The organism is Actinoplanes sp. NPDC049802 (genome assembly GCF_040656595.1).
In the GTDB taxonomy this organism is placed as follows: domain Bacteria; phylum Actinomycetota; class Actinomycetes; order Mycobacteriales; family Micromonosporaceae; genus Actinoplanes.
This window is the reverse complement of the sequence record NZ_JBFAMR010000016.1, coordinates 1-112550: the sequence shown is the minus strand read 5'-3', so window position 1 is coordinate 112550 and position 112550 is coordinate 1. Positions and strand designations below refer to the sequence as shown.

General features: G+C 69.6%; 114 protein-coding genes, 2 tRNA genes and 1 pseudogene (1 of these 117 running past the window's edge). 48 read left to right on the top strand and 69 right to left on the bottom strand.

What is annotated here, in order from left to right; genetic code table 11:
• Positions 1-230 carry the beginning of a uracil phosphoribosyltransferase gene (gene upp, locus AB0I88_RS14445; protein ID WP_361023014.1) on the bottom strand. The gene continues 403 nt to the left of window position 1, outside the view, so only the first 230 of its 633 coding nucleotides appear in the window; its start codon is at positions 228-230; its stop codon lies off the left edge, out of view.
• A 61-nt stretch (positions 231-291) separates the two neighbouring features.
• Here upp and deoC point away from each other — a divergent pair, with 61 nt between their 5' ends.
• From deoC to AB0I88_RS14415, 6 genes are all read left to right on the top strand, one after another.
• Positions 292-1221 (top strand): deoxyribose-phosphate aldolase, encoded by a 930-nt coding sequence (gene deoC / locus AB0I88_RS14440; protein ID WP_361023011.1) that lies wholly within the window; start codon positions 292-294, stop codon positions 1219-1221.
• Between the two features lie 52 nt (positions 1222-1273).
• Positions 1274-2698 carry an aldehyde dehydrogenase family protein gene (locus AB0I88_RS14435; protein ID WP_361023008.1) on the top strand — a complete coding sequence of 475 codons (1425 nt, stop codon included), beginning with the start codon at positions 1274-1276 and terminating at the stop codon, positions 2696-2698.
• A 10-nt stretch (positions 2699-2708) separates the two neighbouring features.
• Complete coding sequence (locus tag AB0I88_RS14430) at positions 2709-3533, top strand: aldehyde dehydrogenase family protein (protein WP_361023005.1); 825 nt, start codon at positions 2709-2711, stop codon at positions 3531-3533.
• A gap of 152 nt (positions 3534-3685) precedes the next feature.
• A complete protein-coding gene (locus AB0I88_RS14425) occupies positions 3686-4504 on the top strand; it encodes a DNA primase (RefSeq protein WP_361023070.1) in 819 nt (272 codons plus the stop codon).
• A gap of 64 nt (positions 4505-4568) precedes the next feature.
• Entirely contained in the window at positions 4569-6860 is a 2292-nt protein-coding gene (locus AB0I88_RS14420) for a transposase (RefSeq protein WP_361023002.1), read from the top strand.
• A 342-nt stretch (positions 6861-7202) separates the two neighbouring features.
• Positions 7203-7907: an HAD family hydrolase gene (locus tag AB0I88_RS14415; protein WP_361022999.1), complete on the top strand. Its 705-nt coding sequence runs from the start codon at positions 7203-7205 to the stop codon at positions 7905-7907.
• 122 nt (positions 7908-8029) lie between these two features.
• Here the strand turns inward: AB0I88_RS14415 and AB0I88_RS14410 are convergent, their stop codons facing one another.
• The 5 genes from AB0I88_RS14410 to AB0I88_RS14390 all read right to left on the bottom strand — a co-directional run bounded on the left by AB0I88_RS14410 (position 8030) and on the right by AB0I88_RS14390 (position 14530).
• Positions 8030-8617, bottom strand: a complete 588-nt coding sequence (locus tag AB0I88_RS14410) for an ATP/GTP-binding protein (RefSeq protein ID WP_183222624.1) — start codon at positions 8615-8617, stop codon at positions 8030-8032.
• A 1-nt stretch (position 8618) separates the two neighbouring features.
• Positions 8619-8999, bottom strand: a complete 381-nt coding sequence (locus AB0I88_RS14405) for a DUF742 domain-containing protein (protein ID WP_361023067.1) — start codon at positions 8997-8999, stop codon at positions 8619-8621.
• Between the two features lie 132 nt (positions 9000-9131).
• Positions 9132-9536: a roadblock/LC7 domain-containing protein gene (locus tag AB0I88_RS14400; protein WP_014447580.1), complete on the bottom strand. Its 405-nt coding sequence runs from the start codon at positions 9534-9536 to the stop codon at positions 9132-9134.
• Positions 9533-12952 (bottom strand): sensor histidine kinase, encoded by a 3420-nt coding sequence (locus AB0I88_RS14395; protein WP_361022996.1) that lies wholly within the window; start codon positions 12950-12952, stop codon positions 9533-9535. The genes AB0I88_RS14400 and AB0I88_RS14395 overlap by 4 nt, the downstream gene beginning before the upstream one ends.
• Before the next feature lie 453 nt (positions 12953-13405).
• Complete coding sequence (locus AB0I88_RS14390) at positions 13406-14530, bottom strand: adenosine deaminase (protein WP_361023064.1); 1125 nt, start codon at positions 14528-14530, stop codon at positions 13406-13408.
• A 65-nt stretch (positions 14531-14595) separates the two neighbouring features.
• Here AB0I88_RS14390 and AB0I88_RS14385 point away from each other — a divergent pair, with 65 nt between their 5' ends.
• Positions 14596-15396: a putative RNA methyltransferase gene (locus tag AB0I88_RS14385; RefSeq protein ID WP_361022993.1), complete on the top strand. Its 801-nt coding sequence runs from the start codon at positions 14596-14598 to the stop codon at positions 15394-15396.
• Positions 15397-15399: 3 nt separating this feature from the next.
• Here AB0I88_RS14385 and AB0I88_RS14380 read toward each other — a convergent pair whose 3' ends face one another.
• The 12 genes from AB0I88_RS14380 to trpS form a co-directional block, all read right to left on the bottom strand.
• A complete protein-coding gene (locus tag AB0I88_RS14380; protein ID WP_361022990.1) occupies positions 15400-16080 on the bottom strand; it encodes a DUF4272 domain-containing protein in 681 nt (226 codons plus the stop codon).
• Between the two features lie 6 nt (positions 16081-16086).
• On the bottom strand, positions 16087-17376 hold the full coding sequence (locus AB0I88_RS14375) for a thymidine phosphorylase (protein WP_361022987.1): 1290 nt from the start codon (positions 17374-17376) through the stop codon (positions 16087-16089).
• Positions 17373-18086, bottom strand: coding sequence for a cytidine deaminase (locus tag AB0I88_RS14370; protein ID WP_361022984.1), 714 nt, complete (start codon positions 18084-18086; stop codon positions 17373-17375). Before AB0I88_RS14370 ends, AB0I88_RS14375 begins: the two co-directional genes overlap by 4 nt.
• 99 nt (positions 18087-18185) lie before the next feature.
• Complete coding sequence (locus AB0I88_RS14365; protein ID WP_361022981.1) at positions 18186-19454, bottom strand: ABC transporter permease; 1269 nt, start codon at positions 19452-19454, stop codon at positions 18186-18188.
• 4 nt (positions 19455-19458) lie between these two features.
• Positions 19459-20646, bottom strand: coding sequence for an ABC transporter permease (locus AB0I88_RS14360; RefSeq protein ID WP_361022978.1), 1188 nt, complete (start codon positions 20644-20646; stop codon positions 19459-19461).
• A complete protein-coding gene (locus AB0I88_RS14355) occupies positions 20643-22244 on the bottom strand; it encodes an ABC transporter ATP-binding protein (protein ID WP_361022975.1) in 1602 nt (533 codons plus the stop codon). Before AB0I88_RS14355 ends, AB0I88_RS14360 begins: the two co-directional genes overlap by 4 nt.
• A gap of 39 nt (positions 22245-22283) precedes the next feature.
• On the bottom strand, positions 22284-23378 hold the full coding sequence (locus AB0I88_RS14350; RefSeq protein ID WP_361022971.1) for a BMP family ABC transporter substrate-binding protein: 1095 nt from the start codon (positions 23376-23378) through the stop codon (positions 22284-22286).
• 202 nt (positions 23379-23580) lie between these two features.
• A complete protein-coding gene (locus tag AB0I88_RS14345) occupies positions 23581-23808 on the bottom strand; it encodes a hypothetical protein (RefSeq protein ID WP_361022968.1) in 228 nt (75 codons plus the stop codon).
• 22 nt (positions 23809-23830) lie between these two features.
• The gene (locus AB0I88_RS14340; protein WP_361022965.1) at positions 23831-24208 is read right to left on the bottom strand and encodes a hypothetical protein; all 378 of its coding nucleotides are present in this window, start codon (positions 24206-24208) and stop codon (positions 23831-23833) included.
• A 7-nt stretch (positions 24209-24215) separates the two neighbouring features.
• Complete coding sequence (locus AB0I88_RS14335; protein ID WP_361022962.1) at positions 24216-25136, bottom strand: YihY/virulence factor BrkB family protein; 921 nt, start codon at positions 25134-25136, stop codon at positions 24216-24218.
• Positions 25137-25157: 21 nt separating this feature from the next.
• A complete protein-coding gene (locus tag AB0I88_RS14330; RefSeq protein ID WP_361022959.1) occupies positions 25158-25688 on the bottom strand; it encodes a 2'-5' RNA ligase family protein in 531 nt (176 codons plus the stop codon).
• A gap of 6 nt (positions 25689-25694) precedes the next feature.
• Positions 25695-26720, bottom strand: coding sequence for a tryptophan--tRNA ligase (gene trpS / locus AB0I88_RS14325; RefSeq protein ID WP_361022956.1), 1026 nt, complete (start codon positions 26718-26720; stop codon positions 25695-25697).
• 132 nt (positions 26721-26852) lie between these two features.
• Here trpS and galE point away from each other — a divergent pair, with 132 nt between their 5' ends.
• The 3 genes from galE to AB0I88_RS14310 all read left to right on the top strand — a co-directional run bounded on the left by galE (position 26853) and on the right by AB0I88_RS14310 (position 30050).
• Complete coding sequence (galE, locus tag AB0I88_RS14320) at positions 26853-27827, top strand: UDP-glucose 4-epimerase GalE (RefSeq protein WP_361022953.1); 975 nt, start codon at positions 26853-26855, stop codon at positions 27825-27827.
• Positions 27824-28978 carry a galactokinase gene (gene galK, locus AB0I88_RS14315; protein WP_361022950.1) on the top strand — a complete coding sequence of 385 codons (1155 nt, stop codon included), beginning with the start codon at positions 27824-27826 and terminating at the stop codon, positions 28976-28978. Before galE ends, galK begins: the two co-directional genes overlap by 4 nt.
• A gap of 265 nt (positions 28979-29243) precedes the next feature.
• Positions 29244-30050: an ATP-binding protein gene (locus AB0I88_RS14310; RefSeq protein ID WP_361022947.1), complete on the top strand. Its 807-nt coding sequence runs from the start codon at positions 29244-29246 to the stop codon at positions 30048-30050.
• Here the strand turns inward: AB0I88_RS14310 and cysN are convergent.
• The 10 genes from cysN to AB0I88_RS14260 form a co-directional block, all read right to left on the bottom strand.
• Complete coding sequence (gene cysN, locus AB0I88_RS14305) at positions 30034-31332, bottom strand: sulfate adenylyltransferase subunit CysN (protein ID WP_361022945.1); 1299 nt, start codon at positions 31330-31332, stop codon at positions 30034-30036. The genes AB0I88_RS14310 and cysN overlap by 17 nt on opposite strands.
• Entirely contained in the window at positions 31332-32243 is a 912-nt protein-coding gene (gene cysD / locus AB0I88_RS14300; RefSeq protein WP_361022942.1) for a sulfate adenylyltransferase subunit CysD, read from the bottom strand. Before cysD ends, cysN begins: the two co-directional genes overlap by 1 nt.
• 49 nt (positions 32244-32292) lie before the next feature.
• Positions 32293-33183, bottom strand: coding sequence for a 3'(2'),5'-bisphosphate nucleotidase CysQ (locus AB0I88_RS14295; RefSeq protein ID WP_361022939.1), 891 nt, complete (start codon positions 33181-33183; stop codon positions 32293-32295).
• Between the two features lie 24 nt (positions 33184-33207).
• Positions 33208-34917 carry a sugar transferase gene (locus tag AB0I88_RS14290; RefSeq protein WP_361023061.1) on the bottom strand — a complete coding sequence of 570 codons (1710 nt, stop codon included), beginning with the start codon at positions 34915-34917 and terminating at the stop codon, positions 33208-33210.
• 100 nt (positions 34918-35017) lie between these two features.
• Entirely contained in the window at positions 35018-35617 is a 600-nt protein-coding gene (gene pth, locus AB0I88_RS14285; RefSeq protein WP_361022936.1) for an aminoacyl-tRNA hydrolase, read from the bottom strand.
• An 88-nt stretch (positions 35618-35705) separates the two neighbouring features.
• Positions 35706-36308, bottom strand: coding sequence for a 50S ribosomal protein L25/general stress protein Ctc (locus AB0I88_RS14280; RefSeq protein WP_361022933.1), 603 nt, complete (start codon positions 36306-36308; stop codon positions 35706-35708).
• 378 nt (positions 36309-36686) lie between these two features.
• Positions 36687-37667 carry a ribose-phosphate diphosphokinase gene (locus tag AB0I88_RS14275; RefSeq protein WP_361022930.1) on the bottom strand — a complete coding sequence of 327 codons (981 nt, stop codon included), beginning with the start codon at positions 37665-37667 and terminating at the stop codon, positions 36687-36689.
• A gap of 113 nt (positions 37668-37780) precedes the next feature.
• A complete protein-coding gene (gene glmU, locus AB0I88_RS14270) occupies positions 37781-39223 on the bottom strand; it encodes a bifunctional UDP-N-acetylglucosamine diphosphorylase/glucosamine-1-phosphate N-acetyltransferase GlmU (protein WP_361022927.1) in 1443 nt (480 codons plus the stop codon).
• Between the two features lie 82 nt (positions 39224-39305).
• Positions 39306-39377 (bottom strand) — tRNA-Gln (locus tag AB0I88_RS14265).
• Positions 39378-39394: 17 nt separating this feature from the next.
• Positions 39395-40261 (bottom strand): helix-turn-helix domain-containing protein, encoded by an 867-nt coding sequence (locus AB0I88_RS14260; RefSeq protein ID WP_361022925.1) that lies wholly within the window; start codon positions 40259-40261, stop codon positions 39395-39397.
• A 190-nt stretch (positions 40262-40451) separates the two neighbouring features.
• Between AB0I88_RS14260 and AB0I88_RS14255 the strand changes: the two genes are divergently transcribed.
• Positions 40452-41054, top strand: a complete 603-nt coding sequence (locus AB0I88_RS14255) for a TetR/AcrR family transcriptional regulator (RefSeq protein WP_361022922.1) — start codon at positions 40452-40454, stop codon at positions 41052-41054.
• 79 nt (positions 41055-41133) lie between these two features.
• Here AB0I88_RS14255 and AB0I88_RS14250 read toward each other — a convergent pair whose 3' ends face one another.
• From AB0I88_RS14250 to AB0I88_RS14230, 5 genes are all read right to left on the bottom strand, one after another.
• Entirely contained in the window at positions 41134-41595 is a 462-nt protein-coding gene (locus AB0I88_RS14250; RefSeq protein WP_361023058.1) for a DUF4383 domain-containing protein, read from the bottom strand.
• Positions 41596-41735: 140 nt separating this feature from the next.
• The gene (locus AB0I88_RS14245) at positions 41736-43523 is read right to left on the bottom strand and encodes an ABC-F family ATP-binding cassette domain-containing protein (RefSeq protein WP_361022919.1); all 1788 of its coding nucleotides are present in this window, start codon (positions 43521-43523) and stop codon (positions 41736-41738) included.
• Positions 43524-43530: 7 nt separating this feature from the next.
• Positions 43531-44484, bottom strand: coding sequence for a 4-(cytidine 5'-diphospho)-2-C-methyl-D-erythritol kinase (locus AB0I88_RS14240; protein ID WP_361022916.1), 954 nt, complete (start codon positions 44482-44484; stop codon positions 43531-43533).
• 28 nt (positions 44485-44512) lie between these two features.
• Entirely contained in the window at positions 44513-45400 is an 888-nt protein-coding gene (gene rsmA, locus AB0I88_RS14235) for a 16S rRNA (adenine(1518)-N(6)/adenine(1519)-N(6))-dimethyltransferase RsmA (protein WP_361022913.1), read from the bottom strand.
• A gap of 20 nt (positions 45401-45420) precedes the next feature.
• Positions 45421-46326, bottom strand: a complete 906-nt coding sequence (locus AB0I88_RS14230; protein ID WP_361022910.1) for a TatD family hydrolase — start codon at positions 46324-46326, stop codon at positions 45421-45423.
• Between the two features lie 79 nt (positions 46327-46405).
• On the opposite strand from AB0I88_RS14230, the gene AB0I88_RS14225 reads away from it, so the two are divergent.
• Positions 46406-47440, top strand: coding sequence for a hypothetical protein (locus AB0I88_RS14225; protein WP_361022907.1), 1035 nt, complete (start codon positions 46406-46408; stop codon positions 47438-47440).
• Between the two features lies 1 nt (position 47441).
• Here the strand turns inward: AB0I88_RS14225 and AB0I88_RS14220 are convergent, their stop codons facing one another.
• The 3 genes from AB0I88_RS14220 to metG all read right to left on the bottom strand — a co-directional run bounded on the left by AB0I88_RS14220 (position 47442) and on the right by metG (position 52173).
• The gene (locus AB0I88_RS14220) at positions 47442-48761 is read right to left on the bottom strand and encodes a hypothetical protein (protein ID WP_361022904.1); all 1320 of its coding nucleotides are present in this window, start codon (positions 48759-48761) and stop codon (positions 47442-47444) included.
• Between the two features lie 170 nt (positions 48762-48931).
• On the bottom strand, positions 48932-50176 hold the full coding sequence (locus AB0I88_RS14215) for a hypothetical protein (RefSeq protein ID WP_361022901.1): 1245 nt from the start codon (positions 50174-50176) through the stop codon (positions 48932-48934).
• A gap of 191 nt (positions 50177-50367) precedes the next feature.
• The gene (gene metG, locus AB0I88_RS14210; protein ID WP_361022898.1) at positions 50368-52173 is read right to left on the bottom strand and encodes a methionine--tRNA ligase; all 1806 of its coding nucleotides are present in this window, start codon (positions 52171-52173) and stop codon (positions 50368-50370) included.
• A 132-nt stretch (positions 52174-52305) separates the two neighbouring features.
• On the opposite strand from metG, the gene AB0I88_RS14205 reads away from it, so the two are divergent.
• Positions 52306-53277, top strand: a complete 972-nt coding sequence (locus tag AB0I88_RS14205) for a hypothetical protein (protein WP_361022895.1) — start codon at positions 52306-52308, stop codon at positions 53275-53277.
• 206 nt (positions 53278-53483) lie between these two features.
• Here the strand turns inward: AB0I88_RS14205 and rsmI are convergent, their stop codons facing one another.
• Positions 53484-54335 (bottom strand): 16S rRNA (cytidine(1402)-2'-O)-methyltransferase, encoded by an 852-nt coding sequence (gene rsmI, locus AB0I88_RS14200; RefSeq protein WP_361022892.1) that lies wholly within the window; start codon positions 54333-54335, stop codon positions 53484-53486.
• Positions 54336-54494: 159 nt separating this feature from the next.
• Here rsmI and AB0I88_RS14195 point away from each other — a divergent pair, with 159 nt between their 5' ends.
• From AB0I88_RS14195 to AB0I88_RS14185, 3 genes are all read left to right on the top strand, one after another.
• Positions 54495-55994: a phospholipid carrier-dependent glycosyltransferase gene (locus AB0I88_RS14195; RefSeq protein ID WP_361022889.1), complete on the top strand. Its 1500-nt coding sequence runs from the start codon at positions 54495-54497 to the stop codon at positions 55992-55994.
• Positions 55995-56423: 429 nt separating this feature from the next.
• Positions 56424-57146: a hypothetical protein gene (locus tag AB0I88_RS14190; protein ID WP_361022886.1), complete on the top strand. Its 723-nt coding sequence runs from the start codon at positions 56424-56426 to the stop codon at positions 57144-57146.
• Entirely contained in the window at positions 57143-59416 is a 2274-nt protein-coding gene (locus AB0I88_RS14185; protein WP_361022883.1) for a bifunctional polysaccharide deacetylase/glycosyltransferase family 2 protein, read from the top strand. The genes AB0I88_RS14190 and AB0I88_RS14185 overlap by 4 nt, the downstream gene beginning before the upstream one ends.
• 48 nt (positions 59417-59464) lie before the next feature.
• Here the strand turns inward: AB0I88_RS14185 and AB0I88_RS14180 are convergent, their stop codons facing one another.
• A complete protein-coding gene (locus tag AB0I88_RS14180; protein WP_361022879.1) occupies positions 59465-60709 on the bottom strand; it encodes a GAF domain-containing sensor histidine kinase in 1245 nt (414 codons plus the stop codon).
• A 130-nt stretch (positions 60710-60839) separates the two neighbouring features.
• Here AB0I88_RS14180 and AB0I88_RS14175 point away from each other — a divergent pair, with 130 nt between their 5' ends.
• From AB0I88_RS14175 to AB0I88_RS14160, 4 genes are all read left to right on the top strand, one after another.
• Complete coding sequence (locus AB0I88_RS14175; protein WP_361022876.1) at positions 60840-61343, top strand: DUF2199 domain-containing protein; 504 nt, start codon at positions 60840-60842, stop codon at positions 61341-61343.
• 472 nt (positions 61344-61815) lie between these two features.
• Complete coding sequence (locus AB0I88_RS14170; protein WP_361022873.1) at positions 61816-62949, top strand: aminotransferase class I/II-fold pyridoxal phosphate-dependent enzyme; 1134 nt, start codon at positions 61816-61818, stop codon at positions 62947-62949.
• Between the two features lie 142 nt (positions 62950-63091).
• On the top strand, positions 63092-63925 hold the full coding sequence (locus tag AB0I88_RS14165) for a hypothetical protein (protein WP_361022870.1): 834 nt from the start codon (positions 63092-63094) through the stop codon (positions 63923-63925).
• A gap of 199 nt (positions 63926-64124) precedes the next feature.
• Complete coding sequence (locus AB0I88_RS14160) at positions 64125-64700, top strand: hypothetical protein (RefSeq protein ID WP_361022867.1); 576 nt, start codon at positions 64125-64127, stop codon at positions 64698-64700.
• Between the two features lie 47 nt (positions 64701-64747).
• Here AB0I88_RS14160 and AB0I88_RS14155 read toward each other — a convergent pair whose 3' ends face one another.
• Complete coding sequence (locus AB0I88_RS14155; RefSeq protein ID WP_361022865.1) at positions 64748-65131, bottom strand: hypothetical protein; 384 nt, start codon at positions 65129-65131, stop codon at positions 64748-64750.
• A 384-nt stretch (positions 65132-65515) separates the two neighbouring features.
• Here AB0I88_RS14155 and AB0I88_RS14150 point away from each other — a divergent pair, with 384 nt between their 5' ends.
• Together AB0I88_RS14150 and AB0I88_RS14145 are read left to right on the top strand one after the other, a co-directional pair.
• Positions 65516-65872: a hypothetical protein gene (locus tag AB0I88_RS14150; RefSeq protein ID WP_361022862.1), complete on the top strand. Its 357-nt coding sequence runs from the start codon at positions 65516-65518 to the stop codon at positions 65870-65872.
• Between the two features lie 176 nt (positions 65873-66048).
• Positions 66049-66237 (top strand): hypothetical protein, encoded by a 189-nt coding sequence (locus AB0I88_RS14145; RefSeq protein WP_361022859.1) that lies wholly within the window; start codon positions 66049-66051, stop codon positions 66235-66237.
• A gap of 105 nt (positions 66238-66342) precedes the next feature.
• On the opposite strand, the gene AB0I88_RS14140 is transcribed toward AB0I88_RS14145, so the two are convergent.
• From AB0I88_RS14140 to AB0I88_RS14125, 4 genes are all read right to left on the bottom strand, one after another.
• Positions 66343-66855 (bottom strand): hypothetical protein, encoded by a 513-nt coding sequence (locus AB0I88_RS14140; protein ID WP_361022856.1) that lies wholly within the window; start codon positions 66853-66855, stop codon positions 66343-66345.
• A gap of 186 nt (positions 66856-67041) precedes the next feature.
• Positions 67042-67527, bottom strand: coding sequence for a permease-like cell division protein FtsX (locus AB0I88_RS14135; RefSeq protein WP_361022853.1), 486 nt, complete (start codon positions 67525-67527; stop codon positions 67042-67044).
• A gap of 212 nt (positions 67528-67739) precedes the next feature.
• Positions 67740-68378, bottom strand: a complete 639-nt coding sequence (locus AB0I88_RS14130) for a LysE family translocator (protein ID WP_361022850.1) — start codon at positions 68376-68378, stop codon at positions 67740-67742.
• 131 nt (positions 68379-68509) lie between these two features.
• Positions 68510-68704, bottom strand: a complete 195-nt coding sequence (locus AB0I88_RS14125) for a hypothetical protein (RefSeq protein ID WP_361022847.1) — start codon at positions 68702-68704, stop codon at positions 68510-68512.
• Between the two features lie 239 nt (positions 68705-68943).
• Between AB0I88_RS14125 and AB0I88_RS14120 the strand changes: the two genes are divergently transcribed.
• Both AB0I88_RS14120 and AB0I88_RS14115 read left to right on the top strand, forming a co-directional pair.
• Positions 68944-69597, top strand: coding sequence for a hypothetical protein (locus AB0I88_RS14120; RefSeq protein ID WP_361022844.1), 654 nt, complete (start codon positions 68944-68946; stop codon positions 69595-69597).
• A 482-nt stretch (positions 69598-70079) separates the two neighbouring features.
• A complete protein-coding gene (locus AB0I88_RS14115) occupies positions 70080-70241 on the top strand; it encodes a hypothetical protein (protein ID WP_361022841.1) in 162 nt (53 codons plus the stop codon).
• 145 nt (positions 70242-70386) lie between these two features.
• On the opposite strand, the gene AB0I88_RS14110 is transcribed toward AB0I88_RS14115, so the two are convergent.
• Complete coding sequence (locus AB0I88_RS14110) at positions 70387-70866, bottom strand: DUF4259 domain-containing protein (protein WP_361022838.1); 480 nt, start codon at positions 70864-70866, stop codon at positions 70387-70389.
• A gap of 220 nt (positions 70867-71086) precedes the next feature.
• Here AB0I88_RS14110 and AB0I88_RS14105 point away from each other — a divergent pair, with 220 nt between their 5' ends.
• A complete protein-coding gene (locus AB0I88_RS14105) occupies positions 71087-71575 on the top strand; it encodes a hypothetical protein (protein WP_361022835.1) in 489 nt (162 codons plus the stop codon).
• A gap of 95 nt (positions 71576-71670) precedes the next feature.
• Positions 71671-72024, top strand: coding sequence for a hypothetical protein (locus tag AB0I88_RS14100; RefSeq protein WP_361022832.1), 354 nt, complete (start codon positions 71671-71673; stop codon positions 72022-72024).
• A gap of 130 nt (positions 72025-72154) precedes the next feature.
• On the opposite strand, the gene AB0I88_RS14095 is transcribed toward AB0I88_RS14100, so the two are convergent.
• Complete coding sequence (locus tag AB0I88_RS14095; protein WP_361022829.1) at positions 72155-72424, bottom strand: hypothetical protein; 270 nt, start codon at positions 72422-72424, stop codon at positions 72155-72157.
• A 242-nt stretch (positions 72425-72666) separates the two neighbouring features.
• Here AB0I88_RS14095 and AB0I88_RS14090 point away from each other — a divergent pair, with 242 nt between their 5' ends.
• Positions 72667-73179, top strand: coding sequence for a hypothetical protein (locus AB0I88_RS14090; RefSeq protein ID WP_361022826.1), 513 nt, complete (start codon positions 72667-72669; stop codon positions 73177-73179).
• 54 nt (positions 73180-73233) lie between these two features.
• Here AB0I88_RS14090 and AB0I88_RS14085 read toward each other — a convergent pair whose 3' ends face one another.
• Both AB0I88_RS14085 and AB0I88_RS14080 read right to left on the bottom strand, forming a co-directional pair.
• Positions 73234-73794, bottom strand: coding sequence for an HD domain-containing protein (locus AB0I88_RS14085; protein ID WP_361022823.1), 561 nt, complete (start codon positions 73792-73794; stop codon positions 73234-73236).
• Positions 73795-73807: 13 nt separating this feature from the next.
• Positions 73808-74848: a helix-turn-helix transcriptional regulator gene (locus AB0I88_RS14080; protein WP_361022820.1), complete on the bottom strand. Its 1041-nt coding sequence runs from the start codon at positions 74846-74848 to the stop codon at positions 73808-73810.
• A gap of 745 nt (positions 74849-75593) precedes the next feature.
• On the opposite strand from AB0I88_RS14080, the gene AB0I88_RS14075 reads away from it, so the two are divergent.
• The 5 genes from AB0I88_RS14075 to AB0I88_RS14055 all read left to right on the top strand — a co-directional run bounded on the left by AB0I88_RS14075 (position 75594) and on the right by AB0I88_RS14055 (position 80559).
• On the top strand, positions 75594-76034 hold the full coding sequence (locus AB0I88_RS14075; RefSeq protein WP_361022817.1) for a hypothetical protein: 441 nt from the start codon (positions 75594-75596) through the stop codon (positions 76032-76034).
• 1146 nt (positions 76035-77180) lie between these two features.
• Positions 77181-77537, top strand: coding sequence for a hypothetical protein (locus tag AB0I88_RS14070; protein WP_361022815.1), 357 nt, complete (start codon positions 77181-77183; stop codon positions 77535-77537).
• A complete protein-coding gene (locus AB0I88_RS14065) occupies positions 77537-78940 on the top strand; it encodes an FtsK/SpoIIIE domain-containing protein (protein WP_361022812.1) in 1404 nt (467 codons plus the stop codon). The genes AB0I88_RS14070 and AB0I88_RS14065 overlap by 1 nt, the downstream gene beginning before the upstream one ends.
• A gap of 87 nt (positions 78941-79027) precedes the next feature.
• Positions 79028-80338: a replication initiator gene (locus AB0I88_RS14060; protein ID WP_361022809.1), complete on the top strand. Its 1311-nt coding sequence runs from the start codon at positions 79028-79030 to the stop codon at positions 80336-80338.
• A gap of 17 nt (positions 80339-80355) precedes the next feature.
• A complete protein-coding gene (locus AB0I88_RS14055; RefSeq protein ID WP_361022806.1) occupies positions 80356-80559 on the top strand; it encodes a helix-turn-helix domain-containing protein in 204 nt (67 codons plus the stop codon).
• Between the two features lie 92 nt (positions 80560-80651).
• On the opposite strand, the gene AB0I88_RS14050 is transcribed toward AB0I88_RS14055, so the two are convergent.
• From AB0I88_RS14050 to AB0I88_RS14025, 6 genes are all read right to left on the bottom strand, one after another.
• Positions 80652-80728 (bottom strand) — tRNA-Ala (locus AB0I88_RS14050).
• Between the two features lie 372 nt (positions 80729-81100).
• The gene (locus tag AB0I88_RS14045; RefSeq protein ID WP_361023055.1) at positions 81101-81850 is read right to left on the bottom strand and encodes a hypothetical protein; all 750 of its coding nucleotides are present in this window, start codon (positions 81848-81850) and stop codon (positions 81101-81103) included.
• Positions 81851-81950: 100 nt separating this feature from the next.
• Positions 81951-82589, bottom strand: a complete 639-nt coding sequence (locus AB0I88_RS14040; protein WP_361022803.1) for a GNAT family protein — start codon at positions 82587-82589, stop codon at positions 81951-81953.
• The gene (gene glp / locus AB0I88_RS14035) at positions 82590-83903 is read right to left on the bottom strand and encodes a gephyrin-like molybdotransferase Glp (RefSeq protein ID WP_361022800.1); all 1314 of its coding nucleotides are present in this window, start codon (positions 83901-83903) and stop codon (positions 82590-82592) included.
• Positions 83900-84793 carry a UTP--glucose-1-phosphate uridylyltransferase gene (locus AB0I88_RS14030; RefSeq protein WP_361022797.1) on the bottom strand — a complete coding sequence of 298 codons (894 nt, stop codon included), beginning with the start codon at positions 84791-84793 and terminating at the stop codon, positions 83900-83902. The genes glp and AB0I88_RS14030 overlap by 4 nt, the downstream gene beginning before the upstream one ends.
• Before the next feature lie 47 nt (positions 84794-84840).
• Complete coding sequence (locus AB0I88_RS14025) at positions 84841-86850, bottom strand: diguanylate cyclase (RefSeq protein ID WP_361022794.1); 2010 nt, start codon at positions 86848-86850, stop codon at positions 84841-84843.
• Between the two features lie 82 nt (positions 86851-86932).
• On the opposite strand from AB0I88_RS14025, the gene AB0I88_RS14020 reads away from it, so the two are divergent.
• On the top strand, positions 86933-87649 hold the full coding sequence (locus AB0I88_RS14020) for a 5-formyltetrahydrofolate cyclo-ligase (RefSeq protein ID WP_361022791.1): 717 nt from the start codon (positions 86933-86935) through the stop codon (positions 87647-87649).
• Positions 87646-87939: pseudogene (locus tag AB0I88_RS14015) on the top strand (FmdB family zinc ribbon protein); the annotation flags it as partial. The gene AB0I88_RS14020 and the pseudogene AB0I88_RS14015, both read left to right, overlap by 4 nt.
• 14 nt (positions 87940-87953) lie before the next feature.
• On the opposite strand, the gene AB0I88_RS14010 reads toward AB0I88_RS14015, so the two are convergent.
• Entirely contained in the window at positions 87954-88154 is a 201-nt protein-coding gene (locus tag AB0I88_RS14010) for a hypothetical protein (RefSeq protein WP_361023073.1), read from the bottom strand.
• A 418-nt stretch (positions 88155-88572) separates the two neighbouring features.
• Between AB0I88_RS14010 and AB0I88_RS14005 the strand changes: the two genes are divergently transcribed.
• Positions 88573-89079 carry a hypothetical protein gene (locus AB0I88_RS14005; protein WP_361022788.1) on the top strand — a complete coding sequence of 169 codons (507 nt, stop codon included), beginning with the start codon at positions 88573-88575 and terminating at the stop codon, positions 89077-89079.
• 380 nt (positions 89080-89459) lie between these two features.
• Here AB0I88_RS14005 and AB0I88_RS14000 read toward each other — a convergent pair whose 3' ends face one another.
• On the bottom strand, positions 89460-89639 hold the full coding sequence (locus AB0I88_RS14000; RefSeq protein ID WP_361022785.1) for a hypothetical protein: 180 nt from the start codon (positions 89637-89639) through the stop codon (positions 89460-89462).
• A gap of 64 nt (positions 89640-89703) precedes the next feature.
• Between AB0I88_RS14000 and AB0I88_RS13995 the strand changes: the two genes are divergently transcribed.
• Positions 89704-90036 carry a translation initiation factor 2 gene (locus AB0I88_RS13995; protein ID WP_361022782.1) on the top strand — a complete coding sequence of 111 codons (333 nt, stop codon included), beginning with the start codon at positions 89704-89706 and terminating at the stop codon, positions 90034-90036.
• A 72-nt stretch (positions 90037-90108) separates the two neighbouring features.
• Here the strand turns inward: AB0I88_RS13995 and AB0I88_RS13990 are convergent, their stop codons facing one another.
• A complete protein-coding gene (locus AB0I88_RS13990) occupies positions 90109-90585 on the bottom strand; it encodes a DUF2231 domain-containing protein (RefSeq protein ID WP_361022779.1) in 477 nt (158 codons plus the stop codon).
• A 183-nt stretch (positions 90586-90768) separates the two neighbouring features.
• Here AB0I88_RS13990 and AB0I88_RS13985 point away from each other — a divergent pair, with 183 nt between their 5' ends.
• Positions 90769-91203, top strand: a complete 435-nt coding sequence (locus tag AB0I88_RS13985) for a Fur family transcriptional regulator (RefSeq protein WP_361022776.1) — start codon at positions 90769-90771, stop codon at positions 91201-91203.
• Between the two features lie 191 nt (positions 91204-91394).
• The gene (locus tag AB0I88_RS13980; protein ID WP_361022773.1) at positions 91395-92249 is read left to right on the top strand and encodes an oxygenase MpaB family protein; all 855 of its coding nucleotides are present in this window, start codon (positions 91395-91397) and stop codon (positions 92247-92249) included.
• Positions 92250-92380: 131 nt separating this feature from the next.
• On the opposite strand, the gene AB0I88_RS13975 is transcribed toward AB0I88_RS13980, so the two are convergent.
• The 7 genes from AB0I88_RS13975 to AB0I88_RS13945 form a co-directional block, all read right to left on the bottom strand.
• On the bottom strand, positions 92381-93205 hold the full coding sequence (locus AB0I88_RS13975) for a PD-(D/E)XK nuclease family protein (protein WP_361023053.1): 825 nt from the start codon (positions 93203-93205) through the stop codon (positions 92381-92383).
• A 95-nt stretch (positions 93206-93300) separates the two neighbouring features.
• A complete protein-coding gene (locus AB0I88_RS13970) occupies positions 93301-93918 on the bottom strand; it encodes a MarC family protein (protein WP_361022770.1) in 618 nt (205 codons plus the stop codon).
• Between the two features lie 51 nt (positions 93919-93969).
• Entirely contained in the window at positions 93970-94821 is an 852-nt protein-coding gene (locus AB0I88_RS13965) for a PHP domain-containing protein (RefSeq protein WP_361022767.1), read from the bottom strand.
• 28 nt (positions 94822-94849) lie between these two features.
• A complete protein-coding gene (locus AB0I88_RS13960; RefSeq protein WP_361022764.1) occupies positions 94850-95665 on the bottom strand; it encodes a PH domain-containing protein in 816 nt (271 codons plus the stop codon).
• A gap of 9 nt (positions 95666-95674) precedes the next feature.
• A complete protein-coding gene (locus AB0I88_RS13955; protein ID WP_173476757.1) occupies positions 95675-95833 on the bottom strand; it encodes a hypothetical protein in 159 nt (52 codons plus the stop codon).
• 128 nt (positions 95834-95961) lie between these two features.
• Positions 95962-96624 (bottom strand): DUF6758 family protein, encoded by a 663-nt coding sequence (locus AB0I88_RS13950; protein ID WP_361022761.1) that lies wholly within the window; start codon positions 96622-96624, stop codon positions 95962-95964.
• A 78-nt stretch (positions 96625-96702) separates the two neighbouring features.
• Positions 96703-97335 (bottom strand): RNA methyltransferase, encoded by a 633-nt coding sequence (locus AB0I88_RS13945; protein WP_361022758.1) that lies wholly within the window; start codon positions 97333-97335, stop codon positions 96703-96705.
• Positions 97336-97786: 451 nt separating this feature from the next.
• Here AB0I88_RS13945 and AB0I88_RS13940 point away from each other — a divergent pair, with 451 nt between their 5' ends.
• The 4 genes from AB0I88_RS13940 to AB0I88_RS13925 all read left to right on the top strand — a co-directional run bounded on the left by AB0I88_RS13940 (position 97787) and on the right by AB0I88_RS13925 (position 101623).
• Positions 97787-98179, top strand: a complete 393-nt coding sequence (locus AB0I88_RS13940; protein WP_361022755.1) for a thioredoxin domain-containing protein — start codon at positions 97787-97789, stop codon at positions 98177-98179.
• Positions 98180-98290: 111 nt separating this feature from the next.
• Positions 98291-100222 carry an intein-containing Rv2578c family radical SAM protein gene (locus AB0I88_RS13935; protein WP_361022752.1) on the top strand — a complete coding sequence of 644 codons (1932 nt, stop codon included), beginning with the start codon at positions 98291-98293 and terminating at the stop codon, positions 100220-100222.
• Between the two features lie 75 nt (positions 100223-100297).
• Complete coding sequence (locus tag AB0I88_RS13930; protein WP_361022749.1) at positions 100298-100705, top strand: CoA-binding protein; 408 nt, start codon at positions 100298-100300, stop codon at positions 100703-100705.
• A gap of 357 nt (positions 100706-101062) precedes the next feature.
• The gene (locus tag AB0I88_RS13925) at positions 101063-101623 is read left to right on the top strand and encodes a DUF4190 domain-containing protein (RefSeq protein ID WP_361022746.1); all 561 of its coding nucleotides are present in this window, start codon (positions 101063-101065) and stop codon (positions 101621-101623) included.
• A gap of 47 nt (positions 101624-101670) precedes the next feature.
• Here AB0I88_RS13925 and AB0I88_RS13920 read toward each other — a convergent pair whose 3' ends face one another.
• The 3 genes from AB0I88_RS13920 to AB0I88_RS13910 all read right to left on the bottom strand — a co-directional run bounded on the left by AB0I88_RS13920 (position 101671) and on the right by AB0I88_RS13910 (position 104372).
• Complete coding sequence (locus tag AB0I88_RS13920) at positions 101671-102606, bottom strand: SDR family NAD(P)-dependent oxidoreductase (protein ID WP_361022743.1); 936 nt, start codon at positions 102604-102606, stop codon at positions 101671-101673.
• Positions 102607-102731: 125 nt separating this feature from the next.
• Positions 102732-103358, bottom strand: coding sequence for a hypothetical protein (locus AB0I88_RS13915; protein WP_361022740.1), 627 nt, complete (start codon positions 103356-103358; stop codon positions 102732-102734).
• Positions 103359-103496: 138 nt separating this feature from the next.
• Complete coding sequence (locus AB0I88_RS13910; protein ID WP_361022737.1) at positions 103497-104372, bottom strand: DMT family transporter; 876 nt, start codon at positions 104370-104372, stop codon at positions 103497-103499.
• A 170-nt stretch (positions 104373-104542) separates the two neighbouring features.
• On the opposite strand from AB0I88_RS13910, the gene AB0I88_RS13905 reads away from it, so the two are divergent.
• Both AB0I88_RS13905 and AB0I88_RS13900 read left to right on the top strand, forming a co-directional pair.
• On the top strand, positions 104543-105241 hold the full coding sequence (locus tag AB0I88_RS13905; RefSeq protein ID WP_361022733.1) for an HAD family hydrolase: 699 nt from the start codon (positions 104543-104545) through the stop codon (positions 105239-105241).
• Between the two features lie 21 nt (positions 105242-105262).
• The gene (locus AB0I88_RS13900; protein WP_361022730.1) at positions 105263-105757 is read left to right on the top strand and encodes a hypothetical protein; all 495 of its coding nucleotides are present in this window, start codon (positions 105263-105265) and stop codon (positions 105755-105757) included.
• A gap of 69 nt (positions 105758-105826) precedes the next feature.
• On the opposite strand, the gene AB0I88_RS13895 is transcribed toward AB0I88_RS13900, so the two are convergent.
• Complete coding sequence (locus tag AB0I88_RS13895) at positions 105827-106702, bottom strand: PhzF family phenazine biosynthesis protein (RefSeq protein ID WP_361022727.1); 876 nt, start codon at positions 106700-106702, stop codon at positions 105827-105829.
• A gap of 27 nt (positions 106703-106729) precedes the next feature.
• On the opposite strand from AB0I88_RS13895, the gene AB0I88_RS13890 reads away from it, so the two are divergent.
• The 3 genes from AB0I88_RS13890 (at position 106730) to AB0I88_RS13880 (ending at position 109744) form a co-directional block, all read left to right on the top strand.
• Positions 106730-108007, top strand: a complete 1278-nt coding sequence (locus tag AB0I88_RS13890) for a CBS domain-containing protein (protein WP_361022724.1) — start codon at positions 106730-106732, stop codon at positions 108005-108007.
• Positions 108008-108054: 47 nt separating this feature from the next.
• Complete coding sequence (locus AB0I88_RS13885; RefSeq protein ID WP_361023050.1) at positions 108055-108510, top strand: DUF1003 domain-containing protein; 456 nt, start codon at positions 108055-108057, stop codon at positions 108508-108510.
• 82 nt (positions 108511-108592) lie between these two features.
• The gene (locus AB0I88_RS13880; RefSeq protein WP_361022721.1) at positions 108593-109744 is read left to right on the top strand and encodes an Mrp/NBP35 family ATP-binding protein; all 1152 of its coding nucleotides are present in this window, start codon (positions 108593-108595) and stop codon (positions 109742-109744) included.
• A gap of 3 nt (positions 109745-109747) precedes the next feature.
• Here the strand turns inward: AB0I88_RS13880 and AB0I88_RS13875 are convergent, their stop codons facing one another.
• Together AB0I88_RS13875 and AB0I88_RS13870 are read right to left on the bottom strand one after the other, a co-directional pair.
• Positions 109748-110167, bottom strand: a complete 420-nt coding sequence (locus AB0I88_RS13875) for a preprotein translocase subunit TatB (RefSeq protein WP_361022718.1) — start codon at positions 110165-110167, stop codon at positions 109748-109750.
• Positions 110168-110237: 70 nt separating this feature from the next.
• A complete protein-coding gene (locus AB0I88_RS13870) occupies positions 110238-111524 on the bottom strand; it encodes a trypsin-like peptidase domain-containing protein (protein WP_361022715.1) in 1287 nt (428 codons plus the stop codon).
• A gap of 293 nt (positions 111525-111817) precedes the next feature.
• On the opposite strand from AB0I88_RS13870, the gene AB0I88_RS13865 reads away from it, so the two are divergent.
• Positions 111818-112387 carry an O-methyltransferase gene (locus AB0I88_RS13865; protein ID WP_361023047.1) on the top strand — a complete coding sequence of 190 codons (570 nt, stop codon included), beginning with the start codon at positions 111818-111820 and terminating at the stop codon, positions 112385-112387.
• The last annotated feature ends 163 nt before the right edge of the window (positions 112388-112550 follow it).

The window sequence follows — 112550 nt, the reverse complement described above, 5'->3', positions numbered from 1 at the left end:
CGCAGCACCGGCACGATCAGCGGCGGGTTGGCCAGCCGGGTGCCCTCGGTCGGCGCGACCGGCGTCTCGATGGGGTACTTCTCGACGGCGAAGAGGCGGGCCGCCTCGTAGACCACCATCGTGGTGAGTTCGTGCAGCGAGGCACGGAAGACCCCGGAATCGGTCTCGGTACGGCGCATCGCGGTGAGCCGGGTCTGAGCCAGCGGATGATCTACGACAAGGACGTCCACGGCAAACAACCTAATCGTTCCTTCAAGATCAACTGCCACTGGGCTGCGTAGAATCGTCTTCATGACTGTGACAGCGTCCGCTGGACTGTCCGATCTCCGCTCGTTCCTGCACGGCCTGCCCGGGGTCGACAAGGTGGGCGTCGAGGCGCGGGCGGCGGCGCTCGCCACCCGCTCGATCAAGTCGAGCTCCAAGGCCAAGGCGATCGACCTGGCCATCCGGATGGTCGACCTCACCACGCTGGAGGGCGCCGACACCCCGGGCAAGGTGCGGGCGCTCTGCGCCAAGGCGAGACGGCCCGACCCGGCCGACCCCACCTGCCCGCCGGCCGCCGCGATCTGCGTCTACCCCGCCATGGTCAAGGTCGCCGCACAGGCCCTGTCCGGCTCGGGTGTGCATCTGGCCAGCGTCGCCACCGCCTTCCCGTCCGGTCAGGCGCCGCTCGCCGTGAAACTGGCCGACACCCGCGAGGCGGTCGCCGACGGCGCCGACGAGATCGACATGGTGATCAGCCGGGGAGCGTTCCTGGCCGGCGACTACACGCGGGTCTTCGACGAGATAGCCGCGGTCAAGGAGGCGTGCGGCGGCGCCCACCTCAAGGTCATCCTGGAGACCGGCGAGCTCGGGACGTACGACAACGTCCGCCGCGCCTCGTGGCTCGCCATGCTGGCCGGCGCCGACTTCATCAAGACCTCCACCGGCAAGGTGACGGTCAACGCGACCCTTCCGATCACCCTGGTCATGCTGGAGGCGGTGCGCGACTTCCGGGCCCGGCACGGGCGGATCATCGGGGTCAAACCGGCCGGCGGCATCAAGACCACCAAGGACGCGATCAAGTACCTCGTGCTCATCAACGAGACAGTGGGCGACGACTGGCTCAGCCCCGACCGGTTCCGGTTCGGCGCCTCGTCGCTGCTCAACGACCTGCTCATGCAGCGCACCAAGCTCACCACCGGCCACTACGCCGGCCCGGACTACTTCACCCTGGACTGAGTCGCCGAAGGCGGCTCCGCCGTACCGCGGGAGAGACCCGTTAGGAAGAGGCATGTTCGAGTACGCACCAGCACCCGAGTCCCGTTCCGTAGTAGACGTCGCCGGGTCCTACGGCCTGTTCATCGACGGCGCCTTCGACAGCGGCAAGGACGGCAACGTCCTCAAGACCGTCAACCCGGCCACGGAGGAGGTGCTGGCCGAGGTCGCGGTGGCCGGCCCGGAGGACGTCGACCGGGCCGTGGCCGCCGCACTCCGCGCCTTCGGACCGTGGTCCGCCCTGCCCGGCGCCGAGCGCGCCAAGTACCTGTTCCGGATCGCCCGGATCATCCAGGAGCGCTCCCGCGAGCTGGCCGTGCTCGAGTCGCTGGACAACGGCAAGCCGATCAGGGAGTCGCGCGACGTCGACCTGCCGCTCGTGGCGGCACACTTCTTCTACTACGCGGGCTGGGCCGACAAGCTGGCGTACGCGGGCTTCGGCCCCGACCCGAAACCGCTCGGCGTGGCCGGACAGGTCATCCCGTGGAACTTCCCGCTGCTCATGCTGGCCTGGAAGATCGCGCCCGCGCTGGCCACCGGCAACACCGTGGTGCTCAAGCCGGCCGAGACCACCCCGCTGTCCGCGCTGTTCTTCGCCGACGTGTGCCGGCAGGCCGAGCTGCCCCCGGGCGTGGTCAACATCGTGACCGGGGCCCGCGACACCAGCGCCTACCTGATCCAGCACCCCGACGTGAGCAAGGTCGCCTTCACCGGCTCCACCCCGGTGGGCCGGGAGATCGCCCGCTCGCTCGCCGGCACCGGCAAACGCCTCACCCTCGAGCTGGGCGGCAAAGCGGCCAACATCGTCTTCGACGACGCCCCGATCGACCAGACCGTCGAGGGCATCGTGAACGGGATCTTCTTCAACCAGGGGCACGTCTGCTGCGCCGGCTCCCGGCTGCTGGTCCAGGAGTCCTTCGCCGACGAGCTGCTGGCCTCGCTCAAGCGGCGGATGGCCACGCTGCGCGTCGGTGATCCGCTCGACAAGAACACCGACATCGGCGCCATCAACTCGGCCGCACAGCTCGCCCGCATTACGGAATTGTCGGAAATCGGGGCCGCGGAGGGCGCGGAACGCTGGTCGCCGGAGTGTTCGCTGCCGGACCGGGGCTACTGGTTCGCACCGACGATCTTCACAGGCGTCACCCAGGCGCACCGGATCGCCCGCGAGGAGGTCTTCGGGCCGGTCCTCTCGGTGCTCACCTTCCGTACTCCGGAGGAGGCCGTCGCCAAGGCCAACAACACTCCCTACGGGCTGTCCGCCGGCGTCTGGACCGAGAAGGGCTCACGGATCCTCGCCGTGGCCGACAAACTCCGCGCCGGTGTGGTGTGGGCCAACACGTTCAACAAATTCGACCCGGCATCGCCGTTCGGCGGCTACAAGGAGTCCGGCTACGGCCGGGAAGGCGGCCGGCACGGCCTGGAGGCGTACCTTGCCTAAGTCATCTTCCGTGAAAGCCCCCGCCGAGCCGGGCCGGCTTTCCGTGCGCAAGACCTACAAGCTCTACATCGGCGGCGCCTTCCCTCGCAGCGAGTCAGGACGGACCTACCTGGTGGACGGCGACAACGTGGCTCTCGCATCACGCAAGGACGCCCGGGACGCGGTACTCGCCGCCCGTGCCGCCCAGCCCAGGTGGGCCGGCGCCACGGCGTACAACCGGGGCCAGGTCCTCTACCGGATCGCCGAGATGCTGGAGGCCCGCCGATCCGAGTTCACCGCGCTGGGCGTGCCGTCCGCCGAGGTGGCCGCCGCCGTCGACCGCTGGGTCTGGTACGCCGGGTGGGCCGACAAGATCGCCCAGGTCGCCGGCGGGGCCAACCCGGTGGCCGGACCGTTCTTCAACGTCTCCGCGCCCGAGCCCACCGGCGTCGTCGCCGTGGTCGCCCCGTCCTCCCTGCTCGGTCTGGTCAGCGTGATCGCCCCGGCGATCGTGACCGGGAACACGGTGGTCGTCATGGCCGCCGGCCCACAGGTGGCGATCACCCTGGCCGAGGTGCTGGCCACCTCGGACCTGCCCGGCGGGGTAGTGAACCTGCTCACCGGCCGGTACGCGGAGATCGCACCGTGGCTCGCGTCGCACGACGACGTGAACGCCGTCGATCTCACCGGCGTCGACCACCCCGACGTGGCCACCGAGCTGGAACGGGCCGCGGCGGGCACATTGAAGCGGGTGATCCGGCCGGTGACCGGCGTCGACTTCACCGCCGACCCTGGGCTGCAGCCGATGACCGCCCTGTTGGAGACAAAGACGGTGTGGCACCCGAAGGGCTACTGACGCCATCAGTTCGGATGGCGCTGGGGACGGGGCGGCTGTCACACAGCGTTGCCGACTAGGGTGTGTGCCCAGAGTCACCCGTCCCACCACCCCCAGATCACCCGGAGGTCACCGTGACCAGCCAGTCCGACGAGCCCGAGGCGTCAGCGCCGGTGGCCGAGAAGCCCTCGCCCGAGGGGACTTCCGGGCGGGAATTTTGGGAGCAGGTTCGCGTCTCGCCGGTGGAGATCGCGCTGCCGGCCGGGGTGGGGCTGACCCTCCGGGCGTACCGGAAGGCGTCCGAACTCGAGCCCACCGAGATCGAGGTCGACGAGGACGACCCCTTCGAGGCCCGCAAGCGGCGTGCCGAGGCGGCCGAGGAGGAGGTCATCGTCGACGAGGAGTATGCGGCGCTCCTCACCGAGGGCGACGCGGAGGAGGGCAAGTCCGCCGAGGAGCCCGACCCGGCCGACTTCGAGGACGAGGCCGAGGCCCGCGCGGATGACGAGGAGGTGCCCATGTTCCTCAGTCACAAGGGCCGCCTGCTCGCTTTCAAGACCGCCGAATCGCTCGTCTCCTTCCTTCGTTCGGGTGCTCCGCACGATCTCGCACAATTGGACACCTGGGGTGACCTGGCCGAGCGGGTACAGTCGAGCGACATCGACCCGCTGCCGGAGGACCGTTACGAGCTCGACCTCGTGGTGGAGAACCTCCGCGGCGGACATGACACGTGGGATCTGCCGCTGCTCATCAACGCCGGCGAGGTCGCCCGCGACCTGGGCTACGCACTCCGTATCAAGCCGGTGATCCTGGCACTGTCGCCCGGCTCACCTCTCGACGACCTCGACGAGTCCCTCCGAACCGCCGAGAAGGGTGGAATGGGTGGATTCTTCGGTCGTCGCCGATTGAAGAAAATCGGGGCACAACAGGCGAGTCTTGGTTGGCGTTCGGTGATCGGCAAGATCTCTGCCGCTGTGGACTGGCGTGACTGACCGATTACCAGGGAATATCAATCCTTGGCCACAGAGAAGCACTCCCGGGGAGGAGGACGACGCCGTGGCGCTCGTGCGCGTGTACTGCGGTCTCGCGTCGGCTGATGAATCGGTGCGTACGGCCTCGGCCGCACCGCTGACCGTCGCCGTGGTGGACGACGCAGGCCGGCTGCTCGGCGTCCACGAGATCAGCGACGACCCGGCTGGTTACGCCCAGTTGGGGACGCTGCTCGTGGAACGGACGACGGGCTTCAGCGACGCGGCGGTCGCCGCCGACAGCGACGACCACGTCGTGACGTCACTCCTCACCGCGGCGGGCCGGCCACTCGTGGTCGTCGACGACGACGACGCCGACGACTTCGCCGAACGCTTCTCCGACGACGACTCCCCCGAGGAGATCGCGGCGCCCGCGGCCGCCCGGCGGGCCGTCGGGCTCGCCCGGGCGCTGCAGGCCGGCGCGATCGCGGCGATCACCCTGCCCGCCCCGCGGGACCTCGTCAGCTACAAACCGGTCCTCGCCGCCCACGTGGCGATGCTGATCGGCCGGAACTCGGCGGCCGCGGCCCTGCGTGAAGTCCTCCGTGAGCTCTATCCGGCGGCTCTCCGGGCGTACCCGGACCCCGCCCACCCGGTGACCATGGCCGTGCTCGAGGCGGTGCCCGAGCCCGGTCGGCTGACCGGCCGCGGCGGTGACCCCGACCAGATCCTGCGGGAGATCACCGCCGAGCTGGTCCGCGCCGGTGCCGGCTCCGCCGGTGAGGTGGGCTCCGCCGTCACCGCCCTGCAGGTGGCGATCAGCGAGTCACCGCGCCGGGGTGGCGTCAACAAGTCCCTCGCCCCGGCGGCCGCCGACGCTGTCCGCCAGGCGATCTCGGCCATCCGCTCCTGCGACGCCGCCTGCTCCGCCCTGGTCGGCACCCTGGCCGCCCGGGCCACCCCACCGGCCACCGGACCGACCATCGGCCGCCGCAGCGCACGCCGGGGCACCGAGCCGGCCGTGCTCGAGCCCGTACCGAACACCGACAGCGGCAGCCGCTTCGGGCGGCGCGGCCGTCCCGAGCCCGCCTCCACCGGCGCCGGCCCGGCCACCCCCCGGCCGATGACCGCCCCGCCGGTCGCCCCGGACCCGATCGGGCCGCCCCCGATGGCCCCGGCCGCGGCGAACGGGCTGCCCGGCCGTCCCACGAACCCACTGAACCGGCCGGTCTCGGTGCCGCCGCCCCCGCCCGGCATGACCCCGATCACCCCCGGGTCGCGTCCGGCGCCGGCGACCCGCAACCCGGCCCGGCCCTCGTCGGTGCCGCCGGTGGGCCCCACCTCGGCGCCGCCGGTTCGACCCACCTCGGGGCTCCCGGCCCGGCCGTCGTCGGTGCCGCCCGCGGCCGCGAGCTCACCCGCGGACGCCGGCGAGCCGTTCCGGCCCACGCTGACCAACGCCGAGCTGAGCCGTGCCCGTGCCGAACGGCAGCGCACGGTCATCCCGCCGCGCCCGTCCACCACGCCCCGCCAGCAGCCGGCCACGAACGGCACGCCCGCCGGCCCCACCGACTTCAGCCTTCCGATGCCGACCCCGCGGGCCGCGCCGGAAATGCCGGAGCCGGGATCCCGGGCCAACTGGCCGCTGCTCAACACCGACAAGGACGAGACTCCCGTCGCGTCCTCGATCAGCTCGCCACCCGGCGGGCGCGTCCGCCCGCCGTGGCAGGACATGCCGCAGGAGCCGCCCGCCCTGGAGCTGCCGAAGGAGCCCGCGCTGCGCCTCGTCGACCAGGCGAAGAACGGCAAACGCGCCCGCCTCCCCGGACTCGACCAGATCGGTGGCGCCGCGGCCTCGCCGACGCGCCGGCCGGACAGCGACGACCGCGGCCACAACGGTGGCAAGCTGACCGCCCTCGACCGCAGCTCGGCCCCGCCGGTGCCGTCCGACAGCAACGACGGCGACCTGCTGATCTTCGCGGCCGCTCGTTCGGCCTGGTTCACCGGCCACAGCGACACCAACGACGACGTCACCTGGTCCAACCCCAACGACAGCGGCTGGCGGGCCGCGGAGAAGGCCGCCACCCCGGCCGTCGCCGCGGAGACCTCGGCCGGCCTGCCGAAGCGGGTTCCCCAGGCCAACCTGGTCCCCGGCTCCCCGCTGCGCGAGGAACGCCCCATCCGCATCGTCCGCGACGCCGCCTCGATCGCGGCCCACACCACCGGCTACTTCCGCGGCTGGCGGCGCGGCCAGGAGATCGGCGGGTTCGCCATGGGCGGGCGACCCGGTCGCGAGGCGGCCGGCGGCTGGGACTTCACCCGGGACGGCCAGCCCGCCGACGACTACCGGAACAACAACGCGGGGTACGGCGGCCGCTGACCGTCCATCACCACCGTCCGAAGGGCCGCGACCGCCTGGTCGCGGCCCTTCGCGCTGTCCGCCGGTCGAGAAGCCGACCCAGTGCACCGTCGCCGGGCCGCGACCGCTTGTCGCCGCCCGTTTCGCTGTCCGGCACCCAGAGCCCGCTCGCCGCCGTCGGCCGTCAGAGCAGTCGCGGGGTGTCGGGGTGAGAGTGAGTGGGCAGGTCAGCCCGGCGGTCGCGGCAGGGCCGTACCCGGCAGGTGGCCGCGGGGCCGCCACGGTTCGGGCCGGTTGCGGTCGGGGACTGTCCAGCCCGTACCGATGAAGGGTCGGAGCCGGCCGCCGGGTGATGATGTCGCGATGCGAGCGGTGATTTTCGATTTCTTCGGGACCTTGACGGATCCGGCGGCGGAGGCGCTGCGGGCAGGGGTGTTCGAGGAGACGGCGGCGGCACTCGGGGCGCCGGCCGGGGAGTTCCGAGCGGCCATGGTGGCGAGTTTTCCGCGGCGGGTGGTGGGTGCGCTCGGCGGTACGCGGGAGACGTTGCGGGCCATGGCGCGGGCCTGTGGGGCCGAGCCGGACGAGGAGCGGCTGGACCGGGCCGTCGCAACGCATCACGCGGGGGCTGAGCGGCTCCGCACGCCGCGTCCGGAGGCCCTCACGGTACTCGACCACCTTCGGGCCCAGAGCTTCCGTCTCGGCCTTCTCAGCGACTGTTCCAGCGAACTGTGCGAGGCGTGGGACGGTACGCCCTACGCGCCACGTATCGATGTTCCGGTGTTCTCGTGGCGGGAGGGCCGCCGCAAACCTGATCCGTGGCTCTACGCCACCGTCGCCGAACGTCTCGGGGTGCCGGTCGAGGAGTGCTGGTTCGTCGGGGACGGCGGCGGTCGCGAGCACGCTGGCGCACGGCTGGCCGGGATGCGGCCCGTGCTCGTCACGAACGCCGGCTGCCCGCAGGCGGCCGGGCTGCGGCATGACCCGGACAGCTACCTGCCGGCGCACCGGGTCGACGACCTCGACGGGTTGATCCGCTTACTGGGATCGGCTTGTGACAACCGGTGACCATTCGTATACGATGGCAACCGGCCGAAAAGCGCGCGAAAGCCCCGCACCGGCTGGTGCGGGGCTTTCGACCAGTCCCTCCGAGCGCTCGTTGAGGGAGCGCTCGGCCAGACGGTCTCCGCTCAGGCGGGCGCGGTCGCGCGAGTACGACGCATCGTCAGCACATACTCGACGAGCGAGATGAGGACGTTCTTCGTCGACTCACGGTTCCGGGCGTCGCAGCTCACGACGGGCACGTCGGACGAGATCGCCAGAGCGTCCCGCACGTCCTGCGCGTTGTGGTACTGCATACCGTCGAAGCAGTTTATCGCCACCAGGTATGGCAGGCGGCGGTGCTCGAAGAAGTCGATGGCGGCGAAGCAGTCGGCGAGCCGACGCGTGTCCACCATCACGACCGCCCCGATGGCACCCCGGACCAGCTCGTCCCACATGAACCAGAACCGCGTCTGGCCGGGCGTGCCGAACAGATAGAGGATCAGGTCACGGTCGATGCTGATCCGGCCGAAGTCCATTGCCACGGTGGTGGTCATCTTGCCCGGCACCTGCCGGTTGTCGTCGACACCCACACCGGCCGAGGTCATGATCGCCTCGGTGGTCAGCGGGGTGATCTCCGAGACCGACCCCACCAGCGTCGTCTTACCGACGCCGAAGCCACCGGCGATGACAATCTTCGCCGATGTCACGCGTCCCGCAGCAGGACGGTGAGACATGTCAGAGCCTGCGAAGTCCACTCAGCACCCTTTCCAGCAGTTCCGTGCCTACCGCGTCGGTCTCGTCTTCAAGCGAGGTGGGCTCGTACACCGCGACGAGGCCGTCAGAGGCCATGTCCGCAACGATCACACGTGCCACACCGAGCGGCAGTTGCATACGTGCGGCGATCTCGGCCAGCGACTGAACTCGGCCGCCGTCGCACATCGCCGCGATGTACTGATGCTCGCTTCCACCCTGCCCGCCGCGGTGCATCCCAGATCGGCCGCGCACGGTTGTCTCGACCAGCGCTTCCAGCGCTATCTCAAGCTTCGGCCGGGTCCGACCACGGGTCATGGCGTACGGCCTGACCAGCGCGCCAGTCGGCTCATCGCGTTCAGGCATCGTCACCCTCAACCCCTTCCTCGGCCCCTCGAAGTGTATTGGTTCTCAAAGTTTTCACCAGTAGCCGGCTGGAGCCTATCCGTGGCCGAAAACCCCGGACTAACCCCTGGTCGACTCCGGCTGACCGTCGCCTCAGCCCAGCACCCCGGCCGCGGATCGCGGCGCGGGGGTCAACGCCTCACCGACGCGGTCGACCAGGAGGGCCATCTCGTAGCCGACCTGACCGACATCACAGCTGCGCGCCGCGAGCACCGCGAAAGACGAGCCGTCAGATATGGACATGAGGAACAGGAAACCATTGTCCATCTCGACGACCGTCTGAAGGACGGCGCCACCCTCGAAGCACCGCGCTGCGCCCTGGGTAAGGCTTACCAGGCCGGACGCGATGGCCGCCAACTGGTCGGCACGGTCACGCGGAAGGTCCCGCGAGGCCGCCAGGAGCAGACCATCGGCGGAGACCGCGATCGCGTGCGCGACCCCGGGAACGCGGTCGGCGAAGTTGGCGAGAAGCCAACCGAGATCCTGCGTAGATGTCATGCCTCATGCTCCTTGCCAGCCTGCGAGGGCTGCTGCCCTCCCGGAGTGTCCTCCAGGTTGGTCGATTGTTCCTTGGTGCGACCGCGCTGCACACCACGGTGGTACGCGGAAAGGAGACCGCGAACCCCCTCAGGAGTACGGCGCTGGACGGAGTTACCGCCCCGGTCGACACCGCCGGGGACGAGTTGCGCCATCGGCGTACGTTTCGGCAGACCCGCTGTGGTGGTCGACTCGACCGGGGCCTCGGCGGCCGCGCGAGCCGCCTGCCAGCCGTCGTCGGCCGCGGTCCGCCACGGGTTCGCCGCGGGGGCCGCGCCGTTGCCGTACCCGGTCGCCGAAGCGGCGGGTGCACCAACAGTAGCCGTGTCGAGATCCCGGGACTCGGGCGATGCCGCCTGTTGCGGAACACCCGCGTTACGGGTCGGTTCGCCGGTCGGGATCCGTTGCGAGACCACCGATTCCTCGCCCACACCGGAGACCTTGGGCCGGGCCGCCTCGGCGCCGGGCGCCGTGGTGGTGAACCAGGCCGACTCGAGCTCCCGGAAGATCGGCAGCTCCATCGTCTCGTCGGCGAACGGGACCGCGCCCTCGCGGGCGGAGGCCATCTGTGCCGCGGCCGTGGCCTGGGCCTCGACCGGGTTGGTCACCGGGGCCGGCGGTGCCGACACCGGTGCGGTCTGCGGGTTGACCGGCGGTGCCACCTGCGGCTGGGGCTCGAAGCTCTCCGGACGGTACCGCGGGATCTCGGCTGTCATGTCGAGCGCGGCGGCCAGACCCTCCGGCACATGCGGGGTGGCGGGCTCCCGCTCGGCGGCGACCGGCGGCCAGGCCGGCGGCGCGGCCGCGAACGGGTTGCGCTGGTCGGCCGGGGAGACCGGCGACGCCGAGATCGGTTCGGCCGGGGCCGCGGAGACCGGGGCAGCCGACACCGGCGGTGCCGGCGAGACCGGCGGCGCGGAGATCGGCGGCACCGGGGGCGCCGAGACCGGGGGCATGAACGCGTTCGGGTTGGCCGGCAGCTGCCGCGGGATCGTCGCGCCGAAGCCGTTGTTGTCGGTCTCCGGGCGCTGATAGTCGGCGTTGCGGCGCTGGGTGAACTCGTCCAGGCCGGCGAAGCCCTGCGGCGCCGACGGCAGCGGCGGGATGACCTCGTTGCTGCGCGGGCCGTGGAAGCCGTTCGCCAGCCCGTTGCCATTGCCGTTGCCGTTGCCGTTGGAGCCGTTGAAGCCACCACCGGAGTTGAACCCGCCGAAGCCGGCCGGGGCCGCTCCGGTCAGGTCGGACCACGCCGGGACCGAGCCGTTGGACCCGTTGGAGCCGGGGTAGCCGCCGCTGCTCTCCAGAGCCAGCGGCTCTCCGAAGCCGGGGAGTCCGGACCCGGGGCCACCTTCGAAGGCGCCCCGCGACTGGACTTGGGCGGTCGCCGCGGTGGCCAGGACCGAGGCGGGCAGTCCCACCTCGGCGACGGTGCCGCGCTCGCGGTCGGCCGGGCGCAGCTCCACCCGGACGGTGTGACGGTTCGCCAGCCGGGCGACCACCACGAGGCCCATCATCCGGGAGACGGCCACGTCCACCGTCGGCGGGTTGGCGAGCCGCTCGTTGAGGTCGCGGAGCTGCTCGCGGCTGATGCCGATGCCGTGGTCCTCGACCGTCAGCACCGCGTGGTCACCGATGCGCCGGGCCTCCACCAGAACGTTGGAGTTCGGTGGGGAGAAGGCGGTCGCGTTGTCGAAGAGTTCGGCGACCAGGTGGACCATGTCGTTCACGGCGTGCGCCGCGACCTCGATCTCCCGGTCGATCATGCCGAACTCGATGCGGGTGTAGTGCTCGACCTCGGACTGGGCAGCCCGGAGCACGTCGATCAGAGCGGCCGGCTCCCGCTGCACACGGGTCGAGTCGGCGCCCGCGAGAACCAGGAGGTTCTCGTCGTTACGGCGCATTCGGGTGGCCAGGTGGTCGAGTTGGAAGAGCTCGGCCAGACGGTCCGGGTCCTCCTCGCCACGCTCCAGACGGTCCAGGTGACCGATGAGCCGGTCGACCAGGATCTGTGAACGGCGGGCGAGGTTGACGAACATCGTCGCGACGGAGGCACGCAGGGCGGCCTGCTCGGCGGCGGTCCGCACCGCCTCGAGGTGAACCGCGTTGAACGCCTCGGTCACCTGCCCGAACTCGTCCCGGCTGCGGACCGGGAGTGGCTCGGCGATCTGGTCGGCGACCTGGGCCGGGGTGAGCGACGCGGAGAGCGACGGGTCACGCAGCCGGCTCACCGCGTGCGGCAGGCCGAACTGGGCGACGGCCAGGGCGCCCTGACGCAGCTCACGCAGCGAGCGGGCCATCGACCGGGCGACCAACCAGGCGAACAGGATGGCCAGCAGGAGCATGCCGAGCAGAAGGCTCGTCTCCAGGAAGACCTTCTGGTTGGTGTTGTCACGCAGGTCGGTGGCGTCGGCCACGATCTGCTTGTCGAGCTCGGTCTCGACCTCACGGAAGAGGGTGTTGTACCCGGCCAGGGCTTCTTCCCACTCAGCGGAGTTGAACGGGATCCGCTTGGTGTTGTCGCCCTGGAGGGCCATGAGCGGGATGCTCAGGTTCTCCGCCTGCTGCCGGAGCTTGCCGGTCACCGTGTTGTCGAAGAGCCGCCGCTCGTCGGCCGTGCCGACCGCCTGCAACGTCTCGGTGGCGAGCTGGTAACCGGTCTGGGTCTCCAGGAACTTCTGCCGGAAGCCCGGGGTGAGCTCGCCGGCCGTCACGACCTGCTGGCCGATGAAGCGCTGGCGGGCGATGTACTCCTTGGCCTGCGCGACGGCGGCCACCGACCGGAGACGGTCGCTCAGCTCGGGGTCGATGGCGAGCTGCGCGGACACGTCACGAACCTGGAGCAGGTCGTTGACGAGCGTGTCGTAGGTCTTGGTGATGTTGCCGAGGTCTTCGCCGCCCTTTGCCGCCCGGCTACGGAAGGTGGGCAGGTCCACGAGGTTACGGTCGAGGCGCACGATCAGGGTGCGCACGTTCTCCGGCACGTCCTCGAGGACGGCCTTCTGCGTGAGGTACGGCTCCTTGGCCGCGTCCACCTTGGCGTGCTCGCCGTTGTACAGATCAACCGCAGGCTGGAAGCCGGCCTTGTTGGGTGTCTGCGTGGCGTTGTAGATCATGACACCGTAAGTGCGCTCGGCCTGTAGGTGGTCGACCAGACCACCGGCGGCCTGGGACAGCACCGAGAGGGTGCGTGCGCGCTCCGCGTTACTGGCTTCTTCGATGTGGTCCACGAGGCCGTTGACGCCGACGATGATCGTAGCCACCGTCGGAACCAACATGATCAGACCAAGTTTGGACCAAATCGGTAGGTCTCGGAGTCGACCCGCGGGTCGACTGAGACGCGACATGACGCCATTCGCGCTGTTAGGGCGCTTGCTCACGTCACCGTCCTCCTGATTCGGGCCCGGCATTCGGCTCGCCAGGCACCGCACACGGCCGACTCGCCGACGTCGGGCCCCCGAGATTCCATCACGACAAGTGTCAAAGAGAAAGAGCAGGCGGACACGGACCGGTTGTGTGACGCGATGTTGCAACCTCGTAGTTGGACATCGCCGGTCCTTATATCACTGCCTGTGGAAGTACGCATCTCTCAAGGTCACTTACTCGGTCGGCCCAGCGTTGGGGGGTGGGTGCAGGCCGACCGGGTCCCGATCGTAGTCGATCGCGATAGAAGTGACGATGACTCGGTTCCCCGCGATCGGCAAGGCGAGATGCCGGATTCTGCCGACTTTGCAGGCGGCAGTCTAGCCGAACGGCGAAGTTCGCGAGGCTGACGGTCGATTTCTTTTGACGTACGTTCCTTCAAATCCGGGAATGTCCGTCAAGTCCTGTTTTCAGGTCAGCAGTTTGGCGTACGCCGGCTTGATCACTTCGTTGATCAGCACCAGACGCTCGTCGTACGGGATGAAGGCGGACTTCATCGCGTTGATGGTCAACCACTGGAGTTCCATCCAGCCCCACCCGAACGCTTCTGTCAACAGGGTCATCTCCCGCGACATCGACGTGCCGCTCATCAACCGGTTGTCGGTGTTGACCGTCACCCGGAAGCGGAGGTCGTGCAGCAGCTTGATCGGGTGCTCGCCGATCGACGGAGCCGCGCCGGTCTGTACGTTCGACGACGGGCACAGCTCCAGCGGGATCCGCTTGTCCCGAACGTACGCCGCGAGCCGCCCCAGCACCGGCGGCGCCGCGTGGGTCCCCCCGGTCGTGGTGGCGGCGCTCGGCCCGTCCGTGGTGGTCGTGATGTCGTCGATGATGCGGACGCCGTGACCCAGCCGGTCGGCGCCGCACCACTGGATCGCCTGCCAGATCGACGGCAACCCGAAGGCCTCGCCCGCGTGGATGGTGAAGTGGAAGTTCTCCCGCTGGAGGTACTCGAACGCGTCCAGGTGCCGGGTGGGAGGGAAGCCTGCCTCGGCGCCGGCGATGTCGAACCCGACCACGCCGGTGTCCCGGTAGCGGACCGCCAGCTCGGCGATCTCCTGCGAGCGGGCGGCGTGCCGCATCGCGGTGAGCAGGGTGCCGACCCGGATGGGTGTGCCGTTGGCCGCCGCCTCGGCGCAGCCCTCGCGGAACCCGGCGTGCACGGCCTCGACCACCCGGTCCAGGGTGAGACCGCGCTCCAGGTGCTGCTCCGGGGCGTACCGCACCTCGGCGTAGACCACGCCGTCGGCGGCCAGGTCGAGCGCGCACTCCTTGGCGACCCGGTGCAGGCCCTCCTCGGTCTGCATCACCGCCACGGTGTGCGCGAACGTCTCCAGGTACCGTTCCAGCGAGCCGGAGTCGGCCGCCGCGACGAACCACTCGCCGAGCCCTTCCGGGTCCGTGGTGGGCAGCTCGTGGCCGACCGCGGCGGCGAGTTCCACGATGGTGGCCGGCCGGAGCCCGCCGTCCAGGTGGTCGTGCAGCAGAGCCTTCGGAGCCTTGACGATGTCGGAGTGTGCGATGCCAACCATCAGCAGAGCCTAGAGGGAACCATCCGACCGCCCCGCCCACCACCCGTAAAAAGGAAGAAAAACCCTTCATGATCGACGGAGCAATCCCGTATCTGCGGTGCCCGGTGTGCCGAGAACCACTCGGCCGGCAGGACCGGGCGCTGCGCTGCCCGCGCCGGCACAGCTTCGACATGGCCAAGCAGGGGTACGCCGACCTCAGCGCCGGCCGGCTGCCGCACACCGGGGACAGCGCCGAGATGGTGGCCGACCGGGCCGCCTTCCTGGCCGCCGGGCACTACCGGTTCATCGCGGAGGCGCTGGCCGCCCACCGGGCCGAGGGTCTCGTGGTGGACGCCGGCACCGGCACCGGCGACTACCTGGCCCGGTTCCTGGACGGCTCCCCGGAGGCGGTCGGGCTCGGCCTGGACGTCTCCAAGCCGGCCCTGCGGCGGGCCGCGAAGGCACATCCCCGGGCCGCGGCGGTGCTCACCGACCTGTGGCGGCCGCTGCCGGTCGCCGACGGCGCGGCGGCCGTCATCCTGAACGTCTTCGCGCCCCGCAACGGGGCGGAGTACCGGCGGATCCTGCGGCCGGGCGGGCTGCTGCTGGTGGTCACCCCGGCGCCGGACCATCTCGGCGAGCTGATTCACGCGTACGGGCTGATCCAGGTCGACCCGGAGAAGGCGGCCCGGGTCAGCGGCAGCCTCGGCGACCGTTTCGGGCTCGCGTCGACGGCCACCCACCGGCACGAGCTGAAGCTGACGGCCGGGGAGACCCGGACCCTCGTCGGCATGACACCGAGCGCGCGTCACGTACCGATGGGGGGTCTGCCGGACCACGACGTCACGGTGACCGCCGCGGTGGAGATCGCGGTCTACCGGCCGCGCTGACCGTCAGACCGAGAGATCGACCTCTTCCCACTCCGGTGGCTTGTCGTGGTAGGGCCCGTGGAAGACGACCGCCCACTCCAGCGCCCACCGGCGCTGGCCGATCGCGTTGCTGTCCACCTCGCCGGGCAGCGGCCGCCCGTTCTGCTCGGCCTCCTGGTAGGCCCAGTCCAGGCAGTAGTAGAGATCCAGCAGCACGGCGGCCTCGGCCGGGTCGCGCATCGCCACCAGCGACCGGGACCGCCAGCTGGTGAAGCTCTCGCCGGACGGCAGGTCGGGCATCTGGATCATCAGGCGGTCGTCCGGAGCCACGGTGGGGTCCAGATGCCGGCTGAGGCCGAGCAGCCAGGCCAGCGCGAACACCGCGTCGTGGTGCAGCACGAAGGAGCGATGGTCGCCCTTCGCGCCGATCACGAACTGCCACTCCGGCGGGGTGACCAGCTCGACCAGGTGGGAACCGAGCAGCCAGCTCATCGCCGCCTCGGTGGGCATGCCGAAGCAGCGCGCCACGACGACGTGCAGCACCGCGGCGCGCGCCTCCAGCTCCGCGACCGGGCGCAGCTCGACGGTGTCACCCATCTCCCAGACCAACGGGAACGCCAGGGGAGGCAGGGGCAGACCGAGACGCGCCAGCTCGTCGAGACTGGCCTCGCGGACCGCGCGGGGGTCAGGAGCGGCCTTCAGCATGGCGGCTCAGGCTATGCGGTCGAGCAGCAACGGGGAAGGGGTGGGTGCCTCCGCTCCGACGGTGATCGCCGCCTCCGCGTCGGCCCGGGCCACCGGGATCCGTGACGCGTCGTCGGCACGCAGCTCCAGCAGCACGTCGCCGGCCCGGACCCGGTCACCCGGGCGGACCTTGAGCTGCACCCCGGCGCCGAAGCTGACCGGGTCCTCCTTGCGGGCGCGCCCGGCGCCGAGACGCCAGGCCGCGATCCCGATCCCGTACGCGTCGAGCGACGTCACCACACCGTCCTCGGTGGCGCGCAGCACCTCGGTGTGCGCGGCCGTCGGCAGTGGCGCGTCCGGATCACCGCCCTGCGCCCGGATCATGGCCCGCCAGGTGTCCATCGCCGCACCCGACGCCAGCGCCTTCTCCGGGTCGGCGTCCACACCGGCGGCGGCCAGCATCTCCCGGGCCAGGGCCAGGGTCAGCTCGACCACGTCGGACGGCCCGCCGCCGGACAGCACCTCGACCGACTCGGCCACCTCGTTGGCGTTGCCGACGGCCAGGCCGAGCGGAGTGTTCATGTCGGTGAGCAGGGCGACCGTGGTGACACCGGAGTCCTTGCCGAGCTGGACCATGGTGCGGGCCAGCTCCTGAGCGTTCGCCAGGTCCTTCATGAACGCGCCGGTGCCGACCTTGACGTCCAGGACCAGAGCCCCGGTGCCCTCGGCGATCTTCTTGCTCATGATCGAGCTGGCGATCAGCGGGATGGCCTCGACCGTGCCGGTGACGTCGCGCAGGGCGTAGAGCTTGCGGTCGGCCGGGGCCAGGCCCTCGCCTGCCGCGCAGATGACCGCACCGATGTCCTGGAGCTGGCTCTTGAACTGCTCGTTGGAGATCCGCGCCTGCCAGCCGGCGATCGACTCCAGTTTGTCCAGGGTGCCGCCGGTGTGGCCCAGGCCGCGGCCGGAGAGCTGCGGCACGGCCACGCCGCAGGCGGCGACCAGGGGGGTCAGCGGCAGGGTGATCTTGTCGCCGACGCCGCCGGTGGAGTGCTTGTCGGCGGTCGGGCGCGACACCGCGGACAGGTCGAGCCGCTCGCCGCTGGCGATCATCGCGGCGGTCCAGCGGGCGATCTCCGCGGACGTCATGCCCCGCAGCAGGATCGCCATGGCCAGCGCCGACATCTGCTCGTCGGCGACGGTCCCCTTGGTGTACGCGTCGACGACCCAGTCGATCTGCGCGTCGGTGAGCACGTGGCCGTCCCGCTTGGCGCGAATGATGTCGACCGCCGCGAATGCGCTCGCAAGCTCGCTCATGTCTGTTCTTCCCAACGCTGCGGGATGCCCTCCGGGGCCTCTCCCTCGCCGGCCCAGGACAGCCCGCCCTCGGCATCCACCACCACGACCCGCGGAGTACGCACGAGGCCCCACGCCACGGCGGCCGCCGTGGTCGGCAGGTTCGGCCCCTCCTCCAGGACGCCCTTCTCCTCGGCCGAGCCCGGCTCGCCCGACGATCGCTCCCAGTAGCCGGTCCAGATCGTCGCACCACCGGACAGGTCCGGGTGGACGAACACCGTCCCCCGGCCGCGCCACTTCGCCAGCTCGGCGGGCACCTCGGCGCCGCCGACCGGGCCGGTGATCCGCTCCATGTCCTCGTAACCGAACGCGTGCGGCAGCAGCTCGGTCATCCGCAGCGGCCGGGGCAGCGCCTCGACCAGCAGCTCCGGGCCGCCGTGCTCCCACAGCAGCTGACGGCAGCGGCCGCACGGCATCAACGGGGCTCCGGTGGCGTCCACGCAGGAGATCGCCACCAGCCGGCCGCCGCCGGTCGCGTGCAGCGCGCTGATCAGGCCGCACTCGGCGCACAGGGTCATGCCGAGCGACGCGTTCTCCACGTTGCAGCCGACCACCGTCCGGCCGTCGTCGACCAGGCCGGCGACGCCGACCGGAAAGTCGGACACCGGCGTGTAGGCCCGCCGCATCGTCTCGATGGCGGCGGTGCGCAGGGCTGCCCAGTCGATCTCCATGTCACCGATTCTGCCGTACGTCACGCGGGTCGCCCGCCGCGGCACGGCGACCTCCCGCTGCAAATGATCTTGCACGGTGCGGGAGATCGCCGGGGCCGATCAGCCCTTGATGTAGGGCTGGCCGTCCGCGGCCGGCGCACGCACCCGCCCGACCAGGCCGGCCACCGCGATCAGGGTCGCCAGGTAGGGCAGCATGTTCAGGAACTGGCTGGGCACCGGGCTGTCGATCGCGCTCAGGTAGGTGGCCAGCTTCTGCGCGAAGCCGAAGAACAGCGCCGCCCCGAACGCCCCGAACGGGGTGAACCGGCCGAAGATCAGCGCCGCCAGGGCGATGAACCCCGCGCCGGCCGTCATGTTCTTGGTGAAGCTGCCGGTCGCCACCAGCGTGAAATACGCCCCGCCGAGACCCGCGACCACACCACCGAGCAGCACGTTCAGGTAACGCAGGCCGCGCACCCGGATGCCCACCGTGTCGGCCGCGGTCGGGTGCTCGCCGACCGCCCTGGTCCGCAGGCCCCAGCGGGTCCGGCTGAGCCCGAAATGGATCACCACGACCAGCGCCAGCGCCACCCAGAGCAGCAGGTTCGCCTCGAACAGCACCGGCCCGATCACCGGGATGTCGGCCAGACCGGGAATCCGCCACTCCGGCATCTGCGGCGGCTGGTTGTACTTCTGCGCGTTGGGCTGCATCAGCCGCTCGTAGAGGAAGCCGGTGATGCCGAGCGCGAAGAGGTTCAGCACGATACCGACGACCGTCTGGTCGACCAGGTAGCGGATCGCCAGGACGGCCAGGATGGCCGCGATGATCACGCCGCCGACGGCCGCGCTGATCAGACCGGCCCAGACGCTGCCCGCCATCGTGCCGACCAGGGCGCCGGCGAAGGCGCCCATCAGGAACTGGCCCTCGATCGCCACGTTGACCACACCGGACCGCTCCCCCAGCACGCCGGCGAGGGCGCCCAGGATCAGCGGAAGCGCCAGCTCCAGCGTGCCGTCCGTGGTGTCCACCAGCGGCATGAACTCCCCCGCCACCTGCCAGCAGAGGAAGGAGAGGACGAAGGACAGGATGCCGGCCACCAGGAAGATGTTGGACCAGCGCTTGAGCAGACCGGCGAAGAGCACCCCACCGGCCGCCGCGGCGATCAGCCCGAACAGCACCGCGCCGAACTGGCCGTTGATGGCGAGCGCGGCGCCCTCGGCGTCCTCGCTCAGGGTGAACCGGGCGTCCTCGCTCGGCGCGAGCGACCCGAACACCACGGCGGCCAGGCCGCCGATCAGGATCAGCGCGAGGCCCAGGCGGCGCTGCCGGCTCCAGAACGGCTCCGGCGCCGCGACCTCGGCGATCTCCTCCACAGTCGCTGTCGACATGTCCTCAGCCCTTCGCCAGCGAGGCGCCGAGCCCGGTGGCCCGGGCGGCGCGCAGTCGGAAGATCGCCTTCACCAGGGCGGGTGCGGCGATGAAGATGACGATGAGCGCCTGCAGCACGGTCACCAGCTCCAGCGAGATGCCGGAGAACGACTGCATCCGGTTGCCGCCGGCCCGCAGCGCGCCGAACAGCACCGCGGCGAACAGGGTGCCCCACGGCCGGTTGCGGCCCAGCAGCGCGACCAGCAGACCGTCGAAGCCGATGTTGCCGGCCACCGACGGGGTGAGCGCGTGCGCCGTACCCAGGACCTGGGTGGCGCCACCGAACCCGGCCAGGCCGCCGGCGAACGCCATGAGCAGCACGTACGTCTTGGCGACGCTGATGCCGGCGGTCTTCGCGGCGTGCGGGTTGGCGCCGACCGCGCGGATCTCGAAACCGAAGGCCGACTTGTTCAGCAGCCAGGCCACCCCGGCCGTGGTCAGCACCGCGAGGATGATGCCGAGATGCACCCGGAGCACCCCGCCGGGCGACGGCAGCTGCGCGGACTCGGCGACCGCCTTGCTGATCGCGTCGCTGCGGCCCGGCGCCTGGATGCCCTGCTGGATGACCAGCCAGGCCAGGAACAGGCCGGCCGTGTAGTTGAGCATGATCGTGGTGATCACCTCGTGCGCCCCGGTACGCGCCTTGAGCAGACCCGGGATGAAGCCCCACAGCGCCCCGCCCAGAATGCCGGCGACCACCGCGACGAGCAGGTTGAGCACGATCGGCAGGCCGAAGGTGAAGCCCGCGACACCGGCCGCGATGCAACCGAGCACCGCCTGGCCCTGCGCGCCGATGTTGAACAGGCCGCCCCGGAACGCGAGCGCCACCGACAGGCCGGTGAAGACCAGCGGCGCGGCGTAGGTGAGCGTCTCCGAGATCGGCGCGAAAGCCTGCTGCCAGGTGGCGTCCCCGGCGAACCAGGCGGAGAACACCTCCGGGTCGCCGAGCGCCCCCTTGAGCAGGTCGGCGTAGGCCGTGCTGACCAGCACCCAGCTCGCGTCGAGCGCGTCACCGGGACGTGCCGTGAAGTAGCTGAACTTCGCGAGCACGGTGGCGTCCGAGATGATGATCAGGACCGCGCCGATGATCACGGCCAGGATCATCGACAGGCCCGTGAGGGTGAAGTTGTTCGCCGACCAGACCCGCTTCACTTGTCCCCCTCCGGCGTGTCGCCGGTGATGCCGGCCATGAGCAGACCGATCTCCTCGCGCGGTGTGTCCGGCGAGACGATCGCCAGGATCCGCCCGCGGTACATCACCGCGATCCGGTCCGCCAGGCCTACCACCTCGTCCAGCTCGCTCGAGACCACCAGCACCGCGGTGCCCTGGTCCCGCTCGCGGACGATGCGGCTGTGGATGAACTCGATCGAGCCGACGTCCACACCACGGGTGGGCTGCGACGCGATGAACAGGCGCAGCGGGCGGGACATCTCCCGGGCCACCACGACCTTCTGCTGGTTGCCGCCGGAAAGGGCGCTGACCAGGCTGTCCGGCGACTGGCACCGGATGTCGAACTGCTCGACGCGCTCCTTGGCGTTGGCCGCCACGGTGCCGCTGTCGATCCGCAGCGCGTTGCCGTACGGGGCGCGGTCGTACATGTCGAGGATCAGGTTCTCCGCGACGGAGAACTCCTTGACGACGCCGTCGTGGCTGCGGTCCTCCGGCACGTAGCCGACACCGGAGCCCAGGATCCGCTTGGTGCTCCAGCCGACCAGGTCGTCGTCCTCCAGCCGGATCGCGCCGGCCCGCACCTCACGCAGGCCCATCACGGCCTCGACCAGTTCGGTCTGGCCGTTGCCCTGGACACCCGCGATGCCGAGCACCTCGCCGGCCCGGACCTCCAGGTCGACGCCGTCGACGGCGCGCACGCCCCGGTCGTCGTCGACCACCAGGTTGGAGATCTTGAGGATGTCGCGGCCCGGCTCGGCGGGGGTCTTCTCCACCTCGAGGCTCACGGCGCGGCCGACCATCAGGGCGGCCAGTTCCTCCTCGCTCGCGTCGGGGGAGGCGGTGCCGACGACCTTGCCGCGGCGGATCACGGTGATCCGGTCGGCGATCGCCTTGACCTCTTTGAGTTTGTGGGTGATGAGGATGATGGACTTGCCCATGGCGGTGAGCGAGCGCATCACCGTGAGCAGTTCCTCGGTCTCCTGGGGGGTGAGCACCGCGGTCGGCTCGTCCAGGATGAGCAGGTCGACCTCGCGGGTCAGGGCCTTGACGATCTCGACCCGCTGCTGGATGCCGACCGGGAGGTCCTCGATCAGCGCGTCCGGGTCGACGGGCAGGCCGTACCTCTCGGAGGTCTCGATGACGTCGCGGCGGGAGCGCCGGCGGTCGAGCCAGCCGATCGGGCCGCCGCGCACCTCCTCCGCGCCGAGCGCGATGTTCTCCGCCACGGTGAAGACCGGTACGAGCATGAAGTGCTGATGCACCATGCCGATGCCGGCCGCGATGGCGTCCCGCGGGCTCTTGAAGACGCGGGCCTCGTCGTTGACGAAGACCTCGCCCTCGTCGGGTTGGAGCAGGCCGTACAGCTGGTTCATCAGCGTCGACTTGCCGGCGCCGTTCTCTCCCAGCAGGGCGTGCACCTCGCCGGGTTCGACGGTGATGTCGATGTGGTCGTTGGCCACCAGGTCGCCGAAGCGCTTGGTGATGCCGCGCAGTTCCAGTTTCAGCGGAATCTCCCGAGTTCGGCGACTGATTCTGGTGGATGGTGGAATGACAGCCGCCGCTCGGCCACGGAAGGTCACCCGTGGCCTCGCGGCGGCCGAATGTTACCTAGCCGAAGATCACTTGGGCGCGTTGGCCGACTCGACCTTGACCGTGCCCGCGACGATGTCGGCCTTCAGCTTCTCGAGCTCGGTCTTCAGAGCGGCGTCGACCTTGCTCTCGAACTTGTTGAACGGGGCGAGCGAGACGCCGTCGTTCTCCAGGGTGCCCAGGTAGCCCGGGCTCGCCGCGAGGGCCTCGCCCTTGGCGCCCTTGACGACGGCCTGCTTCACCGCGGCCTCGATGTTCTTGACGACGGTGCTCAGGAAGACGTCGCAGTACTGCGCCGCGCTGGTGCAGCCGTCCTGGTCGACCCAGATGACCGAGAGCTTGCCGCTGGAGTCCTTGGCGACCGCCGCGGTGCCCAGGCCGGTGCCGCCGGCGACCGGCATGATCACGTCAGCGCCCTGGCCGACCAGGGTGTCGGTGATGCTCTTGCCCTTGTTCTGGTCGATGAAGCTGTCGGCGAAGCTGCCGTTCTGCGCGGCCTTGTCCCAGCCGAGGACCTTGACGTCCTTGCTCTTGGCCTTGTTGTAGTGGGCCACACCGTCGGCGAAGCCGTCCATGAAGATGGTCACCGGCGGGATCTTCATGCCGCCGTAGGTGGCGACCTTGCCGGTCTTCGAGTAACCGGCCGCCAGGTAACCCGCGAGGAACGCGGCCTGGTGGGTCGCGAACTGCATCGGGTAGACGTTGCTGTTGCCGCTGGAGCTGTCCACGATGCCGAACTGCGAGCTGGCGCTCTCCTTCGCCACCTTCGTGGTGACGTCGCCCATCAGGCCGCCGACCGCGAGGATGAAGTTGCAGCCCTGGGTGACGTAACCACGCAGGCCCGGCTCGTAGTCGGCCTCCGAGGAGGACGCCACGTACTTCGGTTCGACATTGGGGGCCTCGGCCTTGGCGGCCTGCAGACCGGCCCACGCCGACGCGTTGAACGACTTGTCATCGATGCCACCGAGGTCGGTGACCATGCAAGCCTTGTAAGCGGCGGTCGCGGCCGCGCTGGAGCCGGTGGAGGCGCTCTCCTCCGGAGCCTCGCCACATGCGGCGGCAGCGAGCGTCAGCCCACCTGCCGCGAGAATCGCCACGATCCGCTTCCCACGTACTGGGCGCAAGACGCCCTCCTTTCGCCGCACACCGAGGTACCTGTAACTCGGGGTGAATCTCAGGTCGGGAGCGTATCCCTGGGCCCGCACCCCGGAAGGACATAGGTACGGACTGTTGGCGCACCGTTATAGCACCGCAATCACCGTGCTCACGGCCCGCTCCTTTCGGCGGGATCGGGAGGGAATTGCGCCTCTACCTGGAAACAGGGAGTTAATGTCGGGCCCGCCGCCACGCCTTGACACCGAGCACACCGACCACCGTTCCGATGGCCAGCGAGGCGGTGATCAGCAGCGCGTGCACCCACAGGAACGAGGTCGGGGCGCCGTCCGCGAACGATCGATCGTCCTTCCAGATGGCGAGCCCGAAACGCGGCCAGATCAGCCAGGTCCACACGCCGACCGCGATCAGGAACGCCGCCCACCGTCTGTTGATCACCACGGGGGCCAGTATCCCAGCGGGCTCAGCCGGTCAGCCGATCGGCTATCCGCCGCCAGCCGGCCAGCACCTCGGCGGGCGCCGGCGGAGGCCCCGGGTCCCGGCCGGACAGCCGCGGCGTGAACTCCTCGGCGCCCGGGTCCTCCGCCGCCGAGCGGGCCGACTCGACCTCCTTGCGGATCGCGTCGACCCCGTCCAGCGGCAGCAGCGGCTCGACCACGGCCATCAGGTCGTCGTCGGCCACCACGGCGCGGGCCAGGGCCAGGGCGTGGGTGTGCTCGTACGGCCCGCAGACCACCGGCTCCCAGTCCTCCAGGTCGCCGAGCGAGCCGATGGTGATCACCCACGGCCGCTCCGCGATCGGCGAGCCGGGTGGCAGATGCAACGTCACGAGTGTCCCCACCGGCTCATCATCGCGGGCGGGCGTGCCGAATCCAGGTGTTTTGCCCCACCGGGGCAGTCTTGTCGTCAGCTGACAGATCGACCACCCGGCCGTGCGGGCTGGTCGCCGCCCAGGCCGCCCCGAAGAGCAGCAGCTGGTTGAAGACGTAGAGGTAGACGAGCGCGCCGACGGCCGAACCGACCAGGCCGTACGCCGGGTTGCGTTCGACGAACCCCACGAAGGACTTGCCCACCGTGTTGAGCAGCATCAGCCCGATGCCGACCTGGAGCACCGGCGGGGTCATCCGCCGGGCGGTCATCCGCAGCCGCGGCACCGCGCCCAGCAGCGCGGCGGCCAGCAGCATGTTGACCGCCAGGGTGAGCAGCCAGCTGGCGATCGACAGCAGTGTGGTGAACCCGCCGTCGGTCAGCCAGAGCAACAGCCGCTCCAGGCCGTACACGCCGAGCTGGGACAGTGCCAGCAGGAGCAGGACGCCGACCAGCACCAGCAGGTCGACGGCCTGGCGCACACCGATGTAGCCGGGCTGCTCCCGCAGCTGCCAGATCAGCCGCTGCGAGGACCGGATCGACTCGACCCAGGCGATGCCGGTGAAGGTCAGGCCCACCAGACCGACGATGCCGACCGTCTTCTTGCTCTCCAGAATCGCCTGCACGTCCAGGAACGGCAGGTTGTCGGCGAGGAAGTCGCGAACCAGCTCGAGCAGCTCACTGTTGTTGGTGAGCAGGAAACCGAAGACCGAGTAGCCGATCAGCAGCAGGGCGAAGACCGCGAAGAACCCGTAGTAGGCGATCGCCGCGGCCAGCCGGCCACCCTGCACGCTGTCGTACCGCAGGATGGCCCGGCACAGGTGATCGAAATAGGGCGACCGGTACCGCACCGCGGTGATCCGGGCCGCGGTCGCGTCGTAGGCCCGGTCGATCGGATTCACCGGCAGACCGTAACCGACCGGTCAGCTTCCGAGCGGGAAGTCCCGGCGTGGCCGCCACGGGCCCTCCCCGCCGTGCGAGAAGAGCGTGAACGAGGCGACCTCGAATCGGGCCGAGAAGTCGGCGAGATCCTCGAACACCGCGTCCAGCGCGACGGCCGGCACGTCCTGTGCCACAGTGACGTGCGGGTGGTAGGGGAACCTGGTGTCCCGCCGCACGTCCTCCGACTTCGTGATCGCCGCGGCGAGCAGCTCGCACTCGCTGATCCCCTGTGCCAGCGCGACGAACACCACGTCGGTGACCGGCCGGAACGTGCCGGTACCCCGCAGGTGGATGGTGAACGCCGGCTGCGCCGAGGCGATCTCCTCCAGGTGCTTCTCGATCGCCGGCAGCGCGTCGTCGGCCACCTCGGTCGGGCCGAGGAGGGTGACGTGCGCCGGCGTCCAGGCGGCTTGCGGGTCACCGGCCTCCGCACGTCGGCTGGTCAGCGCCGAGCCCCAGGGCTCGGGGATGTCGATGGCGACACCGATACGGGTGATGCCCGGTGGGAACATCGGTGGTCAGGCTTCGCGGACAGGGCTGAGGAAACCCACGTTCTGGTACGCCGAGGCGAGCGTCACCGCGGACACCGCCCGGGCCTTCTCCGCCCCGAGGGCCAGGACCTTGTCGAGCTGGGCCGGGTCGTCCAGGTACAGCTTCGTCCGCTCCTGGATCGGCTTGACGAACTCGACGAGCACCTCGGCCAGGTCCTTCTTCAGGTCGCCGTAGCCGCGTCCGTCGTACGCCTCGAGGAGCTCGTCGATCGCCCGGCTGGTGAGGGCCGCGTAGATGGTCAGCAGGTTGCTGATGCCGGGTTTGTTCACCTCGTCGTAGAGGATCTCGCGCCCGGTGTCGGTGACCGCCGACCTGATCTTCTTGGCGGAGCGGGCCGGGTCCTCCAGCAGCTCGATGATGCCGTTGGGCGAGGACGCCGACTTGGACATCTTGATGGCCGGGTCCTGGAGGTCGAAGATCTTCGCGGTGTCCTTCACGATGTACGGCGAGGGCACGTTGAACGTCTTGCCGAACCGGGTGTTGAACCGCTGCGCCAGGTCACGGGTCAGTTCGAGGTGCTGCCGCTGGTCCTCGCCGACCGGCACCTGGTCGGCCTGGTAGAGCAGGATGTCGGCGGCCTGGAGGATCGGGTAGCTGAACAGCCCGACCGTGGTGCTGTCCTGCCCGGCCTTGGCCGACTTGTCCTTGAACTGCACCATCCGGCCGGCCTCGCCGAACCCGGTGATGCAGCTCAGCACCCAGCCGAGCTGGGCGTGCTCGGGCACGTGGGACTGCACGAAGAGGGTGCAGCGCTCCGGGTCGAGACCGACGGCCAGCAGCTGAGCGGCGGAGATCCGGCTACGGTTACGAAGAGTCGCCGGATCATGGCCCATGGTGATCGCGTGCAGGTCGACCACGCAGTAGAAGGCGTCATGCGTGTCCTGCATCGACACCCAGTTGCGCACCGCGCCCAGGTAGTTGCCGAGGTGGAAGGAATCGGCGGTCGGCTGAATGCCGGAAAGCACACGCGGGCGGCGGGCAACGTCGGACATGGCCGCCATTGTGTCAGGACCGGGCCTTGAACCGCGAATCACCTCGGGGGTCGCGTTCATGTTCGAACCTGTTGACTTGTGAGCGGTTCTGGGGAATTCTATGGTCGTCTGATTAGGGAAAGGGCCTGAGTCGTGAAATTGCTCGTTACCGGGGGCGCCGGATACGTCGGCAGCGTGACCAGCAGGCTGTTGCTGGACGCGGGACACGAGGTCGTCGTGCTCGACAGTCTGCGGACCGGGTTCCGGCAGGCGGTCGCCCCCGACGCCACCTTCGTCGAGGCGGACATCGCCGACGCCGCCCGTGTGCTCACCCCGGAGGCCGGGTTCGACGCCGTGCTGCACTTCGCCGGGCTGATCGCGGCCGGCGAGTCGATGGCCAAACCCGAGCTGTACTGGCACGAGAACATGGTGAAGTCGCTGGCCCTGCTGGACGCGGTGCGCGCCGCCGGAGTGCCGCGGTTCATCTTCTCGTCGACCGCGGCCGTCTACGGCAACCCGGTCGAGCTGCCCATCACCGAGTCCGCGGTCAAAGCGCCGACCAGCACGTACGGCTCCACCAAGCTGGCCTTCGACCTGGCGCTGACCTCGGAGACGTTCGCGCACGGGCTGGCCGCCGTCTCGCTGCGCTACTTCAACGTGGCGGGGGCGTACATCAGCGACGGCCACGAGATCGGCGAGCGGCACGACCCGGAGACCCACCTGATCCCGATCACCCTCCAGGCGGCCGCCGGCAAGCGGGAGAAGCTGCAGTTGTTCGGCGACGACTACCCGACCGCCGACGGCACCTGTGTGCGCGACTACATCCACGTCGAGGACCTGGCCCGGGCCCACCTGCTGGCGCTGGACGCGACGGTCGCCGGCGAGCACCGGATCTACAACCTGGGCAACGGCAACGGCTTCTCCAACCGGCAGGTCGTCGAGGCGGCCCGCCAGGTCACCGGGGCGGCCATCCCGGTCGAGATCGCCCCGCGGCGCGACGGCGACCCGGCCACCCTCGTGGCGTCGTCCGCCCGGGCCCGGGAGGACCTCGGATGGGTCCCTCGGAAGAACACCCTGGCCGACATGATCGGCGACGCCTGGACCTTCTACCGAAAGCACGTGCAATGAGCGATCTCGCGAGCGTTTCCTCGGCCGCCGCGGCGGCATTCACCGAGGCGTACGGGACCGAGCCGGCCGGACTGTGGGCGGCGCCCGGCCGGGTCAACCTGATCGGCGAGCACACCGACTACAACGACGGCTTCGTGCTGCCCTTCGCGCTGCCGCAGCGGACCGTCGCGGCGGTCGGGCCGGCGCCGGACGGCCGGTGGTCGGTCTGTTCCACCCTGGCACCCGATCCGGTGACCTTCGGCGTCACCTCACCGGGCGAGGTCACCGGCTGGGGGGCGTATGTCGCCGGGGTGGTGTGGGCGCTGCGGGACGCCGGCTTCGAGGTGCCGCCGGTCCGGATCGCCCTCGCCTCGGACGTGCCACTCGGTTCCGGGCTGTCCTCGTCGGCGGCGCTCGAGTCGTCGGTGCTGACCGCCCTGATCGAGCTCGGCGGCCTGGACGTGCCGCTGGAACGCCGGCCGGCCCTGGCCCAGCGTGCCGAGAACGTGTACGTCGGCGCGCCCACCGGCATCCTCGACCAGTCCGCGTCGATCCGCTGCCTCCAGGGGCGGGCGCTGTTCCTGGACTGCCGCAGCTACCAGGTCGAGCAGATCCCGTTCGACCTGGCCGCCGAGGGCCTGGCCATCCTGGTGATCAACAGCAACGCGCCGCACCGGCACGTCGACGGCGAGTACGGCGAACGGCGCAAGAGCTGCGAGGCGGCGGCCGCGGCCCTCGGCGTACCGGCCCTGCGTGACGTCTCCACGGCCGATCTCGCCGACGCCATGGAGCGGCTGGACGACGACGTGCTGCGCCGCCGGGCCCGGCACATCGTCACCGAGAACCAGCGCGTGCTGGACACCGTCTCGCTGCTGCGCTCCGGCCGGGTCCGCGAGATCGGCCCGCTGTTGACCGCCTCGCACGCCTCGATGCGCGACGACTTCGAGATCACCGTGGACCAGGTGGACGTCGCCGTGCAGTCCGCGCTCGAGGCCGGGGCGTACGGCGCCCGGATGACCGGCGGCGGCTTCGGCGGCTGCGTGCTGGCCCTGATCGACGCCGACCGTGCCGACGCCGTGGCCGCCGCGGTCGCCACCGCGTACGAGAAACGGGGTTTCACCGCGCCGACCTGCTGGCTCGCGGTGGCCGGCCCGGGCGCGACCCGGCTCTGACGCTTCGACCGCTCCTGCGGCGGGTATGCCCTGGTCTCGCGACCACCGCAGCGCACCCGCCGCAGGGCCGACGTCCCGGAGCCGTCCACGCCCGAGCCGGACGCCGAGCGGGTCGCGGTGCCCCACCGACACCCTCGACGGGGATTGAGCCGATCGGCCTGCCACGGCTCCACCCATTCGGGGGGAGCCGTCGGCCTTTCACCTGATCACCCGCAGGAGCGAGACCAGGGGCTCGGCAAACGGGCACGGGACTATCGTGTCCGGCATGGGGGTCAGCCCACCGTATCTTCACGGTGACACCGAGCAAGGTGTCACCGTCACCGTCGACGCCGCGGACGACGCCGCGGTCTCGCTCCTCACGGTGCGCGGGCCGTGGGACGCCCAGTTGCGCTGGACCGTGTCGACGACCTTGCGCCGGTGCTTCACCGAGCATCCGGACGGGCTCATCGTGGACCTCTCCGGGCTGCACGACCCGCACAGCGAGAGCGCCTCGACCTGGATCACCGCCCGTCGGTACGCCGCCGGCCTGCGACCGCCGGTGCATCTGGCCCTCTGTGTGCCCCCGGACCTGCCGCTCGCCGACCGCATGCAGTCTTCGGGCGCCGGACGGTATCTGCCGGTCTACGCCAAGGTGGGCCAGGCCCGGGTGGCGCTGGCGGCCCGGATCCCGGGCGACGAACGGCTCAGCGCCACGCTGCGGCCCGATCCGGACGCCCCGAGCGTGGCCCGCAACCTGGTGAGCGACGCCTGCCTGGCGTGGGGCCTGGCACGCCTGCTGCACCCGTGCCGGCTCGTCATGTCGGAGCTGGTGACGAACGCGATGGAGCACGCCGGCACCGACATCCGGGTGGTGGTGGGCCGGCGCGGCGGCGGGGTGCACCTGTCGGTGGCCGACGGGGATCCGCGCCTGCCCCGGCTGGTACGGCCCAACCGCCCGCGCCAGGACCTGCCGCTCGACGAGCGCGGTCGCGGGCTGCGGACGGTTCAGGCGACCGCCGCCCGGTGGGGCGCCCTGCCGGCCGAGGCCGGCAAGATCGTCTGGGCGACGGTCCGGCTCAGTGGGCCTCGATGATCATTCCAGCGCCGACCGTACGGTTGGTGCTCTCGTCGATCAGGATGAAGCCGCCGGTCGTCCGGTTGCGGCGGTACTCGTCGGCGAGCAGCGGCACGGTGGTGCGCAGCTTGACCCGGCCGATCTCGTTGAGCCGCAGCTCGTCGGCGGACTCGTCACGGTGCAGCGTGTTCACGTCGAGCCGGTACTGGAGGCCGCGCACCACGGCCCGGGCGGACCGGGTGGTGTGCTTGATCGAGTACTTTCCGCCGAGCCGCAGCGGAGCCGACTCGTCCATCCAGCAGATCATCGCCTCGACGTCCTGGGCGACGGCCGGCGCGTTGTGCGGCCGGCAGATCATGTCACCGCGCGAGATGTCGATCTCGTCGGTCAGCCGGACCGTCACCGACATCGGCGGGAACGCCTCGTCGACCGGGCCGTCCGCGGTCTCGATGGAGGAGATGGTGCTGGTCATCCCGGAGGGCAGGGCCATCACGTCGTCGCCCGGCTTGAGGATGCCCGAGGCCACCTGACCGGCGTAACCGCGGTAGTCGGTGACCGTGGTGGACTGGGGACGGATCACGTACTGCACCGGGAAGCGCACGTCGACCAGGTTGCGGTCGCTGGCGATGTGCACGTGCTCCAGGTGGTGCAGCAGGGACGGGCCCTCGTACCACGGCATGTTGTCCGAGCGGCTGGCGATGTTGTCGCCGTTGAGCGCGGAGATCGGGATGATCGTCAGGTCCGGCGCGTCGAGCTTCGTGGCGAACGAGGTGAACTCGTCGGCGATCTTCTCGAAGACCTCCTGGCTCCAGTCCACCAGGTCCATCTTGTTGACACACAGGACCAGGTGCGGCACCCGCAGCAGGGTGGTCAGGAAGGCGTGCCGGCGGGACTGCTCGACCAGGCCCTTGCGCGCGTCGACCAGGATCAGCGCCAGGTCGGCGGTGGACGCGCCGGTCACCATGTTGCGGGTGTACTGAATGTGGCCCGGGGTGTCGGCGATGATGAACTTCCGCCGCGGCGTGGCGAAGTACCGGTACGCCACGTCGATCGTGATGCCCTGCTCCCGCTCGGCGCGCAGGCCGTCGGTCAGCAGCGCGAGGTTGGTGTACTCGTCGCCACGGGACGCGCTGGCGCTCTCCACCGCCTCGAGCTGGTCCTCGAAGATGGTCTTGGTGTCGTACAGCAGCCGGCCGATGAGCGTGGACTTGCCGTCGTCGACACTGCCCGCGGTGGCGAACCGCAGCAGGTCCATGCCGCGGGCGGCGGCGGCGTCAGGCTCGAGAACTGCCTGGCTCATCAGAAGTAACCCTCTCGCTTGCGGTCTTCCATCGCGGCCTCGCTGACCTTGTCGTCGCCACGGGTGGCGCCGCGCTCGGTGATCCGGGTCGCCGCGACCTCGTCGATCACCTTCTCCACCGTGTCGGCCTCGGACAGCACCGCCGCGGTCTGCGACGCGTCGCCGACCGTCCGGTACCGCACCCGCCGGACCTCGGAGGTCTCGCCGTCACGCAGCCGGATGAACTCGTTGACCGCGTAGAACATCCCGTTGCGCTCGACGACCTCACGGTCGTGCGCGTAGTAGATGCTGGGGAGCTCGATGCGCTCCTTGGCGATGTAGTGCCAGACGTCCAGCTCGGTCCAGTTGGAGAGCGGGAAGACCCGGATCGACTCGCCTGGGTGGTGCCGGCCGTTGTAGAGCGACCACAGCTCGGGCCGCTGATTCTTCGGGTCCCACTGGCCGAACTCGTCGCGGAAGCTGAACATCCGCTCCTTGGCGCGGGCCTTCTCCTCGTCCCGGCGGGCGCCGCCGAAGAGGGCGTCGAACCGGTACTTCTCCACGGCGGCGAGCAGCACCGGCGTCTGGATCCGGTTGCGGGTGCCGTCCGGCAGCTCGCGCACCAGGCCGGTGTCGATCGCCTCCTGCACGCTGGCCACCACCAGGTTCAGGCCGAGCGAGGCGACCCGGCGGTCCCGGTACTCCAGGACCTCGGGGAAGTTGTGGCCGGTGTCGACGTGCATGACCGGGAACGGGATGCGCGCCGGCGCGAACGCCTTCTCCGCCAGGCGCAGCATCACGATCGAGTCCTTGCCGCCGGAGAAGAGCAGCACGGGTCGCTCGAACTCGGCCATCACCTCACGCATGACGAAGATGCTCTCCGCTTCGAGAGCATCCAGATGCGATACGCGATAGGGCTTCGTCTGGCTCATGGGTTCAGTCCCCAGACCTTTCTCCGGTGTCGGCCGGGCAGGGCAGACGTCATTGTTGCGGAAGGTGCCTCTGCAACGCAGCAAGCAACCGAGGAGCGAGATCTTTACGACAAACGACCAGGTCCGGCAACTTCGGGTCGGCCTGGTTGTAGGCCAGTGGAGTGCCGTCGATCCGAGAGGCGTGCAGACCGGTCGCCAAGGCTACCGCGACCGGGGCGGCGGAGTCCCACTCGTACTGGCCACCGGCGTGCACGTACGCGTCCGCCTCGCCGTTGATCACGGCGGCGATCTTCACTCCGGCCGAGCCCATCGGCACCAGCTCGGCGCCGACCTCCTGGGCGAGAGTGGTGACGAAGGCCGGCGGCCGGGTCCGGCTCGCCGCGATCCGGATCGCGCCGCCGGTCGCCGACTCCAGCGGCATCGGCGGGTAGGCCGGCGGCTTGTCGGTGCCGAGCGTGCAGTGCCGGGCCGGCATGGCCACCGCGCCGGCGGTCAGCCGGGCCGGGGCCGACGAGTCGGCGGTCCACAGGGCCACGTGCACGGCCCAGTCGTCCCGGCCCTCCTCGGAGAACTCCCGGGTGCCGTCCAGCGGGTCGACGATCCACACCCGGTTGGCGCCGAGCCGGTCCGGGCGGGCCATCGCGCCCTCACCCTCGCTCCAGGCGACCCGGGCGTGCTCGTCCTCCTCGGAGAGCACCGCGTCGGCGGGACGCCACCGGGCCAGCTCGGCCCGGAGCAGTTCGTGGGCGGCCTGGTCGCCGGCGGCCTTGAGAGCCTTGCCGTCGGCGAACCCCATCTCGGCACGAACCTGAAGCAGCACCTGGCCGGCGCGGTCCGCGAGCCACCGGGCGAACGCGGCGTCGATCACCGGTGGCGCGCCGCCCTCGACGGCGTCCCTCGGCCCCGCTATGCGTGCCGACGCCTTCGTCTGCTCGCCCATCGTCAAGCTCCTCACTCGTACGCCTCAGTACGCTCCCGACGACCGCACCACCGCGGTCACGGTCCTGAGCAGGATCACCAGATCCAGGCTCAACGACCAGTTCTCCACATAGCGCAGGTCGAGCCGGACCGCTTCCTCCCAGGAGAGGTCCGACCGCCCGGACACCTGCCAGAGACCGGTCATGCCCGGCTTGACGGCAAGCCGGCGCCGCACGTCGTCGGCGTAGGCGGCGACCTCGGTCGGCAGCGGCGGCCTCGGACCGACCAGCGACATCCGCCCCGACAGGACGTTGAGCAGTTGCGGGAGCTCGTCGAGCGAGAACCGGCGCAACCACCGTCCGACCGGGGTGACCCGCGGGTCGTCGCGGATTTTGAAGAGCACACCATCGTGCTCGTTGAGATGCCTCAACTCGGCCAGCCGGGCTTCGGCATCGACATACATGCTGCGGAACTTGAAGATCCGGAACAGCCGGCCGTCGCGTCCCACACGCACTTGGCGAAAGAGTACCGGCCCGCGTGAGGTAAGGCCCACGCAGAGCGCCACGGTGAGCAACACCGGGCCCAGAAGGATCAGGAGGAGCAGCGCCCCGACCCGGTCCACCAGGTCTTTCACCAGCCGCGAGCCGCCGTGCAGCCGGGGATGCTCGACATGCAGCATGGGCAGTCCGTCGAACGGCCGGATGGTGGTCCGCGCTCCGGCGACGTCCACCAGCGCGCTGGCCACCACCAGGTCCACCTCGTCGCGCTCCAGCCGCCAGGCCAGCCGCCGGACCGCGGCGCCGTCCAGCTCCGGGCAGCTCAGCACGACCACCGTGTCGGCGTCGGCCTGCTCGACCGCGCCCGCCACGTCGTCGAAGGTGCCGTAGACCGGCAGATCGGTCACCCCGATCCCGTCGGCGCCGGGCGGCAGGCAGGCGCCGACCACCTCGAGACCGTGGTACCGCTCGCGGCGCAGCTGCCGGGTGATGCCGATGACCGAGAGCTCGTGCCCGACCACGATCACCCGGCGCAGGTTCTCGCCCCGGGACCGGGCCAGGTGCAGCCGCTTGCGCAGCAGGAACCGCAACACCACGATCGCGGCGATGGCCAGCGGGAACGCCACCAGGACGTAGGACCGGGCCAGATCGAGATTCAGCGCGTACGACACGACGGCCGCCCCGCCGACCAGACCGGCCCCGCCCCGCAACACCCGCTGGTACTCGTCCGAGCCGACGAAGAGATAGCGGCGCTCGTACGCCCGGGCGGTGACCAGCACCAACAACAGCGCCAGCGGCATGAGCGCCGACCACACCAGGTACTGCCGGTTGTAGACGGTGACCTGGTCGCCGAACCTGGTGAAGAAGGTGGCCGCCCCGGCCACCACGCCGGTGGTCAGATCGGAGAGGACCAGCGCCCGCACGTAGCGGCGTTCCCAGTCCTGCCGCCGGGACATGGCCGCGTGCCGGCCGCGGGCCCGTAGGAACGGGCGGGCCGCCGTCGACCGGTTGCGGCCGCCCGGCACGTGCCGTTCGGCCGCCTGGTTCCGGGCCGGCGCCGGATCGCTCCGGACGGCCAGCGGCGGGGCGTTCTCCACGCCCGCCGCCGGAACGGGGATCCTGGTGTTGCGCCCGCTGCGCCGCTCGGCCGTGCGCTGCGGTCCCTGGTTCAGGGCCACGCCGTGCCCACCGACCGTCGGCAGCGTCACCGTGGGTTCGGTCAACGCGTCCGCCCGGTCCTCGGACACGTCCTGCGACACCTCGAACCCTCCCGTCACGTCATCCAGCGCACCGGTTCGTGCGTCCGAGTGACCAACGGTCGGACCGCGGAACGCGTCACGGGATCTTTAGATGGACAAATCAGACACCGTGATACTTGTTCTGCGCCCATTCGACGCCTTCGAGGACGATCGCCTCCACCACGTCGGCCGCCCGGTCGACCAGGAAGTCCAGCTCCTTGCGCTCCGCCGCGGAGAAGTCGGAGAGCACGTAGCCGGCCGGATCCTGCCGCCCGGGGGGCCGTCCGATGCCGAAGCGCACCCGCGCGTACTCCTTGCTGGCGAGCGACTTGGACATCGAGCGGAGTCCGTTGTGACCGCCCTCGCCTCCGCCTCTTTTCGCCCGAACCTGCCCGAACGGCACATCAAGCTCATCATGCACCGCGATCACCTGCGCCACCGGCACTTTGAAGAACTGCGACAGCGCGACCACCGGAGCACCGGACAGGTTCATGTACGTCAGCGGCTTGAGCAGAATCAGTTTCGGCCCGATGCGCCCACCGACAGAGCCCAGCCGCCCCTCGGCGGCCTCGGCCTGCGCCCGCTTCGCCCGCCCGAACCTCCCACCGATCCGGGAGGCCAGCAGGTCCGCCACCATGAACCCCACGTTGTGCCGATTCCCGGCGTACTCCCGGCCCGGGTTGCCCAGGCCGACCACCAGCCAGGGTGCCTCGTCGCTCATCCCTCTCGCCTCCCGCCGCATACACATCAGGGAAAGTGCCGGCCGGCACTTTCCCTGATATCTGGCTTACCGCTGCTGCGCGACAGACTTACTCCGCGCTGTCGCCCTCGACCGCGGCCTCGTCCTCGGCCGGAGCCTCGTTCGACTGGGCGGCGTTGATGACCGCGAGCACCAGCTCCGGCTCGACCGCCAGCTCGACGCCCTTGGGCAGCTTCACGTCACCGGCGGTGATGTGCGTGCCCGCCTCGAGGCCGTCGATCGAGACCTCCAGCTCGGACGGGAGGTGCAGCGCCTCGGCGACCACCGCGACGGTGTTCGACTCGTGCACGATCAGGGTGTTCTTGGCGGCCTCGCCCGTCAGCACGACGGCGATGTCCACCTGGATCCGCTCGCCACGCTTCACGATCAGCAGGTCCACGTGCTCGAACGTGTCACGGATCGGGTCACGCTGGATCGCCTTCGGCAGGGCCAGGGTGGCCGCCGCGTTGCCGGCGATGTCGATGGTGAAAATCTGGTTGATGCCGCCGTGGCGGATGGCGGCCGCGAACTCACGGGCCGGCAGGGCGATGTGCTGCGGCGCCTCGCCGTGGCCGTACAGCACGGCGGGCACGAGACCGGCCCGGCGCGTGCGGCGGGCACCACCCTTGCCGAACTCGGTACGGGGCTCGGCGCTGATCTTTACCTCGGACACGGGGAAACTCCTGAAACTCTTCGATGCGGGCTGCGTCTAAGTCTGCGGCTGCGGTATCCGGCAGTGCTGCGGTGGTGGCCGCCGGCGGCGCTTGGCCGTCGAGGGCGTTGGTGTTCCTGGCGCTGCCGGGCAAGGGGCGCGCTGGGCACAGGCCCGGAGCACCGCGTCGATGACGGCACCTCGAGTGGACTGCGAACCTCAGCAGACCACGAGGCACCCTCGCCGTGGCAACCGCACCAGCTTACCTGGCACGATCGTGCATCAGTCAGCGGGTCCGTCCGGCTGGCGCGTCCGCGAAAAAACGACGCTACTGATGCGAGTTGCACCACATGGGAAAGGCGCCCGCCGAGTCGACGGGCGCCTCACGAGCCACACAGGTCAGCTGAGGCCACCGAACAAAGTGGTCACCGAGCCGTCGTCGAACACCTCGCGGATCGCCCGGGCCAGCAGCGGCGCGATGGAGAGAACGGTGATCTTGTCGAGCCGCTTCTCCGGGGAGAGCGGCAGTGTGTTCGTCACCACCAGCTCACTGATCTGGCTGTTCTTCAACCGCTCGGTGGCCGGGTCGGAGAGCAGCGCGTGGGTGGAGGCCACGATCACATCGGCCGCGCCCTCCTGGAACAGGATGTCGGACGCCTTGGCGATCGTGCCACCCGTGTCGATCATGTCGTCGACGATCAGGCAGACCCGGCCCTCGACCTCGCCGACCACCCGGTTCGCCACCACCTGGTTCGGCTTCAGCGGGTCACGGGTCTTGTGGATGAAGGCCAGCGGGCAGCCGCCCAGCCGGTCGGTCCAGCGCTCGGCCACCCGCACCCGGCCGGAGTCCGGCGCGACCACGGTCATCGGCCGGCCCGCGTACTTCTTCTGCACGTAGTCGGCCAGGATGTCCATCGCGAACAGGTGGTCCACCGGGCCGTCGAAGAAGCCCTGGATCTGCGCGGTGTGCAGGTCCACCGTGAGGATGCGGTTGGCGCCCGCCGTCTTCAGCAGGTCGGCCACCAGTCGCGCGGAGATCGGCTCCCGGCCGCGGTGCTTCTTGTCCTGCCGCGAATACGGGTAGAACGGCAGCACCACGGTGATCCGCTTGGCCGAACCTCGTTTCAGGGCGTCGATCATGATGAGGGTCTCCATGACCCACCGGTTGACGCCCTCGGTCACCGACTGGACGACGAACGCGTCCGAGCCACGAACCGACTCCTTGAAGCGGACGAAGATCTCACCGTTGGCGAACTCGTACGAGTCCGACGGGGTCGGTGCCACACCGAGCACCTGACCGATCTCCTCGGCCAGGTCGGGGAAACCCCGGCCGGAGAAGAGCATCAGACTCTTACGGTTCTCGGCGACGATGCTGCCCATCGGCTCGCTGCTCCCGTGGATTAGGGGGTTTGGGGTTCGCATGAAGTATCCCTGGCGGCAACGTAACCGCCACGTTTCGAGGGCCTCGCGTGGGATGGCTCACCCCGGCTGGATCAGTCCTGTTCAGGGGTGATATCCGCGGCCTTGGCAGCGGCTTCCGCGGACACCGTCCCGGGACGGGCGCGAGCCACCCAGCCCTCGACGTTCCGCTGAGGCGCGCGGGTGATCCCGAGATCGCCGGCCGGGACGTTCTTCTGGACCGCGCTGCCGGCCGCCACGTACGCCCCGGGGCCGATCTCCACCGGCGCGATGAGCACCGTGTCCGACCCGACGAAGGCCGCCTCGCCCACGGTGGTGTGGCTCTTCCGCACCCCGTCGTAGTTGGCGAAGATCGTGCCGGCGCCGATGTTGGCCTTGGCCCCGATCGTGGCGTCGCCCACGTACGTCAGGTGTGGCACCTTGGCGCCCGCGCCGAGCTCGGCGTTCTTCGCCTCGACGAAGCCACCGATCTTGGATTTCTCACCCAGACGAGTGCCCGGGCGCAGGAACGAGTACGGCCCGACGGTCGCCGCCGGGCCGATCTGCGCCCCGATCGAGTGAGTGCGCAGCACTGTGGCGCCCGCCGCCACGGTGGTGTCGATCAGCGTGGTGTCCGGCCCGATCACCGCTCCGGTCGCCACCGAGCTGGCGCCGCGGATCTGCGAGTTCTGGTCGACGGTCGCGTCCGGCTCGAGCGTGGCGGTCACGTCGATCCAGGTGGTGGCCGGGTCGAGGATCATCACGCCGGAGCGCATCCACGCCTCGTTCACCCGGTCGCGCATCAGCACCCGCAGCTGGGCCAGCTCGGCGCGGTCGTTGCAGCCGAGCGTCTCGTGCGCGAACTCGGCCACCTCGATCGCCACCGGGTGCCCCTGGGCCGCCAGGATCGCGAAGACGTCGGTCAGGTACTCCTCGCCCTGCGAGTTGTCCGTGGACAGCTTGCCCAGCGCCTCGCGCAGCAGCACCGCGTCGAAGGCGTAGATCCCCGAGTTGATCTCGCGGATCCGGCGCTCCTCCGGGGTGGCGTCCTTGTTCTCGACGATGCGCTCCAGGTTGCCGTCGGCGCCCCGCACGATCCGCCCCAGCCCGCCCGGCTCGGCCACCTCGGCGCTGAGCACGGTCGCGGCGGCGCCGGCCTTCTCGTGTGTGGCGAGCAGCGCCTCCACCGTCTCCGGGCGCAGCAGCGGCACGTCACCGCTGAGCACCACCACGGTGCCGGTCAGGCCGGGCGCCGCGTCCAGCGCGATCCGCACGGCGTGGCCGGTCCCGTTCTGCTCGGCCTGCAGCACCGGGGTCGCCTCCGGTGCGGCCTCGGCCAGGAACGCGCCGACCTCGTCGGCCTTGTGCCCGACGACCACGACGGTGCGGTCGGTGTGGATGGCCTGGGCGACGGCCAGGACGTGCCCGAGAAGGGTCCGGCCGAGCAGCGGCTGGAGAACCTTGGGTGTTGCGGACTTCATACGCTTGCCCTCGCCGGCGGCGAGGACGACGACGGTACGGCTGGGGGCCTGACTCACGCGGGACTCCATCGTTTCGCAGTGGCTTATCCAAAGGGCGACTTGACGCGGTCGCAGCCAACGGTCTTTACCACAAGAAAAGCTCGGCCGCCAGGACTCGAACCCGGAAAGCTAGGACCAAAACCTAGAGTGTTGCCAATTACACCACGGCCGACTGGTTCTGGTGACAGCCTAGCGCCCCGGCACGAGGCCGCGATAAGCGGACGACACCTCTCCAACAACCGCCTTGACCACACCCTCCATCCGCCAGTAGTGCTGCCTGCTCTTCGGTGCATCGACGGTAAGGCAGCCGTGGTAGTCCTGCCCGACGTTGTGGCGGACCGTCTGCGGCACATGCGTCTTGATCGTCGGTTTCCGGAAAGCGTCTCGAGGTATCTCCAGCGTCTCCGCCCACCAGTCTGCAGCCGCCGACGCATCGGCTGTCTCATGAATACTCACCCGGTAACTGAGCTCACCCAAGCTGTACCCATTGAGCTGCAGAAATCGCAGATGCAACCGCAGCAGTCCCGGATCACTGTTAATGAACGTCAAGCGGTCGCCGCGGGCCCAGGGCTTCGATTTCGCCCCCTCACACCAGTAGGCGATCGCCCCCATCAGGAGCACATCCCGATCCGACAGCGAGCCGACCTCCTGGGCCGCTGCGGCTTGAATCTCGGCCTGCCGCTGGTCGCGGTCTGCCCGGAACTCGTCCCAACGGCCCGCGACCCGCTTCTTTGCCAACTCTCTCTTCTCCCGGGCACGCTCGCTGTCGCGATCGAGCGGAACATGCCCCACCCAGGTGAAAGCTGTCGATTTCGCGACACCCATCCGAGTGGCGATGTCGTTGATCGACCATCCCGCCTCCCGCAGTTCGGCAGCCTGCCGTCGCAAGTCGTCCTTCGCGTTAGGCCGACGGGTCCATTCGGGCGGCTCGATCCCGCGCAGCCAGTCGGTCAGCGTCCCGTTGCTCACGCCGAAGATCTTGATCAGCTGAGATCGTGACAGCCCCGGGTCCACTCGCAGCCGTCGCGCCTCCGCACGCATCTCATCCCTGTCCATAGCGACCTTCTCCGCGTGACAACTAGGCCTGGATGACCTTGCTTTGTGAAAGCTTGCCCTTTAATAACTGGTCACGGAGCAAGTGTAGCGCGCGGCGATGTCGCGTGGAAAGGGGTGGACCAGGTGTAGATGGCAGGATGTGCCGGTGACTGAACGTGGGGACACGGATGCGAAGCAACGGCGGATACGGATGCCTGCGGCGCAGCGCCGCGAGCAGCTGATCACGGTCGGCCGTGAGCTGTTCGCCGAGCGCGGCTTCGATGCCACCAGCGTCGAGGAGGTGGCGGCCCGGGCGAAGGTGTCGAAGCCGGTGGTCTACGAGCATTTCGGCGGCAAGGAGGGCCTGTACGCGGTGGTCGTCGACCGCGAGGTGCGTGCCTTGCTGGACCGGATCACCACAGCGCTCACCGCGGGTCATCCACGGGAGCTGCTGGAGCAGGCGGCGATGGCATTGCTGGACTACATCGACGAGGAGCCGCATGGCTTCCAGGTGCTGGTTCGCAACTCGCCGGTGTTGTCGGAGTCAGGCAATTTCTCCAGCGTGATGGGCGATGTGGCGCATCAGGTGGAGCACATTCTCGGTGCCGAGTTCAAGGGCCGGGGTCTCGATCCGAGGTTCGCCGAGCTCTACTCGCAGGCGCTGGTCGGGATGGTGGCCCTGGTCGGGCAGTGGTGGCGGGAGACGCGCAAGCCGAAGAAGGAGATCGTCGCCGCGCACCTGGTCAGCCTCGCCTGGAACGGCCTCTCCCACCTGGAGGCAAAACCGGGCCTGATCACCCGCCGGATCCGCTGAGCGCCACCTGGAGGCAAAACCGGGCCTGATCACCCGCCGGGTCCGCTGAGCGGTCCCCGGCGGGTCACCGGGGCGAGAATCAGGCGGTACGGCCTTCGCGCACCTGCCGCGGCGCGCCGACCTGGGACGGCGGGGCGCTCTTGCTGTACAGACTCACCAGGATCAGCAGCAGGCCGACCAGGTAGGTGACGATCACGGTCGACATGGTGAAACCGAAGATGTTCAGATCGTCGGTGCGCAGCATCATCAGTTCGTAGGTGCCGAGCACCAGCAGGCCCCAGCCCAGGTACTGGTCGATGGCGACGTCGATGTTGCGGCCGATCGCGGTGCCGAGCAGCACGAGCGCGCCGAGCGCCAGCGAGATGGTCGACCACAGCATGTTGCTGCCCTGGCCGAGGACCCGGACGCCGGGGCCGGTGAACTCCTCACCGGAGGTGCCGATGAACCCGATGATGCCGAAAGCCACCAGGTAGGCGCCGGTGACGAAGCCGACGATCCGGTAGATCGGCCGAAGCGGGTGATTGACCGGGGTGTGCGCCATGGTTTCGGTCTCCAAGGTCGGGTGTCTTCGAGCAGATTCTCGCGTATCCCCGACAAGCGGCGCAGGCACACCCCCCGGATCGGCGAGGCCTATTCGCGACGGTGAATTACAAAGCGGTCAAACCGCACCGATCGGCACCTTCATTCGGACACCTGCTCCGCCAACTCGAGCCAGGCCTCCTCGGCCACCGACTTCTCCTGCCGCACGGCCTTGAGCTGAGCCTCCAGCTCGATCAGCTTGTCGTAGTCGCTGCCGTGCTCGGCCAGGCTCTCGTTGATCTTCGCTTCCCGGTCGGAGAGCTTCTCCATCTGCCGCTCCAGCCGGGACAGGTCCTTCTTCGCCTGGCGCAGCTCGCCGGAGGACAGGCCCGGCCCCGCGGGCGCCTTACCGGCCGCCGGCGTGGCCGGCCGGCCGGGGGACGCGACACGGGCAAGGTACTCGTCGACCCCGCCGGGCAGGTGCACGAGGCGACCGTCGCCGAACATGCCGAACACCGTGTCGGTGACCCGCTCCACCAGGTACCGGTCGTGGCTGGCCACCACCATGGTGCCCGGCCACGAGTCGAGCAGGTCCTCCAGCGCGGCCAGGGTGTCGGTGTCCAGGTCGTTGGTCGGCTCGTCGAGCAGCAGCACGTTCGGTTCGGTGGCGAGCAGGCGCAGCAGCTGCAGCCGCCGCCGCTCACCACCGGACAGATCGCTCACCGGTGTCCAGATCCGCTTGTCGGTGAAGCCGAACACCTCGGCGAGCTGACCGGCGGACAGCTCCCGGTCGCCCAGCTTGACCCGTTTCGCGACCTCCTCCACCGCCTCCAGCAGGCGCAGCTCGCCGGGCAGTTCCTTGAGCTCCTGGGAGAGGAAGGCGGGACGGACCGTCGATCCGGTGACGAGCCGGCCGCCGTCCGGCTTGGTGACCCCGGCGAGCAGCCGCAGCAGGGTGGTCTTGCCGGCGCCGTTGGCGCCCAGCACGGCGATCCGGTCACCGGGGCCGACCTGCCAGGTCAGGTCCTCGAAGATGTTCTTCGGCCCGGCGTTCAGCCGGACCCGCTCCAGATCGAAGACCTGCTTGCCGAGCCGGGTGGTGGCGAGCCGCTGAAGGCTGACCGCGTCCCGCACCGGCGGGACGTCGGCGATCAGCTCGTTGGCCGCGTCGATCCGGAACTTCGGCTTCGACGTCCGGGCCGGCGGGCCACGGCGCAGCCAGGCGATCTCCTTGCGCAACAGGTTCTGCCGGCGGGCCTCGACGGCCGCGGCGACCCGCTGACGCTCGGCGCGGGTCAGCACCCAGGCGGCATAACCGCCCTCGTACGCCTGCACCTGCTCATCCACGACCTCCCAGGTCATGGTGCAGACCGCGTCCAGGAACCAGCGGTCGTGGGTGACCACGAGCAGCGCGCCCCGGCGGGCCAGCAGGTGCTTGGCGAGCCAGTCGACACCGGCGACGTCCAGATGGTTGGTCGGCTCGTCCAGGATCAGCAGGTCGCTCTGCCGGACCAGCAGCGCGGCCAGGGCCACCCGGCGGCGCTCGCCACCGGACATCGGCCCGACCGGGGTGTCCAGCCCGAGGTAACCCATGCCGAGGCCGTCGAGGATGGTGCGCACCCCGGCGTCACCGGCCCACTCGTGCTCGGCGCCCATGCTCTGCGGCAGCCAGGCGGTGCCCAGCACGACGTCACGCACGGTGGCCTCGCCGGCCAGCGTGAACGTCTGCGGCAGCGAGGCGACCCGCAGGTCACGGCGGTGGGTGACCCGGCCGGAATCCGGCTCCTCGGTCTTGGCGAGCATGCGGAGAAGGGTCGACTTGCCGGCGCCGTTGAGACCGACGATCCCGATGCGGGCGTCGTCGTCCAAGCCGAGCGACACGTCGGTGAGCAGCTGACCGGCGGCGCCGTAACCCTTGCTGACCCGGTCCAGGTTGATGATGTTGGCCACGATGCGCCTAGATTACCCGCGCGCCCGGCTGCGGACCGCGCGCGGTGACCGCCGCCCGGCACACCCCGGCCTCGGTGATCCCGGACGCGAGCCGCTGCGCGTGGCTCGCGTCGGCGGCCAGGAAGACGCAAGTGGGGCCGGAACCGGAGACCAGCCCCGCGATGGCGCCCGCCTCCTGGCCCGCGGCCAGCACGTCGGCCAGTTGCGGGCGCAGCGCGAGCGCGGCCGGCTGCAGATCGTTGCCGAGCGCCGCGCCCAGCACCTTCGGGTCGCGCTGGCGCATCGCGGCCATCAGCTCGTCCGGGCCGCCGAGCGGCTCGGGCGACCCCGGACCGGAGCCGGCACGCAGCCGGTCCAGCTCGCGGTAGACGGCCGGAGTGGACAGCCCCCCGTCGGCGATCGCCACCACCCAGTGCCAGGTGGTCGGGCGGGCCAGGATGGGACTGACCGCCTCACCGTGGCCGGTGCCCAGGGCGGTGCCGCCGTGCAACAGGAACGGCACGTCCGAGCCGAGCTCGGCGCCGACCTCGGCCAGCTCCTCGCGGGACATGCCGAGCCCCCAGAGCATGTCGCAGGCGATCAGGGTGGCGGCCGCGTCGGCGCTGCCCCCGGCCAGCCCACCGGCCAGCGGGATGCTCTTGCGCAGGTGCAGCCGCGCATAGGCCGGGACGCGCCCACGGGCGGCCAGCGCCCGGGCGGCCCGGATGATCAGATTCGACTCGTCCAGCTCCAGCTCACCGGCGCCCTCACCCTCCATGGTCAGCGTGAGGGTGTCCCCGCGGCGGGCGGTGAGCTCGTCGAAGAGGCTGATCGCGTGGTAGACGGTGTTCAGCTCGTGAAACCCGTCCGGCCGCAGCGGGCCGACCCCCAGATGCAGATTGATCTTCGCTGGAACACGCACCTTCACCGGACCGTGGTGCGGGCGCGGCTCGTCATCGTCCGGTCCCCACGCCTCTGTCACGGAGCGATGTCCCGGATAGCTTCCGCGGTCATGAGTTCATCTCCTCGGGCTCTGCACCGGACGGGCTGAGCTTACCGCCGTACCCCTGCTGTCGGGCCGCGCCCGCGATCGCGGCGAACTCACCCACCGTGAGCGACTCCCCCCGGGCCTGAGGGCTGACCCCGGCGGCGCGCAGCACCGCCTCGGCCCGGTCCGGCCCGCCCGCCCAGCCCGCCAGGGCGGCGCGCAGCGTCTTGCGGCGCTGCGCGAAGGCGGCGTCGACCACCGCGAAGACGGCGGCCCGCTCGACACCGGCCGGCGGCTCCCGGCGGGTGAACGCGACCAGTCCCGAGTCCACGTTGGGCACCGGCCAGAACACCGCGGGCGGCACCTTCCCGGCCGGCCGGGCCTCCGCGTACCAGGCCAGCTTGACCGACGGCACGCCGTACACCTTCGAGCCGGGACCGGCGGTGAGCCGGTCGGCGACCTCCTTCTGCACCATGACCAGCCCACCGCGCAGCGCCGGCAGCTCGGCCAGCAGGTGCAGCACCACCGGGACCGCCACGTTGTACGGCAGATTGGCCACCAGCATGGTGGGCGGCGGGTCGAACCGGTCGCCGGTGACCCGGAGCGCGTCGGCCGGGTGCACGGTCAGGTGCGATGCGGTGACGGTGTCCGGCAGGGCCCTGGCCAGGGTCGGGTCGATCTCCACGGCGTGCACGTGCCGGACCGCGCCGACCAGTCCCAGCGTCAGCGAACCGAGACCCGGGCCGACCTCCAGCGCCACGTCGTCCGGGCGCAGGGCGGCGGCCGCCACGATCCGGCGGATCGTGTTCGGGTCGTGCAGGAAGTTCTGGCCGAGCTTCTTGGTCGGCGCGACGCCGAGGCGCGCGGCCAGGTCCCGGATCTCCGCCGGGCCGAGAAGTGCGTCAGCCATGGCCAGAGCCTACGGTGACCTCACCGCCAGCCGCCGAAGACCTCCTCGCCGTTCGCGGAGATCGCCGCGCACAGCGTGTCGAGGTCGGCGCCGGTCGTGGCGGCGAGCGCCCGCATGGTCAACGGAACGAGGTAGGACGCGTTGGGCCGCCCCCGGTACGGCATCGGCGTGAGATAGGGCGCGTCGGTCTCCACCATCATCTGCCCGGGCGGGGTGATCGCCGCCGCCTCCCGCAGACCGGCGGCGTTCGCGAAGGTGACGGTCCCGGCGAAGCTCAGGTAGTAGCCGCGGCGCACACACTCGGCCGCGAACTCGGCGTCCCCGGAGAAGCAGTGCAGCACCACCCGGTCCGGCGCGCCCTCGGAGTCGAGCACCCGCAGCACGTCGGCGTGCGCGTCCCGGTCGTGGATGATCAGCGCCTTGCCGTGCCGCTTCGCGATGGCGATGTGCGCGCGGAAGCTGACCTCCTGCGCGGCGCGGCCCTCCTCCCCGGTACGGAAGGTGTCCAGCCCGGTCTCGCCGATGCCCCGCACCCGGGGCCGGGCGGCCAGCGCCTCGATGACGCGCAGCGCCTCGTCCAGATCGGAGAGTCGCGGCGCCTCGTTCGGGTGAAGCGCCACCGTCGCCAGAATCGACTCATGGCGCTCGGCCAGGTCGGCGCCCCAGCGGGACGAGTCGACGTCCACCCCCACCTGGACGAGCCGGTCCACACCGCTCTTGGCGGCCGCGCCGATCAGCGCCTCGACCGGGTCGCCGGTGCCGTCCCCGGGCCTGCCCGCCTCCTGAACCGTGAGGTCGAGATGGGTGTGGCTGTCGAAGACCGGAACCGCGAGCGGTTCGGGCGCCGGTGGGAACTCGCCGGCCCGGCGGGCTTCCTTGGCCCGGCGCCGGTCTGATGGGGACTGACCCGAGGGAGACGAAGGCATGTGAGACATTGTGCACGCCGGGATTTCCGGTAACCGGGAGTTCATCCGATATCCACCGCCATCACTTAGGTTGCGCCGCGTGACCGTGACCGGTGAGGAGAGCGAGCTGGGCGCCGACCCGCTCGATCCGCCCCTGATGGCCCCGCTGCGCCGCGACCTGACCTGGCAGCAGGTGCAGTCGATGAGTCAGTCGGTGGGCTACCGGGACGACCCGGCGCTGCGCCGGATCCGGTCCACCGCGGCGATCCGCCGGGGCACCCGGATGACCAAGATCCTGTCCGCCGCCCAGGTCGCCGGCCACCTCGGCGGCTGGCCGCCGTACGGGTTCTGCTACCGCGCCTGTGACCTCGCCCACCTGCGCGAGCCCGAGCATCTGGCGCTGCTGCGCACCGACGGCGTGACCGACTCGCACGTCACGTACGCGCTGCGCTGGCGGGCCACCGACCCGCTGGACTACGAGATCCCCGGCGACCCCGCCCAGCCGGGCCTGGCCGCGCTGCCGGGGCACTCCCGGATCGGGCCCATGGTGCTCGGCACCGGCTTCACCCCGAGCACCGACGACCTCATCCCGGAGTATGTGACGGCCGGCTTCGCGGACCTGCCGATGCCCGCCAACGCGCAGCTCCTCGCGCATGTGCCGGGCGGGGACGAGGTGGTGCTGTACACGTACCAGCCGGAGCAGCACGGGTGGCTGCGCCTGGCCGGGCCACGCTGGCGGAACCTGCTGTCGGAGATCCCCGGCGGCAGCCCGGACCGGGAGTACGTGCCGTGCACGGCGGCCGGGTCGGCCCGGCTGGTCGGCCGGATCGACGACAAGGAGTACGAGGCGGTCGCCGACCCGCCGGGCGAGTTCCGGGTGCGGGCGCTGACCCGCGCGGCCCGCTATCCGGTGCGGACGCTGAGCCGCCGCGCCGAGCAGGCACGATGGCGCGGGGTCTCCTGCTGGGTGCTCCAGCGCGACGAGACGTGGGCGCGGCTGCGGCTGCTGCGCCCCGAGGTGGACGGGATCAACACGACCGGGGCACGGTGCTACGAACGCGGCGTCTACGAGGCGTGGGCGCCGGTCGACGAGCTGTCCGACCACCACATCGCGGACATCGCCTACCCGATGTAGGTCAGCTCTTGGTGAGGGTGACCTGCCGGGCCCGCTCGGTCAGGTTGCCCGCCCGGTCGAAGGTCCACGCGTAGACCAGGAACTGTCCCCGGCTCACCCCGGACGGCATCCGCACCGCCCACTTGCCCTTGCTCACGGTGACCCGCACGCCGTTGTTCGAGCAGTACGTCATGAACTGCGCGTCCGTGTAGAACCGCTTCCACTTGCGCTGCGGGGTCAGGCAGTACAGCTTGCCGCTCGAGGTGGACCGGGCCACCGTCATCCACACGTGCGTCACGCCGGAGGCCTTGTCGGAGGCGGTGCCGCGCACCGTCTTCCACGAGCTGACCCGGCTCGGCTTGGACGGCTTGGTGATGCTCAGCGACGGCCGCACCGCGTCGGCCTGGACCCGCACCGTCCCGATGGCCCGGTAGGCGCTCCATCCGTTCGCGTTCCAAAAAGCGATCTTCAGGGTACGGGCGCCGGTGATCTTCCGGCTGGTGTCCCACCGGCCGTTGGTGGCGTCCCAGTCGTACAGGAGCGAGGTGTTGTAGCTGCCGGTCTTCGGCGACAGGCTGGACCGGTAGTTGTTGCCCCAGTCGATCGACACGTAACGGGTGCCGGCCGGCAGGCTGGTGATCTTCACGGCGAACGGGTAGCCCTGGTAGACGCTGCTCCGGCTGAGCGAGTACTTCCCGGACGGGTTGGCCACCGCGACCGCCCGGGTGAGGGCGCGGGCGTTCCCGGCCCGGTCGGTCATCGTCACGGTGATCGTGTACGACGCGACCCGGGTGTACTGCTTGGTCGCGCTGCTCGCGCCGGCCGCGAGGGTCTGCGTCGTGCCGTCACCCCAGTTGACGACCCGGGTGATCTGCGGGTCGGTGTCGGTGTCGTCCTGGAAGTCGGCGCTGGTCTGGCTGAGCTGAACCGACTGGCCGAGCCAGAGTGACGTGGCGTTCACCCGGAACGTCCCGGTCGGTGCCGACGCGTCACCGGTCGGGCCGGTGGTCGGCGCCGTGGTGGTGGGGTCCGTGGTGGGCGTCGTCGTCGGCTCGGTGGTCGGTGGCGTCGTCGGTGGCGTCGTCGGCTCGGTGGTGGTCTGCTCCGGCGTCGGCGAGGTCGTCGTCTGCTCCGGCGTCGGCGAGGTGGTCGTCTCCTCCGCCGTCGGCGAGGTCGTCGTCTCGGTGGGGTCCACCGTGGTGTCGGTCGACTCGCCGGCCAGGTTGGCGAGCGTTGCGGCCGGGCCGGCCGCAGTGGCGGGGGACGTGAAGACCACGCCGGCGGCCACCATGACGCCACTGACGATCGCGGCCACGAGGGGACGGGCGTGGCGGAACTTCAACTTCGACTCCTTCGGCGGGAACCGCTCGAAGGACGCGAAAAACCCAGGCCTCCCCGCGGTTGTCGCGACGCTACCCCACCCCCGGATCACGATCAATCCTGCGGAGGTCCCGGAAACAGCACCGCCCGCCGGAGATCGACTCCGGCGGGCGGCGGGCGGAAAACCTCAGGTCAGCTGCGGGTGATCCGCGAGGTGCGGTAGGTGGAGCGGAAGTAGTCGGCGTAGTCGTAGACCCATGCCTCGGCCACGAAGAACTGGTTCTTGCCGAGGCCGGCGGGCAGCTTGAGCGCCCACTTGCCGTTCTTGATCTTCACCTTGACGCCGGTCGCGTAGCAGTACTTGTCGACGTCGGCGTCGCTGTAGTACCGCTTCCACTTCCGGGCCGGGGTGAGGCAGTAGGCCTTGCCGGTCTTGGTGACCCGGAAGGCGGTGACACCGAGGTGCCGCACGCCGGAGCCCTTGTCGGCGACCGTGCCCGTGATGGTCTTCCAGGCACTGGCCCGGCTCGGCGAGGACGGCTTCTTGATCGTCACGGTCGGCTTCCACTTGTCCTTGAGGACGTTGAGGGAGCCGATCGTCTGCCAGGCGCCGTAGCCCTTGTCGTTACCCCAGGAGATCCGGAGAGTGCGGGTGCCGGAGATGCGAGCGTTGCTGACCTTGACGTGCCGCTGCGCCGCCGGGTCCCACTTCCACCGGTACAGGATGCGGCTGGTGACCGATTTCGTCTTGGTGTAGTGGGACGAGTCCCAGCCGTCGCTCCAGTCGAGCGCGTACTTCGTCGCCCCGGCCGGGACCTTGCCGATCTTCACCGTGATAGCGGCGCCCTGGTAGACGCTCTTGCGGCTGAGCGAGGCCTTGCCGGCGGGCACGGTGACCGCGACCGTGCGGGCCGGGATCGCCGACGTGTTGCCGGCCGGGTCGGTGATGGTCACCGTGACCTTGAAGGATCCGGCCCGGGTGTACGACTTGCGCGCGACGTACGTGGTCGGGCTGAGCACCGTGCTGGTGCCGTCACCCCAGCTCACCACCCGCTTGAGGGTGTCGTTGGTGTCGCCCGGGTCGCTGTAGTCCCACGACTCCTGAGTGAACTTGATCTGCTGCCCGGTCCAGACCGAGGTGTGGTCGAGCGCGAAGGTGCCGGTCGGCTTCGTGGTGTCCGGGACCGGATCCGGCGTGGTCGGACTGGGCGTCGGATCCGGGGTCGTCTCCGTCGGGGTGGGCGTCGGCGTGGGGTCGGGCGGGGCGGGCTCGGTCGCGTCCAGGCCGGTGGCCGACTCTTCGGTGACGGTCTGCGGGTTCTTCCCGGTGGGCCCGTTGGTGGAGGAATCCGGGCGTGCGTAGGCCGGCGTGCCGAGCAGTGCGCTGCCCGCAAGGAGGGCGCCACCGACGAAGGCGGCGGCAAGGCGTGTCTTCACAGAACTCCTTCAAGGGGATGGCTGCCACTCGAAGGAGCTGAGATGTCGTTACCGAAACGTACCGACGAAACGCCCCCGTCCCCGTGGCTCTGTGAAGATACCGAACCACTGGACATCGATCAATGCATTTGAACGCGGCAATTCCGCGTGTGGGTTTCGGGTCCGAATCGCACCCGAAACCCACACGCGGCTCAGGACTCGTCGCCGCCCAGACGGGCCAGCTCCTCCTCGATCACGGACGGGTCGAGCTTGCGGAACACCGGCTTCGGCGCCGCCAGCGGGGTACCCGCTACCAGCGGCACCGACTCCCAGCGCGCGCCCACCCGGTAGTCACCGGTCAGCACCGGGTAGCCGGGGCCGCCGTCCAGATCCTCGACCTCCTCGATCCGCGGCATCGGGGCGTGCACGCCCTCGCCGCCGAGCAACTCGAACACCTTCTGCGCGGAGTGCGGCAGGAACGGGGTGAGCAGCGTGTTGGCGTCACTCACCACCTGAAGCGCGACGTGCAGGACGGTGGCCTGGCGCGGCTTGTCCTCCTCGGACTTCAGCTTCCACGGAGCCTGCTCCGACAGGTACCTGTTGGCCTCGGCGACCACCTTCATGGCCTCGCCGATCGCCGCCTTCTGCCGGTGCTTGCCGATCAGCTCGCCGACCGTCGCGAAACCGGCCTTCGCCACCGCGAGCACCGCCTCGTCCTCCGGCGTCAGCGGACCGGCCGCCGGGATCTCGCCGAAGTTCTTCGCGGTCAGCGAGATCGACCGGTTGACCAGGTTGCCCCAGCCGGCCACCAGCTCGTCGTTGTTGCGCCGGACGAACTCGGCCCAGGTGAAGTCGGTGTCGTTGGACTCCGGCCCGGCCGCCGCGATGAAGTACCGCAGCGCGTCCGCGTCGTACCGCTCCAGGAAGTCGCGGACGTAGATGACCACCCGGCGGGACGAGGAGAACTTCTTGCCCTCCATCGTCAGATACTCGCTGGAGACCACCTCGGTGGGCAGGTTGAGCTTGCCGAACGAACCCGCCTCGCCACCGGAGTCGCCCTCGCCGGAGTAGCCGAGCAGCAGGGCCGGCCAGATCACCGAGTGGAAGACGATGTTGTCCTTGCCCATGAAGTAGTAGCCGAGCGCGTCCTTGCCCTGCGCGTCGGCCGACCACCACTGCCGCCACGCCTCCGGGTCCCCGGTACGCCGGGCCCACTCGATGGACGCCGACAGGTAACCGATGACCGCGTCGAACCATACGTAGATCCGCTTGTCGGCCCGGTCCCGCCAGCCGTCCAGCGGGATCGGCACGCCCCACTCCAGGTCACGGGTGATGGCCCGGGGCTGGAGGTCGTCGAGCAGGTTGCGGGAGAACTTGAGGACGTTGGGCCGCCAGTTCTCCCGGCGGTCCAGCCAGCCGCCGATCGCCTCGGCGAAGGCCGGCAGGTCGAGGAAGAAGTGCTCGGTCTCGACGAACTGCGGAACCTCGCCGTTGATCCGCGAGCGCGGGTTCAGCAGCTGCTCCGGGTCGAGCTGGTTGCCGCAGTTGTCGCACTGGTCGCCGCGGGCGCCCTCGTAGCCGCAGATCGGGCAGGTGCCCTCGATGTAGCGGTCGGGCAGGGTGCGGCCGGTGGACGGGGAGATCGCCCCCAGGGTGGTACGGGCGACGATGTACCCGTTACGGTGCAGCGTCTCGAACAGCTCCTGGACGACCGCGTAGTGGTTGCGGGTGGTGGTCCGGGTGAAAAGGTCGTACGACAGGCCGAGACCGTGCAGGTCCTCCACGATCACCCGGTTGTACCGGTCGGCGAGCTGCCGCGCGGTCACCCCGTCGGCGTCGGCCTGCACCTGGATCGGGGTGCCGTGCTCATCCGTGCCGGAGACCATGAGCACGTCGTGGCCGGCCATCCGCATGTACCGGCTGAAGACGTCGGACGGCACCCCGAAGCCGGAAACATGACCGATGTGGCGGGGACCGTTGGCGTAGGGCCAGGCAACCGCGGCGAGAACGTGACTCATGGTGCCCAAGCCTAATGACCGCTCCCCGGGCCTCGCGAACGGATTGCCTCGTCCCGCGCTGGTATGCCGATTTGTCCCGACACGCCCCATCAGGAACGTGATCACCGGCGGGCCCCGACATTCAATGGGCAGATGACCGGAGAAGCTCCACAGCCCGGGGAGACGCCGCACGACCAGGGCAACCCGTGGACCCTGTCCGACACCGACAGCCCCTGGTGGCACGGCGAGGAGGACCGGGACCGGCTGGTCGCCGACGATCCACCGGCGGCCGCCGCCCACGTCGCCGGAGTCCGCGACCTCACCGAGCACCTGGACCGCCTGGAACACGCCGACGACGCCACACCGCCCGCGCGCCTGACCGAACCGGGCGCTCCGGTGCCCGGCGGCTCCCGGCTCGCCACCGCGGGCGAGCTGATGATCATCGAGTCGGAGGCGGATCAGCGGCCCCGGCCCGGCGTCACCCCGCTGCCCGAGGTGATCGGCTCCCCCGCCGTCGAGGCCCGCCTGGAACGGATGGAGAACTCGCCCTTCTGGCTCAGCGAGGAGGAGCGGGCCCACTCCGAGGTGGCCCGGGCCGACCGCCGCCCCGGCAGACGCCGCCGGCCGCCCGCACACAACCCGCTGAGCGCACTGCTCGCGCTGATCACCCTGAGCCTGGTGGCGGCCTTCTTCGGCTGGGTCAGCGCGGAGCCGTTCTGGCTCGCGGTGGGGCACGGCCATCACGGGTACGCGACCACCGTCCACTGCCGGGGCGACGGCCTGGCCCAGCGCTGTGCCGGGCGGTTCGCCGCGCTCGGTGGGCACTACACCGCCTCCCCGGTCACGCTGCTCGGCATCTCCGGCGCGGGACGGCAGCCGGGCGCGGTCTCCCCGGCCCGGATGGTCAGCCCGGACAGCGGCCAGGCCTACGCCGCGCCGGCCGGAACGCTCATGCACCTGCGCTGGGGGCTGGGCTTCCTGCTCGTGCTGATCTGCGGCTACGGCATCGCCGAGGCGACCGGGGCACGCCGGCTGCCGTCCCGGCCGACCCGGCGTGGCGCGACGATCGCCAGCTTCCTGGGCCCGGTCCTGCTGCTGCTGGGCTTCCTGATCGCGGCGTATTGACCCGCCCGGGAGACACGGCCCGAAGACCCCGGGAGACACGGCCCGAAGACGCCCGGAAACGCGGCGGGAAGACCCACGGAAACGCGGTCGGAAGACGCCCGGGAGGAAGCGCGACCCACCGCTCAAGCCCGGCGGGCGCGGCACGGTCCGGACCGGGCAGCGCCTCGCGGGTCTCGGCGAACCGGGTTCCGGGGAGGCGTACGAGATCAGTGGTGCACCAATGCGTAGACGTCGCGTTTGCGCAGCTGATAAGCGTCCGCCACCGCCTGGATCGCGTCCCGGCGGGAAGCGCCCGCGGCCTCCCGCCGGGCGACCTCCGCACGCAGCTCGTCGTCGCCGGGCCGTTCCGCCGGCCCGGCCGGGGCGCCCGCCACCACCAGGGTGATCTCGCCGCGCGGCGGATCCGTCGCGGCGTTCGCGGCGAGCGCGGCGAGGGTGTCCCGGCGGATCTCCTCGTAGGTCTTGGTGAGTTCCCGGCAGAGGGCGGCCGGCCGGTCCGTGCCGAAGATCGCGGCCAGGTCCTCGAGCGCGCCGCCGATCCGGTGCGGCGCCTCGAAGAAGACCAGCGTGCGCGGTTCGGCGGCCAGTTCACGAAGCCGGGAGCGGCGGTTCGAGCCGGACCGGGGCAGGAAGCCCTCGAAGACGAACCGGTCACTGGGCAGGCCGGAGAGGGCCAGCGCGGTGGTGACCGCGCTGGGGCCGGGTGCCGAGGTGACCGGAAAGCCCGCGTCGAGCGCCGCGCGGACCAGCCGGAAACCGGGATCGGAGACGCTCGGCATGCCACCGTCGGTGACGACGGCGACGACGGCGCCGTCGCGCAGCGCGCCGACCAGCTCGGGGGTACGCCGTTCCTCGTTGCCTTCGAAGTAGGAGACGATCCGGCCGCGCACGGTGACGCCGAGGTCCTTCGACAGCCGGTTGAGCCGCCGGGTGTCCTCCGCGGCGATCACGTCCGCGGAGGACAGGACCTCACGCAACCGGGTCGAGGCGTCGCCGGTGTTGCCCAGCGGAGCACCCACCAGGATCACCCGGCCGCCGGTTTCTTCGTCATCTGGCATCGCAAAAGTCCATCACATGCCGAGACCCGGCGACGGCGGGCGTCGCTTCTCAGGCTTCCGTCCTACGATCGCTGGGTGACGACGGCGGCGACAGCTGACACAGACCTCACCCCCGCGGACCCCACCGCCGGGACGGGGTCATCCCCAAGCGTGCGTGATGTGCCCGAGATCGTCCGGCGTCGCCTGTCGACGCTGGACCGGCGGTTCGATCCGTACTCGTGGCTCATCACCCTGATCATCGTCGCGGTGGCCGGGATCCTGCGATTCGCCGGGCTGGACAAGCCCAAGGGCTATGTCTTCGACGAGGTGTATTACCCGACCGACGCGTGGGACATGCTCCAGCACGGCATCGAGTGGGACGAGAAGGTCAACGGCGCGGCGTACGTCGTGCACCCCCCGCTCGGCAAGTGGCTGATCGCGCTCGGCGAGCTGGTGCACGGCAACACCGAGCTGGGCTGGCGGTTCTCCACCGCGGTCGCCGGCACGCTGATGGTGCTGGTCCTCATCCGGATCGCTTACCGGATGTTCTACTCGATCGTGCTGGCCGGGATCGCCGGTCTGCTGATGACGTTGGACGGCTTCCAGCTGGTGCTGTCCCGGACGTCCCTGCTGGACATCTTCATCGCGCTGTTCATCCTGATGACCTTCGGCGCCCTGCTGCTGGACCGGGACCACTACCGCCGTAACTGGCTGCGGGCGCTGGACCGGGGTTACGACCCGGAGCGCACGCCGACGGTTCCGCTGATCGTGCCGTGGTGGCTGCTGGTCGCCGGGGTCACCTTCGGCATGGCGTGCAGTGTCAAGTGGAGCGCCGCCTTCTTCGCGCCGTTCTTCGCGGTCCTGGTGATCGTCTGGCGGGTGCAGGCGCGCCGCTCGGCCGGGGTGCGCGGGCCGGTGGTGGCCGGGATCCTCGGCGACCTCGGCTGGCTGCTGCTGACCTTCGGCCTGATCATCGCGGTCTACCTGGCCAGCTGGACCGGTTGGTTCGTCACCGACAACGGCTATTTCCGCCATTACCGGGCGGACAACGGCTGGAGCGAGCCGCCGGTCATCGGTGCGCTGCTCAATCTGGCGCATTACCACTCGGAGGCGTTCAATTTCCACACCGGACTGACCGAGAGGCACACCTACCAGTCGTGGCCGTGGCAGTGGCTGCTGCTCGGCCGTCCGGTGGCCTTCTACTGGAGCACGGCCGGCGACTGCGGGGCGCCGAGCTGCGCCGCCGAGGTCCTGCTGCTGGGCACGCCGATCCTGTGGTGGTCGTTCCTGCCGGCGCTGGGCGCGCTGGCCTGGTTCGGGATCGCCCGGCGCGACTGGCGGGCCAACGCGATCATGACGGGGGCGGTGGCCGGGCTGCTGCCGTGGTTCTACTTCGCGGTCAAGGACGGGCGCACGATGTTCTCGTTCTACGTGATGCCGGCGCTGCCGTTCTTGATCCTGGCGGTGGTCTACGTCCTGGGGGCGATCATGACGCCACCGACCGGGATGGCCGTGGGAGCGAACCGGTCCGACCGGCAGCTCATCGGCGCGGTCGCGGTGTCCACCTACGTCGTCCTGGTTACGTTGTGTTTCGCCTACTTCTACCCGGTATTCGTGGGCACGCTCATGCCGTACGACGACTGGTCGGTGCGCATGTGGCTCGGGGGCCGCTGGATCTAGCGGCGACAGCCCGGAGACGAAGGACGCGCCCCGATCGCCTGCCACGGGGGAAGCGGGCGATTGGGGCGCGCAACAAGAGCTTAACTAGGTCGGATGTCGCGCACAACGGATGCCGCCAGGAGTTTCTCGTGTCGCTCCCACCATCCCAGCGATTCGGACATTACGCTCTTACTTCTCTAATCGGTTTTATGTCGTTGCGAGAAATTCTCGGCTCGACAGTCGGGAATGCGACAACAAATTGCTTCCGATCAGGGCGTAACGTCTTTTGATCCGGGGTCGCTCCGCAGGTCAGCGAAACGGGTTCACACCCACCCCGACCGGCCAAATCGCCACGCTCGTCATTTCGTCCCATTTCAGGGGATCAGTCGGCTGTCCCCCTTGTGGGTGATCTGTGCCAAGATCGCGATAAATGTTCTTAAGCTTCGGCGCGTGACTTCGCAGGAGCCAGAAAACCAGCACGACGCCGACCCGTTCCTCCCCACGGAAGTGATCACCGTGCCGGAGCCGGCGCCGGTGTTCGTGGACTCCACCGGCCGGCGCAGCCGGCTGCTCCGGCGCCTGGCGCTGGCCTTCGGCATCCTCCTCGTCGCGTACGGAGGACTGGTCAGCGTCAGCCTGGCCGGCGGCCCGGTCAACTCCAGCGCGGTGTTCCCGCTGCCCGGCCTGGACGACGACGCCGACGAGGAGGACGAGAAGAAGAAGCGCCGGCCCACCGCCCAGCCCACCCCGACCCCGGCGCCCACACCCAGCGCCACCCCGGCCCGGCGGATCGAGTCGACCGAACGCCGAGGCGGCGGCCCCGAACGCCGTACCGCCAGCCAGTCGGTGAGACCGTCCAGCAAGCCGGCGAAGTCGCCCAGCAGCAAACCGGCGGCCAGGACGCCCAGCACGTCGGCGACCAGAACGCTGGAGTCGACCAGGTCGCCGACACCGACCCCCACCACGACGGTCACCCCGACCCCGACCGTCCCGCCGGTGCCGCCGAAGCCGCCGGTGATCGCCGAGCCCGGCGGTACGGGTGGCGGCGGCCCGGCGCCGGAGGTCACCACGCCGAAGGCCGACACGCCCGAGACCCCCACGCCCCCGCCGTCGCCGACGGTCGCCGACGACCCCGCCGACAGCGCTCCGCCGTCCACCCGGGCGGCGCCGTGACCGCCCCGTCCCGCCGGGCCCGGATCCGCAACCGGCGCCGCCTCGTGCCCCGGCCGCGCGTGCTGCTCGGCGTCGTACTGATCGGGTTCTTCACGGCCGTCCTGGTCGTGCAGGCGTACGTCAACGCCGAGTTCACCGGCGACCACCTGGAGAGCGAGGTCGGCGACCAGGCCTCGGTGCCGGCCGCGATCCGCAACGGTGGCCCGGTCATCAACACCACCGGCGGCCAGGAGAGCACCAGCCGGCTGCCCGAGCGCACCATCGCGCTCACCTTCGACGACGGCCCGGACCCGGTGTGGACGCCGAAGATCCTGGAGATGCTGCGCGAGCAGGACGCCCACGCCACCTTCTTCGTCGTCGGCTCCCAGGTGGCCCGGCACCCCGAGCTGACCAAGCAGATCGTCGACGGCGGCCACGAACTGGGCCTGCACACCTTCACCCACCCCAACATGCAGCGGCTCGCCCCGTGGCGGCGGGAGCTCGAGCTGTCCCAGAACCAGGTGGCGATCGCCCGCGCCACCGGGGTGCGCACCAACCTCGCCCGGTTCCCGTACTCGTCGAAGAACGCGGCCATCGACGACGTGAACTGGAAACTCGTCAAGGAGGCCGGGGCCCTCGGCTACCTGGTCGTGGTCAACGACAAGGACAGCGAGGACTGGCAGCGCCCCGGGATCGAGAAGATCATCAGCAACGCCACCCCGGACGGCGACCAGTCCGCGATCGTGCTGTTCCACGACGCCGGCGGCGACCGCTCGCAGACCGTCGACGCGCTGCGCGAGTTCATCCCACGGATGAAGGCGCGGGGCTACCGTTTCACCACCGTCACCGAGGGCCTCAACCTCGGCCTCGCCGAACGTGAGGACGCTCCCGCGGCGGCGCTGCCGGTCAACCCCGAGGCGCCGGACCGCGACGAGTGGCGCGGCATGGCCCTGATCTGGACGGTCAACCTGGCCGACGGCATGGTCACCGTCATCGCCGGGCTCTTCCTGGTGGTCGGATTGCTCACCATCGCCCGTACGCTGCTGATGCTCCTGCTCGCGACGCGTAACGCCCGGCAGCGCCGCAAGCCCGGCTGGCGCTGGGGCCCGCCGGTCGACGAGCCGGTCTCGGTGATCGTGCCCGCCTACAACGAGAAGGAGGGCATCGAGGCCGCGGTCCGTTCACTGGCCGGCGGCAGCCATCCGACGATCGAGGTGGTGGTGGTCGACGACGGCTCCACCGACGGCACGGCCGACCTGGTCGACCGGATGGGCCTGCCGAACGTCCGGGTGGTCCGGGTGCCCAACGGCGGCAAGCCGAACGCCCTGAACACCGGGGTGGCGATGGCCCGCCACGATCTGATCGTCATGGTCGACGGCGACACCGTCTTCGAGCCCGACTCGCTGCACCGGCTGGTGCAGCCGTTCGGCGACCCGTCGGTCGGCGCGGTGGCCGGCAACGTCAAGGTCGGCAACCGGGAGACCATGGTCGCGACCTGGCAGCACATCGAGTACGTGATCGGCTTCAACCTGGACCGCCGCCTCTACGAGGTGCTGAACTGCATGCCCACCGTGCCCGGGGCGATCGGCGCGTTCCGCCGGGAGGCGCTGGCCCAGGTGGGTGGGGTCAGCGACGAGACGCTGGCCGAGGACACCGACGTCACGATGGGGCTGTGCCGGGCCGGGTGGCGGGTCGTCTACGTGGAGGACGCCCTGGCCTGGACCGAGGCGCCGACCACCCTGGAGCAGCTGTACCGCCAGCGGTACCGGTGGAGCTACGGCACCATGCAGGCGATGTGGAAGCACCGGCGGTCGCTCTTCGACTCCGGGCCGTCCGGCCGCTTCGGCCGGGTGGGGCTGCCGTTCCTCGCCCTCTTCGGGGTGGCGCTGCCGATGCTCGCGCCGGTCGTCGACATCATGCTCCTGTACGGCCTGGTCTTCTGGGAGCTGCAGGAGACCGTCGCGGCCTGGCTCGGCATGCTGGCGCTGCAGATGTTCACCGCCGCGGTGGCGTTCCGCCTCGACCGGGAGTCGTTCAAGCCGCTGCTGAGGCTGCCGTTGCAGCAGTTCGCGTACCGGCAGTTGATGTACCTGGTGCTGCTGCAGTCGGCGACCACGGCCCTGACCGGCGGGCGGCTGCGCTGGCACAAACTCAACCGGGCCGGACTGGCCCCGCGCACACCGGCGCCGCCACCACCGGCGCCGATGCCGATGCCGCCCGGGCAGCGGGTGGCCCCCGAGGTGGACACCTGGCCGCCGACCGCGCACGGACGGCCGCCGGTGCGGCGCTGAGACCGGCCCGCCCCCGACCGAACTGCAGCCGATCGGGGGCGGGTTCTCTCACGCGACGGCCAGATCCCGGATCAGCTCGGCCGGGGTCATCTCCGCGTACGGGAAGACGACGTGCAGCGAGGTCCCGTCGCCCGGCCGGTCGGACAGCGCCACGGTGGCGTGGTGGGCGTCCAGGATGCGTTTGGCGACGGCCAGCCCGCGGTCCGGCCCGGGCACGTCCGCCGGATTGGCGATGGCCCCGTAGTACAGGTGCGGGAACAGTTCGGGCCGCATGCCGTCGGGCATGTCCATGTCGTCGAGCCGGACCGTCGGCCCGGACTCCATCTCGGTGCCGACCCGCACCCGGCCGCCCTCCGGCGTGTACTTGACCGCGGCGAACAGCAGATGGGTCAGGACCTGCTCCAGGCGTACCGGATCGGCGATGATCGGCAGCGACGGGCCGCCCGCCTGGTTGAGGATCCAGATGTGCTTGCTGGCCGCGATCGGCCGGACCGCCTCGACCGCCCGCTGGGTGACCCGGGTCAGGTCGCACTGCCGCATGTGCAGGCTCTCCCCGCCCAGCCCGGCGTCGGCCATCGTGGTGAGGTGGTCGATCAGCTCCCGGAACCCGCGCACGTGCGCCGCCGTGGCCCGCCCGACCAGGTCCGCCATCTCGGCGTCGTGGTAGCCGGTGTCGCCGAGCCGTTCCAGGTACGCCGACATGAGCCGCAGCGACGACCGCAGTTCCCCGCCGACCAGCCCGGCCAGGTCGTCCTTGCGGCGCTCCAGTTCCCGCAGCCGGGCCGTGGTGTTGGCCAGCGCGAAGGCGTACCGGCGCAGTTCGAGCTGGGCGGTGACCTGCCGGGCCAGGGCGCGCAGCGCCTGCTGCTGCTCCATGTCGAGCCGCCGTGGTTCGACGTCCATCACGCAGAGGGTGCCGAGCGCGAACCCGTCGGTGGTGAGCAGCGGGGCCCCGGCGTAGAACCGGATCCCGTCCGCGGTGGCCACCGCCGGCATGTCGGCGAACCGGTCGTCCTCCCGGGCGTCCGGGACGACCAGCAGGTCGCGGCCGAGGATCGCGTGGGCGCAGAAGGACACGTCCCGGGAGGTCTCCGCCAGTTCGGAGCCGGTGCTGGCCTTGGCCCACTGCCGGTCGGCGTCGACGAGGCTGACCATCGAGATGGGGGTCTCACAGACTCCCGCGGCCAGTGCGACGATGTCGTCGAAGTCCTTCTCCGGGGGGCTGTCGAGGATGTCGAGCGAGTACAGCGCGGCCAACCGCTCGATCTCGTTGTCGGGCAGTGGTGCTTTCATGTGACGTCACCTCCGAGACTTCATTCAGAGGTACCACCCAAAAGTAGCAACACTCGCTTTTCCCCCAGATCCGGCACTGATGGCGGGCGTACCGCCACCCTTCCCAAGGTCGCCCGTATGCTTCGCGGCCATGAGCACCGAGCAGTTCATCTGCGGCACGTGCGGGGCCATGCACGACGGCCCACCGCTCAGCTTCGCCGCACCGGCCCCGGACTTCTGGCAGCCGGAAATGGCGGACCAGGACGGATGCCTGCTGGACGCCGACCTGTGCGTGATCGCCGGGGAACAGTTCTTCGTCCGCGGCATGATCGAACTGCCGGTGTGGGACACCGGGGACGTGTTCACCTACAGCATGTGGGTGTCCCTCAGCCGAGCCAACTTCACCCGCGCGGTCGACGTCTGGGAACAACCCGGCCGCGAGAAGGAACCGCCCTACTTCGGCTGGCTCTCCAACATCATCGCCGGGTACGAGCCCTCGACCCTCAACCTGCGGACCAACGTGCACACCAGGGCGGTCGGCCAGCTCCCCTACATCGAACTCGAACCGACCGGGCACCCGCTCGCCGTCGAACAGCTCGCCGGCATCACCCGCACCCGGGTCGAGGAGATCGCCTCCTTCCACCTGCACCGCTAGCGCCCCGCGACGGCGGTCCACCGCAAGCCCGGCTTCAACCCCACCGGCGAGATCACCGACGGCCAGAAGATCTTTCATGAGTACGCGGAAAGCTGTTCCGTCGGGGCACGCGGCGATCTCCTGCCCGGTCCCTCCCGTGCCGCCCGCGCCGGGCTGAGATCGCCACTCACATGATCAGGCACCCTTGTGCACCATTCCACAGATCATCCGACGAGGCCGGTCCGGCAGACGACGGCGTAATGCGAGGCGACTAGCTGCTACCGCTCGTTTGGCGGGCCGCGTTGGTCGAAATAACTCTGTCGGGGGCCTGACACTTACGAATTCCTACCTTCAATGGGATGATTACCGGGCGATCGAGTAGATCGTCGACTTGGAGGCGCCGGCTTCCGGCTTCCATCCTCTGAGTCTTGTTCCTCTCGATCGCCGAGATGACCGTCACCAGGTCGGCAATTGCGACGTGCGAGGGGAACAAGTGAATCCCGAAACTCTGACCAACACGGAATACGAGAGAATCGCGCTTTCAAGCCGAATAAACCTGTCGGACGGGCATTCCCGGCTTCCGCTGACGGCAAGCCAAAGGCAGATAGTGGGCCAGATGCCGCAGATGCTCAGCCGGATTGATCAGATGCGGCAAGAGGCCCTGGAAGACGAATTCGTCGAACAGTTCTTCGCATGCGCCGGGCAGCCGTCCGCATCCTCCACCGAGATCCGCAGGTTCCTCAACTATTCTTCCTCATGTTCGATCAAGATTGCGGCACAGTACTGCAGGATGATGAATCTGCAGGTATTTCTCATGGAGCCGTGCTTCGACAACATCCGCCACATGCTTCTCACCGAAGGCGTCCAGGTCGACGCGATAGCCGAATCCATGTTCCGTGATCTCTCCGCCATCTCGAAGCTGGCACATCCCAAGGCCGCCTTTTGGATCGTATTCCCGAACAATCCGACCGGTTTCGGATTCGGCCGAGAGGACTTCGGACGCCTGATAGACACGATCGCCGCAGCCGGCGCGACCGTGATCGTCGATTTTTGCTTCCGGTTTTACATGAACGATCTGGCTGAATGGGATCAGTACCGCGTCCTGATTGACAGTGGTACATCGTTCGTGGCGATCGAGGACACCGGCAAGACGTGGGGGGTCAGCGATCTCAAAGTGGGGCTGACAACAAGTTCCGCGGACGCGGGGGATGTTCTTCATCGTCTTCATGACCAGCTTCTCTTGAATGTATCCGGTCTCCAGCTCATGCTGCTGACGTCCATGATTCGAGACAGTATCGAGCAGGGCATCGACGTGGTGGTCCGCGAGCCTGTGGAGCTGAATCGCTCATTGATCCATTCACTGGTCGGCCCGAACCTCTTCGAGCACGCCTCGCCGTACTGCCGGAATGTGCCGCTGGAATATCTGCGACTACCGAATCACTATGATGCGGTCCGTTTCTGGAGATCCCTCAAATCATATGGTGTGGACATCCTTCCCGGGACCAACTATTACTGGTCGGCGCCGGACGCCGGACGGGACTGTCTGCGCATACCGTTAGCGCGCCCGCAGAATGAATTGCGGGCCGCCGTCCCGTTGATGCGTCAAGCCCTGGACGATTGCCGCTGACAATATCGCAATGAGCTCAACCATGGATACCATGCGGTACCCTTCAGGAAAGTATTCCCAATTCGGGTCAGGTGAGCACTACTAGATGGCAACCAGCCGAAAGATATTTGGCAAATCAAGATCGCAAGTAAACTTCACCGCGATGGCCACGTGGACGCGGCAGGCCGCAATAGTTGTATCAGGGGCTGTACTCGGCGTCGCCCTCGACAGGCTGACCAAGGGAGTCGCCGGGATTTCCGGACTGTCATTGGCAGTGGTAGCCATCGCGGGCATCGCCATGTTCTTCAGCTTCGAGGACAATTCACGTTCGTTGGCGGATTTTCGTGGACTGACCGTCCGGCAGACAGCCGGTCTGCAGGCGGAGCTACTCGATCTCAAACGACGACTCGCGCTGAATGTATCCTTCCAGGGAGTCAAGGCCCTGAATTCACTTCCCGACATCTCCGGTGACAAAATCGCTCAAGCGATGCTGTCCGCGAAACGCGAACTGCTGATCGTCGATCTGATACCCGCCAGCGGTGCACGACCGGATGCGTCAATGCGGTCGGACCTTCTAGCCGAACAGTGGGAGGCGATGCTACGTCTCCCACTGGAGAATTCCTCGCTGACCTATCGTCGGATGTGCCAGGTTCCCTCTCTTGATGGAAAGCTACTGATTCCGGCGCTGGAAGCAGACTTCGTAGATCACTGTGACGGAATGCTCAAATTGAAGAGAGACCACGGTGCGCGGGTGTCGCTGCGTTTCGCTCCCACCAAGTATCCCTATAAATTCATGATTGTCGACGGGACGATCCTGATTCTGGAGCTCCACCGGTTCAGGAGCGACGGCACGGATCCGGTGGTTGATCAGGAGTTGGTGATTCATGACCCGGACGGCAGTATCACGGATTCCTTCCGGGCGATGTGGGACGACCTGGCTGATCAGCCCGAGACCCGTGCTGCCGTACCTACGGACCTACGTCCGCACAGCCCTTAGGTTATAGGTTCGGGCGTGTCGAGTCGGTGAGAGCCGCATCAGCCGCAGCCCGCAGATAAACTTCGTCAATAGCGTCGACGGTGCGGAAGTAATTGACAGGAGGCGAATTCTCATGCTTGGTTCGCGATGCTTGACCATTGCGGCTGAGCAACTCGGCACCGACTGCGGCCGGCCGAGATAGATGATTTCCGAGAAATTCGTGTTCCTGGCGCTGTGCTTCAACATAGTGGGCACGGCGATCTACGTCGGACAGAATCTCCGGGGTGAGGTGAAGCCCCACCTGGTGACGTTCTTTCTGTGGTCCCTGCCGCCGCTCGTGGCATTCACCGCCCAGCTCACCGAGGGCGCTGGGGTCGTGTCTCTCGTCACCCTGGTGGCCGGCCTCAACCCGGCGTTGATTTTCGTCATCGCGCTTCGCCGGCCGGACGCCCACTGGTCGGCATCACTCTTCGACGTGATATGCGGCCTGCTCTCGTTGATCGGAATTCTTGCGTGGTGGGTCTCGCGTGAAGGCCTGTATGCCATCGCTTTTGCGATAGCCGCAGACCTGTTGGCATCACTTCCCACCTTCCGAAAGTCCTTTATCCACCCGGAGAGCGAGTCTCCGGCTCTCTACGCATTCTCCACCATAAGCGCAGCAATCACATTGTTGTCGATCCAAAATTGGACCTTCAGTCACTTCGGGTTTGCGGCCTACCTTCTGCTGACAGATTTCGGTCTTGCTCTGATCATCGGGATTCGTGGTCATTTGAAGAGGGTGGCACCCCAAAAATGACTTTGACCAGCAGAGTGGGGCAAGGTGTTCCCCCCCCTCGCCGCCTTTCAGGGCTCGCCGTAATCGAACTCGTCGGGAAACTCGGACAGCCGCGCCAAGACGGCCTCTTCCAACTCGCCGTCCTCGGGGAAGAGTTCGAAATATTCGTCCTCCTTGGAATTGGCATGTTCCATATCGTTGCGGTTCGCGAGAAGATCCGTGAAGAACGGATCAAGATCCCGGAAGCCGAAGTATCTGAGTCCTTCGGCGGCTCGCCGGAACGTCACCTCCTCAAACGTTTCGATGGCCCATGCCAAGCCTTCAGGAACTACGTTGTTGTGCAGGTGTTGAATTCCTGCCAGCATCCTGGCGCCGCGCGAGGCAGTTTCAAAGGCGTCGTCAAGCCATACATCAATGGAATGGTTCCAGACCGCATACAAAGCCGGGTTCATCGTTCAACTCCGGTATCAGCGCCGTCGAGGGGTCGCCAATCTATCGCACGCTGCCACCGGCGCACTCGCCTCGGCACGACAAGACGCCGGCCGTCACCGCGGGTGTGTCCGTTCACAGGTGGCGATGCACTGTAGTCGATCTTGTTCCGCCGCCACCGGCCGTGACGGTGGCGGCTGCCCGAACGCGGACAGCGGCCAGCGGCCAGCGCACACGTAGCCGCACACGGGCGGTACCTGGTCACGGCTATCGGCCAGTGCAAGACCCCCGGACTTCGCCAGCAACGTTCGGGTGCATCGCGAACGTTCGATACCGGACGCGGGACCTGTGCGAGTGTGGCGATGCCGTTTCGGCGGGAAGGTTCCTCGCTTCGTATCGTGGTGCCCGTGAGCAATGATCGTGTACGTCCGTCGCCGTTACGTGGGCTGTGGTCGTTCACCGTCGGTGGCCTGTTCCTGGCCGGTCTGCTCCTGGTACTCGATCCGGCCACCGAGTTGAGGGAATGCCCGCAATACATCGCCGGCGGTAACGGCGACTTCAGCGCCTTCCGCGACCCCTCCTGGGACTTCTATCTACCAGGTCTCACGTTCGTGTGGATCATGGCTGTAGCCGCGGAACAGGGCCTCGGGTTCGCCCGAGGCAGTCGGGCCGACACGATCGCCCGCGCGACAGCCGCGATCAGCCTCTCCATAGTCGTTTCCTGCTGCGGAATCGCTCCGCTCCTCTTCACCTGCCGTACCTGACACCCCCGGCGGCGTGCCCGGCGGGAGACACCGTAGACCGGCCTCCGCTGGGCACGGACCTGACCGAGCTGCGACCCGAGACGTCAACTTCGCAACCCGTACGGCGTTGGACTGGCCGGCCCTCGCCTGGCGACTTCGACCGGCTGCTGTTCCACGGGAATTCGGCGCTCGGGCTGTTGGGCCGGCTCGATCCCCATGGCGAGACCCGTTTCGGCGCGAGCCAGATGCAGCAGCTCGTCGCCGACGTCGAGCTGCTGCTCACCCTAGCGAAGGCAGGCGCTGAGCATCGTGGGCTGATACGGCTTCGATCGATGGCGGAGCGCTGCGCAGAGCAGCACGGTGAACTGGTTTTCATCGGCGTTTGAGCGGGTCCAACGCGCGATTCGCGGCAGATCCGGATGTCGGCCAGGCCGAATGTAGCCACCGACAAATGAAGGTGAATCTTCAGATTGGACGGTTCGGTAGACGTCTCACCGCGCTGGTTCGCCATCGTCGTCGAAGGGGCCCCAGCTGACCTCGTCGACGAACTTCTCCAAGTCGAGCTGCAGCATCTCAGCGTCGGCACGGATGGCCCCCGTGGGACGTGGCTTGCCGGAAATGAGAGCGATGATCTCACCGACCGGCTCACCGACCGGCTCCGAGCCGCCCAATGGCCCGACCCCGTTGGCCAGCAAGCAAAGGTAGTCGCCGAGGTTTCGGGCGATCACCGACTGCTCGCCCTCGGAGCCGAGGAGCACTACCGGCTGAGCTTCGACTCCTACATCCGGGTCACGCAGCCAGATGGCTACGTGGTCCCCGGAACCATTCTTGCCGAAGAACCGAAGCGGCGGCACCTCGGCATCCTCGTTGTCGGTCCACAAACGCCACCACTCCGTGGTCTCCTCCGCCGAGTCGAACTCGACAAACGGCTGGAAGTCGTGCCGGCGGTAATCGACGGCAGCCAGCGCTAAGGCCAGCGGGACAGGCAGATTCTGATCGAACACGAAGAGCAGCTTAGATCTCGACGACTCAGCCGAGCGCTGTCTCCACACCGGTTCCCGGCCTTGGCCAGATGCACTGATCTCGGCACGACAAGACACCGCCCTCGCCGGCACGCCGCCTGTCGCGACGGCGGCGCCCGACCCGAGCGGATCGCGGCAGATGATTGCGTGCTGATCCGCTGGCCGTGCTTACGACCCCGAAGGAGTCGGTGAGTCCCTACGGCGCATGTTCTCCTTGCACTCGTCCACCGTGGTGCAGCGGATGACCAGTTCATAGACCCCAGGCAGGGCATTCAGTTCACCGTGGATCGGGGAATCCCGGACGTTACGCACCGCGGCCTGGTCCTTCATCTTCACGTGGAAGCTTTCCGGTAGGTCGGTGGGTTCGATGTCGGGCATCTCCTCCGGCTCATCGGCGAAGAGCTTCTCCATCCTCGCGTAGGCCGCTTCGTGGTCCTCAAAGGCAACGTCGGTCATGCCGGGGACCGCGCGCAGACGCGCCTCGATGTCAGTCTTCTGCTGCGGCGTGATGTCGTCACGGACGAAGACCGTGATCTCCGCGTTCTCGTTGAGCAGGCGTTCGATCTTCTCGTCCTCCTCGCTCTGAAAGAGTCCACAACCGGCGAGGCTCACCGACATGAGCAGCGCAGCGACAACGATCGTTGGAAGGCGCACGCGGCGCAGACTAGCAGCGGGGCGTTCCCCCGACCGACCCGCCGCACGTCGCCCTACGACGCCGGCAGCCGACCCTCGGCACCCGGCTGGACATCACGGGCGTGTTCGCGCGCATGGGTGCCTTGCAGATGCGGCACATCCGCCAAATGCGGCTGCCGTTACGAGAAGCTGACGGCACCGCCCGGACGCGGCAGTTGAGGATGCGGTGCGCGCTATTCCTTGCGGCCGGTCACGGCCACCGTTACACCAAGTCCGATCATGGTAAGCCCACCGATCCCGCCAACCAGGGAGAGCTTTTGGGGGGATCGAGCGAACCAATCTCTGGTGGCCGATGCGGCCACTCCCCACAGGCTGTCGAAAGTTAAGGCGATGAGGTTGAAGATAAGACCGAGTAAAAGCATCTGGGCTATGACATGGCCCTGCGCCCGGTCAACGAACTGCGGCAGGACGGCGGCGAAGAAGACGATCGTCTTGGGGTTGGTGATGCCGACCGCGAACCCCTCCCGCAGGGTTCGCAGACTGCCCTGTGCCGGATCATCGCCGGTGAACGCCACTGGCAGGGAACGGCGCTCCCGCCATGACTTGACACCGAGATAGATCAGGTATGCCGCGCCGGCGAGCTTGAGTGCGGTGAAGATCAGGGCGGAGCGCTCCACGACGGAGCCGATTCCGACCGCGACCCCAACCACCAGGACATAGGCGCCGAGCGTGTTTCCCGCAACCGTGATGAGGGCAGCTCGGCGACCTTGCGCCAGTGCCCGCCCGACCACGAACAACACGCTCGGACCTGGGATGACGATCAGGAGGAACGACATGACAACGAAGGCGAGCAGCTGTTCGGGAGACGCCATCCCCTGATGCAAATGCGCCGGTCCTCGAATGCCAAGTTATTCCACCGACAGTTAGGAACAGATCGCCGATTAACACACCCTCATCGGCATGACAAGAAGCCGAGCGGCTCGTGCCATTCATCGGCACCGCATCAGCGGCGATACAGGATTGCCGCCTCAAGGCGCAGCCCCACCCCGATGTTCACAAGCAGCGCAGCAAAGAAGTACGGCGTTACAGGTAACCCGTCGTAGTAGGCGGCCGCCCCCAGCGCGACAGCAAGGCCGCTGATGAGGGCGGCATTGCCGAGAATCCGAGCGATGTTGGCTCGTGCCTCTCGAACGTCCACCTCGACCACTCTAGAACCCGCGGAACCTCAACTTGGCCGGAACTCTGTCGAGCAACCGGCTCCGGCGGCTCGTCGAAGGTCTAACCCATCAGGCCGAACACACTCTCATCAAGCAGATGAGCGCACCGGCTTCCGGCCCTGGAGGGCATGCCGGGCGGGCCATGCCGCCGTGACCGTGACGCGACAGCGTCTCAGGCTGCTGGCGACTACCTGTTGCGGGCGTCCCGCATGATCGTTGGATGCTGTTGGTGCTGATGCTGGTCGGGCCGATGCTGTTGCTCTGGCTGGTCATGTCACGCACGCCGTGGACCCGGTGGATCATCGCCGCGGGCCTTGCCGGTCAAGCGGCGATCGCCGGCATGCTCGTTCACTTCTTCCCGCGCGGCTTCCTCGAGATCTCACTGTCAGTCCTGGTACTAGCCCTGGCGACATGTGTTACCGGCCGCCTTGTCGAACGACGCCGGCTCGGCCCCGCCGGGCAGGCCAGAGTGGGTGTAGCGACGCACCTACTAGCGGGCTGGTCGTTGGTGGCTCTGCTCATCGGCGCGACTCTCTGGCGGCCGGCGCCGTTCTTCCCTGCGACCGACAAAGTGCTTCCGCTGCCTGACGGCCTGCGTGCCACCGTCCGCTCCTCCGGCGATGCGAACTGCGGCTCGGGCTCATGTACGCGGACGATTACGGTCACAGGCCGTCCCGGGCAAGGCGATGATGATCTCTATGAGGAGGTGAAGCGGCACGTCAAGAAGCGCGGATGGAGCTCAGGATGCCGCCCCACCGGTTGGTTGCTGGACCAGACCGCCGAATGTGTCGAACTCGCTGTGGTCGACAACCGGGTGACCATCTACCTCTCCGGTCACCGTGACGATTCGTCGCACGTAGCGACCATCGGCTGACAGACGCACTCCTCTCGGCAGATCAGTGACTTGGCCCCGTTTCAACGGTAGGCGGCAGTTACCGCTCGTGCCGTGCCAAGGAAGAAAGATCCGTCGCGGCTTAGGCGATGCGCCAGCTCGTCGCTGTCCTGAGATCCTTGCGGGCTGAGTCGGTCCAGCCGTCAAACCGGTTCACACCGATGTCGCGGTACTCGATCGCCTGGAGAAGTCTCTCGCGCTTGTCAGCGTCCGCCCCGGACCTCCCTGCCGGACGACCCGATAGGTTCCATGTGGGCGCGACTCGTAGGAGGCCGGGGAATGATGGCGTCATCCGAGGTAAACGAACCGTCACCCGCCTGGCGAGTGCACGGCGAGGAGAACATCTACGAGAACCGGTGGGTGACTCTGTCTCGCGTTGACACCGAGCCGCCTGGCGTCGAGCGGTTCGAGCACCATCCCGTCCGGCTGAACAGCGCAAGGACTCCCCGCGAGGCAAGCGAACCGTGACCACAGACGGCCACATCCCACGCTCCTGGTTCCGCACAACGGTCTGGTATCCCGCCTTGGAGAAGGCCCAGATCGGCCGGGTCCGCATCCACGATCCACGCCACGCCCACGCCTCATGGCTCCTGGCCGGCGGCGCCGACCTCCAGGTGGTGAAGTAGCGCCTCGGCCACGCCAACATCTCCACCACCAGAAGTACCTGCACACCCTCCCCGAAGCCGACGACGCCGCCGTAGACGCCTTCTCCCGCATCCGCCGCCGCAACAACTAGAAACGTAAGCGGATCGCGGCACGTGAGGACGTCGGTCAGCGGTCGAAGAGCGATTCCCTTTGCGGCGGATCAAGGATTCTGCGCAAGTCGGAGATGCTCCGCCGCCATGCCGGCGCCCGGGAGACCTCCTCCCAGTACTCGGGTAGCCACGATGGTGCCTTGATAACACGGTCCAAGGTCTCGACGGCGAGATCATGGAGATACGGCGGGAATTGCGGCATGGGCGTGGTCGGGCCTGGCCCGTAGGTTGATGGGACGCCAGCGCCGCCTGGGCATTGTGCGGCGATCAGAGCTGCCGCGGCCACGGCTCGTTGGGCGTCCGAGAACAGCGTATCTTCATCGGTTGCCTTGGCGACACGTTCCAGAACGCTGCCGACCAATTCAATACATGCTTCTGCCGAAGCGTTTTCCAGTTCAATGGCGAAGTCCGCGGCATCGTCGTTGTCGAACGGCTCGACGTCCCAGGTGCTCATAACTTCGCCGGCCTCCAGCTTCTCCGGAGAAGATCTTCGCATATGGGATGATCGTGATGGGAGGTGGCGGGCGCCTCGGGCCGCCGTGACGCGCGGTGTCGAGCGGATCGCGGCACGAGAGGACGTAACGGCCAAACAGACTCGACCCCGGCACGCACGACATACCAGCGGGCCCCTGCGCATTGATGAGGGTCGTCTCGAATGCACCTCCCAGGCTCGAAAGCCGGATGCGGTGGCGTGTCCGGGCTCCAATAATGTCCTCGTGACCATCTTCCTCTGCGCGAAGTGCAGCACCGAACTGACAGGCGATCTCGTTGCGCTGCCAGCCGTGCCCGAGGTTGATGTAGATCCTGAGCGTGAGGACGGCCGGGCGCCCTCGACCGTTCCGCGGGGTCACTACGCCGTCGAGCCCGAACCGTGGGGAGCGCCCTACGTCACTCAGCACGATGACGAGGACTTTCAGCCGTGCCAGCCGCGTGGCTCATGTGTGCTCGTAACCGACGGATTCCTCATCTCCGCGGGCACCCGAAACAATGTGATCATTCATCCAGACGACGCGCCGCTGCTCCAGGACTCCCCTGATTACAAGACCTTGACTGGCTGCCACGGGCCGGACGGCCGGCACAGACGTAACCAGGTCTGTCCGTGCGGGGCAGCGGTTGCCACTCTCACCGCGGATTGCACCGGTCCGCACGAACTGCACCTCGACCCGATCCGGACGTACCCTCTCGATGAGGTCCAACCTCGGTGACCGGACAGCGGCAAAAGAGTGAGCCTCTGTGAGCAACGGGATTGTTGCTGACGGTCACTTTTTCGGACGCCTCGGAGCGATGCTACAACTGTTAGATGGCCTCGCGGAACAGTCACTACTTCAAGCCCGATTGGCAGATCGGTGCTGCATTACTGTCCGATGATAAAAAGGTCAGGGCTGAGGCCGTGACAGCTCTGCGTAACGATATGATCGCAAGTAAACAGTGGCCTGACGGCCTCGATGGGGAAGGCTTCGGGCTGCTCACCCTTAGTCAGCGGCAGCGGCGGTTCATTCGGATTGCGAAATTTGGGCGGACCGAAATCCTGAGTGCAGGCTTAGTTGATGCTAACGAATTGAAATACTGGTGGGACGAATCATGCATTCTCGTAACTGATGGGTTCTTATCAGGTAAGGAGGCAGCCGAGGCGATGGCACTGATCCTATATTAGCGCCTGCATACACAGTCGCCACGACGCATTCTTATCGGCACGGTCGGACGTCGACTGCACCTTACCCGCGGTGGCGCTCCGTAGCGCCCGGACGGCGGCAGTTAAGGGCGTTCGGCCTACCGGCAATCGGTCACTCCGTGACCGGCGGCCCGTCGAATTCTCTGCGGCTGTCCAGTAGCCATTGGCGGGCTTCGCGAAGACGACCGGGATAGTCAGGCATGAAGGTCTCGACGAATGACTTGCCCAACGTTCCGGCGAACGTATGCAGTGGGGACCAGACCGCAGGCTCCTCGTTCACAAGGTCGCCGAACTCGGGCGTATCCATCATGTGGTAGAGCCAGTCTGACATCACGAATGCCTGGTCCTTGGTGAGCTTGATGATGAGTTCCTCGCCTGCCACCCGTGAAGGGTACTTGCGGGTGACGCCACCTCGCCATACTCGCGATCGGCGGCTAAATGAGCGCACCGCATTCGGTTTCCGCCCGAAGTCAGCTTTGAAGTGATGACAGCAGACCGGGCCAGGTGCTTGAGTGACGCGGCTTCAGCGTATAGGAGATGCGTAACGGGATCGGACCGCATCGGTGCGCTGCCGTCACACGCAGCCGGTGAAGTCTGAAGCCGCGGGTGATCTATCGTGTCCGCATGTCTCAGTTCTGGTCATGGTCACGAACGCTCGATCTTCTCAGCAGGCAGCGTATCCACGATGTACTCCTGATTGCAATCGGAAACGACGAGGCCTCCGGTCCGACAGTGGACGCCCTGGGCGATGTCTACCTGCAGCTTGATGACGGCTACCTGGAGTGCATCTCTGTCAACAATCACGGAGGATTGCGTGTCAGGAGAATCGACGCCATCGATATGCAGGGGTATCGTGACGAGTTCGGCCTCGATGCGATCGCAGTCCGGATAGGTAGCCTATTCTGGGGCCCGGCACTGATGGTTAAATGCACGCAGGTCAATTACGTGACCAACGAGGAGTCGAATCTCGACCGAGGGATAGTGCGCTGCGTCGAACTCGTTCTTGAACACGGCAACCGTGTCGCACTCGACCCGATGTATACCACCGGTGTACGTATCGGTAATACCAATGCGTGGCTAGAGGATAACCTCTATGGGACCTGGACTTTTCAGCACCACACTGAAGTCTATTCGTAATTTTGACCATCGCCGCGAAGACGTCCTCTTCTCGGCAGTTCAGTACGAACGGCCCTATCGTTCGCGCCAAGCCAGAGGGGAGAGGGTCGTTGCGGCTTCGGCGATGCGGCGGCTTGTCTCAGTCTTGAGGTCTTTGCGGGCGGAGTCGATCCAGCCGTCGACGCGGGTCACGCCGATGTCGCGGTATTCGATGGCCTGGAGGAGCATCTCCAGTTTGTCGGCGTCTTTGGCGCAAAGCGCTTCGAGGGTCTGGCGGGACTCGTATTCGTCGACGGCGGCACGGACCGTGTCGCGGGAGCGGTCGGGTAGCTGGCCGGTCTGGTCTGCGGTGATCTGCCGAGGGTCTGGCTTGGCCAGGTACCGGCCGGCGGTGTGCGGCAGGTCGCCGGTGCGGGTCTCCTGGGTGTCGTGCCAGAGGGCGAGGAACGCGGCACGGGCGGGGTCGGCTCCCTCCTCGGCGGCGATGAGGGCGGCGAGCTGGGCGGTACGCATGGTGTGCTCGGCGACTGACTCCGGGTCGCGGACTCCGGCATGCCACCAGCCGGTGCGACGGACGCGCTTGAGCAGCCCGAGTTCGTACCCGAATGCGGCGATAGCCTCGGCGTCTTCTGGCACCTGTGGGTCCTTCCTAACGCTCGGAGATGCGTACCGCGTACTGAAGGCCGGCGAGCTGGTTGCGCTCGGTGCGGCTCAGGTCCGCTGTGGAGGCGAGCCTATCGAGGGCCAGGCCACATAAGGAGCGAACAGCGGGACGTTCGGTCAGCAGTGCGGGGCGAGAGGCGATCAGCGCGTGCAGGGTGCAGATGTTCAGTGGTCGCTGGGGCGATGCCGGACCGAGTCGTTCCAGCAGGTGGTGCAGCAGTTTGACGCCGGTCCAGGAGCGGGTGTCCGCGCTGAGCATGAAGGCGTCGTCGGTCTGCTCGTCGCTGAGCTCGCCGATCCAGTAGGCCCAGTAGTTGAGGTTCGCCACCTCGTCGGACTGGTCGGTCATGTGGTCGACGAAGTCGTAAAGGTGACTGCTGTCCCCGGCGACTGCCAGCGCCACGGAGGCGGAGCGAGCCTCCAGCAGGCCGGCTATGTCGCCGTCTGCGGGACGGCTCTGGCCGGCGCGATGCCACTCGGTACGGAGCCAATCGACGGCTTCGGGTCTGCCGTCGAATCCGAGCAGGTAGACGGCTTGACGCCGCAGAAGCGCCTCGTCGTCGCGCTGGGCGCGTTCGGCGATTGTGAACAGGTGAGCGTGGAAGCGGGTGCGCTCTTCGGCGCTGAGTGATGGCTGTACAGGGGTGGGTCCTCGGCGTGGCACCTGAGGTCGGAACTGATGCAGGTGCCGTGGCATCCGGCCGAGGATGGGCCAGAGGATCAGGTTGGTGATGGTCCAACGGTGCACGCTCGCGGCGAGCGGGTGCCTGTCCGGCTCGACCCATCTGGCGCCCGTGGTGATACCGACCGATAACACCTGGTCGGCTTCGATCGCCTCGCGGAGGTGCCGGCCGGTCGCCGCAGGCGCGCCCAGCCGTGAAAGTCGTCCACACAGGCGTAGGAACTCCCCTGCACTGACCGCTGAGAGCGGGCGCCGCCCGGACTCCCAGCCCTGGACCGTGGTGACGTCGACGTCGAGTGCCTCGGCGAGTCCCTCTTGCGTCAGTGCTGCCGATTGACGAGCCATTTTCAAGACGAAGCCCGAGATCAGGCCCGTCGCCTTGAAACTCTGACCGGCAGTCAGAGTTCTCGGCCTGCGTGTCATGGAAGCCTCCCCGGCATTCCCGTTTCCGCATTTCCCACTCGTACTGGCGGTCAGTTCTGCGGCTCGCAAATGGATCGTACCTTCAATTGACCGACGGGATGAAGCGCCGTTGACCAGCGCAAATGCTTTCACATTTCGCTGATCTTCATGGATGCGGTTTGCCGGGAGGCATGGATGTCAGGCAACACCTACTACGCGATGTCGGCCGCGGAACAATTGCGTACTGCTCAGCGGATGCTCGATGAGCATGTGACGTCGAGTGCGACGGGACGATGTCTGGCGTGCGATTCGCTGGGGCCGTGTTGGCGGCGGGAGAACGCGGTCGTGGTCTTCTCGCGGACTCTGCGGTTGCCGACTCGTCAGCCGGGGGCGACGCGCCCTGAGTTGGTCGGCGCAGTCCGTGTCGGTGCTCCGGGCCTGTTGGCCGGGTAGCGGTGGCGTCCGATGGATCCGCGGCCGGGGGATCTTCTCCTCGTAGGCCGGGCAGCCAGCGTCCAGTTCTCCGGGGACCGGGCGATCACGGTACGGTTAATCCGAGTCGACCCACGTGCCACCTACAGCGGCTGGTCATGGCTGGACTGCTACGTCATCGGCCCCGATGGCCGCGCACGGGAACGGCGATCGATCTTCGTGCAGGTATCCGGCCTGGCAAGGAAGGACAGCCGAGATGACCGGCCCGGTGGAGGAAACGATGTTGGAGAGCGCGGCGTGGGAGACGGCGGTGTTGGCGGCTGAGCGGCAACAGCAGTGGGTTCAGGCTGCCCGCTGGGCGTCGTGCCTGCACCGGCTGGGCCGCTGCGAGGAGGCTGTGACGGTGCTTCGGCAAACACCGGCGGCCACCACAACCAGTCAGGCGGTGGCGGCGATTCTGTGCATCAGGCTGCTGAAACAGTGCGGTTGCGAGGAGCGGGCCGGAGCTGTCTGGTCGACGCTGGAGACCACCACGACTCCGGTGATACGACGGCAAGCACTCGGCGAGCTACTGAACCCGGCGAACAACGAGCTGAACCAAACCGGCACCGGTGACCACGGCACGGTCTGTGGCTATCACCGGTGTGAGCTTCCCGAGGCCGTCGGTCAACCTCGGCGGTTTGACCATGGATCGTGAAGTTCGGCCGGCGTTCCATCAGCCAGTGCGGCCGAGTTGGGTCTGCGTGGACTGCGCCGCGCCCTGGCCGTGCTCGACACGCCGGGAGGCTCTGCCCCACGAGTTCCCAGCCGACCGATTGGGCTTGCTGATCTATCTGGCCGATCTGATGATCGAGGCGATCGAGGACCTCCACCACAGCGGCACCGGTCTCGTGCAGAATCTGTATGACCGTTTCGTGGGCTGGGCACGTCGCTGAGCCACCTTTTCGATGGCAAGTCGGGCTTGCCCGGCGCGGCAGCACCTCGAACCGTGCCCGCCCACAATCCAGACGGCAAGCCAGAGGATCGGTTCTGCCCTCTTTGCTAGTTTTCAGGTTTTTTACGAGTTTACGCGAATGAGCCGCCACGTGACTTGACCTGCGCGGACACGTCAACACCGGCACGGACTGAGCAACACAGATTATGACGCCTGGGTGTTCGTTCGGGTCGGCACCTGCCCTGCCCGGCGAGGCGGCGTCGCTTCACTCGGTTGCGCCCTGGCCGGGAATTCGTACTCTGTGATGGCAGCGATCAAACGATCTGCGTGAATGGATTGGAGCGCCCGAGGCTCTCCCCTCACTTCCGTGGAAAGGCGGTGTTCCCCTTGTTCGTTTCCGTGGATGCCGTCTGCGGGTCGATTGTCCGGCGCGGGACGACGTAGCCGGCCACGGGTTCGGCTGATCACGAGCAGCCCTGCCGACACGGGGTCAGGCCCGGCACGGAACCGAGTCCGACCGCCGAGGGCAGATCAAGCCACAGTCCGGAGCCGTTCGTGATGGCGACCGGCTCGGTCCGCGCTCTGCCCTCATGGGGCGGGGGAGGGGACCGGCCGTAGGCCGCAGCCCCTCCCCCGCACCCTCCCCACACCCCTCGCCTGGTCTACCCCCCCCCCTTGACCAAGTAGGGAAAGTTGTACGCACTCCATCGACCGAGCTCCGGCTCCAGCGATCCGGACAGGCGCTCGACCTGTCTGGCTGATCAGCGCCTTTGGAGATCCGGACCCGATCCCGGCAGGGGCCTGCTGCCTGTCCCCGGCCGGTGACTCCAGACCTAACGGTGGCACCCGTCGCCGTCATTCGCCTTCTCGGCGAACGGCGAATCCCTTCCCATTGAGGAGTTGATGCTTATGCAGAGCAGCATTCCCGTCGACCTGACCCGCCTGACCGGTCTGATGTGCGTCTCCGCTCCGGAGCAGCGCACCGATCTGGACGGCCAGGTTCGCAAAGACCGTGACGGCAACACCCTGTGGGTGACCGGCATCGCGCTGCGGCGTGCCGGGACCCGCAAGGCGTCCGTGATCGACGTCCAGACCGCCGCCGAGCCGGTCGGTGTCGCCGAGGGCACCATGATCGGCCTCACCGAGCTGGATGTGACGCTGTGGGAGATCGAGGGTCGGCACGGTCTGTCCTACCGCGCCGCGTCGATCTATCCCCGGCCGGCGGAGAGCGCCAAGACGACCCGGTCCGTCAAGGCGGAGGTCTGATGCCTCTGCTGAAACCCGAACCGACACCATCGATCTCCGAGCTGCCTGGCATCGTTCCGGGCAGCCCGGGGCTGCACCTCGACTACCTCGCCGCACTCGGCCACGACCTGATCCCGTACGGGATCTTTGCCGGACTGCTGCTGGTGGCATGGGCCGTAGCCGGTGCCGTCCTGGCCCGGAAGGCGCCACACACATGGTGGCTTCTGTACGGGTTCTGGTTCCTCCGGCTACGGATGGGCCGGTCCTGGCAGCGGCTGTGCTTGAACGCGGGCTTGACGACTGCCAGCAGGCGCGCCGTCCCGGCACGTACCGAACGGCCGGTGCTGCCGCTGCTGATCAAGGTCCGCCCACGTCGCAACGGCGCGACCGCGATGATCTGTTTCAGCGCCGGGCAGACGCCGGCCCAGTTCATCGAGGCGGCCGACGCTATGGCTCACGCCTGGCGCGTCCATGCTGTTCGTGCCATCGCGTCCGGGCGTGGCCGGGTCAAGCTGACCATCCTCAACGACGACCCGCTGATGGGCATCCCGGAGAGCCTCGGCACCTACCTCCAGCGAGCCTCACTGCGCCAGGCGGGCGAGGCACCGACCATGGACGACCTGGTCGCCACCGTCGGCAGTCGCGAGGACGGCGAGCGGTGGACCATCAATCTCCTGCTGTTCCCGCACTGGCTGATCACCGGTGCCACGCAATCCGGCAAGTCCACGCTGATCAACGCAGCGGTCTCGCAGTGGGCGACCCGTCCCGTCGCCTTGGTCGGGATCGACTGCAAGGGCGGCATGGAACTCGGTCCGCACGCTCCACGGCTGTCCGCCCTGGCCACCGACCGGCAACAGGCGGCAAGCCTGCTCGAACGTCTGGTGCGCGAGGCCAACCGCCGGATGGTCCTGTGCCGCGACCACCAGCACCGCAACATCTGGCAGCTCCCGAAGCCCCTGCGGCCGGTCCCGGTGATCGTGATCGTCGACGAGCTGGCGGAGCTGTACCTGGTCGCCTCCCGCGATGAGAAGGAGGCTGCGTTGAAGGCGACCACCAACCTGCTGCGACTCGCTCAGCTGGGTGCTGCCCTCGGCATCCACCTGGTCGTCGCCGGCCAGCGCGTCGGCTCCGACTTCGGTGCCGGGGTCACCGCGCTGCGCGCCCAGCTCGGCGGCCGGATCTGCCTGGCGGTCAACGACAAAGAGACCGCCGTCATGACCCTCGGCGACCTCTACCCGGACGCCGTCGAAGCCGCGCAGCTCATCAGCCCGGCGGAGAAGGGCGTGGCGATCACCACCGCGGAGTGGGACGGCTGGATCCGTGCCCGCTCGATCAACTTTCCGCCGGACGCCCTCGACGCGGCGATGGAGGCGGCCGCGCACCTCGCCCCGAGTTTGCCGGGCATCGACTCGGCTCTGCTCTGACAGTCCTCACCCCGAGCACGACCTCGACACGGAAGGAGAGGCCCGTGGACCGCACACGTCCCATCGGCCTAGCTGCGAGGAGGAAATATGGACTCCACCGAGCGCGAGATCCTGACCACCGCTACCCACCTTGACTTCCGGGCCTGGCTCGCCCGAATCAGGCACATCGGTGGCTGCCAGCACCCGATACACCTGACCGGCCACACCCTCACGTTCAAGGCCGACACCGGCCGCCTTCTAGCCGCGCTGACCTCCGAAACCCAACCCCACAGGCGGCTCACGATCGCCTGCGGCAACCGGCGCATCTCCCGCTGCGAGCCCTGCGCCCGGCTGCATCAGGGCGACACCTACCACCTGATCACCGCGGGCCTGGCGGGCGGCAAGAACGTTCCCGACACCGTCCGCACTCACCCTCGCGTCTTCGCCACCTTCACGGCGCCCAGCTTCGGCGCCGTCCACCGGCACACCAATGACGGCCCCTGCCGCTCACGGAAACAACCTGCTCACTGCCCACACGGCCGATCCCTGACCTGCGTCGACCGGCACCCCGCCGACGACCCGATCACCGGCGCCCCGCTGTGCCCGGGCTGCTACCGATACCGAGCGGCGGTCCTGTTCAATGCCCACACCCGCGACCTCTGGCAACGCCTCCACCGCAACCTCTACGAGGACCTGGCCAGCGAGATCGGCGTCTCCCGCAGCGTCATGCGCCGCAGCGTGCGGGTCTCCTACGCCAAGGTCGCCGAATGGCAGCGGCGCGGCATCATCCACTTCCACGCCGTCGTCCGCTTCGACGGTCCCGAAGGCCCCACCGACCCACCACCGGCTTGGGCCTCTACCGGGCTGCTCATCAGAACCGTCCGAACCGCCACCCGTCGGGTCTCCTTCACCGTGCCGGGCACCGACGTCCTGCTCCGCTTCGGCACCCAGCTCGACATCCGGCCGATCACACCCGGCCGCACCGGCGACGACCTCACCGAACGGGCCGTCGCCTCCTACATCGCCAAGTACGTCAGCAAGCCGGAGGTCACCGGCGTGACCGTGGACCGGCCGATCCGGGATCTAGCCACCATCGCGATCCTGCCGGTCACCGGGCACACCCGCACCATGATCCGCACCTGCTGGGCTCTCGGTCTGCGGCGATGGGCACACCAGCTCGGCTACCGGGGCCACACCGCCACCAAGAGCCGCCGCTACTCCACCACCTACACCGCGCTCCGAGCCGCCCGCGCCGATCACTGGAGAAACAGGAACCGGGAGATCGCGGACACCGGTGACGTGATCACCGAGAAGAACTGGAGCTACAGCCACGCCGGTCACACGGTCGGACAGGCGATGTTCGCCGATGGCGTCCTGGACGACCTGAGGGCGGCACGCGAGGACGGTGATGCCTCCTGAGGAAGACCTCATGGACCGTGGAGGCGGTCCGCGATCTCGGGCTCACCACCGACATCGAGACGGCGGCGTCCATCCTGGGCATCGGACGCAGCAAGGCCTACATGCTGGCCAAGGAGGGCGACTTCCCCGTACGGATCATCCGGGTCGGACGCAGCTATCTGGTGCCGGTTCCGGCGATCCTGGAACTTCTCGGCGTCCCCGTCAGTCACGCCTGCAGCTGAATCCGGGGATTTCCGCCACGGTCAAATGACGGTCAAATGATCAAAGGGCTGGTCGCGAGATTCCGCGATCAGCCCTTTTACCTGGTATTTCTTGGTGGAGCTGTGGGGATTTGAACCCCAGACCCCCTCGATGCGAACGAGGTGCGCTACCAGACTGCGCCACAGCCCCTTGGTTTCTCGGTGATCGCCTCACCGTGGAACCGAGGAAAGGCTAACAGGTCATCCGCACCCTCCGCGAACCACCCCTCCCCTACCGAAGGGACGGCCGCCCGGGATTCCCACCGCAACCGTGATTCACTCCGATTGCCCGCCAGCGCCGTCTCAGGACTCCGAGACAGCCCCCACAACCAGCCAGAACCCTTCAGCCGGCCACCAGCGCTGCCACAAAGCGCCTGAGACAAACCTGACAACCAGTCGGGCAAGACCCGATCGCGACGGGGGAGGCTGCGGCAGGGCGGCTCAGCCCGGATGCGGGCGGCACCGGCTGGACTGGCAACCGGGTCGCGGTGGCCCGGGAGGGGATCGCGTCACGCGTACCCCTCTATGAGGCGTGATGGTGCCGGCCGCCGGCTTCGTAGGGGCGACCACGCAGCCCGCCGCGCCGTCGATAGGAGACGGAGCCGCCGTTGGCGGCGACGGGCAGGTCGGAGGGTTCCCGGTCGAGGCCCATGGCGGCACGCCGGACGGCTTCGCGCTGGGCGGCGAGGCGGCGCTGGGCTTCGCGGCGGGCGGCGGCGCGGCGGGCCTGTTCGCGGCGGACCTCGGCTTGGCGGGCGGCGAGCCAGGCGGCTTCGCGGGCTTGGATTCGCCGGCGCCGGCGGTCGGCGATGGCGCGGTTGCGCAGGTGTACGAGGTAGACGGCGAGGAGGCTGCCGGTGACGGCGAAGCTGATCCAGAATCCGGGGCCGACCGCGAGGACGCCGACGAGTTCGATGGCGTTGAGGAGGACGAGGGCGGCGAAGACGCGGCGGCGGCGGACGACGGCGGGGGCTCCGCGGCGGCGCGGGGCGCGGCGGGGACGGCCGGTGACGAGGCGGAGTCTGCGTTCGGGTGGTTGCGGATCACTCGATGGGGCGGGGACCGTAACCGTGACCTGGCGGGCGGGGTTGATCGGTCGTCGTCCGGGCACGGTGCGGTGACGGCGGCGGCGTTGCAGAACCCGCGCCGTCGAGGACGCCCGCTCCGCGGCGAGGCGCTCGGTGGCGTCGTACCGGCGTACCAGCGCCGGGGCGAGGGCGAGCAGGCCCGCTGCGGCGAGGACGGCAAGGAGCACCGAGGTCGGCACCCTCAGGCCTCCGATCCGCCACGGAAAAGGACACGACGAATGCGAGGTTACGGGCGGTAGCCGTGATATTTCGCGCGCCGCGCCGGTAGCGTTCCGACCTTCAAGATCACTTAGCGGTACGGACGCGCCGCCACCGTGCCAGCAGGCCACCCTCGGCGGCGACCTCCTCGCTGGTCATGGCATATCCGAGATGGTCACGCCAACCACCGTCGATGTGCATGTACCGCTGGTGGTAGGCCTCCTCGCGGAACCCCAGCTTCTCCACGACCCGGCGGCTCGGCCCGTTCTCCGGCCGGATGTTGACCTCTATCCGGTGCAGCCCGCCCGGCCCGAACGCGTGGTCCACGGCGAGCGCCAGCGCCGTCGGGATGACGCCCCGGCCGGCCACCCGGTGATCGACCCAATAGCCCGCGTACGCCGAAGCGAACGCCCGCCGCACGATGTTGCCCAGGTTGACGTGGCCGACCAGCCGCTCCCGCCCGTCCTCGACGAGGCAGACGGCGAACGGCATGCTGTCGCCGTTGCGTGCGGCGCGTCTCATGTCGCGGTAGACGTAGCCGTAGGCGCGTGGCGAGTTCATCTCGGCCCACGGTCCGGGCGGCGCCGACTCCCAGGGCGCCAGCCACGCCTGGTTGGCGATCCGCACCTCGGACCAGGCCCGGGCGTCGCCCCGCTTGTACGGCCGCAGCAGCACAGCCCCGTCCGACAGCACGGCGGGCCATCCGGGTGTGGTGGCCCCCAGCATTCATCGCCTCCGGTTGAGCAGCAGTACGTCGACGGTCGAGCCGGCGGCCGCCGTGGTGACCCGTTCGCCGAGCACCAGCAGGCCGTTCGCCTCGGCCAAACCGGAGAGAGTGTACGGCCCTCCGGCGAGCGGCTGCACCGTGTAGCCGCCACCGCGCCGTTCCGCCACGTGGGCCGGCCGGAACTCGCGCAGCCCGCCGGGTGAGGAGACCGTCTCCAGCAGGTGCGCCTTGACCCCGGGTCGGAACACCGGCTCGGCCCCGGCGAGCAGCTGAATCACCGGGCGGGCCAGCACCTCGAAGCCGATCAGGGCGGCGCCCGGCTCGCCGGGGAGGCAGACCACCGGCACCTCCTCGCCGCCGACGGTGCCGAAGCCGAGCGAGGTGCCCGGGCAGAGGGCGACGTCGGTGAACTCGACGGTGCCGCGGCTGGGGCCGGGCCTGGACAGCACCCGGCGCAGCATGTCGCCGGGGCCGGTGCCGGTGCCGCCGGTCGTGATGATCAGGTCGGCGCGCAGCGTCTGGTCCTCCAGCAGGCCGCGCAGCCCTTCCGGATCGTCGTCGCAGATCCCGATCCGGTACGCCAGCGCGCCCGCCTCCACGGCCGCCGCGGTGAGCGCGTGCGAGTTGGCGTCCACCACCTGGCCGGGCTGGCTGGGCCGGCCCACGTCGACGAGTTCGTCGCCGGTGGCCACGACCACCACCCGCGGGCTGGGCCGGACCAGCACGTGCCCGATGCCGGCTGCGGCGAAGACGGCCACCATCGGGGGTGTCACGTACGACCCGGCGGCGGCGAGCAGCTGCCCGACGGCGAACTCCTCACCGGCCCGCCGGACGCCGGAGCCGCGTTTCGGGGCGTGCATGATCTCGACGGCGGCCATGCCCTGGTCGGTCCAGTGGACCGGGACGACCACGTCGGCGCCGATCGGCAGCGGCGCCCCGGCCGCCACCGAGAAGCAGGTGCCGGGGGTTATCCGGACCGGCCGCCAGTGTGCCGCGCCCATGTCGCCGACCACGTTCAGCCGGATCGTGCGGGCGGTGTTCTCGAACTGCCCGAAGGACGGGTGCGACCCGATGCGCCCGGCGCCGGCCAGGTCTTCCCATCGGGCCGCGTAACCGTCGATCGCGGCCTGGTCGAACGCCGGGAACGGGTGCGGGGCCACCACGTCGGCGGCCAGCACGTTCCCGTGCGCCTGGGTGAGGTCGAGGTCGAGCGGAGGCAGCGCGCGGAGCCTGCGCAGCACGCTGCCCAGGTACTCGGCGAGAGGCATCAGCTCGTTGGAAGCGGCCGCCTCGCGATCGGCCGTGGCGGTCATCCCTTCCGGCCGCCGACGAACTCGGTCAGCCAGGCCCGGAACTCCTCACCCAGGTCGGGCCGCTGGACCGCGAGCTGGACGACGGCCTGGAGGTAGCCGAGCGGCATGCCGGTGTCGTAGCGGTGACCGCGGTAGACGATGGCGTGCACCGGTACCCCGCCGGCCAGCATCGTGGCCATCGCGTCGGTCAGCTGGATCTCGCCGCCGTTGCCGGGTTTGGTGTCGGCGATCACCTCGAAGATCGAGCCGGGCAGAACGTACCGGCCGATCACCGCCAGGTTGCTGGGGGCCTCCTCCGGCGACGGCTTCTCCACCAGGCCGGTCACCTCGACGACGTCCTCGCCGAGGTCGCTCTCCCGGATCGAGGCGATACCGTACCGGGAGGTCTCGTGCGGCGCGACCTCCATGAACGCCAGGACGATGCCGCCGGTCCGCGCCTGGAGGTCGAGCATGGCCGGGAGCAGCGGCTTGTCCTCCTCGACGAACTCGTCGCCGAGCAGCACCGCGAACGGGTTGTCGCCGACGTGCGACGCGGCGCATCCGACGGCGTGCCCGAGGCCGAGCGGTTCACCCTGCCGGCAGGTGTAGATGTCGGCGAGCTCACTGGACCGGCGCACCGCGGCGAGACGGTCGTGGTCGCCTTTCTCCTCGAGCCGGGCCTCGACGTCCGGCCGCCGGTCGAAGTGGTCCACCATGGCGGTCTTGCCGCGTCCGGTCACCAACAGGACGTCGGTGATGCCGGCGGACGCGGCCTCCTCGACGATGTACTGCAGCACCGGCCGGTCCACCACCGGCAGCAGTTCCTTGGGCACAGCCTTGGTGGCTGGAAGGAAACGGGTCGCGAGCCCCGCTGCCGGAATCACCGCTTTGACGGCGCGCTTCGTCGTCATTCAGTCACTTCACCTTCATTGGGTTCGTGGCCGGGCATGCCGCGAGACTATCGGCCACGGCCGTGTCGCGGCGGGTGCGGCCCACCGGTGGTGGCGGGCGCGGCATCCAGATGCCCCTCCGCCCCGGCCCGGGAAACCCGTTCGGCGAGCCGATAGGTGTCCCGGCCGGCGTGTTTGGCGGCATACAGCGCCTCGTCGGCGGCGTCCAGCACCTCCTGGGCGGTGCCGCCGTGCTCGGGGAAGACGGCGATGCCGATCGACACACTGATCGAGATCCGGTCGTCGAGCCCCGGGCGGCGCGGATCGACCGGCACCGGCCAGTCCCGGACCGCGGCGCCCAGCCGCTCGGCGACGATCACCCCGCCGTACGCGTCCGTCTCCGGCAACAGCACCACGAACTCCTCCCCGCCCTGCCGGAACGCGACGTCGACCTCCCGCAGCCCGATCCGGATGCGCCGCGCGAACTCGCCCAGCACCTGATCGCCCGCGGTGTGCCCGTACGTGTCGTTCACCTCCTTGAAGTGGTCCAGGTCGAGGACCAGGACGGTGAGCATCCGCCCGAACCGGCTCGCCCGTTCCACCTCGCGGCGCAGCACCTCGCGCAGATAACGGTAGTTCCACAGTCCGGTCAGCGGGTCCGTCAACGAGAGACGCTGTGCCTCCTCATGGACACGGACGTTGTGCACGGCCACCCCGGCCTGTCCCGCGAACGTCCGCAGCGTCCGCAGATCGGCGTCGGAGAAGGCGGGTCCGCCCAGCCGGTCGTACAGGGCCAGGACTCCCAGGGTGCCCGGTTCCGGATTGGTCTCCGGATCGGTGGGCGGCGCGCAGATCGGCACCGCGAGATACGACTCACAGGCCGGCTCGTCCGGCCCCTGCCCGCTGGTGCCCCGCATCGGCCGGCCGGTCGCCGCCACCGCCCCGAGCACGCCGCGCCCCGGTGTCAGGCGCCGTTGGGTCAGCTCGGCCGCCGGCAGGTCCCAGGTTCCGGTCAGGCCGGCGCCGCAGCGGGCCGCCAGCCGCCCGTCCGACGGGTCGGCGAGCAGCAGCAGCCCCGCCCGGGCCCCGGTGGCGGTCATCGCGGTGCGCAGGATCACCGGCAGAATCCGGTCCAGGTCGTGCGTGCTGGACAGGGTGTCCCCGAGGATGGCCAGATGACGGCGCAGCTGATCCCGGCTCGCGGTCAGCGCCTGCACGTAGGACTGCAGCTCACGGGTCATCCGGTTGAAGGTCCCGGCGAGCCGGCCCAGCTCGTCCGGCCGCGGGATCGGCACGCGCGTGTCCAGATCCCCGTTCGCCACCCGGTCCGCGGCCCACGCCAGATCCCCGAGCGGGCGGGTGGTCGACCGGGCCAGCCAGCGGGCGGCCAGGACCGCCAGCACAGCGGTGACCAGCACGATCAGGAGCAGGATCGCGTACCGGAAGGTGGGCTCCCCGGCGGGCACGCTCAGCGTCAGCGCCAACGGCTGGCCGGGCGCCACCGTCAGCTGCCGGGTCACGCGAGCGTGCTCCGGCGCCGGCGCGCCGATCGCCACGCCCACCCCCGCGGCAGCACCGAGCCGGTCCATCAGGGCGTCATCGACACGCTGGGCGGCGATCACGGTCACTTCTTCGGCGTACGCGTACGCGGCGAACGCCGTACCCGTCCCCTCAACCGCCGGCTCGGCACAACTGACCGGCCTCGCGTTCCCGCCGCCCGTGGTGGTGCTGCTCGCGGTGGCACTGCTCGTGCCGGCGCCGTTCGCGGACCGGCCGAGCGACGGCTGGTCCGCAACGGTCACGTCCACCGTCGTGGCCAGCCCGCGAGCGACCAGTTGATCGGCGACCGCGACCCGGTTCTCGGCCGGGACCACGGCGACCGCGTCGGCGGCGGCCTGCAGTTGACGGCAGAGCGCACCCACGGCGGCGCTCACGGTGGCCGCCGCGTGGTCGAGGCGTTCGGTGGTCCGATCGTGGTTGACGGCACTCACGGTCAGTGCGACGAAGATCGACCCGAGCAGGACCGGACCGAGCACGACGACCAGGAAAGCGCTGGTCAGCCGGCCTCGAAGTGTCACACATCCTCCCGGGAGCGACCTTCTCTTCCAGCGATGCTGACATAGTGTGCACCGTTTGCCGCTTTTCAAAAGGGGGTGTTGCATGTCGGATTTAACCGGTGATGCGGAAAAATTACGGCAAATCAAGATCGCGCTACGCGTACGGCTGCTCACAGCCCGTCAATCACTCTCGGGCACCGCCCGAGCAGCCGCCGCCGCCGAACTCCAAACCCAGATCCTTTCTCTGGTACGCGAGACGCGCCCCACCCGGATCGCCGCCTATGTCCCGATCGGCGCCGAACCCGGCGGGCCCGACCTCCCGTACCGTCTGGCCGAGGCCCTCCCCACCGGCGGCCGCCTGCTTCTACCGGTGCTGCTGCCCGACAACGACCTCGACTGGGCCGAGTTCACCGGCGTGCTCTCCCCCGCGTCTCGCGGCCTTCTGGAGCCCACCGGCCCACGCCAAGGCCCCGCCGCCCTGCGCACCGCCGATCTGGTACTCGTTCCGGCCCTGGCCGTGGCCCTGGACGGCACCCGCATGGGCCGAGGCGGCGGCTCCTACGACCGCGCCCTGGCCCGGCTCGACGGCGACGGTCCACACGCCGCCGCCCCCTCCCGGAACGGCCCGCCCATCGCGGCCACCCTCGGGAAAGGTCCCCACACGGCCCACCCCGGCGAAGGCCCGAGCATCGTGGCGCTCCTCCACGACGGCGAGGACGTCGACGTCGTTCCCGCCGAGCCGCACGACCGCCACGTGCACGCGGTGATCACCCCCACCGGCGGCTTCTCTCCCCGGCCGGCACCGAACGACCGGGTGTGATCAGACCCACTCCGCACGCCGTGAGCGGCCGCATACGCCCGCCCGCTGAGCCCTCAGGCCGGCAGCGGAGTGGACGAATTGACCTCCGATGCCGCAACATTGGCACTCGGAGTTGGCGAGTGCCAGCAGCCGATCGATCCGGAGGAGCCGTGCCTACCTACCAGTACTCCTGCACCGAGTGCGGTGAGCAGCTCGAAGCCGTGCAATCCTTCTCCGACCCGGCACTCACCGAGTGCCCGAAGTGCCACGGCAAACTCCGCAAGGTGTTCAACTCGGTCGGTGTCGTCTTCAAGGGTTCGGGCTTCTACCGCAACGACTCCCGCTCGGGGAACGTGAGCGCCGAGAAGCCGGGCAGCGGAGACTCCGCCACCAAGAAGCCGGAGACCTCGACCACCTCCCCGGCGCCGTCGACCACCTCGACGTCGTCCTCGTCCTCCTCCACGGGTTCGGCGTCCTCGTCGAGCAGCAGCGGGACGAAGGCCGCGGCCGCTTCCTGAGCCGCCACCAGACGAAACAGCGCGCCGAGCCGGCCACCGGCTCGGCGCGCTCCCGTTCCACCCGCCGCAGCCGTCGGCGAGCGCCTTGCAGGCGGTCCCTCACCCCACCGGGACCTGAACGCCGGTAGCGGATCGGCCGTAGGCGTCCCGTCCGCTCCACGTGCCTACCCGCCTCCCGCCCGTCAGCTACCCGTCTCCGGCCTACCCGCGGCCCCGCCCGCACGGGAGGCGCTCCGGCTCCGGCTCCGGCTCCGGCTCCGGCTCCGGCTCCGGCTCCGGATAGCAGATCCCGCGGCCTGGCAGCGGTTTTCCACATCCGCCGGTCATCCACAGGCATCTCCGCGGCACGGATTCGCCCGGGCCTAACGTCGGCGTGCCCGCTTCTCCGGCGGCCCGACCTGGTGCGGCGATTTCCTGGAGGTCCCGATGCCCCGCGCGGATCCGGCACGGTCCGACGAGCGTCTCGATCCGGTGCGCTGGCGCCGGCCGAGCCGCGGCATGCTGCTCCGGCTGGCCGCGGCCGCAGTGTTGTTGATCACAGCGGCAGCGGTTCTCTGGGTCGAGCCGGCCGGCTGCGTCCCCGCGGAGGTGTCTCCGCGGGTGTCGGCGCCCGCCACCGGCGACCCGTCGGTCACCGCTTCGGGGCAGCTCTCGACCCGGCCGATCCCACCGGGCAGTGTCGGTGTGCCGGTCCGGCTGGCCGATCCGACCGCCCTCACCGTGGTCCGCCCCGGCAATCGTGTGGACCTGCTGAGACTCGACGGCGCCCGGGACGGGAGCACTCCGGTGGCGAGCGCGGCCCTGGTCCTGGAGGTGACCGGAGCCGACGATCCGGTGACCGGGGGCCTGCTGCTGGCACTCACCCCGGACGAGGCCGAGCGAGCCGTAACCGCCCCGTCCCCGGGCTTCGCCATCCTGATCCGCCCAGACTGACCACGGCCTGCTGCCGGCTCTCACCCCCGACGAGGCCGAGCGAGCCGTGACCGCCCCGTCCCCGGGCTTCGCCATCCTGATCCGCCCAGACTGACCACGGCCTGCTGCCGGCTCTCACCCCCGACGAGGCCGAGCGAGCCGTGACCGCCCCGTCCCCGGACTTCGCCACCTGATCCGCCCAGACTGACCACGGCCTGCTGCCCGCTCTCACCCCCGACGAAGCCGAGCAAGCCGTGACCGCCCCGTCCCCGGGCTTCGCCACCCTGATCCACCCGGACTGATCCGCGGCCTCCCGAGATGGAGATCCAGGTCTGAGCCATCACACGGAGGAACCGATGCGCCAAGGATGCGAGGGGAATCCCGGAGAGCCGGGCGTCTGGTCAGCCCCAGTGCGGCGGACGGTCCTCGAGCAGGCGGTCGTCGTTGGAGTGGCTGCGCTCGCCCCAACCGCGCTCGGTGTCGTCACGGGTCTGGTCGGGCAGCACCGGAGCCTCTTCGGACTCGAAGTCGACCTCACGCTCGGCGTCGTTGTCCCGCTCAGGGTCATCCAGGATGTCCACGTCTACGAGGGTAAGCCGAGAGCGTTGCGGCCGTCGTCCCCCTCCGGTTGTACCGTCGGTGAACGTGAGTTCCCCCACGAGCCCTCCGGACGACGACGCCTACTGGCAGCGACCCGACCCGTCCGCCGAGTCACTCGGCCGCCCCGAGCCGGCACCGGCGGCCGACCCCGGGGCGCCCGCCTATCCGGGCCCGCCGCGAGCCGAGCCGCCCCCGGCCGGCTGGCGCCCGCCGACGATCGCCCACCCGCCGCCCCCGCGCGCCCTGCCTCCACAGGACATGGGCGCGCTGGACGAGGCGGAGGGCTCCGCCCGGACCGTCACTTACGGGGTGGGCCTGGTCGCGGGCGCGATCGCCGTGGTGATCATCTGCCTGCTCTGCGCCCGGATCGTGTTCTGACTCCCCTGCCGAGTCCGTCCGCCCGCGCCGGAGAGGCGCGGGCGGACCGGGCAGCCCGCGATCGATACCGGATCAGTAGGTTCCCCAGACGGCCGTGGCTCCGGAGTCCCCGGTCTGATAGAGGTAGTAGACGCTCACGCCGGCCAGCACCACGAGTACCAGGGCGAACCCGATATCAGCGGCCTTCGGCAAGGCACGCGGGTCGCGGAAGGTCAGGGCGACCAGGAGCAGGGCGACCACGCCGAGGCCGAGGGTCAGCCAGAAGGTGAGCGTGCCGTTCGACATGTGGCCGTCCAGGATCTCCTTGCCGGCCGGAGAGACTCGCCCCCCGCTGAGCAGACGGTTGTAGAACTCGGTACCGGAAAGCATGGTGATCAGGGCGGCCACCGGCGCAGTGACGGCCAGCAGGGCGACGGCCCAGTTGATCCGGGAACGCCACCGGGTGACGAGGGCGTAGACGACCGCGCCGAGCGCCAGCAGGGGCACGAAGATGACGGCGGCGTGAAGCACGAGGACATGTACCGGCAAGCCGTTGACCTGGTCTAACACCAATTCCTCCTCGATCCGGGGGTCAGGCCAGCTTAGGAGTTGCGTGACGCCGCAAACATCCCTCCGAGGACAATCACGCGTGAAGCGTGACCGAACCGCGCCCTGCACACGGCTCTCCGCCGACGATCCCAGAGGGTTCAGCTCCTGGTTGGTGATTCCGCTCGCCCGTGTTGTCATGGACGAATGTCCACAGGTGCGGAACTTCTACGCGCACACGGGTTGCGGGTGACCCGCCCCCGGCTGGCCGTGCTCGACGTCCTCACCAGCGGCGGCCACCTGGAGGTCGACGAGATCGCCCAGCAGGTCCGTGGCCGGCTGGACTCGGTCTCCACCCAGGCTGTGTACGACGTGCTGAGCGCCCTCTCCCGGGCCGGGCTGGCCCGCCGGATCGAGCCGGCCGGCAGTCCCGCCCGCTACGAGGCCCGGGTCGGCGACAACCATCACCACATCGTCTGCCGGAGCTGCGGCACGATCACCGACGTCGACTGTGCCGTCGGCCGCCGGCCCTGCCTCACCCCCGACGAGACGCACGGCTTCGACCTGACCGAAGCCGAGATCACCTTCTGGGGCCTGTGCCCGGCCTGCCAGACCCGGCGCGAGGCCGACCGGTCCGTCTGACCCCGGCACCGCATCGGCTCGACCGCCGCGGCCAGCAGCCGCGGCAACATCGCGGCCAAGCGATCGAGGACAGCCGCGCGGCCGAGCGACCACGACGACAGCACGGTCCAGCGGCCGAAACAGCCACGCGGCCAAGCAACCGCGACAGCGGCAGGGGCAGGTGACCGCGACGGCGTGGCACGCTGGGTGGCATGACGGGAGACGCCGGGCTGTTCGGACCGGACTCGATCACCTGGAAACTGCACCGCGAACCCATCCTGTTGCTCGGTGGCCTGCGCTCGCTGTATCTGCAGGCGCTGCATCCCCGGGCGGTGGCCGGGGTGGCACAGAACTCGGGCTACCGGGCCGACCCGTGGGGCCGTCTTCTGCGGACCTCGGATTACGTCGGGACGGTCGTCTACGGCAGCACGGAAGACGTGGCGCGGGCGGCGGCCCGGCTCCGGCGGTTGCACGCCCGGATGTCGGCCGTCGACCCGCGGACCGGTGAGCGGTTCCGCATCGACGAGCCGGATCTGCTGCGCTGGGTGCACGTGGCGGAGGTGGAGTCGTTCCTGACCACCGCGGTGCGCGCCGGGGTGGGCCTCACCCCGGAGGAGGTCGACGGCTACTACACCGAGCAGCTCCGGTCCGCCGAGCTGGTGGGCCTCGACCCGGCGACCGTCCCGGCGACGGCAGCCGAGGTGGAGGCCTACTACGCCGCGATGCGCCCACAGCTCGGCCTGACCAGGGACAGCGCCGAGACCGCCCTCTTCCTGACGGTGCCGCCGGTCCCCGGCCACTGGGGCGGGCTGCCGCTGCGCCTCGGCCTGACGCTGGGACCGCCCCGCTGGGCCTATCTCGGCATCGCCGGGACCGCGATCGGCCTGCTGCCCCCTTGGGCCCGGAAGATGTACGGCGGTCTCGGCTGGCCCAGCACCGACCTGGCCGCCGCCCTCTCGGTTCGTGGCCTGCGCGCCCTCCTCGCGGGTGTCCTGGCAGCCTTGCCCAGCCGGTACCGGATGTCCCCACTCCGCCGGGACGCCCTGGATCGCGCCGGCCTGGCCTGACCACGGTCCGCCCCGCTCCGCAGCGAACCGGGCAACGAAGCCGAGGGCCAGGGCCCACCTTGGACCAGACCGGCCCGGCCTGGCCGCCATCCGCCCGCTCCAACGCGAGCCCGGGTGCCGCGGGCTGACGGCTAGGCGCTCAGGTGCTCCACGGCCGTCCAGGGCTCCTTCGCCACCGCGTCCGCCCCGGCCGGGCACACCTTGCGAAAGTCGCACCACCCGCACAGCGAACCCGGATTGACCGGGAACCGCTCGTCCGGGTCGGCGCCGGCCGCGACGGCCTTCTCCGCCTCCATGATGTCGACGGCGGTCTCCTCGGCCCGGCGCACCTGCCGGGCCAGCGACTCCTCGGTGTGCTCGTGGACCGCGACCGTCCCGGTGGGCAGGTGGTGCAGCTCGACACGGCGGCAGGGGCGACGGAAGACCCGCTGGGCGGCGAACGCATACAGCGCGAGTGCCTGCGAGCCGCGCGCGTCGTCGGCGCTGAGCCCGGACCGCCCGGTCTTGTAGTCGACGATGACCGCCTCGGGCCCTTCCGCCCCGGGCCGGGAGTCGATCCGGTCGGCCCGCCCGTTGAGAGCCAGCACGGAGGTCTTGGTGGCGACGACCCGTTCGACGCCGAGTGGCTCCTCCTCGGGATCGAGGGTGGCCACGTAGGTCTCCAGCCAGTCGAGGGCCCGGCGGTAGACGGCCCGCTCCTGGTCGACGTCGCGATAGCCCTCCCGCACCCAGGTGGCTTTGAGCAGGGTCGGCAGCGCCTCGGCCGCGCGCCGCTCCGGGGCCAGTGCGAACCAGTTCTTCAGCGTGGTGTGCACGCTGGCGCCGAGGGAGTTGTGCGCCCACGGTGGGCCCTTGGGCGGGCTGGGCCGGTCGACATACGAATACCGATACCGGCGGGGGCAGTCGATGAACGCCCCGAGTTTGCTGGGCGTGCAGACGAAGAGGCGCTCGGGCATGCCGGCGAAGCCGAGCTGCTCGGGGACCGCGGACCTGGTGTCACGGGATCGGGTGGGGGGCACGGAACAATCCTGCCAGCACCCCCCGACAGAACTCAGACCATGCCGGCGTAGGACTGCACGAAAGCGAACACCGCGTCGGCGATGAGCTGAACCGCGATGGCGGCCAGCAGAAGCCCGGCGATCCGGGTGAGCACCTCGATGCCGGCCGGGCGCAGCAGTTTGACGATCAGCCCGGAGAACCGCAGCACCAGCCACACGCAGGCCATCACGGCGAGGATGGCGGCGGCCAGGATCAGATATTCGTCGGTGGTCTCGGCGCGCTGCACGAACAGCATGGTGGCGACGATGGCGCCGGGCCCGGCGAGCAGCGGGGTGCCGATCGGCACGAGCGCCACGTTGCTGGTGCCGGCCTGTTCGGCGGGTTCGTCGGTCTTGCCGGTCAGCAGTTGCAGCGCGACCAGCACCAGCAGCAGCCCGCCGGCCGCCTGCAGGGCCGGGAGTTGCACATGCAGGTAGTCGAGGAGGGTCTGCCCGGCGACCGCGAACCCGACGATCACGCCGAGGGCGAGCAGCACGGCCTGCGTGCCGGCCCGGTTGCGGGCTTTGGCGGGCATGGCGCCGGTGAGCGCGAGGAAGACCGGGACCATGCCGGGCGGGTCGACGATCACCAGCAACGTCACGAAGAACTCGCCGAACAGCTTGACATTCACCCGAACAAGGTAGGGTCCGGCGTGCTTCGGCGCAGGCCGGTGCGTCGAGCGTCACCCCAGGACCGGCACTCCGGCCGCCGCCGAGACGATCTTCTCGTACGCCTCGGGGTCGGTTTGGAACGCTCCGAGCCGCACCGTCTTGTGCGTACCGTGGAAATCGGATGATCCGGTGACGACCAGGCCGAGCCGTTCCGCGAGAGCCCGCACCTGGGCCCGCTGCGCGGGGGTGTGATCCTCGTGGTCGGCCTCCAGGCCGAAGAGGCCGGCCTCGGCCAGGTCGACGATCAGCTCGTCGGGCACCACCCGCCCGCGCACGGTGGCCCGCGGATGCGCGAAGACGGTCACCCCGCCCGCCTCCCGCACCGCCCGCACCGCATCGAAAACATCAAGATCAGACTTTGGTACGAAGTACCGCGCGCCCAGCCACGTGGAGGCGAACGCCTCCGTGGTGGTCCGCACGAGCCCGGCCCTGATCAGCGCCTGTGCGATGTGCGGCCGCCCGACCGATCCGCCGGCGGAGTATCCGCTCACCTCTTCCCAGGTGATCGGCACCCCGTCCGCCCGCAGTTTCGTGACGATCTTCTCGGCCCGCTGTTCCCGGTCCTCGCGGAGCCGCACGAGTTCCCCGGCGAGCACCGGCTCGGACGGGTCGAACAGGTAGGCGAGCAGGTGCAGCGGAATGGCCGGCTCGGCGCCGTGCCAGCGGCAGGACAGTTCGGCGCCGCGCACCAGGCGCATACCGGTGGGGCGGGCGGCGGCGGCGGCGTCCCAGCCACCGGTGGTGTCGTGGTCGGTGATCGCCATGACGTCGAGCCCGGCGGCCGCCCCGGCCCGGACCAGTTCGCCCGGGGTGAGAGTGCCGTCGCTCGCGGTCGAATGACAGTGCAGGTCGATTCCGGTCACCGATGTCACGCTACCGCCGGCCGCCCGGTCAGGCGTCGTCTCCCTCGTCGTCCTTGCCGAGACGGGCCTCCACGGCCTGCGGCTCGTACATCTCCTCGACCACCCGCAGGTAGAGCTCGTTGGGGTTGGGCAGGTGCTTGACCTCGCGCAACGCCTGATCCTGGCCGGCCGACTCGAGGACGAACGTGCCGTAGCTGAGCATCCGCCCGAGGGCCGACTGCTCGTACTTCATGTCGGTCACCCGCAGGAGGGGCATCATCGCCACCTTCCGGGTGATGATCCCGTTGACCACCATCACCCGCTTGTTGGTGAGGATGAACCGGTCGAAGTACCAATCGAAGACCTTCCAGGCCACCCAGCTGATCACGCCGAGCCAGACCAGGACCGCGACGGTGACGAACCCGTCGAGATCCTCCTGGCGGGTCAGGAAGCCGGCCAGGTAACCGAGCGCGAGTGTCGCGGCCGCGCCGATGCCGAGCGGCTTCGAGAGGTGGATCCAGTGCCGTTTCCACTCGCCGCGGTACCGCTCGGTGGGGAACAGGTAGCGGGCGACCAGTGTGGTCGGTTCGTCCTCCAGGGGGAGGAAGCGGCGCGGCCCACCACCGCGGTCGAGCCCTTCGAGCTCCTCGGCGGTGAAGCTGGGCGCCTGGTACTCGTCGGTCTCGTCGTAGACCTCGCCGGGTGAGCGGCGGCGCGCGAACGCCGGATCGTCCCCATAGGGATCGCCGTCCGCGTAGTCAGGGTCGTCGTCGAAGGCCGGGTCGCGATACCCGTAGCTCTCATCGTCGTCCCGAGGGCGACGGGCGCCCTCGCCTCGCGGGTCGCGCGGCTCACCAGGATCCATGTGGAGATGCTATGCGACGAGGTCCGTGAAGAAAGTGCCGAAGCCACGCGCGATGTCCGCGATCGTGCCTCCGAGTGACTCGAACACCGCCGCTGCCGAACTCGGGTTGAAGGCGATGAAGAAGATCAAGAATGCAATACCAAGCCAGGTGAGGACCTTCTTGACCATGGGGGCCTTCTCCTCCGGTGCGGGTTACGATCTGCGCCGCGGCAGTACTGACGGTATCAGCTTCGTCGCTTCGTGTGAACAAAGTGGCCGGAAAGTCGATTGCCATAGCCGCAGGTCACACCTAGGGGTCAGGCACGACCGTGCAGGTACGGCGACGGCGCTCCGAAAACGAGCTCGGACGGCACTCCCTCGGAGAGGTCGTGCAGTACGACATGCTCCGCGAGGAGATAGCCCGCGCTCGCGGGCCACGCTACCGCATAGAGCCACATTCCTTTGGCCTCACTCACGTAGGCACTTCGATCTTCAGGTGACTTGACACACCACAGTGGAGTGGGATGCCCCGCCGCCTTGATCTTCGCGTGTGGACCGGCGTGCCCACCGCGGTCGGCCAGCGCCTCGGCGAGCAGGTGCCCCGGGTCGATCCCGGGGATGCCGGCGAACCGCGTGCCCAGCCCGACGCCGGGCTGCTCGGCGATCAGGACCAGGTCGGCCGGCCCGCCACCGAGCGGCTCGGGACCGCTGCAGGCGAGCACGGTGGCCCGCACCCCGAACCGGTCGTCACCCGACCAGCCCACCCCGGTGACCATCCACCCGGAGGGCAGCGGCCAGGGACACCAGAGCGGTATCCGCTCCGCGCTCGACGCCGACTCCCGCAGCACCGTCCCGACAATCTCCGCGCTGATGTGCTCGGCGACGTGGAACGGCGGAACGTCGCCACAGTTGTCGCACCGCCAGTTGCTGTGCATCAGGTCCGGCTTCCGAACCCGTGCAGCACATCTGGGGCAACTCACCGTGACACCCACACTCCATACCGTGCTGGTCACGCGGGCTGCCGTCAAGCGAATCGGCAGAAGAGGGGCCGATCCAGGTCAGGCGGGAGGCGGGCCGGCGTGCGCCCGGATCCACGCGTGCATGGCGATGCCGCTGGCGACCCCGGCGTTGATCGAGCGGGTCGAGCCGTACTGGGCGATCGAGAAGAGCTGCGTGCAGGCCCGCCGCGCGGGCTCGGACAACCCGGGCCCCTCCTGGCCGAAGAGCAGGACGCAGCGGCGCGGCAGGGTGACCGTCTCCATCGGCTTCGAGCCGGGCAGGTTGTCGATGCCGATCACCGGGAGGTCCCCGGCCGCGGCCCACGACACGAAATCCTCGATCGTCGGGTGGTGACGGACGTGCTGATAGCGGTCGGTGACCATGGCGCCCCGCCGGTTCCACCGGCGCTGCCCGACGATGTGGACCTCGGCGGCCAGGAACGCGTTGGCGTTGCGCACCACGGTGCCGATGTTGAAGTCGTGCTGCCAGTTCTCGATCGCGACATGGAAGTCGTGGCGCCGGGTGTCCAGGTCCGCGACCACCGCCTCCCGGCTCCAGTACCGGTACCGGTCCACCACGTTGCGGCGGTCGCCGAACTCGAGGAGTTCCGGATCCCAGTGCGCACCGGCCGGTCGCTCACCCACCCAGGGACCGACTCCGACCTCGGTGGATATGTCCTCGCCCGCCGTCATGGGGCGTTAGGCTACCGATTCGGCCGGGGACGACTCACCCGGCCGGAGACGCAATGAGCGGCGGGGCCCTCCCCGGCACCCGCCGCCCACGCTCTGTTGGGAACGAGTGTGCCTTACCGTCCGTATCCATGTGAAGGACTTTCAATTGTGAGGCAGCTCACAATTAGGTTTATTAACTGTTTCCTTCCGGTCATGGCAACGCTCCCAAGGCCCGAGCGCGGCCTGGACAAACCGCCTAGATCACTAGATCCGGCACGGAAGCGCCCACTCGATCGTGTCAGCAATCAGACACTGGGTGCCTACTTTCGGTTACCATGAGGCGCCCATGGTCGTTTGACTGCCCGGACCCGGATGGTGCGGCACACCACGTGTGACAGCACACAGCTCGGGAATGATGAATGGGTGCCAGGAGTTTCACCCGACGAAAGCGATTCCCGCAGACGGAGGCATCATGGCGACGGTTGCGCTGACCGCAGCGAACTTCGACGAGGTCACCAGTAAGGACGGCATCGTCCTGGTCGACTTCTGGGCCAGTTGGTGCGGGCCCTGCGTCCGCTTCGCACCGACCTACGAACGCTCCTCGGAGAAGCACCCGGAGATCACCTTCGGCAAGGTCGACACCGAGGCGGAGCCGGTTCTGGCGCAGAAGTTCGACATCCGCTCCATCCCCACGATCATGGCCGTGCGCGACGGCATCGTCGTCTTCGCCCAGCCCGGCGCACTCCCCGGGTCCGCCCTGGAGAGCCTGATCGAGAAGGTCCAGGAGCTGAACATGGACGAGGTGCGCGAACAGATGGCCGCGCAGCTCAAGGCGAAGGACGAGCCGGCTGCCGCGCGCGGCTGACCCGGCACGACCGAGGGGCCCGCGGACCGGTTCGGTCCGCGGGCCCTTTTTCGTACGCTCGTTCGAGCAAGGTCATGGACACGCTGTAGAACGTGTGTTCGAATACTTGCCATGCGATGGTCCCACCTGTCGGCTCAGCCCGGTGACGGCACGCTCCTGAACAGGGCGGCGCCGGCGGCCCCACCCCTGCCGCTGGCGCTGCCCGGCGCGATCGTGCGCACCTTCGACACTCCCGGCTTCGCCGGCGTGACGTTCTACGAGGTCCACGCGAAATCCCTGATCAACCGGGTGCCCGGGACCTCGCGGGTGCCGTTCGAGTGGACCGTGAACCCATATCGTGGCTGTTCCCACGCGTGCACCTACTGCCTGGCCGGGGACACGCCGATCCTGCTCGCCGACGGCTCCACCCGGCCGCTGGCGCAGATCCGCGCCGGCGACGCGGTGATGGGCACGATGGGCGCCGGGGCGCACCGGCGTTATGTGCCGACCACGGTCCACGACCACTGGGAGACCAGCAAGCCCGCGTTCCGGGTGACCCTGGCCGACGGGACCCGTCTCGTGGCGAGCGGCGACCACCGCTTCCTCACCGACCGCGGCTGGCGGCACGTCAGCCCCGCCGAGCCGCACCAGCCGGCCCTCGCCGTCGGGGACCTGATGTTCGGGGTGGGCCGGTTCGCCGAGCCGCCCAAGGAGTCACCCGACTACCAGTCCGGTTTCGTGTGCGGCCTGATCCGGGGTGACGCGTCCGGCGCGGGCGTTGCGGTCGAGGGCGACGCCTGGGTCCGGGCCGACGGTTACCTCGACGACGTCTCCCTCACCGAGGCGGCGCGCTGGCCCGAGCTGCCCACAAGCGACTGGTTCCGCGGCTTCCTGGCCGGCGCTTTCGGGGCGGTCGGCCGGACCGATCGGCTGGCCGTGGTGCTGGAGAGCACCGACGTCGGCTATCTGCGCTGGATCGTGCACGCCCTGACCCACCTCGGCATGGTGGCCCGGGGCCCGGGGCCGGTCCGTCCCGGCGCGGCCGGCCGGGTCGAGACCGAGCGCCACCTGGAGGCCGCACTGCGTTTCCGGCATCTGACCGGCGCCACGATGGGCCCGCTGGACGCCTCCGGGGTCGGGGTGCGCGGGGAGCGGCGGCTCGCCGTCGCCGACATCGAGGATCTCGGGCTCACCCTGCCGCTGTTCGACATCTCCACCGGCACCGGCGACTTCATCGCCGACGGTGTGGTCAGCCACAACTGCTTCGCACGGAACACACACACCTATCTGGACCTGGACTCCGGTCACGACTTCGACAGCCGCATCCTGGTGAAGGTGAACGCCGGGGAGCTGATCCGGCGCGAGCTGGCCGGCCCACAGTGGGCCGGGGCGCCGATCGCGATGGGCACCAACGTCGACGTCTACCAGCGGGCCGAGGGCCGCTACCGGCTCATGCCGGAGATCCTGGCGGCACTGCGCGACCACGCCAACCCGTTCTCCATCCTCACCAAGGGCACGCTGATCCTGCGCGATCTCGACCTGCTCCGGCAGGCCGCCGAGGTGACACAGGTCGGGCTGGCGGTCTCGGTCGGTTTCCTGGACGAGACGGTCTGGCGCTCTGCCGAGCCCGGCACGCCGAGCCCGCGCCGCCGGCTTGAGGTGGTCCGGCGACTGACCGACGCCGGCTTCGGGGTGAGCGTCCTGATGGCCCCGATCCTGCCGGGGCTCACCGACACCGACGAGTCCGTCGACGAGACGGTGGCCGCGATCGCGGCCGCCGGGGCCACCAGCGTGACGCCGCTGCCACTGCACCTGCGTCCCGGCGCCAAGGAGTGGTTCGCCTCCTGGATCGGCCGGGAGCATCCGGAGCTGCGGCCGCGATACCGCGAGCTGTACGGCAACGGCGCCTACCTCCCCCGGGCCTACCAGGACGAGATCGCGGCCCGGGTCCGGATGGCGAGCCGACGGCACGGTCTGCACCGGCCATCGTCCCCGGTCGGGACCCACCGCCTGCCCGACGAGGCCGCCGCCCGCCCGGTCCACGACCAGCTCACCCTGCTGTGACGCTTCACCGGGATCACCGCGGAGGGCCGGGGAAACCGCCGAATCTGACTTTCCGGAGGCGGATAGAGTTCGGATATGCGGACCGCTCAACAGATCCTGGCCGATGCGACAGTCATCGCGGTGGTGGGAGCGTCCCGCGACCCCCACAAGGCGGCACACACCATTCCGCTCCAGATGCTGCGGCACGGCTGGCGGATCATCCCGGTCAATCCGTTCGTCGACGAGGTGCTCGGCGTGCCGGCCGTGCCCACGCTGGCCGACATCGGCGAGCCGATCGATCTGGTGAACGTGTTCCGTCCGGCCCGGGATGCCGTCGAGGTGGTGCGGCAGGCCGTGGCCGTCAAGGCGCCCGCCGTGTGGCTGCAGAGCGGCATCGTCTCGGCCGAGGCCCGGCGGATCGCCGAGGAGGCCGGGCTCGACTACGTCGAGGACCGCTGCCTGGCCGTCGAGCGTGCGCTCGGGCAACTGACCCGTCGCGCCTGATCCGGCGCACCTGACCAGGACCCACCGAGCCGGCACCACCCGAGCCGGCGCGCCCGCACGGTCGCACCTGATCTGGCACCACCCGAACCATCGCACCTGATCTGGCGCACCCGAACCGGCATCACCCGAACCGTCGCACCTGAACTGGCGCACCCCGATTCGGCGCACCTGACCGGGGTGCCTGACCCGGTGTGGGGCGATCCACTGACAGGAATCCGGCAACGGACACCGACCGGCCCTTCCGTACTTTGCATGGCACGCCAAAATGGGAAGCCATCGGCTTCCGTGCTCGTGGAAGCCGGTCGGAAACGCTTCCTCGCCGGCAGGTACGGTGCGAGGACTCAAGGAGGACCGCAGATGACCTATCCCCCGGCAGACGGCACGCCCGATCCTTACCAGCCGCCGCAGCCTCCGGCCAGCGACCCGACTCTGCAGTACCCGCCTCCGAACACGCCTCCGACGAGTCCCGCGGCACCGTCCAGCGGCCCCGGATACCCACCGCCGTCGTCCGGTGGGCCCGGATACGCTCCGCCGTCGTCCGGCGTGCCGGGCTATCCGCCGCCCGCGTACGGGTACCCGGCCGGGGACAAGGGTGGATACGGGGCGCCGCCGCCCGGCTTCGGTACGCCGTACTCGCCGTATGGCGCGCCGCGGCAGACGAACGGCCTGGCCATCGCGTCGCTGATCTGTTCGCTGGCCGGCCTGGTGACGTGCATCAGCGCGCCGGTCGGCGTGGTGCTCGGGCACATCGCGAAGAAGCAGATCCGGGAGACCGGCGAGGCCGGCGAGGGGATGGCCACGGCGGGCCTCTGGGTGGGTTACATCCTCAGTGCCCTGTTCGTGGCGCTCGTCGTCTTCTACGGCGCCCTGGCCGTCTGGGCGATCAATGAGGGCGCCACCAGCTCGACCACCTACTGACAGCGCGATGGACCGGTCCGCGGGGACCGGTCCATCGCACACCCGAGTCAGCGGAACTGGGCCTCGCGGACGCTGTTGCCGCCGTCCACCACCAGCATCTGGCCGGTGATGTAGGACGCGGCGGGCGAGCAGAGGAAGGCGACCGCCGCGGCGACCTCGTCCGGTGTGCCGGGACGGCCGATCGGGGTGCCGAGCCCCTGTTTGATCTCGGTCACCGTCGAGGCGGCCGTGTAGATCGTGCCGGGGGCCACGCAGTTGACGTTGACCCCGTCGGCGACCAGCTCCATGGCGAGCGCCCGGGTCAGGCCCACCACACCTGCTTTCGCGGCCGCGTACGCCGCCTCGGTGGGCAGGGCGTTCACCGGTCCGGCGGTGGCGGCCAGGTTGACGATCCGGCCCCAGCCGCGCTCCGACATGCCGCCGACGAACGCACGGCTGCACAGGAAGGCGGTGCTGAGGTTCCGGTCGATCTCGGCTCGCCACTCGTCGAAGGTGAGCTGGGCGACCGGGCGCAGCACCTCGGGGCTGGCCCGGCTCGCCAGGCCGGCGTTGTTGACCAGCACCTCGACGTCGCCGAGCTGGTCGGCGATCGCGTCGGCGAGGGCGCCGACCTCGGACTCGTCGGTGAGGTCGGCCACGAATCCGGTCACGCCGAGTTCGGTGGCGCGCTCGTGGATGCGGCGGGTGGTGGACACGATCGCCACCCGGGCCCCGAGGTCACGCAGGCGGCGGGCCGTCGCGTACCCGATCCCGTCCGGGCTGCCGGCACCGGTGACCAGGGCGACCTTCCCGTCCAGGCGGAGGGTCACCGGGGCGTCGCCGGAGGCCTCGATCTCCGCCTCGACGAGTTCCTGCATGTCGGTTCCGGCCGGGCGGTCGGAGGTTTCGCCGGGGGCGCCGGAATTCGGTGGCCGGCTGTCGGCGGGGCGTGTGGTGTCACGCCGGGACGGGCTACCCCCGGTGGAACGGGCGTCGAAGACCATGCGGCGATCCTGCCTGCTCGGGAAGGGCGGGGCAATCATCGTGTCACTGTGGCGTCCCCCGGGGCGGTCGCCTCAGCATCGCATCCGCCCTGGTTGTGACGGCTTTCCGACACGAACCGAAAAGATCAGCCGCCGGAGCCGGGCGGGAACGGCCGCACCGGGCCCTCCTCGACGAACACCAGTGGCGCGTCCGCTCCGTAGTGTGCCGGGAACTCGTCGCGGATCCGGTCGATGTCCCTGGTGCCGATCTCCACGCCCATGCCGTCGTGCCGGCTCCCCACGGTCACTATCCGCAGGCCGCGGGCGTCCCAGTACGGCAGGTCGGCCACCACCCGGTCGTGCCACCGGCCGAGTTCGGCGACCGCGTGCGCCGCGTCCCGCACCACGATGCAGGCGTTGTCGGCGTTCTCCCGGATGAAGGCGTCGAAAGCCTCTGACGGTACGCGGTACACGATCGCTCGTACTCGAAGCTGGTCGACCTCGAGGCCCGCGAAGCTGTCGGCGAACCGCTCGCGCCCGCCCCGGTCGATGCGCTCCATGGCGGCGGCGAGCCGCTCGGGGGTGACCGGTACGCGCCTTTCGCCGACCACGCTGAACCGCGCTGGACGGCTGAACTGGCAACCGGGTGTGTGCCAGCCGCCGGTCGGCCCGGAATGCTCGGGCGGATCACCGCCGCCTATCTCGCCACAGCCGGGCGCGGTCATGAGGAGCGCCCCGGCGAGCAGGAGCCGGACCACCCGATCGCGATGCATCGCATCCCCCTTCTGTATCGCGCCCCGGCCGTCTCCGCCAGCGGAGCGGGCGCGGCCACCGGTGGAGGAGGGTCTCGGCGGGGACCAACGATCGAGTTTCAGCCGCCGAAGCGGATGAAGGGTGCGGTAAACACATCTTTACCCGGAAAGAGGCTCGGTACGGACATCACGGGCTGCCCCGGCGATGAACACCGCCACCCCGGCCAGCAGCAGCGCCAGCCCCGGCAGCGACTCCGCCCGCGGCACCTGTCCCAGCCACCACCAGGCCAGGAACGCCGCTCCCGGCACCTCCAGCAGGATCAGGACGCTGACCGTGGTGGCCGAGGTGTGCTGCAACGCGTAGTTGAACATCGAGTGCCCCAGCAGTTGCGCGCCCGCCACGATGGCCAGGATCGCCGCCCAGGTCCGCCCGTCGTAGCCGGTCAGGTCGACGCCGAAGAGCAGGCAGACGGCGAGCAGCACGGCCGCGCACGTGCCGTAGCAGATCCAGGTGTAGGTGGTGGTGCTCACCTCCGTCCGGGCCCGCTCGCCGAGTGCCGTGTAGACGGCCGCCGCGACCGCCCCGAGCAACGCCAGGACGTCGGCGAAGACGGCCTGCGCCGAGACTCCGAGGTCGGCGCCGGTGGCCCAGGCGGCGCCGGCCACCGCCAGCCCGATGCCGGCCCACCCGGCCGCCGACGGGCGCCGGCCCTGTGCCGCGGCGATCAGGCCCTGCCAGACCGGCTGGGTGGCGACCAGCGCGGTCGCGGTGGCCACCGAGCCGAGCTGCACGCTCGGCATCCAGGTGGCGAAGTGCAGGGCCAGGGCCAGTCCGGCGAGCACGCAGAAGCGCCCGGCCGGTCCGCGGACTGCCCGGCGGACCTCTTCCCGGCGCGGGCCCAGCGCGATGGGGGTCAGCGCGAGAGTGGCGAGACCGTTGCGCCAGAACGCGATGGCCAGGGCCGGGGCGGACGCGAAGGCGATCAACGGGGCGGACGAGGAAACGGCCAGCACCGCGACGGTCAGTGCCAACATCAGGGCCGCCGGTTGACCTGGTGAGCGCATATTCATCCCCGGCCGTCGCTTCTTGCGCAGTGGTGCTGCGCAGTTTGCCACTGTCTATTGGCGGACAGTGACGGAGTGGATACAGTCACCGACGGTTTACTCCCCGTTTCCGCCCCCCGACGTCCTGGAGGACGATTCACATGCCCGCCTACCGTGCGGTCGTGTTTGACTTTTTCGGCACTTTGACCCGTTCTGTCCAGCGTGGTCCCCAGCACGCCGCCATCGCCCGGTCGCTCGGCGCCGACCCGGACGCCGTGGTCGGCGTCCTCAACCGCACCTTCCGGGCCCGGGCCTGCGGCCGTTACGGCTCCGCGGAGGCCACCCTCCGCTGGGTGATCGAGCAGGCCGGCGGCCACCCCCGTCCGGGCGCCATCCGCGCCGCCATGCCGGCCCGGGTCGACGCGCTGCGCGCCGACACGCAACTGCGGCCCGAAGCGGTCAGCGCCCTCACCGCCGTCCGCCGGCGCGGGGTACGCACAGCAGTGGTCAGCGACTGCACCCACGAACTCCCCGCCTTCCTGCCCGGCCTCCCCGTCGCGCCGTTGCTGGACGCCCAGATCTACTCGGTGGAGATCGGCGTCTGCAAGCCCGACCCGGAGATCTATCTCGCGGCCTGCGACGCGCTCGACGTCGCCCCACACGACTGCCTGTACGTGGGGGACGGCGGAAGTCATGAGCTCACCGGGGCCGCGGCGGTCGGCATGACCCCGGTCCGGCTGGCCGCCCCCGACCTCGCCAACCATCTCGTCTTCGACGCGGACACCAACTTCGCCGGCCGTACGGTGCGGTCGCTCACCGAGATCCTGACACTGCTCGACTCGGTGCCCGTGCTGGCCTGAGCACCGTGGGAGGATGGACCGGTGAGTTCTGGCGTGCTGGAAGAGGCGATCAAGAAGGCGGCGATCGCCTGGATCTCCGTGGATGACGGGCCGGCCTACGCGCTCTGGTGCATGCCGGTGGAGTCCTCGCTGGCCGTGATCAGCGGCCCCGGCGAGCAGTTCGCGCCGGGGCTGGCCGAGGCCCGATCGGCCACGGTGCGGCTCCGCGGCGACCACGGCGGGCTGATCGTGCGTGCCGAGGCCACGGTGTCCCGGCTCGTCCCGGGCTCACCGGAGTGGGACGAGATCGCCCCGCAACTGGCCGGGAAACGACTCAACGCCTCCGGCCCGGCCGAGCAGGTGGTGGCCCGCTGGGCGGCCGACGGCTGCGCGCTGGTCCGCCTCACCCCGGGCGCCGACTCGATGGCCGGGGCCGCAGACCTGCCGGCCGAGTCGCATGCCGCACCGCCCCGCGAGACCCCGGCCCGGGTCGAGACCCGCCGCCCGTTCCGCCTGCACCGGGTCAGAAAGCGCTGACCGTCTCATCCAGTTGGACGCCGGCGCTGTCCCACAAGCGCTGAGACACCTCCCACCAACAGCCGGGGGTCAGCCGATGAAGGGCGGGACGGCGATCCGGCCGGACGCCACCGGCCACACCTGGCCGGCCACGGTGGCCGACGTGGCCGCGCCCCCGACGGCCGTCACCGTGCACTCCAGACGGGACGGTCGCTTCATCTCCACACCCTGGTGGATGCGGTAGGAGGAGACGCCGTCGCCGGGCAGCCGGCCCGCCGCCACCAGCCACACGCCGAGAGCCAGCGCCGCCGAACCGGTCGCCGGGTCCTCCGGCACGGCGCCGCCCGCCACGAACACGCGGGCGTGGGCCTCACGGTCCGCCCAGGCGAAGACGCTCAGGTCGGTGACCCCGGCGCGTTCCGCCGCCGCCACATCGATCCTGGTACGGGCGAGCGCCTCCCGGCGTACCGGAAGAAGCACCCAGTCCAGGCCGCACCCGGCGGAACGTGGGGCAGCGAGATCGTCACCGGCGTAGTCGGCGGCTGTCAGGCCGGCCGCCGCGAGCAGCGGCGCCGGGTCGAGGGGCTCGCCGAGACGCGGGGTGGCGCCGGTGAGCGTGGCCCCGCCCGCGGCGGTCACGGTGATCGGCAGCAGGCCCGCGCCGCATTCCTGGATCACCTCACCGGCCGCGAAGAGCCCTCGGCGCATCGCGGTCACGGCGGCGCCGACGCTGGGGTGGCCCGCGAACGGGATCTCGCCCTCCGGAGTGAAGATGCGAGCCCGGTAGGTGGCCCCCGTCGTCGAGGGCGGCAGCAGGAACACCGTCTCGGAGAGGTTGAACTCGGCCGCCAGCGACCGCATCTGACCAGTCGCGAGTTGCTCGGCACCGAACACGACAGCCAAGGGATTGCCGGCGAACGGCCGGTCCGTGAACACGTCGACGATCTCGTACGCCAAGGTGGACATGCCCGGACACTAACCTAGGCTGAGGTCGTGACCATGGGGACGAGGATTTATCTGGCTCGCCTCGCCGGCCTGCCGGTGTTCGACCCCAACGGCGACCGGGTGGGGCGGGTTCGTGACGCGGTCATCCGCCTGCGCACCACCAACCGCCCGCCGCAGGTCGTCGGCCTGGTCGCCGAGATGGCTCTGCGGCGGCGCATCTTCCTGCCGATCGGCCGGGTGACGAGCATGGACGCGGAGGCGGTGGTGCTCAGCACGGGCACCCTCAACCTGCGCCGGTTCGAGAAGCGTCCGAACGAGCTGCTGGTCCTGGAGGATCTGCTGGACCGCCGGGTGACCGTGGTGCCGGAGCAGGGCGCGGGGCCCGGGCACACCGGCATCGTCGTGGACATCGGCATGGACCTGAACCGGAACACCGAGTGGATCATCACGCGGGTCGCGGTGCGGGAGCACACCGGGCGGCTGGCCCGGCGCGGGCACGTCTACCAGGCGGAGTACGACCGGGTCCGTGGCCTGGTCGGCCCGACCGACACGCAGGGGACCGCGAACCTGATCGCCCTGCTGGACCAGATGCGCCCGGCCGACATGGCGAACGCGCTCCAGCACCTGCCGGACGCCCGCCGCAACGAGGTGGCCGCCGCCCTGGACGACCGGCGGCTGGCCGACGTGCTGGAGGAACTGCCCGAGCACGACCAGGTGGAGATCCTGGCCGCGCTGGACCGGGAGCGGGCCGCCGACGTGCTCGAACGGATGGACCCCGACGACGCCGCCGACCTGCTGGCCGAGCTGCCGCAGACCGAGCAGGCGGTGCTGCTCGACCTGATGGAACCGGAGGAGGCCGCACCGGTCCGGCAGCTGATGAGCTATCAGGCGGGCACCGCGGGCAGTGTGATGACCTCGGAGCCGGTGATCCTCACCCCGGACGCGACGGTCGCCGAGGCGCTCGCCCGGATCCGTAACGCCGAACTGTCGCCGGTGGTGGCCGCGCAGGTCTTCGTGGCCCGCGCGCCGATGGCCACGCCGACGGGCAAGTACCTGGGTGTGGTGCATTTCCAGCGGCTGCTGCGGGAACCTCCGGCCGCGATCGTGGGCGGGCTGGTGGACAGCGGCATCGATCCGTTGCGGACCGGCACCGGGCTCGTCGAGATCACCCGGCGGATGGCGACCTACGACCTGGTGGCCATGCCGGTGGTGGACTCGGCGTACCGGCTGCTGGGGGCGGTGACCGTCGACGACGTGCTGGACCATCTGCTGCCGCGTGACTGGCGGGAGCGGGACGTGCACGAGGACGAGCAGGTGATCCCGTGAGCGACAGCAGGCGTGACCGGCTCGACCAGCCGCGTGATCCGGGACGGATGCAGCTGCCCCGGTTCGACCCGGAGGCGTTCGGCCGGTGGTCGGAGAGCATCGCGCGATACATGGGGACGGCGAAGTTCATCGTCTACATGACAGTCGTGATCGCCGCCTGGTTCGCGTGGAACACTCTCGCGCCGGAGAAGTTGCGCTTCGACCCGTACACGTTCACGTTCCTCACCCTGATTCTGTCGCTGCAGGCGTCGTACGCCGCGCCGTTGATCCTTCTGGCGCAGAACCGGCAGGCCGACCGCGACCGGCTCGCGATGGAGGAGGACCGGCGGCGGGCGGCGATGCAGAAGGCCGACACCGAGTTCCTGGCCCGGGAGATCGCCGCGCTGCGGATCGCGCTGGGCGAGGTCGCGACCAGAGACTTCCTGCGTTCGGAGCTGTCCCGGCTGGCCGATGAGCTGGACGAGGCCGCCCTTCGCCGGGAGAAACGGGCGCGTATGGAGTAGGGGCCCGCCGCGGCGGGGCACGGTTGCGAGCGGGCCTCACCGGGAAGCGGAGCGCCCCTGAGGCCGACGTAGCATGGGCTGCATGTCCGCTCCCGCATCCACGCTCGAGGACGCCGTCCAGGCCGCTCTGGCGACCGTGGACGACCCCGAGATCCGCCGCCCGATCACCGAGCTCGGCATGGTCTCGGGCTTCACCGTCAGCGACGGCCTGGTCAAGGTCGATCTGTTGCTCACCGTCTCCGGCTGTCCCCTGCGGGACAAGCTGAATTCCGACATCACCGCGGCCCTCACCAGGATTCCCGGCATCGATCGGGTGCAGGTCGAGTTCGGGGTGATGAGCGAGGAGCAGCGCAAGGCGCTGCAGACCACGCTGCGCGGTGGTGGCGCTTCAGCGGAGCCGGTCATTCCCTTCGCCCAGCCGGGCTCCCGCACGAGGGTGTACGCGGTGGCGAGCGGCAAGGGCGGCGTCGGCAAGTCGAGCGTCACCGTGAATCTGGCCGCGGCGCTCGCCAAGCGGGGCCTGTCGGTCGGCGTGGTCGACGCGGACATCTACGGTCACTCGGTGCCGCGGATGCTCGGCGTGGACAGCCGGCCGACCCGGGTCGAGGAAATGATCATGCCGCCGCAGTCGCACGGCGTGAAGGTGATCTCGATCGGCATGTTCACGGCCGGCAACGCCGCGGTGGTCTGGCGCGGCCCGATGCTGCACCGTGCGCTGCAGCAGTTCCTCGCCGACGTCTACTGGGGCGACCTGGACGTGCTCCTGCTGGACCTGCCGCCGGGCACCGGTGACGTGGCCATCTCGCTGGCCCAGCTGCTGCCGAACGCGGAGATCCTGGTCGTCACCACCCCGCAGATGGCCGCCGCCGAGGTGGCCGAGCGGGCCGGCGCGATCGCCCTGCAGACCCACCAGCGCCTGGTCGGTGTGGTGGAGAACATGTCGTGGCTGGAGCTGCCGGACGGCTCACGCATGGAGGTCTTCGGCGCGGGCGGTGGTCAGACGGTGGCCGACTCACTGAGCACCGTCATCGGCGCCCGGGTGGAGTTGCTCGGTCAGATCCCGCTGGACACCCGGGTCCGTGAGGCGGGCGACGCCGGCACCCCGATCGTGCTGGCCGAGCCGGACGCTCCGGCCGCGAAGGCTCTGGACGGTGTGGCCGACAAACTGGCCGTCCGCCGTGAGTCCCTGGTCGGCAAGCCGCTCGGGCTCATGGTCAACGCCCGCAAGGGCTAGGCCCTACGTGGCATCCAGGTCGTAACGCCGCGCCGGCTGGGAACTCTCAGCCGGCGCGCTGCTCTTGACGGCCGGACCGTTCTTGAAGTCGGCGGCCGAGGCCACCTCGGACAGCTCCGTCTTGACCCCGTTGAGGTCCTGCTTCACGTCGTCGAAGAGGGACTGGAGCGGCTTGCGCAACGCCTGCTCGTCCTCCTCGCTGAGCAGGTGCTTGCGGATGAACGCCTTCGGGTGCAGGTCCTCCAGCTGGATGTCGGTGCCCAGCTCACGGCTCAGGTCGGACGTCGCGTTCTGCGCCATGTTGCGCAGGCCGCGGAGCATCCGCAGACCGTCGCCGAGCACCTTGGGCAGCCGCTCCCCGAAGATCAGCAGCGCCAGCATGAGCAGCGCGCCGATCTCCCACCAGTTCAGATTCTCGAACACGTCCGGCCTCCCAAGCGTCCCGCGCCCAGACTACGCACGCCAACCGGGTGAACACAGCCCACCCGGACCTCTAATTGGTGTCCGCCGCCAGGGTCACCGAGACGGACGTGGTCTTGGTCCCTCGCCGGTACTCGACGGCGACCGTGGAGCCGGGAGCGTACTTGCGGACCAGGGCGATCAGGTCGGTGCCCTCCTCCAGCGGGTGCCCGTCGATCCTGGTGATGACGTCGCCGCCGCGCAGTCCGGCCGCCGCGGCCGGGCCGGCCGGCTCGACTCCGCGCAGCCGCGCGCCGGCCACCGTCCCCCCGGTCATCACCTCGGCGCCGATGACCGTCCGCCGGGCCTTTCCGGTGTCGATGATGTCCTCGGCCACCCGTTTCGCCTGGTTGATCGGAATGGCGAAGGCGAGGCCGATGTTGCCGGCCTCGGTGTCGGCGCCGCCGACCGAACGGATCACCGAGTTGACCCCGACCACCTGGCCGCCCGCGTTGACCAGCGGGCCGCCGGAGTTGCCCTGGTTGACCGCGGCGTCGGTCTGGATGGCCGCGTAGTAGCGGGTGGTGCCACCCGCCTCGCCGGCCTGGATGGGCCGGTCCATGGCGCTCACGATGCCCTGGGTGACCGTGTTGACCAGCGCGAGAGGTGAACCGAAAGCGAGCACCGGATCACCGACCGCAATGTCGTCGGAGTTGCCGAGCAGAACCGGGGTCAGCCCGCCCTTTGCGACTTTGATCACTGCGACATCGGACTCCGGGTCGCGGCCGACCAGTTTCGCGGTAGCCGTGGAACCGTCGCTGAACGACACCGAGAGGCCCTCGCCGGCTCCCTCGACCACATGGTCGTTGGTGATCACGTAGCCGTCCGTGGAGACCACGAAACCGGACCCGATGGCCCCGCTGACCCGGACCGTGACGACGCTCGGCATGACCCGCTCGGCCACCCCGGCGAGCGTCTCGGGCGCACGCTGCGTGTTCTCCGGGACCTTCTGACCGGACGCGCCGAGCTGTGTCCCGCCGGCCGTGGCATACCCGCCGCGGACCGCGAAGACGAAGCCGAGCGTGCCGCCGATGCCACCCGCCAACAGAGCTGTCACCAGGCAGATCACGATGATCGGGGCGAGTGGGCGGCGCGGCGCGTCAGGATCGGTCACCGGCTCCGGCGCGGGGCCGCCGGACGTCGGCGCGGCGGACACCACGACCGCTGACGGAGCGTAAGGATCGCGCCACGGGTCGGCCATCGCGTCGGACCACCAGGGCGAGCCCGGGTCCGGCTCGGCGGACCGGCCCGGAAACATGGACTGCGAGGCGCCGTGGGCAGGGGACGCCGGTGGCCGGCGCCAGTTCCAGCCGTCGGTCACGTCGGTGCCTCCATCCGCTCGCCCGGCTCCGCGCTCTCCAGGATGACACGGATACGCCGGTACCCACCTTGCCACGGGTCCGCCGCTGAGCCGAGTGGCCCCTTTATCCATCGACGGCGCAGTGCGTCACCGGAGAACATCGCTCTACTCTCTTATCCGATGTGCGCGGTTGCGCCGCGAACATCACCACCGCCCGTACGGAGGTCGTCATCATCGGTCCCGCTCGTTCCTTCGGTCAGCCGGCGGCACAATCAACGCCGTTCGCCGAGACCTACGCCACCGAGGACCCGGTCCTGCAGACCGCGCGTGCCCTGGCGCACGAGCTCGGCCTGCCCTGCGTCTCCCCCGGCGCCGGCTCCGTGCTGCGCCTGCTGGCTGCCGCGGGCAGCGCCAAGGCGGTCGTCGAGATCGGCACCGGTACGGGCGTCAGCGGCACCTGGCTGCTCCGTGGCATGCGCGCGGACGGGGTGCTCACCACCATCGACGTCGAGCACGAGCACCAGCGGATCGCCCGCCGGATCTTCCTGGAGGCCGGGTACGCCCCGTCCCGTACCCGGATCATCAGCGGCCGTGCCCTGGACGTGCTGCCCCGCCTGGCCGACGGCGCCTACGACCTGATCTTCGTGGACGCGGACACCACCGAGTTCGCCGCCTGCACCGAGGCCGCGCTGCGCCTGCTCCGGCCGGGCGGGGTGCTGATCGTCAACGGCGCGCACGCGAACGGGCGGATCAGCGACCCGTCCGCCCGCGACGTGGACACCCTGACCGTCCGGGAGACGGTCAAGGCGATCCGGGAGTCGGAGGACTGGATCCCGGCGGTCATCCCGTCAGGCGCCGGCCTGCTGACCGCCGTCAAACGCTGAGAGAACCCCTCAGCCAGGATGCGCCCGTCGGTGGCGGGGGCCCCGAGAACGGCCGGGCGAAGCCGTGGGCGTTCTCGGGCCGCCGTCCATCGGCCGGCCGAGACCGTCGAGGATCCCGGCGCGGTGGTCAACCTGATGTGGGCCGGCATCGCCCGCTACCTGC

Excerpts from the sequence above, each read along its gene's own strand:
- deoC (WP_361023011.1), top strand. The coding sequence starts at position 292 with ATGACTGTGACAGCGTCCGCTGGACTGTCCGATCTCCGCTCGTTCCTG.
- AB0I88_RS14435 (WP_361023008.1), top strand. The coding sequence starts at position 1,274 with ATGTTCGAGTACGCACCAGCACCCGAGTCCCGTTCCGTAGTAGACGTC.
- AB0I88_RS14415 (WP_361022999.1), top strand. The coding sequence starts at position 7,203 with ATGCGAGCGGTGATTTTCGATTTCTTCGGGACCTTGACGGATCCGGCG.
- AB0I88_RS14410 (WP_183222624.1), bottom strand. The coding sequence starts at position 8,617 with ATGTCTCACCGTCCTGCTGCGGGACGCGTGACATCGGCGAAGATTGTC.
- AB0I88_RS14405 (WP_361023067.1), bottom strand. The coding sequence starts at position 8,999 with ATGCCTGAACGCGATGAGCCGACTGGCGCGCTGGTCAGGCCGTACGCC.
- AB0I88_RS14400 (WP_014447580.1), bottom strand. The coding sequence starts at position 9,536 with ATGACATCTACGCAGGATCTCGGTTGGCTTCTCGCCAACTTCGCCGAC.
- AB0I88_RS14385 (WP_361022993.1), top strand. The coding sequence starts at position 14,596 with ATGATCGACGGAGCAATCCCGTATCTGCGGTGCCCGGTGTGCCGAGAA.
- AB0I88_RS14380 (WP_361022990.1), bottom strand. The coding sequence starts at position 16,080 with ATGCTGAAGGCCGCTCCTGACCCCCGCGCGGTCCGCGAGGCCAGTCTC.
- AB0I88_RS14375 (WP_361022987.1), bottom strand. The coding sequence starts at position 17,376 with ATGAGCGAGCTTGCGAGCGCATTCGCGGCGGTCGACATCATTCGCGCC.
- AB0I88_RS14370 (WP_361022984.1), bottom strand. The coding sequence starts at position 18,086 with ATGGAGATCGACTGGGCAGCCCTGCGCACCGCCGCCATCGAGACGATG.
- AB0I88_RS14365 (WP_361022981.1), bottom strand. The coding sequence starts at position 19,454 with ATGTCGACAGCGACTGTGGAGGAGATCGCCGAGGTCGCGGCGCCGGAG.
- AB0I88_RS14330 (WP_361022959.1), bottom strand. The coding sequence starts at position 25,688 with ATGTTCCCACCGGGCATCACCCGTATCGGTGTCGCCATCGACATCCCC.
- trpS (WP_361022956.1), bottom strand. The coding sequence starts at position 26,720 with ATGTCCGACGTTGCCCGCCGCCCGCGTGTGCTTTCCGGCATTCAGCCG.
- galK (WP_361022950.1), top strand. The coding sequence starts at position 27,824 with ATGAGCGATCTCGCGAGCGTTTCCTCGGCCGCCGCGGCGGCATTCACC.
- AB0I88_RS14310 (WP_361022947.1), top strand. The coding sequence starts at position 29,244 with ATGGGGGTCAGCCCACCGTATCTTCACGGTGACACCGAGCAAGGTGTC.
- cysN (WP_361022945.1), bottom strand. The coding sequence starts at position 31,332 with ATGAGCCAGGCAGTTCTCGAGCCTGACGCCGCCGCCGCCCGCGGCATG.
- cysD (WP_361022942.1), bottom strand. The coding sequence starts at position 32,243 with ATGAGCCAGACGAAGCCCTATCGCGTATCGCATCTGGATGCTCTCGAA.
- AB0I88_RS14295 (WP_361022939.1), bottom strand. The coding sequence starts at position 33,183 with ATGGGCGAGCAGACGAAGGCGTCGGCACGCATAGCGGGGCCGAGGGAC.
- pth (WP_361022936.1), bottom strand. The coding sequence starts at position 35,617 with ATGAGCGACGAGGCACCCTGGCTGGTGGTCGGCCTGGGCAACCCGGGC.
- AB0I88_RS14275 (WP_361022930.1), bottom strand. The coding sequence starts at position 37,667 with ATGGGCAGCATCGTCGCCGAGAACCGTAAGAGTCTGATGCTCTTCTCC.
- AB0I88_RS14260 (WP_361022925.1), bottom strand. The coding sequence starts at position 40,261 with ATGGACAGGGATGAGATGCGTGCGGAGGCGCGACGGCTGCGAGTGGAC.
- AB0I88_RS14255 (WP_361022922.1), top strand. The coding sequence starts at position 40,452 with ATGCCTGCGGCGCAGCGCCGCGAGCAGCTGATCACGGTCGGCCGTGAG.
- AB0I88_RS14250 (WP_361023058.1), bottom strand. The coding sequence starts at position 41,595 with ATGGCGCACACCCCGGTCAATCACCCGCTTCGGCCGATCTACCGGATC.
- rsmA (WP_361022913.1), bottom strand. The coding sequence starts at position 45,400 with ATGGCTGACGCACTTCTCGGCCCGGCGGAGATCCGGGACCTGGCCGCG.
- AB0I88_RS14230 (WP_361022910.1), bottom strand. The coding sequence starts at position 46,326 with ATGCCTTCGTCTCCCTCGGGTCAGTCCCCATCAGACCGGCGCCGGGCC.
- metG (WP_361022898.1), bottom strand. The coding sequence starts at position 52,173 with ATGAGTCACGTTCTCGCCGCGGTTGCCTGGCCCTACGCCAACGGTCCC.
- AB0I88_RS14205 (WP_361022895.1), top strand. The coding sequence starts at position 52,306 with ATGACCGGAGAAGCTCCACAGCCCGGGGAGACGCCGCACGACCAGGGC.
- rsmI (WP_361022892.1), bottom strand. The coding sequence starts at position 54,335 with ATGCCAGATGACGAAGAAACCGGCGGCCGGGTGATCCTGGTGGGTGCT.
- AB0I88_RS14180 (WP_361022879.1), bottom strand. The coding sequence starts at position 60,709 with ATGAAAGCACCACTGCCCGACAACGAGATCGAGCGGTTGGCCGCGCTG.
- AB0I88_RS14175 (WP_361022876.1), top strand. The coding sequence starts at position 60,840 with ATGAGCACCGAGCAGTTCATCTGCGGCACGTGCGGGGCCATGCACGAC.
- AB0I88_RS14165 (WP_361022870.1), top strand. The coding sequence starts at position 63,092 with ATGGCCACGTGGACGCGGCAGGCCGCAATAGTTGTATCAGGGGCTGTA.
- AB0I88_RS14155 (WP_361022865.1), bottom strand. The coding sequence starts at position 65,131 with ATGAACCCGGCTTTGTATGCGGTCTGGAACCATTCCATTGATGTATGG.
- AB0I88_RS14130 (WP_361022850.1), bottom strand. The coding sequence starts at position 68,378 with ATGGCGTCTCCCGAACAGCTGCTCGCCTTCGTTGTCATGTCGTTCCTC.
- AB0I88_RS14120 (WP_361022844.1), top strand. The coding sequence starts at position 68,944 with ATGCTGTTGGTGCTGATGCTGGTCGGGCCGATGCTGTTGCTCTGGCTG.
- AB0I88_RS14110 (WP_361022838.1), bottom strand. The coding sequence starts at position 70,866 with ATGCGAAGATCTTCTCCGGAGAAGCTGGAGGCCGGCGAAGTTATGAGC.
- AB0I88_RS14100 (WP_361022832.1), top strand. The coding sequence starts at position 71,671 with ATGGCCTCGCGGAACAGTCACTACTTCAAGCCCGATTGGCAGATCGGT.
- AB0I88_RS14090 (WP_361022826.1), top strand. The coding sequence starts at position 72,667 with ATGTCTCAGTTCTGGTCATGGTCACGAACGCTCGATCTTCTCAGCAGG.
- AB0I88_RS14080 (WP_361022820.1), bottom strand. The coding sequence starts at position 74,848 with ATGGCTCGTCAATCGGCAGCACTGACGCAAGAGGGACTCGCCGAGGCA.
- AB0I88_RS14075 (WP_361022817.1), top strand. The coding sequence starts at position 75,594 with ATGACCGGCCCGGTGGAGGAAACGATGTTGGAGAGCGCGGCGTGGGAG.
- AB0I88_RS14070 (WP_361022815.1), top strand. The coding sequence starts at position 77,181 with ATGCAGAGCAGCATTCCCGTCGACCTGACCCGCCTGACCGGTCTGATG.
- AB0I88_RS14065 (WP_361022812.1), top strand. The coding sequence starts at position 77,537 with ATGCCTCTGCTGAAACCCGAACCGACACCATCGATCTCCGAGCTGCCT.
- AB0I88_RS14060 (WP_361022809.1), top strand. The coding sequence starts at position 79,028 with ATGGACTCCACCGAGCGCGAGATCCTGACCACCGCTACCCACCTTGAC.
- AB0I88_RS14040 (WP_361022803.1), bottom strand. The coding sequence starts at position 82,589 with ATGCTGGGGGCCACCACACCCGGATGGCCCGCCGTGCTGTCGGACGGG.
- glp (WP_361022800.1), bottom strand. The coding sequence starts at position 83,903 with ATGACCGCCACGGCCGATCGCGAGGCGGCCGCTTCCAACGAGCTGATG.
- AB0I88_RS14030 (WP_361022797.1), bottom strand. The coding sequence starts at position 84,793 with ATGACGACGAAGCGCGCCGTCAAAGCGGTGATTCCGGCAGCGGGGCTC.
- AB0I88_RS14020 (WP_361022791.1), top strand. The coding sequence starts at position 86,933 with ATGTCGGATTTAACCGGTGATGCGGAAAAATTACGGCAAATCAAGATC.
- AB0I88_RS14005 (WP_361022788.1), top strand. The coding sequence starts at position 88,573 with ATGCCCCGCGCGGATCCGGCACGGTCCGACGAGCGTCTCGATCCGGTG.
- AB0I88_RS13985 (WP_361022776.1), top strand. The coding sequence starts at position 90,769 with ATGTCCACAGGTGCGGAACTTCTACGCGCACACGGGTTGCGGGTGACC.
- AB0I88_RS13980 (WP_361022773.1), top strand. The coding sequence starts at position 91,395 with ATGACGGGAGACGCCGGGCTGTTCGGACCGGACTCGATCACCTGGAAA.
- AB0I88_RS13975 (WP_361023053.1), bottom strand. The coding sequence starts at position 93,205 with ATGCCCGAGCGCCTCTTCGTCTGCACGCCCAGCAAACTCGGGGCGTTC.
- AB0I88_RS13960 (WP_361022764.1), bottom strand. The coding sequence starts at position 95,665 with ATGGATCCTGGTGAGCCGCGCGACCCGCGAGGCGAGGGCGCCCGTCGC.
- AB0I88_RS13955 (WP_173476757.1), bottom strand. The coding sequence starts at position 95,833 with ATGGTCAAGAAGGTCCTCACCTGGCTTGGTATTGCATTCTTGATCTTC.
- AB0I88_RS13945 (WP_361022758.1), bottom strand. The coding sequence starts at position 97,335 with ATGACGGCGGGCGAGGACATATCCACCGAGGTCGGAGTCGGTCCCTGG.
- AB0I88_RS13940 (WP_361022755.1), top strand. The coding sequence starts at position 97,787 with ATGGCGACGGTTGCGCTGACCGCAGCGAACTTCGACGAGGTCACCAGT.
- AB0I88_RS13935 (WP_361022752.1), top strand. The coding sequence starts at position 98,291 with ATGCGATGGTCCCACCTGTCGGCTCAGCCCGGTGACGGCACGCTCCTG.
- AB0I88_RS13930 (WP_361022749.1), top strand. The coding sequence starts at position 100,298 with ATGCGGACCGCTCAACAGATCCTGGCCGATGCGACAGTCATCGCGGTG.
- AB0I88_RS13925 (WP_361022746.1), top strand. The coding sequence starts at position 101,063 with ATGACCTATCCCCCGGCAGACGGCACGCCCGATCCTTACCAGCCGCCG.
- AB0I88_RS13920 (WP_361022743.1), bottom strand. The coding sequence starts at position 102,606 with ATGGTCTTCGACGCCCGTTCCACCGGGGGTAGCCCGTCCCGGCGTGAC.
- AB0I88_RS13915 (WP_361022740.1), bottom strand. The coding sequence starts at position 103,358 with ATGCATCGCGATCGGGTGGTCCGGCTCCTGCTCGCCGGGGCGCTCCTC.
- AB0I88_RS13910 (WP_361022737.1), bottom strand. The coding sequence starts at position 104,372 with ATGTTGGCACTGACCGTCGCGGTGCTGGCCGTTTCCTCGTCCGCCCCG.
- AB0I88_RS13905 (WP_361022733.1), top strand. The coding sequence starts at position 104,543 with ATGCCCGCCTACCGTGCGGTCGTGTTTGACTTTTTCGGCACTTTGACC.
- AB0I88_RS13895 (WP_361022727.1), bottom strand. The coding sequence starts at position 106,702 with ATGTCCACCTTGGCGTACGAGATCGTCGACGTGTTCACGGACCGGCCG.
- AB0I88_RS13885 (WP_361023050.1), top strand. The coding sequence starts at position 108,055 with ATGCAGCTGCCCCGGTTCGACCCGGAGGCGTTCGGCCGGTGGTCGGAG.
- AB0I88_RS13880 (WP_361022721.1), top strand. The coding sequence starts at position 108,593 with ATGTCCGCTCCCGCATCCACGCTCGAGGACGCCGTCCAGGCCGCTCTG.